Annotated in this window: 120 protein-coding genes and 1 tRNA gene (2 of these 121 only partly in view); 53 read left to right on the top strand and 68 right to left on the bottom strand. The window is 65.3% G+C overall.

What is annotated here, in order from left to right; genetic code table 11:
- A protein-coding gene (locus tag AC1DWU_RS08995) for a rod-binding protein (RefSeq protein ID WP_477149632.1) crosses the window boundary here: on the bottom strand, nt 1-263 show its 5' portion. The gene continues 94 nt to the left of window position 1, outside the view; 263 of the gene's 357 nt are visible here — the first part of the coding sequence; its start codon is at nt 261-263; the stop codon falls past the left edge of the window.
- On the bottom strand, nt 263-1,348 hold the full coding sequence (locus AC1DWU_RS08990) for a flagellar basal body P-ring protein FlgI (protein WP_477149745.1): 1,086 nt from the start codon (nt 1,346-1,348) through the stop codon (nt 263-265). Before AC1DWU_RS08990 ends, AC1DWU_RS08995 begins: the two co-directional genes overlap by 1 nt.
- Nucleotides 1,349-1,616: 268 nt before the next feature.
- On the opposite strand from AC1DWU_RS08990, the gene AC1DWU_RS08985 reads away from it, so the two are divergent.
- Both AC1DWU_RS08985 and dksA read left to right on the top strand, forming a co-directional pair.
- Entirely contained in the window at nt 1,617-2,033 is a 417-nt protein-coding gene (locus AC1DWU_RS08985) for a flagellar assembly protein FliX (protein ID WP_477149631.1), read from the top strand.
- Between the two features lie 115 nt (nt 2,034-2,148).
- Complete coding sequence (dksA, locus tag AC1DWU_RS08980) at nt 2,149-2,562, top strand: RNA polymerase-binding protein DksA (RefSeq protein WP_055882371.1); 414 nt, start codon at nt 2,149-2,151, stop codon at nt 2,560-2,562.
- 67 nt (nt 2,563-2,629) lie between these two features.
- Here dksA and AC1DWU_RS08975 read toward each other — a convergent pair whose 3' ends face one another.
- Nucleotides 2,630-3,139, bottom strand: a complete 510-nt coding sequence (locus AC1DWU_RS08975) for a GFA family protein (protein WP_477149630.1) — start codon at nt 3,137-3,139, stop codon at nt 2,630-2,632.
- Nucleotides 3,136-3,798 carry a TetR/AcrR family transcriptional regulator gene (locus tag AC1DWU_RS08970; RefSeq protein WP_477149629.1) on the bottom strand — a complete coding sequence of 221 codons (663 nt, stop codon included), beginning with the start codon at nt 3,796-3,798 and terminating at the stop codon, nt 3,136-3,138. Before AC1DWU_RS08970 ends, AC1DWU_RS08975 begins: the two co-directional genes overlap by 4 nt.
- A 147-nt stretch (nt 3,799-3,945) precedes the next feature.
- Between AC1DWU_RS08970 and AC1DWU_RS08965 the strand changes: the two genes are divergently transcribed.
- Nucleotides 3,946-4,917, top strand: a complete 972-nt coding sequence (locus AC1DWU_RS08965; protein ID WP_477149628.1) for an alpha/beta fold hydrolase — start codon at nt 3,946-3,948, stop codon at nt 4,915-4,917.
- Between the two features lie 47 nt (nt 4,918-4,964).
- Here the strand turns inward: AC1DWU_RS08965 and AC1DWU_RS08960 are convergent, their stop codons facing one another.
- Nucleotides 4,965-5,549, bottom strand: a complete 585-nt coding sequence (locus tag AC1DWU_RS08960) for an SH3 domain-containing protein (protein ID WP_477149627.1) — start codon at nt 5,547-5,549, stop codon at nt 4,965-4,967.
- 10 nt (nt 5,550-5,559) lie between these two features.
- Complete coding sequence (locus tag AC1DWU_RS08955; protein WP_477149626.1) at nt 5,560-6,012, bottom strand: hypothetical protein; 453 nt, start codon at nt 6,010-6,012, stop codon at nt 5,560-5,562.
- Between the two features lie 287 nt (nt 6,013-6,299).
- Between AC1DWU_RS08955 and AC1DWU_RS08950 the strand changes: the two genes are divergently transcribed.
- The gene (locus tag AC1DWU_RS08950) at nt 6,300-7,802 is read left to right on the top strand and encodes a Na+/H+ antiporter NhaC family protein (RefSeq protein WP_477149625.1); all 1,503 of its coding nucleotides are present in this window, start codon (nt 6,300-6,302) and stop codon (nt 7,800-7,802) included.
- On the opposite strand, the gene AC1DWU_RS08945 is transcribed toward AC1DWU_RS08950, so the two are convergent.
- The 10 genes from AC1DWU_RS08945 to flgF form a co-directional block, all read right to left on the bottom strand.
- Nucleotides 7,799-8,572, bottom strand: a complete 774-nt coding sequence (locus AC1DWU_RS08945; RefSeq protein ID WP_477149624.1) for an ATP-binding cassette domain-containing protein — start codon at nt 8,570-8,572, stop codon at nt 7,799-7,801. The two genes, AC1DWU_RS08950 and AC1DWU_RS08945, sit on opposite strands and share 4 nt — an antisense overlap.
- Complete coding sequence (locus AC1DWU_RS08940; protein ID WP_477149623.1) at nt 8,569-9,699, bottom strand: ABC transporter permease; 1,131 nt, start codon at nt 9,697-9,699, stop codon at nt 8,569-8,571. Before AC1DWU_RS08940 ends, AC1DWU_RS08945 begins: the two co-directional genes overlap by 4 nt.
- Nucleotides 9,700-9,779: 80 nt before the next feature.
- On the bottom strand, nt 9,780-10,757 hold the full coding sequence (locus tag AC1DWU_RS08935; RefSeq protein WP_477149622.1) for an ABC transporter substrate-binding protein: 978 nt from the start codon (nt 10,755-10,757) through the stop codon (nt 9,780-9,782).
- Between the two features lie 120 nt (nt 10,758-10,877).
- Nucleotides 10,878-12,458 carry an ABC-F family ATP-binding cassette domain-containing protein gene (locus AC1DWU_RS08930; RefSeq protein ID WP_477149621.1) on the bottom strand — a complete coding sequence of 527 codons (1,581 nt, stop codon included), beginning with the start codon at nt 12,456-12,458 and terminating at the stop codon, nt 10,878-10,880.
- A gap of 118 nt (nt 12,459-12,576) precedes the next feature.
- Entirely contained in the window at nt 12,577-14,205 is a 1,629-nt protein-coding gene (locus tag AC1DWU_RS08925) for an MFS transporter (protein ID WP_477149620.1), read from the bottom strand.
- Nucleotides 14,206-14,219: 14 nt separating this feature from the next.
- On the bottom strand, nt 14,220-15,728 hold the full coding sequence (locus AC1DWU_RS08920) for a carboxypeptidase M32 (RefSeq protein ID WP_477149619.1): 1,509 nt from the start codon (nt 15,726-15,728) through the stop codon (nt 14,220-14,222).
- A 198-nt stretch (nt 15,729-15,926) separates the two neighbouring features.
- On the bottom strand, nt 15,927-16,667 hold the full coding sequence (flgH, locus tag AC1DWU_RS08915) for a flagellar basal body L-ring protein FlgH (protein WP_477149618.1): 741 nt from the start codon (nt 16,665-16,667) through the stop codon (nt 15,927-15,929).
- A gap of 20 nt (nt 16,668-16,687) precedes the next feature.
- Nucleotides 16,688-17,635: a flagellar basal body P-ring formation chaperone FlgA gene (flgA, locus tag AC1DWU_RS08910; protein WP_477149617.1), complete on the bottom strand. Its 948-nt coding sequence runs from the start codon at nt 17,633-17,635 to the stop codon at nt 16,688-16,690.
- 14 nt (nt 17,636-17,649) lie between these two features.
- The gene (gene flgG / locus AC1DWU_RS08905) at nt 17,650-18,435 is read right to left on the bottom strand and encodes a flagellar basal-body rod protein FlgG (RefSeq protein ID WP_477149616.1); all 786 of its coding nucleotides are present in this window, start codon (nt 18,433-18,435) and stop codon (nt 17,650-17,652) included.
- 14 nt (nt 18,436-18,449) lie between these two features.
- Nucleotides 18,450-19,187 carry a flagellar basal-body rod protein FlgF gene (flgF, locus tag AC1DWU_RS08900; RefSeq protein WP_477149615.1) on the bottom strand — a complete coding sequence of 246 codons (738 nt, stop codon included), beginning with the start codon at nt 19,185-19,187 and terminating at the stop codon, nt 18,450-18,452.
- Between the two features lie 276 nt (nt 19,188-19,463).
- Here flgF and AC1DWU_RS08895 point away from each other — a divergent pair, with 276 nt between their 5' ends.
- From AC1DWU_RS08895 to AC1DWU_RS08875, 5 genes are all read left to right on the top strand, one after another.
- A complete protein-coding gene (locus tag AC1DWU_RS08895; protein ID WP_477149614.1) occupies nt 19,464-19,955 on the top strand; it encodes a flagellar basal body-associated FliL family protein in 492 nt (163 codons plus the stop codon).
- The gene (gene fliM / locus AC1DWU_RS08890) at nt 19,955-21,112 is read left to right on the top strand and encodes a flagellar motor switch protein FliM (RefSeq protein ID WP_477149613.1); all 1,158 of its coding nucleotides are present in this window, start codon (nt 19,955-19,957) and stop codon (nt 21,110-21,112) included. Before AC1DWU_RS08895 ends, fliM begins: the two co-directional genes overlap by 1 nt.
- Nucleotides 21,112-21,543 (top strand): DUF6468 domain-containing protein, encoded by a 432-nt coding sequence (locus AC1DWU_RS08885; RefSeq protein ID WP_477149612.1) that lies wholly within the window; start codon nt 21,112-21,114, stop codon nt 21,541-21,543. The genes fliM and AC1DWU_RS08885 overlap by 1 nt, the downstream gene beginning before the upstream one ends.
- On the top strand, nt 21,543-22,547 hold the full coding sequence (locus tag AC1DWU_RS08880) for a MotE family protein (protein WP_477149611.1): 1,005 nt from the start codon (nt 21,543-21,545) through the stop codon (nt 22,545-22,547). The genes AC1DWU_RS08885 and AC1DWU_RS08880 overlap by 1 nt, the downstream gene beginning before the upstream one ends.
- 114 nt (nt 22,548-22,661) lie before the next feature.
- Nucleotides 22,662-26,036: a hypothetical protein gene (locus AC1DWU_RS08875; RefSeq protein WP_477149610.1), complete on the top strand. Its 3,375-nt coding sequence runs from the start codon at nt 22,662-22,664 to the stop codon at nt 26,034-26,036.
- Here AC1DWU_RS08875 and fliP read toward each other — a convergent pair.
- Together fliP and AC1DWU_RS08865 are read right to left on the bottom strand one after the other, a co-directional pair.
- Complete coding sequence (gene fliP / locus AC1DWU_RS08870; protein ID WP_477149609.1) at nt 26,033-26,827, bottom strand: flagellar type III secretion system pore protein FliP; 795 nt, start codon at nt 26,825-26,827, stop codon at nt 26,033-26,035. The two genes, AC1DWU_RS08875 and fliP, sit on opposite strands and share 4 nt — an antisense overlap.
- Complete coding sequence (locus AC1DWU_RS08865) at nt 26,778-27,395, bottom strand: hypothetical protein (RefSeq protein WP_477149608.1); 618 nt, start codon at nt 27,393-27,395, stop codon at nt 26,778-26,780. Before AC1DWU_RS08865 ends, fliP begins: the two co-directional genes overlap by 50 nt.
- Nucleotides 27,396-27,585: 190 nt before the next feature.
- Between AC1DWU_RS08865 and flgB the strand changes: the two genes are divergently transcribed.
- The 8 genes from flgB to AC1DWU_RS08825 all read left to right on the top strand — a co-directional run bounded on the left by flgB (nt 27,586) and on the right by AC1DWU_RS08825 (nt 34,842).
- On the top strand, nt 27,586-27,984 hold the full coding sequence (gene flgB / locus AC1DWU_RS08860) for a flagellar basal body rod protein FlgB (RefSeq protein ID WP_477149607.1): 399 nt from the start codon (nt 27,586-27,588) through the stop codon (nt 27,982-27,984).
- Nucleotides 27,985-27,987: 3 nt separating this feature from the next.
- Entirely contained in the window at nt 27,988-28,401 is a 414-nt protein-coding gene (gene flgC / locus AC1DWU_RS08855) for a flagellar basal body rod protein FlgC (RefSeq protein ID WP_477149606.1), read from the top strand.
- Nucleotides 28,402-28,424: 23 nt separating this feature from the next.
- Nucleotides 28,425-28,751 carry a flagellar hook-basal body complex protein FliE gene (gene fliE, locus AC1DWU_RS08850; protein WP_477149605.1) on the top strand — a complete coding sequence of 109 codons (327 nt, stop codon included), beginning with the start codon at nt 28,425-28,427 and terminating at the stop codon, nt 28,749-28,751.
- A gap of 29 nt (nt 28,752-28,780) precedes the next feature.
- On the top strand, nt 28,781-29,047 hold the full coding sequence (gene fliQ / locus AC1DWU_RS08845; RefSeq protein ID WP_477149604.1) for a flagellar biosynthesis protein FliQ: 267 nt from the start codon (nt 28,781-28,783) through the stop codon (nt 29,045-29,047).
- 2 nt (nt 29,048-29,049) lie between these two features.
- Nucleotides 29,050-29,820, top strand: a complete 771-nt coding sequence (gene fliR / locus AC1DWU_RS08840; RefSeq protein WP_477149603.1) for a flagellar biosynthetic protein FliR — start codon at nt 29,050-29,052, stop codon at nt 29,818-29,820.
- The gene (gene flhB / locus AC1DWU_RS08835) at nt 29,821-30,909 is read left to right on the top strand and encodes a flagellar biosynthesis protein FlhB (protein WP_477149602.1); all 1,089 of its coding nucleotides are present in this window, start codon (nt 29,821-29,823) and stop codon (nt 30,907-30,909) included.
- Nucleotides 30,910-31,055: 146 nt separating this feature from the next.
- The gene (gene cckA / locus AC1DWU_RS08830; RefSeq protein WP_477149601.1) at nt 31,056-33,620 is read left to right on the top strand and encodes a cell cycle histidine kinase CckA; all 2,565 of its coding nucleotides are present in this window, start codon (nt 31,056-31,058) and stop codon (nt 33,618-33,620) included.
- Nucleotides 33,621-33,627: 7 nt separating this feature from the next.
- Nucleotides 33,628-34,842, top strand: a complete 1,215-nt coding sequence (locus AC1DWU_RS08825; RefSeq protein WP_477149600.1) for a class I SAM-dependent methyltransferase — start codon at nt 33,628-33,630, stop codon at nt 34,840-34,842.
- A 3-nt stretch (nt 34,843-34,845) separates the two neighbouring features.
- Here the strand turns inward: AC1DWU_RS08825 and AC1DWU_RS08820 are convergent, their stop codons facing one another.
- The 6 genes from AC1DWU_RS08820 to araD1 all read right to left on the bottom strand — a co-directional run bounded on the left by AC1DWU_RS08820 (nt 34,846) and on the right by araD1 (nt 43,240).
- Complete coding sequence (locus AC1DWU_RS08820) at nt 34,846-35,439, bottom strand: HAD-IA family hydrolase (protein ID WP_477149744.1); 594 nt, start codon at nt 35,437-35,439, stop codon at nt 34,846-34,848.
- A 23-nt stretch (nt 35,440-35,462) separates the two neighbouring features.
- A complete protein-coding gene (locus AC1DWU_RS08815) occupies nt 35,463-36,509 on the bottom strand; it encodes an aldo/keto reductase (protein ID WP_477149599.1) in 1,047 nt (348 codons plus the stop codon).
- A 127-nt stretch (nt 36,510-36,636) separates the two neighbouring features.
- Nucleotides 36,637-37,935 carry an HlyD family type I secretion periplasmic adaptor subunit gene (locus AC1DWU_RS08810; RefSeq protein ID WP_477149598.1) on the bottom strand — a complete coding sequence of 433 codons (1,299 nt, stop codon included), beginning with the start codon at nt 37,933-37,935 and terminating at the stop codon, nt 36,637-36,639.
- Nucleotides 37,928-39,646 carry a type I secretion system permease/ATPase gene (locus AC1DWU_RS08805; RefSeq protein WP_477149597.1) on the bottom strand — a complete coding sequence of 573 codons (1,719 nt, stop codon included), beginning with the start codon at nt 39,644-39,646 and terminating at the stop codon, nt 37,928-37,930. Before AC1DWU_RS08805 ends, AC1DWU_RS08810 begins: the two co-directional genes overlap by 8 nt.
- 235 nt (nt 39,647-39,881) lie before the next feature.
- Nucleotides 39,882-41,981, bottom strand: coding sequence for a calcium-binding protein (locus AC1DWU_RS08800; RefSeq protein WP_477149596.1), 2,100 nt, complete (start codon nt 41,979-41,981; stop codon nt 39,882-39,884).
- 266 nt (nt 41,982-42,247) lie between these two features.
- Nucleotides 42,248-43,240 carry an AraD1 family protein gene (gene araD1 / locus AC1DWU_RS08795; RefSeq protein ID WP_477149595.1) on the bottom strand — a complete coding sequence of 331 codons (993 nt, stop codon included), beginning with the start codon at nt 43,238-43,240 and terminating at the stop codon, nt 42,248-42,250.
- A 296-nt stretch (nt 43,241-43,536) separates the two neighbouring features.
- Between araD1 and recA the strand changes: the two genes are divergently transcribed.
- A complete protein-coding gene (recA, locus tag AC1DWU_RS08790) occupies nt 43,537-44,574 on the top strand; it encodes a recombinase RecA (protein ID WP_477149594.1) in 1,038 nt (345 codons plus the stop codon).
- Between the two features lie 436 nt (nt 44,575-45,010).
- Entirely contained in the window at nt 45,011-47,653 is a 2,643-nt protein-coding gene (gene alaS / locus AC1DWU_RS08785) for an alanine--tRNA ligase (protein WP_477149593.1), read from the top strand.
- Here the strand turns inward: alaS and AC1DWU_RS08780 are convergent.
- The 5 genes from AC1DWU_RS08780 to AC1DWU_RS08760 form a co-directional block, all read right to left on the bottom strand.
- Nucleotides 47,650-48,609 (bottom strand): DMT family transporter, encoded by a 960-nt coding sequence (locus AC1DWU_RS08780; RefSeq protein WP_477149592.1) that lies wholly within the window; start codon nt 48,607-48,609, stop codon nt 47,650-47,652. The two genes, alaS and AC1DWU_RS08780, sit on opposite strands and share 4 nt — an antisense overlap.
- Nucleotides 48,610-49,584 (bottom strand): DMT family transporter, encoded by a 975-nt coding sequence (locus tag AC1DWU_RS08775; protein ID WP_477149591.1) that lies wholly within the window; start codon nt 49,582-49,584, stop codon nt 48,610-48,612. It abuts the gene before it with no gap.
- Between the two features lie 128 nt (nt 49,585-49,712).
- Entirely contained in the window at nt 49,713-50,114 is a 402-nt protein-coding gene (locus tag AC1DWU_RS08770) for a DUF6855 family protein (protein WP_477149590.1), read from the bottom strand.
- 119 nt (nt 50,115-50,233) lie between these two features.
- Nucleotides 50,234-51,190, bottom strand: coding sequence for a glycosyltransferase family 8 protein (locus AC1DWU_RS08765; RefSeq protein WP_477149589.1), 957 nt, complete (start codon nt 51,188-51,190; stop codon nt 50,234-50,236).
- A gap of 20 nt (nt 51,191-51,210) precedes the next feature.
- Nucleotides 51,211-52,425 carry an NADP-dependent isocitrate dehydrogenase gene (locus AC1DWU_RS08760; RefSeq protein WP_477149588.1) on the bottom strand — a complete coding sequence of 405 codons (1,215 nt, stop codon included), beginning with the start codon at nt 52,423-52,425 and terminating at the stop codon, nt 51,211-51,213.
- Nucleotides 52,426-52,832: 407 nt separating this feature from the next.
- On the opposite strand from AC1DWU_RS08760, the gene AC1DWU_RS08755 reads away from it, so the two are divergent.
- Complete coding sequence (locus AC1DWU_RS08755; protein WP_477149587.1) at nt 52,833-53,273, top strand: MarR family winged helix-turn-helix transcriptional regulator; 441 nt, start codon at nt 52,833-52,835, stop codon at nt 53,271-53,273.
- Nucleotides 53,274-53,335: 62 nt separating this feature from the next.
- Nucleotides 53,336-54,607 (top strand): beta-ketoacyl-ACP synthase II, encoded by a 1,272-nt coding sequence (gene fabF, locus AC1DWU_RS08750; RefSeq protein WP_477149586.1) that lies wholly within the window; start codon nt 53,336-53,338, stop codon nt 54,605-54,607.
- A gap of 18 nt (nt 54,608-54,625) precedes the next feature.
- Here the strand turns inward: fabF and AC1DWU_RS08745 are convergent, their stop codons facing one another.
- The 3 genes from AC1DWU_RS08745 to AC1DWU_RS08735 are packed head-to-tail and all read right to left on the bottom strand — an operon-like array spanning nt 54,626 to nt 55,739.
- Complete coding sequence (locus AC1DWU_RS08745) at nt 54,626-54,970, bottom strand: TfoX/Sxy family protein (protein WP_477149585.1); 345 nt, start codon at nt 54,968-54,970, stop codon at nt 54,626-54,628.
- The gene (locus tag AC1DWU_RS08740; RefSeq protein ID WP_477149584.1) at nt 54,967-55,296 is read right to left on the bottom strand and encodes a TfoX/Sxy family protein; all 330 of its coding nucleotides are present in this window, start codon (nt 55,294-55,296) and stop codon (nt 54,967-54,969) included. Before AC1DWU_RS08740 ends, AC1DWU_RS08745 begins: the two co-directional genes overlap by 4 nt.
- Entirely contained in the window at nt 55,293-55,739 is a 447-nt protein-coding gene (locus AC1DWU_RS08735; protein ID WP_477149583.1) for a GFA family protein, read from the bottom strand. The genes AC1DWU_RS08740 and AC1DWU_RS08735 overlap by 4 nt, the downstream gene beginning before the upstream one ends.
- An 81-nt stretch (nt 55,740-55,820) precedes the next feature.
- On the opposite strand from AC1DWU_RS08735, the gene AC1DWU_RS08730 reads away from it, so the two are divergent.
- The 5 genes from AC1DWU_RS08730 (at nt 55,821) to rpsD (ending at nt 60,203) form a co-directional block, all read left to right on the top strand.
- A complete protein-coding gene (locus AC1DWU_RS08730; RefSeq protein ID WP_477149582.1) occupies nt 55,821-56,390 on the top strand; it encodes a GNAT family N-acetyltransferase in 570 nt (189 codons plus the stop codon).
- A gap of 136 nt (nt 56,391-56,526) precedes the next feature.
- The gene (locus AC1DWU_RS08725; protein WP_477149581.1) at nt 56,527-57,114 is read left to right on the top strand and encodes a GNAT family N-acetyltransferase; all 588 of its coding nucleotides are present in this window, start codon (nt 56,527-56,529) and stop codon (nt 57,112-57,114) included.
- A gap of 65 nt (nt 57,115-57,179) precedes the next feature.
- Nucleotides 57,180-57,977 (top strand): RNA methyltransferase, encoded by a 798-nt coding sequence (locus tag AC1DWU_RS08720; RefSeq protein WP_477149580.1) that lies wholly within the window; start codon nt 57,180-57,182, stop codon nt 57,975-57,977.
- 60 nt (nt 57,978-58,037) lie between these two features.
- Nucleotides 58,038-59,276: an MFS transporter gene (locus AC1DWU_RS08715; protein WP_477149579.1), complete on the top strand. Its 1,239-nt coding sequence runs from the start codon at nt 58,038-58,040 to the stop codon at nt 59,274-59,276.
- Nucleotides 59,277-59,585: 309 nt separating this feature from the next.
- Nucleotides 59,586-60,203: a 30S ribosomal protein S4 gene (gene rpsD / locus AC1DWU_RS08710; protein ID WP_477149578.1), complete on the top strand. Its 618-nt coding sequence runs from the start codon at nt 59,586-59,588 to the stop codon at nt 60,201-60,203.
- 87 nt (nt 60,204-60,290) lie between these two features.
- Here rpsD and AC1DWU_RS08705 read toward each other — a convergent pair whose 3' ends face one another.
- Nucleotides 60,291-61,649, bottom strand: coding sequence for an SbmA/BacA-like family transporter (locus tag AC1DWU_RS08705; protein WP_477149577.1), 1,359 nt, complete (start codon nt 61,647-61,649; stop codon nt 60,291-60,293).
- A gap of 142 nt (nt 61,650-61,791) precedes the next feature.
- On the opposite strand from AC1DWU_RS08705, the gene ttcA reads away from it, so the two are divergent.
- From ttcA to AC1DWU_RS08690, 3 genes are read left to right on the top strand one after another with little or no spacing between them, the layout of a single operon-like run.
- Entirely contained in the window at nt 61,792-62,682 is an 891-nt protein-coding gene (gene ttcA, locus AC1DWU_RS08700) for a tRNA 2-thiocytidine(32) synthetase TtcA (protein ID WP_477149576.1), read from the top strand.
- Between the two features lie 27 nt (nt 62,683-62,709).
- Nucleotides 62,710-63,531, top strand: a complete 822-nt coding sequence (locus tag AC1DWU_RS08695; RefSeq protein WP_477149575.1) for an inositol monophosphatase family protein — start codon at nt 62,710-62,712, stop codon at nt 63,529-63,531.
- A 32-nt stretch (nt 63,532-63,563) separates the two neighbouring features.
- The gene (locus AC1DWU_RS08690) at nt 63,564-64,283 is read left to right on the top strand and encodes an SAM-dependent methyltransferase (RefSeq protein WP_477149574.1); all 720 of its coding nucleotides are present in this window, start codon (nt 63,564-63,566) and stop codon (nt 64,281-64,283) included.
- Between the two features lie 8 nt (nt 64,284-64,291).
- Here AC1DWU_RS08690 and AC1DWU_RS08685 read toward each other — a convergent pair whose 3' ends face one another.
- Together AC1DWU_RS08685 and AC1DWU_RS08680 are read right to left on the bottom strand one after the other, a co-directional pair.
- On the bottom strand, nt 64,292-65,545 hold the full coding sequence (locus AC1DWU_RS08685) for a multidrug effflux MFS transporter (protein ID WP_477149573.1): 1,254 nt from the start codon (nt 65,543-65,545) through the stop codon (nt 64,292-64,294).
- A gap of 105 nt (nt 65,546-65,650) precedes the next feature.
- Nucleotides 65,651-66,877, bottom strand: a complete 1,227-nt coding sequence (locus AC1DWU_RS08680; RefSeq protein WP_477149572.1) for an MFS transporter — start codon at nt 66,875-66,877, stop codon at nt 65,651-65,653.
- Between the two features lie 170 nt (nt 66,878-67,047).
- Between AC1DWU_RS08680 and AC1DWU_RS08675 the strand changes: the two genes are divergently transcribed.
- On the top strand, nt 67,048-67,368 hold the full coding sequence (locus tag AC1DWU_RS08675; RefSeq protein ID WP_477149571.1) for a Dabb family protein: 321 nt from the start codon (nt 67,048-67,050) through the stop codon (nt 67,366-67,368).
- Between the two features lie 56 nt (nt 67,369-67,424).
- Here the strand turns inward: AC1DWU_RS08675 and grxD are convergent, their stop codons facing one another.
- The 15 genes from grxD to purC form a co-directional block, all read right to left on the bottom strand.
- The gene (gene grxD, locus AC1DWU_RS08670; protein ID WP_477149570.1) at nt 67,425-67,760 is read right to left on the bottom strand and encodes a Grx4 family monothiol glutaredoxin; all 336 of its coding nucleotides are present in this window, start codon (nt 67,758-67,760) and stop codon (nt 67,425-67,427) included.
- A gap of 121 nt (nt 67,761-67,881) precedes the next feature.
- Nucleotides 67,882-68,292: a GNAT family N-acetyltransferase gene (locus tag AC1DWU_RS08665; protein ID WP_477149569.1), complete on the bottom strand. Its 411-nt coding sequence runs from the start codon at nt 68,290-68,292 to the stop codon at nt 67,882-67,884.
- On the bottom strand, nt 68,289-68,915 hold the full coding sequence (locus AC1DWU_RS08660) for an HAD family hydrolase (RefSeq protein ID WP_477149568.1): 627 nt from the start codon (nt 68,913-68,915) through the stop codon (nt 68,289-68,291). Before AC1DWU_RS08660 ends, AC1DWU_RS08665 begins: the two co-directional genes overlap by 4 nt.
- Before the next feature lie 47 nt (nt 68,916-68,962).
- Complete coding sequence (locus tag AC1DWU_RS08655; protein WP_477149567.1) at nt 68,963-69,196, bottom strand: BolA/IbaG family iron-sulfur metabolism protein; 234 nt, start codon at nt 69,194-69,196, stop codon at nt 68,963-68,965.
- Nucleotides 69,197-69,298: 102 nt separating this feature from the next.
- Complete coding sequence (gene msrA, locus AC1DWU_RS08650) at nt 69,299-69,817, bottom strand: peptide-methionine (S)-S-oxide reductase MsrA (RefSeq protein ID WP_477149566.1); 519 nt, start codon at nt 69,815-69,817, stop codon at nt 69,299-69,301.
- A gap of 117 nt (nt 69,818-69,934) precedes the next feature.
- Nucleotides 69,935-72,166 (bottom strand): phosphoribosylformylglycinamidine synthase subunit PurL, encoded by a 2,232-nt coding sequence (purL, locus tag AC1DWU_RS08645; protein ID WP_477149565.1) that lies wholly within the window; start codon nt 72,164-72,166, stop codon nt 69,935-69,937.
- A gap of 69 nt (nt 72,167-72,235) precedes the next feature.
- On the bottom strand, nt 72,236-72,706 hold the full coding sequence (locus AC1DWU_RS08640; protein ID WP_477149564.1) for a CYTH domain-containing protein: 471 nt from the start codon (nt 72,704-72,706) through the stop codon (nt 72,236-72,238).
- Complete coding sequence (locus AC1DWU_RS08635) at nt 72,707-73,585, bottom strand: CHAD domain-containing protein (protein ID WP_477149563.1); 879 nt, start codon at nt 73,583-73,585, stop codon at nt 72,707-72,709.
- A 64-nt stretch (nt 73,586-73,649) separates the two neighbouring features.
- Nucleotides 73,650-74,288: a Pr6Pr family membrane protein gene (locus tag AC1DWU_RS08630; protein WP_477149562.1), complete on the bottom strand. Its 639-nt coding sequence runs from the start codon at nt 74,286-74,288 to the stop codon at nt 73,650-73,652.
- Nucleotides 74,285-74,944 carry a Pr6Pr family membrane protein gene (locus AC1DWU_RS08625; protein ID WP_477149561.1) on the bottom strand — a complete coding sequence of 220 codons (660 nt, stop codon included), beginning with the start codon at nt 74,942-74,944 and terminating at the stop codon, nt 74,285-74,287. Before AC1DWU_RS08625 ends, AC1DWU_RS08630 begins: the two co-directional genes overlap by 4 nt.
- 84 nt (nt 74,945-75,028) lie before the next feature.
- Nucleotides 75,029-76,408: an RICIN domain-containing protein gene (locus AC1DWU_RS08620; RefSeq protein WP_477149560.1), complete on the bottom strand. Its 1,380-nt coding sequence runs from the start codon at nt 76,406-76,408 to the stop codon at nt 75,029-75,031.
- Between the two features lie 97 nt (nt 76,409-76,505).
- Nucleotides 76,506-77,171: a phosphoribosylformylglycinamidine synthase subunit PurQ gene (gene purQ, locus AC1DWU_RS08615; protein ID WP_477149559.1), complete on the bottom strand. Its 666-nt coding sequence runs from the start codon at nt 77,169-77,171 to the stop codon at nt 76,506-76,508.
- Nucleotides 77,172-77,262: 91 nt separating this feature from the next.
- On the bottom strand, nt 77,263-78,348 hold the full coding sequence (locus tag AC1DWU_RS08610; protein WP_477149558.1) for an acyltransferase family protein: 1,086 nt from the start codon (nt 78,346-78,348) through the stop codon (nt 77,263-77,265).
- Nucleotides 78,349-79,088: 740 nt separating this feature from the next.
- Nucleotides 79,089-79,331: a phosphoribosylformylglycinamidine synthase subunit PurS gene (gene purS, locus AC1DWU_RS08605; RefSeq protein WP_477149557.1), complete on the bottom strand. Its 243-nt coding sequence runs from the start codon at nt 79,329-79,331 to the stop codon at nt 79,089-79,091.
- Between the two features lie 102 nt (nt 79,332-79,433).
- Nucleotides 79,434-80,198: a phosphoribosylaminoimidazolesuccinocarboxamide synthase gene (purC, locus tag AC1DWU_RS08600; protein ID WP_423067628.1), complete on the bottom strand. Its 765-nt coding sequence runs from the start codon at nt 80,196-80,198 to the stop codon at nt 79,434-79,436.
- A gap of 294 nt (nt 80,199-80,492) precedes the next feature.
- Between purC and AC1DWU_RS08595 the strand changes: the two genes are divergently transcribed.
- The 3 genes from AC1DWU_RS08595 (at nt 80,493) to AC1DWU_RS08585 (ending at nt 81,371) form a co-directional block, all read left to right on the top strand.
- Nucleotides 80,493-80,816 carry a DUF1476 domain-containing protein gene (locus AC1DWU_RS08595; protein ID WP_477149556.1) on the top strand — a complete coding sequence of 108 codons (324 nt, stop codon included), beginning with the start codon at nt 80,493-80,495 and terminating at the stop codon, nt 80,814-80,816.
- Between the two features lie 100 nt (nt 80,817-80,916).
- Complete coding sequence (locus tag AC1DWU_RS08590) at nt 80,917-81,072, top strand: hypothetical protein (RefSeq protein ID WP_477149555.1); 156 nt, start codon at nt 80,917-80,919, stop codon at nt 81,070-81,072.
- Nucleotides 81,042-81,371, top strand: a complete 330-nt coding sequence (locus AC1DWU_RS08585) for an META domain-containing protein (RefSeq protein WP_477149554.1) — start codon at nt 81,042-81,044, stop codon at nt 81,369-81,371. Before AC1DWU_RS08590 ends, AC1DWU_RS08585 begins: the two co-directional genes overlap by 31 nt.
- Before the next feature lie 3 nt (nt 81,372-81,374).
- Here the strand turns inward: AC1DWU_RS08585 and AC1DWU_RS08580 are convergent, their stop codons facing one another.
- Genes AC1DWU_RS08580 through rpe form a run of 4 tightly spaced genes read right to left on the bottom strand, consistent with a single transcriptional unit; the run spans nt 81,375 to nt 84,391 of the window.
- A complete protein-coding gene (locus tag AC1DWU_RS08580; RefSeq protein ID WP_477149553.1) occupies nt 81,375-81,923 on the bottom strand; it encodes an RBBP9/YdeN family alpha/beta hydrolase in 549 nt (182 codons plus the stop codon).
- Nucleotides 81,920-82,342 carry a GNAT family N-acetyltransferase gene (locus tag AC1DWU_RS08575; RefSeq protein ID WP_477149552.1) on the bottom strand — a complete coding sequence of 141 codons (423 nt, stop codon included), beginning with the start codon at nt 82,340-82,342 and terminating at the stop codon, nt 81,920-81,922. The genes AC1DWU_RS08580 and AC1DWU_RS08575 overlap by 4 nt, the downstream gene beginning before the upstream one ends.
- Nucleotides 82,342-83,664 carry an adenylosuccinate lyase gene (gene purB / locus AC1DWU_RS08570; protein ID WP_477149551.1) on the bottom strand — a complete coding sequence of 441 codons (1,323 nt, stop codon included), beginning with the start codon at nt 83,662-83,664 and terminating at the stop codon, nt 82,342-82,344. Before purB ends, AC1DWU_RS08575 begins: the two co-directional genes overlap by 1 nt.
- A gap of 34 nt (nt 83,665-83,698) precedes the next feature.
- Nucleotides 83,699-84,391, bottom strand: a complete 693-nt coding sequence (gene rpe, locus AC1DWU_RS08565) for a ribulose-phosphate 3-epimerase (RefSeq protein ID WP_477149550.1) — start codon at nt 84,389-84,391, stop codon at nt 83,699-83,701.
- Between the two features lie 164 nt (nt 84,392-84,555).
- Between rpe and AC1DWU_RS08560 the strand changes: the two genes are divergently transcribed.
- The gene (locus AC1DWU_RS08560) at nt 84,556-85,293 is read left to right on the top strand and encodes a cytochrome c biogenesis CcdA family protein (RefSeq protein ID WP_477149549.1); all 738 of its coding nucleotides are present in this window, start codon (nt 84,556-84,558) and stop codon (nt 85,291-85,293) included.
- 117 nt (nt 85,294-85,410) lie between these two features.
- Nucleotides 85,411-86,622, top strand: a complete 1,212-nt coding sequence (locus AC1DWU_RS08555; protein ID WP_477149548.1) for a GNAT family N-acetyltransferase — start codon at nt 85,411-85,413, stop codon at nt 86,620-86,622.
- Here AC1DWU_RS08555 and AC1DWU_RS08550 read toward each other — a convergent pair.
- Entirely contained in the window at nt 86,619-87,512 is an 894-nt protein-coding gene (locus AC1DWU_RS08550; RefSeq protein ID WP_477149547.1) for a LysR family transcriptional regulator, read from the bottom strand. The genes AC1DWU_RS08555 and AC1DWU_RS08550 overlap by 4 nt on opposite strands.
- Before the next feature lie 116 nt (nt 87,513-87,628).
- Between AC1DWU_RS08550 and AC1DWU_RS08545 the strand changes: the two genes are divergently transcribed.
- A complete protein-coding gene (locus AC1DWU_RS08545; protein ID WP_477149546.1) occupies nt 87,629-89,026 on the top strand; it encodes an MFS transporter in 1,398 nt (465 codons plus the stop codon).
- On the opposite strand, the gene radC is transcribed toward AC1DWU_RS08545, so the two are convergent.
- Together radC and map are read right to left on the bottom strand one after the other, a co-directional pair.
- Nucleotides 88,977-89,699, bottom strand: coding sequence for a RadC family protein (gene radC / locus AC1DWU_RS08540; protein WP_477149545.1), 723 nt, complete (start codon nt 89,697-89,699; stop codon nt 88,977-88,979). The genes AC1DWU_RS08545 and radC overlap by 50 nt on opposite strands.
- 3 nt (nt 89,700-89,702) lie before the next feature.
- Complete coding sequence (gene map, locus AC1DWU_RS08535) at nt 89,703-90,533, bottom strand: type I methionyl aminopeptidase (RefSeq protein ID WP_477149544.1); 831 nt, start codon at nt 90,531-90,533, stop codon at nt 89,703-89,705.
- 155 nt (nt 90,534-90,688) lie between these two features.
- On the opposite strand from map, the gene AC1DWU_RS08530 reads away from it, so the two are divergent.
- Both AC1DWU_RS08530 and gpt read left to right on the top strand, forming a co-directional pair.
- Nucleotides 90,689-91,462, top strand: coding sequence for a competence/damage-inducible protein A (locus tag AC1DWU_RS08530; RefSeq protein WP_477149543.1), 774 nt, complete (start codon nt 90,689-90,691; stop codon nt 91,460-91,462).
- 59 nt (nt 91,463-91,521) lie between these two features.
- Complete coding sequence (gene gpt / locus AC1DWU_RS08525) at nt 91,522-92,019, top strand: xanthine phosphoribosyltransferase (RefSeq protein ID WP_477149542.1); 498 nt, start codon at nt 91,522-91,524, stop codon at nt 92,017-92,019.
- A gap of 2 nt (nt 92,020-92,021) precedes the next feature.
- On the opposite strand, the gene AC1DWU_RS08520 is transcribed toward gpt, so the two are convergent.
- Together AC1DWU_RS08520 and AC1DWU_RS08515 are read right to left on the bottom strand one after the other, a co-directional pair.
- On the bottom strand, nt 92,022-92,390 hold the full coding sequence (locus AC1DWU_RS08520; protein WP_477149541.1) for a VOC family protein: 369 nt from the start codon (nt 92,388-92,390) through the stop codon (nt 92,022-92,024).
- Nucleotides 92,391-92,486: 96 nt separating this feature from the next.
- A complete protein-coding gene (locus AC1DWU_RS08515) occupies nt 92,487-93,308 on the bottom strand; it encodes an alpha-1,2-fucosyltransferase (RefSeq protein WP_477149540.1) in 822 nt (273 codons plus the stop codon).
- 148 nt (nt 93,309-93,456) lie between these two features.
- On the opposite strand from AC1DWU_RS08515, the gene AC1DWU_RS08510 reads away from it, so the two are divergent.
- From AC1DWU_RS08510 to AC1DWU_RS08500, 3 genes are all read left to right on the top strand, one after another.
- Nucleotides 93,457-93,542 (top strand) — tRNA-Leu (locus tag AC1DWU_RS08510).
- A 19-nt stretch (nt 93,543-93,561) separates the two neighbouring features.
- Complete coding sequence (locus AC1DWU_RS08505; RefSeq protein ID WP_477149539.1) at nt 93,562-93,849, top strand: ASCH domain-containing protein; 288 nt, start codon at nt 93,562-93,564, stop codon at nt 93,847-93,849.
- Nucleotides 93,846-94,316 (top strand): hypothetical protein, encoded by a 471-nt coding sequence (locus AC1DWU_RS08500; protein WP_477149538.1) that lies wholly within the window; start codon nt 93,846-93,848, stop codon nt 94,314-94,316. Before AC1DWU_RS08505 ends, AC1DWU_RS08500 begins: the two co-directional genes overlap by 4 nt.
- On the opposite strand, the gene AC1DWU_RS08495 is transcribed toward AC1DWU_RS08500, so the two are convergent.
- Nucleotides 94,313-94,675 carry a hypothetical protein gene (locus tag AC1DWU_RS08495; protein WP_477149537.1) on the bottom strand — a complete coding sequence of 121 codons (363 nt, stop codon included), beginning with the start codon at nt 94,673-94,675 and terminating at the stop codon, nt 94,313-94,315. The genes AC1DWU_RS08500 and AC1DWU_RS08495 overlap by 4 nt on opposite strands.
- A gap of 189 nt (nt 94,676-94,864) precedes the next feature.
- Between AC1DWU_RS08495 and AC1DWU_RS08490 the strand changes: the two genes are divergently transcribed.
- The 4 genes from AC1DWU_RS08490 to AC1DWU_RS08475 all read left to right on the top strand — a co-directional run bounded on the left by AC1DWU_RS08490 (nt 94,865) and on the right by AC1DWU_RS08475 (nt 96,894).
- The gene (locus AC1DWU_RS08490; protein WP_477149536.1) at nt 94,865-95,638 is read left to right on the top strand and encodes a MerR family transcriptional regulator; all 774 of its coding nucleotides are present in this window, start codon (nt 94,865-94,867) and stop codon (nt 95,636-95,638) included.
- A 96-nt stretch (nt 95,639-95,734) separates the two neighbouring features.
- A complete protein-coding gene (locus AC1DWU_RS08485) occupies nt 95,735-95,917 on the top strand; it encodes a CsbD family protein (protein ID WP_477149535.1) in 183 nt (60 codons plus the stop codon).
- A 90-nt stretch (nt 95,918-96,007) separates the two neighbouring features.
- Nucleotides 96,008-96,358, top strand: coding sequence for a DUF1304 domain-containing protein (locus AC1DWU_RS08480; RefSeq protein WP_477149534.1), 351 nt, complete (start codon nt 96,008-96,010; stop codon nt 96,356-96,358).
- A 230-nt stretch (nt 96,359-96,588) separates the two neighbouring features.
- A complete protein-coding gene (locus tag AC1DWU_RS08475; protein WP_477149533.1) occupies nt 96,589-96,894 on the top strand; it encodes a hypothetical protein in 306 nt (101 codons plus the stop codon).
- A gap of 39 nt (nt 96,895-96,933) precedes the next feature.
- Here the strand turns inward: AC1DWU_RS08475 and AC1DWU_RS08470 are convergent, their stop codons facing one another.
- A complete protein-coding gene (locus AC1DWU_RS08470) occupies nt 96,934-97,461 on the bottom strand; it encodes a dihydrofolate reductase family protein (protein ID WP_477149532.1) in 528 nt (175 codons plus the stop codon).
- A gap of 66 nt (nt 97,462-97,527) precedes the next feature.
- Here AC1DWU_RS08470 and AC1DWU_RS08465 point away from each other — a divergent pair, with 66 nt between their 5' ends.
- Both AC1DWU_RS08465 and AC1DWU_RS08460 read left to right on the top strand, forming a co-directional pair.
- On the top strand, nt 97,528-98,088 hold the full coding sequence (locus tag AC1DWU_RS08465; protein WP_477149531.1) for a TetR/AcrR family transcriptional regulator: 561 nt from the start codon (nt 97,528-97,530) through the stop codon (nt 98,086-98,088).
- Nucleotides 98,089-98,148: 60 nt separating this feature from the next.
- The gene (locus AC1DWU_RS08460; protein ID WP_477149530.1) at nt 98,149-98,661 is read left to right on the top strand and encodes a methylated-DNA--[protein]-cysteine S-methyltransferase; all 513 of its coding nucleotides are present in this window, start codon (nt 98,149-98,151) and stop codon (nt 98,659-98,661) included.
- Nucleotides 98,662-98,686: 25 nt separating this feature from the next.
- Here the strand turns inward: AC1DWU_RS08460 and AC1DWU_RS08455 are convergent, their stop codons facing one another.
- Both AC1DWU_RS08455 and AC1DWU_RS08450 read right to left on the bottom strand, forming a co-directional pair.
- Nucleotides 98,687-99,247 carry a gluconokinase gene (locus AC1DWU_RS08455; RefSeq protein WP_477149529.1) on the bottom strand — a complete coding sequence of 187 codons (561 nt, stop codon included), beginning with the start codon at nt 99,245-99,247 and terminating at the stop codon, nt 98,687-98,689.
- On the bottom strand, nt 99,216-99,995 hold the full coding sequence (locus AC1DWU_RS08450; RefSeq protein WP_477149743.1) for a glucose 1-dehydrogenase: 780 nt from the start codon (nt 99,993-99,995) through the stop codon (nt 99,216-99,218). The genes AC1DWU_RS08455 and AC1DWU_RS08450 overlap by 32 nt, the downstream gene beginning before the upstream one ends.
- A 187-nt stretch (nt 99,996-100,182) precedes the next feature.
- Here AC1DWU_RS08450 and gndA point away from each other — a divergent pair, with 187 nt between their 5' ends.
- Nucleotides 100,183-101,601, top strand: a complete 1,419-nt coding sequence (gene gndA, locus AC1DWU_RS08445) for an NADP-dependent phosphogluconate dehydrogenase (RefSeq protein WP_477149528.1) — start codon at nt 100,183-100,185, stop codon at nt 101,599-101,601.
- 54 nt (nt 101,602-101,655) lie between these two features.
- On the opposite strand, the gene AC1DWU_RS08440 is transcribed toward gndA, so the two are convergent.
- The 3 genes from AC1DWU_RS08440 to AC1DWU_RS08430 form a co-directional block, all read right to left on the bottom strand.
- Nucleotides 101,656-102,999 carry a TCR/Tet family MFS transporter gene (locus AC1DWU_RS08440; protein WP_477149527.1) on the bottom strand — a complete coding sequence of 448 codons (1,344 nt, stop codon included), beginning with the start codon at nt 102,997-102,999 and terminating at the stop codon, nt 101,656-101,658.
- A 70-nt stretch (nt 103,000-103,069) separates the two neighbouring features.
- A complete protein-coding gene (locus AC1DWU_RS08435; protein ID WP_477149526.1) occupies nt 103,070-104,311 on the bottom strand; it encodes an FAD-dependent monooxygenase in 1,242 nt (413 codons plus the stop codon).
- 7 nt (nt 104,312-104,318) lie between these two features.
- Nucleotides 104,319-104,564, bottom strand: coding sequence for a zinc-finger domain-containing protein (locus AC1DWU_RS08430; protein WP_477149525.1), 246 nt, complete (start codon nt 104,562-104,564; stop codon nt 104,319-104,321).
- Nucleotides 104,565-104,826: 262 nt separating this feature from the next.
- Here AC1DWU_RS08430 and AC1DWU_RS08425 point away from each other — a divergent pair, with 262 nt between their 5' ends.
- The 3 genes from AC1DWU_RS08425 to AC1DWU_RS08415 all read left to right on the top strand — a co-directional run bounded on the left by AC1DWU_RS08425 (nt 104,827) and on the right by AC1DWU_RS08415 (nt 106,874).
- A complete protein-coding gene (locus tag AC1DWU_RS08425; protein ID WP_477149524.1) occupies nt 104,827-105,585 on the top strand; it encodes an alpha/beta fold hydrolase in 759 nt (252 codons plus the stop codon).
- A gap of 101 nt (nt 105,586-105,686) precedes the next feature.
- Nucleotides 105,687-106,511 carry a serine O-acetyltransferase gene (gene cysE, locus AC1DWU_RS08420; RefSeq protein ID WP_477149523.1) on the top strand — a complete coding sequence of 275 codons (825 nt, stop codon included), beginning with the start codon at nt 105,687-105,689 and terminating at the stop codon, nt 106,509-106,511.
- Nucleotides 106,512-106,655: 144 nt separating this feature from the next.
- Nucleotides 106,656-106,874 carry a DUF3126 family protein gene (locus tag AC1DWU_RS08415; RefSeq protein WP_477149522.1) on the top strand — a complete coding sequence of 73 codons (219 nt, stop codon included), beginning with the start codon at nt 106,656-106,658 and terminating at the stop codon, nt 106,872-106,874.
- A gap of 28 nt (nt 106,875-106,902) precedes the next feature.
- Here the strand turns inward: AC1DWU_RS08415 and AC1DWU_RS08410 are convergent, their stop codons facing one another.
- Nucleotides 106,903-107,574 carry a hypothetical protein gene (locus AC1DWU_RS08410; protein ID WP_477149521.1) on the bottom strand — a complete coding sequence of 224 codons (672 nt, stop codon included), beginning with the start codon at nt 107,572-107,574 and terminating at the stop codon, nt 106,903-106,905.
- Nucleotides 107,575-107,673: 99 nt separating this feature from the next.
- On the opposite strand from AC1DWU_RS08410, the gene AC1DWU_RS08405 reads away from it, so the two are divergent.
- Together AC1DWU_RS08405 and AC1DWU_RS08400 are read left to right on the top strand one after the other, a co-directional pair.
- On the top strand, nt 107,674-107,994 hold the full coding sequence (locus AC1DWU_RS08405; RefSeq protein WP_477149520.1) for a DUF6949 family protein: 321 nt from the start codon (nt 107,674-107,676) through the stop codon (nt 107,992-107,994).
- A 69-nt stretch (nt 107,995-108,063) separates the two neighbouring features.
- A complete protein-coding gene (locus tag AC1DWU_RS08400) occupies nt 108,064-108,588 on the top strand; it encodes a GrpB family protein (RefSeq protein ID WP_477149519.1) in 525 nt (174 codons plus the stop codon).
- Between the two features lie 3 nt (nt 108,589-108,591).
- Here AC1DWU_RS08400 and AC1DWU_RS08395 read toward each other — a convergent pair whose 3' ends face one another.
- A protein-coding gene (locus AC1DWU_RS08395; protein ID WP_477149518.1) for a transglutaminase-like cysteine peptidase crosses the window boundary here: on the bottom strand, nt 108,592-109,001 show its 3' portion. Its footprint extends 214 nt past the window's final position; the window shows 410 of its 624 coding nt (coding positions 215-624); the start codon falls outside the window, past its right edge — the gene reads right to left on this strand; the stop codon is at nt 108,592-108,594.

Raw genomic sequence — 109,001 nt, 5'->3', positions numbered from 1 at the left:
TCGGCGAGGCCCACACCACCCGAGCGGGCCAGCACGTCGGCCATCTGTTCGGCCTGCATGCCGCGCCATGTCTCCTCGGCGAAGCCGCCGCCCATGGCGCTTTCGTCGGTCTTCAGCGAGGAGAACATTTCCTTCATCAAAGTGTTGAGGAAAACACCTTCAAGGTCCTTTGCCTGCTCGCGAAGATGTCCAACCTGGGCAGGCGAGAGGGTGGTCGTCTTGCTTTGGCCGGCGTAGCCGAGGCCAGAGGCGGAACTCAGCATCACAGCACCTCGATCTCGGCCTGCAGCGCGCCTGAGGCCTTCACTGCCTGCAAGATGGCGATGAGATCGCGCGGGCTGATGCCTAGAGCGTTGAGGCCGTCGACCAGTTGCTGGAGGCTGACCGATTCCGGCACCACTGCGAGTTTGGTCTCACTGGTGTTTACGGAGAGGTCGGTGCGCGGCTCGACCGCGGTCTGCCCCAGGCTCAGCGGATTGGGCTGCACCACCGTCGGGCTCTCGGCGATGGTCACCGTGAGGTTCGATTGCGCCACCGCGACGGTCGAGACCCGCACATCCTTACCCATGACGATGATGCCGGAGTTCTCGTCGATGACAATCTTCGCGGGCAGGTCGGTTTCGATCACCAACTGCTCGATATCGGTGAGCAGGTCGACAATGTTGCCGTTGAAGTTGCGGGGCAGGTTGAGCCGGATGGTCGCCGGATCCTCAGGCGTCGCGCAGGGCACGCCGATGAAGTCGTTGATGGCGAGGGCGATGCGCCGCGAGGTGGTGAGGTCGGGGTTGCGGAGCGCCAGCCGCAGCGTGCGTTGCGCGCCGAGTACGAAGCCGATTTCGCGCTCGATCAGGCCGCCCGAGGAAATGCGACCGGTCGTCGGGACGCCCGACACCACCGAAGCGGCGTCGCCTTCGGCCGAGAAGCCGTTGATGGTCACCGAGCCCTGGGCGATTGCGTAAACCTCGCCATCGGCCCCGAGCAGCGGAGTTACCAGCAGTGTGCCGCCCTGCAGGCTCTTGGCGTCGCCGAGAGCGGCGACGTTGACGTCGAGCCGCGAACCCTGGGTGGAGAAGGCCGAGAGGTTGGCCGTCACCATCACAGCGGCGACGTTGGCGGTTCGCATGTTCTCGCCGCGGGTGTTGACGCCCAGCCGTTCCAGCATCGCCTGCAAGCTCTGCTTGGTGAAAGGCGAGTTGTTGAGGCCGTCGCCGGTACCGTTGAGGCCTACGACCAGGCCATAACCGACCAGCTGGTTGTCGCGCACGCCCTCGATGTTGACGACGTCCTTGATGCGGGCCGCGGCGGCGTAGGTAACGCTCGGCTGCGGCACGAGCAGCACTGCGGTCATCAGGCCGAGCAATGCGCGCTTGAGATTGATTTTAGCCATCTGGCAGTCCCCGAAAGTGCGGCACATCCCCATGCGCCGTGATTGCCAGTGGTGTTGCGAGAACCGTGCCAAGTTTGATCGTTTGAACTAGTGTATTGAAATTGCACATAAAAACAGAAAACCAGAGTGCCGGTGGAGGCCGGGTCGGCAAGTCCTGCCGGGCGGGTTAACGTTTGCTTAACCGCTGACGGCAGATTTTGCCGGGCAGGCGACGAGACGGGTGAGTCCGGTGCGGATCGAAAACAATGCGCGGGTAGGCAATGTGGCGGGGCGCTCAGCGGCCGGTCGCAGCTCGTCCGGCGCGGCGTTCGAGATCGGGCAGGGGCCGCAGGCGCAGGAAGCTCGTCCCACCGCCACGATCGCCGCCGCCACGTCGCTTGACGCCCTGTTGGCGCTGCAGGCGGTCGAGGATCCGCTACTGAAGCGCAAGAAAGTGGTTCGCCGCGGCGCTCAGCTGATCGATACGCTCGAGGGGCTGCGCAGCGACCTACTGGTCGGCCGGATGGCCGAGGGGCGCCTCAACCAGCTCATGGCTGTGTTGACCCAGGCGCGGGAGCGGAGCGAGCCCGGATTGGACGCGCTGCTCGACGATATCGAGCTCAGGGCTCGCGTCGAGCTGGCCAAACGCGGACTGTACCTCGGCTGACACAGTCGGGAACTACCTGCTCACGTGTTAATCACCAAGCTTTTGAACACTTGCAGAACATACCCTTACGCCACTATAAGGCCCGCCATTAGGGGCGTTTTGGAATCGAGTCAGAATGTCGACTGAAGTTCTTGAATACCGACCTACTCAGGACGAACCATTTATGAACCCGCGGCAGCGGGAGTACTTCCGGCAGAAGCTGGAGCGGTGGAAGAGCGAGATCCTCGCAGAAAGCCGCGAAACGCTCGAGAACCTGCAGGAAGAAAGCCAGAACCATCCGGACATGGCCGACCGCGCCTCCTCGGAGAGCGATCGTGCCCTTGAGCTCCGCACCCGCGATCGGCAGCGCAAGCTGATTTCAAAGATCGACGCGGCGCTCAAGCGGATCGAGGACAACACCTACGGCTACTGCGAAGAAACCGGCGATCCGATTGGTATCGCCAGGCTCGACGCCCGGCCGATCGCCACGCTCTCCCTGGAAGCCCAGGAAATGCACGAGCGGCGCGAGAAGGTGTACCGCGACGAGTGATAAGCAAGGCCCGCAGCGATGCGGGCCTTCTTGTTTTGGCTTTCAGCCGGTTGCACAGACCGCTCAGTCAGCGGCCGAGCAGCATGCCGATCTTGGCGGCGACCAGCCGGGCCACGAACGTGAATGGCACGCCCCTGACGCTCGGCATGTCCGCGGGCAGCGCGACGTCATCGGGCGTGAACCTGGTGTTGATTCGCATCTCCAGCGGCGGAGCTTCAGCTGCGAACCGGTCGCGATAGATCGGCGTCCAGTGCAGGATCGGGGCCAGTTGCACCAGCATGGCGGAGTTGCAGCAACTGGCCACCATGCGGCTCGTGGTCGAGCTTGGCTTGAGCTTGTAGCTCTCCAGAAGCTCCGCGCCCTTTGTGCATCGGATGCGATCGTTGCGGTAGAGTGCGTAGGGCGTGCCAGAGCCGGCATCCAGAATCGCGGGCGCGCCGGGTAGGGCCTCGATCATGCGGGAGCCGGCCTGGCAGTCGTCGCAATGGCAGACGACGCTGATGACCGGCGCGCCGCTCATCTCGACCTCCACCTGGCCGCAAACGCAGCGTGCCACATACCGGGGCGTCCGATTCATCTCCCAGGGTTGCCGTAGGCGGCCAGAAATACGCGGACACCGGCCTCGGCATTGCGTCTGAGTTCCGCTAGCGAGGGTATTGCAGCGTCGCCGAGCAGCATGGCCTGGTTCAGCGGTGCCGACATGATCAGCCAGTTGAAGTGGGAAGCGGCGGTCGCGGGGTCGTCGATCTTCAGCAGGCCGCGTTGGGCAAGGCCCTGAAAGACCGAGGCAAGCATCGCTATGGCCCGCGCCGGTCCGCGCTCGTACAGCACCTTTGCCAGTTCGGGAAAACGCGTTACCTCGCCGATCACCAGGCGCCGCAACTGCATGATGCGGGGCGTCAGTACAACCGTGAGTTGCCGCAGGGCGTATTCGACCAGATAGGCCGCAAGGTCGTCGCCTTCGGGGAGCTGTTCGACATCGTTGTGCACGAGGTCGCCCGCGCCGGTCGTCATGCCGCTGACGATCTCGATGAACAGCGCCTCCTTGCTGGAGAAATGTTTGTAGACGGTCTGCTTGGATACCGCTGAGAGCGCCGCGATCTCATCCATGTTGGTACCGAGGTAGCCGCTCTTCAGGAACACCTCGGTGGCCGCATCAAGGATCGCCCGCCGTTTGCGAGCGGAGCGCCCGTCGCTTTCCGCGTCCGTCGTTTGGTCGGTCACCTCAGATCCCATCGCCCCACTTCCAAAACGTCCACAGCCCGGATTGACAGAACAGTACTGGACAGTCTAGTTTCTGACAACATGCAGAACTGGACGGTCTAGTTCTGACTGGCGACCCTGTCGGCAGGCGGGGGCGGCGATCAGAAGCGGGAGAGTTGGATGCCAAACAGAAGCTTCATGCTGGCCGTCGCAGTAGCAGGCTCGGTGGCCCTCGCAGCGCCGCCGGTCCTGGCGCAGACCACGATCAAACCTCATTCCGATGTGCAATCCACAGGAGACGTCACCATGACCCAGTCGACCAGGTCAGCCACGCTCAAGGTTCCCGGCGCCACCCTCTACTACGAGGTGCAGGGAACCGGCCCGATGCTGCTCATCATCGCCGGCGGTCCGCAGGATGCTGGGGTGTTCGCGGAGCTCTCGAAGCACCTCGCCGACCACTACACCGTCGTCGCATACGATCCGCGCGGCAACTCGCGCAGTACATTCGACGGCGAGGTGAAGGCCCTGTCGATGGACGAGCAGGCCGATGATGCGGCGCGGCTGATCGAGGTGGTTGGCGGTGGCTCGGCCTATGTGTTCGGCACCAGCGGCGGCGCGCAGATCGGGCTGAACCTCACGGCGCGCTATCCGAAGCTGGTGAAGGCGCTGGTCGCGCATGAGCCGCCGACGGTGATGCTGCTCGATGATCCGACCGAGGCGATGGCCGTCGATCAGGACCTCTACGATACCTACAAGCGTGATGGCGTCGACGCCGCGATGGGCAAGTTCTTCGCCGACAATGGCCTCGAGGTGTCCGCTGACATGGGCGATGCGCCTCCCGAGTCCGCGATACCGCCGGAAGAGGTCGAGACCTTTGCCCGGGTCAGCGGCAATTTCGAGTACTGGCTGGCGCACGGCCTGATGCCGCTGTCGCTGTATCGCCCGGAGGTCGACACGCTCCGCAGCGGCGATCCGTCGATCGTCGTTGCCATCGGCGAGATGTCAAAGGGACAGCCGATCGAGGAGATGGGGTTGGCCTTGGCCCGCAAGCTGAGCGTGGCGCCGGTGCCGTTCCCAGGCGACCACATGGGCTTCGGTCCGCAGGCACCGCAGTTCGCCGAAGCGCTGCATCAAACGCTCAGCGCCAACTGAACCACCTACAGATCCCGGCCCCGGCCGGGATCTTCGTCGGCGCTCGCCTAGTGGAAAGCGCGGAAGGACGAGATGTTGCTATCCAGCCACCAGGGCAGGTTAGCGACATCACGATTGAAGGCCTCGCAGCGGCGGAAGTTGCGATCCTCGCACACCTGCACGGTCATGAAGCCGCGGATGCTGATCGAGGAAATGCGGTTGTTCCAGACGCCGAGATTGCTGTTGCTGTCACCGGGCCGGACACAGAAGCTGCGGCCGCGGAAGCGGACGTTCTCGTAGAAGCACGCGCCGCGGCCGATGGCCGAGCCACCACCGCTATCACCGCCGCCACCGGTGCGCGAGAGGAAGTTCTGCGATACCCAGCCGCTGGGACCGCCGTGATTGACCCAGCACCAGCCGCCAGTGCAGTTGCTCACCCGCACGCTCTGGCCGCTGCGCAGCACGTCGACGACGGCGTAGCTGGTTCCTGGCCCGCGCCGGACATTCACATTGGCAGTCGCTACGGCGTTGCCGACGCCGCTGCCGCCACCCGGATTGTCCGGGACGATGACGAATGTCTCCTGGGCAGATGCTTGGGTGAACGCCCCCAGGCCGGCGACCATAACGGCCGCCAGGAACAGTGCTTTCAGCATTTCGATCTCCTCACATGCGGCTGGCGGTGAAGACCCGCGGTCCCTTGAAGCGGACGCTGGGGCGATAGGTGCAGCGCAGCGACTGGATCAAGAGCGAGCCGATCCGTCCGAAGATGCGGCCGGCCGGCCGGCAATCCATCGTCGCGCGCTCCCACGCAACGCCACCGCCGCACGATGCGCGCTGGATGTCGGCGTGGATGTCCCGACCATTGGCGCGCCAGGTCAGCCGGCCGTCGCAGCGGACGCCTCCACCACGCACAGTGTAGGAGCCCGGCCGGGTCAGGCAGAAGTTGAACTGGTAGGGGCCGAACAGTGTCTGGTTGGCCCGGTAGCAGCCGTTGACTGGCACGCCCTGTGGATGATCGGGGACGATGACGAAGGGCTCCTGCGCAACTGACGGTGCTGGCAGCACCGGCGTCAGCAAGAAGCATGCGGAAACAAGCAACGTGAGGAGATTGCGCAATGTACGCTCCCGTACAAAGATGATGGAGAGTTGTCGGCTAGCTCTATGTCGTTGTTGATATCAAGTGACGGCGATATGAAGTACGATAACTGACCTTATCGGTTCAGAATGACTGAAGCTAGTCGTCAAATTGTTGAGATTCATTTGATGACACATGGACGAGCGCGGCGAGCGGAAGCTTAGTCAATGCCTGAGATTACTGATGGCGCGTTTACGCGGAGAGCCGATATGGCCCGCAGCAGGCTGCCCAGAGAGCTTGGCCACCCGAGGCAGGTGAGGGGGCGACGTTGAGCAAGCAGCCCGCCGCGCCGCGACAGATCCGCGAACCCTCCTATTTCGACGCCTTGGCCCCACTCGTGGTGCTGGCGGTGCTGATTGCCGGCGCCGTCATGCTGTTCGGGCTCGATGCAACAGATGGGCCGCTGCAGGTCGCCATCATCCTCGCCGCGATGTTCACCTCGTTCATTGTCATGAAGAACGGCCATAGCTGGGAGGAGGTGGCCGAGGCCGGACGGAAGGGCGTCTCCTCGGTGGTCAGCGCGATCTTCATCCTGTTCGCCGTCGGGGCGCTGATCGGCACCTGGAACATGTCCGGCACCATCCCGACGCTGGTGTACTATGGCATCCAGGTGATCAACGCCGACTGGTTCTATCTCGCTTCGGTGCTGGTCTGCGCCGCCATTGCCATGGGCATCGGAAGTTCATGGACCACCGCCGGCACGATTGGGGTGGGGCTCGTCGGGTTGTCGGTCCTCGCGGGCGTGTCGCCCGCCATCACGGCCGGCGCCGTGATTTCCGGCGCATATGTCGGTGAGAAGCTCTCCCCGCTGTCGGAGACCGCCATTCTCGCCGCGCAGCTCACCGGCACGACGATCTACGACCACCTGCGGGCGCAAATCTGGACATCGGTACCTGCGCTGGTCATCGCGGTGCTTGGCTTCAGCATCCTCGGCTGGGCGGACAGTTCCAGTGGCGCAGGCGACAGCGTTATCGCCTCCGAGCTGTCGGCGCTTTCGCACCTGTTCAACATCACGCCGCTCAGCCTCCTGCCGCTAGTGCTGCTGGTGGTGCTGTCGATCCTACGCGTGCCGCCATCGCTCGCCATCACCGGGTCGGCGTTGTGCGCCGCGGCGCTGGCCCCATTCCTGCAGGTCGAGGCGGTGCTGCGCTTCGTCAACGAGCCCTCACTGCCGCTCCCCGCTGCATTCATGAAGGCGGCTTGGGAGGCGATGTCGTCCGGCTTCCGGGCCAATTCCGGCATCGAGGTGGTCGACGGCCTGCTGTCGCGCGGCGGCATGGCGAGCATGCTGTTCACCATCTGGCTGATCCTCGGCGCACTGGTCTACGGCACGCTACTCGACGAGTTCGGCCTGCTGCTGAAGCTGGTGACCCCGGTGCTGATGCGGGCCCGCAGCACCGGCTCACTGGTCTCCACTGTGGTCGGCACCGCCTTCGGGCTCAATGTCGTGGCGGGCGACCAGTATGTCGCAGTGGTGCTCCCGGCGCGTATCTTCCGGGCCGAGTTCAGGAAGCGCGGCCTCGCGCCGACCAACCTGTCGCGCGCGGTGGCCGATGGCGGCAGCGTCACCTCGCCACTGATCCCATGGAACTCGTGCGGCGCCTACATGGCCGCCGTACTGGGGGTGCCAACGCTGGTCTACCTGCCGTTCTGCCTGTTCAACATCGCGAGCCCGCTGACCACCATGTTCTACGGCTTCAGCGGCATTAAGATCGAGCGGATCGACCCGCAGCACGCGGACGAGCCCACCGAAGTGGTGCCAACGCCCTAGGCGACAGCGGCGCGCGGCGTGTCGTCCAGCGCCCCGACCATGTACTGCACCAGCTCGGACGCATTGGTCTCGCCGGTCCGTTTCTCGGTCACCTTGCGCCCGCGATGCATCACCACGATGCGGTCGGCGACTGCGAACACGTCCGGCATGGTGTGGGTGATGAGGATCACCGGGACACCCTGGTCGCGGAGGCGTCGGATCAGCTCCAGCACCTTGTGCTGCTCGGGCACGCCCAGGTTGTTGGTCGGCTCGTCCATGATCATCAGCCGCGCCTTCCAGTAAATGGCTCGGGCAATCGCCACCGCCTGCCGCTGGCCGCCGGAGAGGCTCTCGATCGGCTGGGTCAGGCTGGGGAAGTGGATGTCGAGCGCTGCGAGGCTGCCTTCGGCCTCGACCAGCATCTGCCTGTCGTTCAGCGTGTTGATAAGGCCGCCCAGATAGCGGTGCTTCATCTCGCGGCCGAGGAAGATGTTGGCCGGCACGTCGAGGTTATTGGCCAGCGCGAGGTCCTGGTAGATCGTCTCGATCCCCACGCGACGTGCATCGATCGGGCGGGGAAAGCTCACGGGCTTACCCTCGAAGCGGATCTCGCCTCCGTCGGCCAGATGCACGCCCGAAACGCACTTGATCAGCGTCGACTTGCCGGCGCCGTTGTCGCCCAGCAACGCCACCACCTCGCCGGGATTGATGTCGAGGCTGACGTCGTTGACGGCGGTGAGGCCGCCAAAGCGCTTCACCATGTTGCGGATCGAGAGGACGGGCTCGGTCATGAGCGGCCTCCCCGGCGGCCGAGGATCAGGTCGCGCGACTGGTCGATCAGCACCGCGATGATCACCACCGCGCCGACGACGATGAATTGCCAGAACGCCGGCACGTTGAGCATCACCAGACCGGTAGTCAGCACTGCGATGATCAGCGCGCCGATCACGGTGCCGATGATCGAGCCGGCGCCGCCGAATAGGCTGACGCCGCCTATGATCACCGCGGCAATGGAGCTCAGGAGCAGTGCGTCGCCGATCACCGCCGAGCCGGCGGTGAACCGCAGCGTCGAAAGGAACCCGGCGACGCCGGCGGTGGCCGAGCTCAGCATGTAGAGCTTGATGATATGGCGATCGACCGGGATGCCGGTGCGCAAAGCCGCCTGCATGTTGCCGCCAATGGCGTAGGTGTGACGCCCGAACTGGGTGCGGCGGAGCAGGAAAATGCAGAGCATCACCACGATCGCGGTGATCACCACCGGCCAGGGGAGGATGCGGTCCATCTGGCGCAACAGTTCGCCGGTGACCTCGGGCCTGTCGAGCACGTAGAAGCCGCCGCCCTCGCCACGCACCCAGTAGAACAGCGACTCGTTGCCGTAGTCGCGGATTTCGGCGGGCAGGCCGATGACCGTGGTGTTCTCGGAAAACAGCAGCGCCATGCCCCGGACGATGAACGAGGTGCCGAGCGTGACGATGAAGGCCGGCACCTTAAGCTTGGCGATGATCAGCCCGTTGCAGAGCCCGACCACCGCCGCACCGCCGACCGCCGCGATGAAGCCGAGCACCACCGACAGGAACAAAGGCACGCCGGCATTGTACGAGGCGCGGATCGCATGGGCCGACAGGACCGAGGCAAGGCTCATCACCCAGCCGACGCTGAGGTCGATGCCGGCGGAAATGATGACGAAGGTCTGGCCCAGCCCGAGCAGCAGCACCGGCACGATAGCGACGAGAATGTTCTGGCTATTGCGAACGGAAAGGAATGTTGCCCCGCCGAACAGCGGCACCGCGACGATGAAGAACAGGATCATCAGGGCGAGGAAGACCCACGCCCAGAGCCGGCTCGCCATCAGGATGAAGCGCTTGCCGGCCGAGAGGGTTGGCTCCTCGAAACCCGCCATTGCCTTGGTGTCCGCCACGTGGCCCCCGAAAACGCTCGAAACGACAGGTTATGCCGAGGGCGCCGCAGCGTCCTCGGCACGGCTAGGCTGGGGTACCGTCAGTTGCCGGTCTTGTAGATGAAGCGCGAGAAGTTCGGATCGGTGACGTTGTCCTTGTCGAGGATCGCGAAACCGGTCTCGACGCGCTTGGGCAAGCTGGTCACGCCCGCTGCATCGGCAACCGCGAACTGCACGGCCATGTAGCCCATGTCGAATGGCTTCTGTGCCAGCACCAGCGACACCACACCCTTGCCCATGAGCTCGATGGCCTCGGCCGTCGCGTCGTAGGCCACAACCTGCACATGCCCGCCGAGCCCGGCATTCACCACCGCATTGCCAGCGCCACCGGCGCTGAACACGTTCGTGCCGAAAACGCCGGCGAGGTCGGGGTTCTGCTCGATCACGGCAGCGGTCTGCTGCGCGGCCTTGTTCTGGTCGTCGAGGTTGTAGTCGGGCCCCAGCACCTTGATGTCGGGGAACTCGTTCTTCATCACCTCGGCAAAGCCTTGCTCGCGGCCTTCGACCGACGAGACGTTGGGGTTGGTGGAGTTGATGTAGACCGTGCCCTTGCCGCCGATCGCCTTGGCGAGGCCGCGGGCCGAGATGCGGCCGCCTTCGACGTTGTCCGAGCCGATATAGCTGATCGGGAACTTCACCGGGCCGTTGGCGTAGTCGCCATCACCGAGGAAGGTGTCCACGGTGATGATCTTGATGCCGGCATCGAGCGCTGCCTGCAGCGGCGCCACCATCTGGTCCTTATCAGTTGGCGCGGTGATGATGTAGTTGAGGTCGCCGCGGGCGACCAGCGCATCGAGGATCGGGGTCTGCGCCTCGACGCCCCAGGTCGGCGGCACCTGGGTGACGACTTCGACACCGAGGTCCTTGGCCGCGGCTTCGACGCCAAGTTGCATCACTTGGTAGAATGGGTCGACCACGCCCGGCAGGAAGCCGATCTTGATATCGGCGGCCGAAACGACGGCAGTTGAGAGCAGAAGCGTGCCCAACAGGGCAGCAGTCATAGTCGACGCACGACGCATCGCAGTCCTCCCCTCTATTGTTATGGCCCGGCGGCTCCTTAGAACTCCACCGCCGGATGGCTAACGATAGGCCCGCACAGTCATATTTGTAAACTGGTTGGATAAATTCTTGACCGTCACTTAGCCGAGCGCCACTTCGCGCTGGATTCCGATCGCCCCGAGGAAATCGCGATCATGGCTCACCACCAGCAGGGCGCCGTCGTACGCGCTCAGCCCGGCCTCCACCGCCTCGATGGCGTGGATGTCGAGATGATTGGTCGGCTCGTCGAGGATCAGCAGCTCGGGCGGACGTCCGCTGCCGAGGGTGCAGGCCAACCCCGCGCGCAGCATCTCGCCGCCGCTCAGCTGGCTCACCGGCTTCAGTGCCGCATCGGCCCGGAACATGAATCGGGCAAGGGCGGCGCGCGCAGCGTTCTCGGCATCGTCCGGGTTCAGCCGCAGATAGTTTTCGCGGATGGTTTGGCCCGGATCGAGCAGGCTCACCTCCTGGTCGAGCAGGGCGTGCCGCCGGGCGATCCGCACCGCGCCACTCACCGGCGCAAGCGCACCGGTGATCAGCCGCAGCAGGCTCGTTTTTCCCGACCCATTCGGCCCAGTGATCGCAACGCGCTCGGGCCCGGTGATCGCAAGGCTGAGATCGCGGATCAGCGGAGCCTCGAGCACCGGACCGCCGGTTAGCCGGTCGAGCTGCAGCACGGTCGTGCCGTTCGAGAGGCCGCTCGGCTCCAGCTTCACCGCCATCGGCTGCAGCACTTCGATCTCCAACTTGGCGGCGACCAGCGCGCTGCTGGCCGAGGCGCGACGGCGTTCGCTGAGCTTGGCCTGTTCGCCGCCGGTCTTTTCCGAGTTGTCTTTCATGCCGCCCAGCATGATCCGCGGGATATCGCCTTTGGCTGCCTTTCGGGCGCCGGCTCCGTCCTTCTTGGCTTTGCGCTCGCGCATCATCTGCGTCTTGCGGTCCAGTTCGCCAAGCGTGCGACCCGCTGTGGCGAGGCCATGCTCCGCTGCCGCTAGTTCGGCGTCCTTCCGCTCACGATAGAGGTCCCAGTTGCCGCCATAGGTGCGGGCGCCGAGCGTCGTCAGTTCGACAATCGCGTCCATCTCCCTCAACAAAGCCCGGTCGTGGCTGACGACGATCGCGCCGCCGCGCCAGCTCCGCAGCAGCTCTGCCACCGCAGCTCGCCCGTCACGATCGAGATTGTTGGTCGGCTCGTCGAGCAGCAGCATGTCCGGCTGGTCAAGCAGCAAGGCGGCCAGAGACAGCCGCGTGTGCTGCCCACCGCTGAGTGTCGCAATCGAGCGGTCGAGCGTCAGCGGCGGCAGGCCGACTTCGGCAAGCTCCGCCTCGATGCGCGAGGGCAGCAGCCAATCGGCCTCGGCGGCATCATCCACCGTACCGGCGCCGGCCTCCAGCCGGTCGAGCCGTGCCAGTTGTTCGGCACAACCAAGGGCCTCGGCGACGCTGGCGTCCGAGCGCTGTACCGCTTGCCGCAGCACGCCGAGCGTGCCCGACACGACAATCTCGCCGCGCGACGGCGCGAGTTCGCCAACCAGCAGCTTGAGCAGCGTGGTCTTGCCGGTGCCGTTGCGGCCGATCAGGCCGGTACGGACGGGGCCGAACGAGAGGTCGAGGTCTGAGAAGAGAGTGACGCCACTAGGCGTCTTGTAGCTCACTGCTTTGAGCGAAATAGAACCGGGCATAGTTGGACTCCGGGTGACGGATCAGGGTGTTTTGATCGGTCAGTCGGTCGTCCATCGGGCACCAGCCTGTTGAGTTGCGGATGGCCGGAAAATAGGTACGTCGGCCCGGATGTCAACCTCAGGGCGGATCGATGGTGCGGTTGGCGGCGATTGCCGCGAACCAGTTGGGCGGGCGCTCGATCATCCGCCGCACCACCGGGCGTTCCGGCCCCTGATGCAGGTTGCGCAACTGCTCGCCGATCACCTCATCGGCGTGCGTGAGGCGTTGGTTGTGCCGCGCATACTCGGTCCAGGTCGGGCTTTTGTAGCTCTCGATCCAGACGTCAGTCTGGCTGAGATCGCGGCGCAGCACCCATTCGCGAGCGCCATCGCGCATCCGCACCCGCTTCCGGTCCGCCATCACGCGCAGGAATTCACGCACGTCCTGCGGCCGGATCTTGTACTCGATGCTGATGACGATCGGACCGGAGCGCGGCTCGATCGGCAGGCTGATCTGCGGCTCCTGCCAGCGGTTCGCCGGATCGAGGTCGAGCATAACGCGCGGCGGAATTGCCAGCACCAGCCCGACAGCAGCGCCGACCACCAGGGCGATCGCCGAGGCCAGAAGGGCGGTGCTCACGCCGAACTCCTCGCCGGCGAGACCCCACAGCCAACTACCAGCCGCGAGGCCGGCAAAGGTCGCCGTCTGGTAGAGCGACAGCGAACGCCCCACCACCCAACGCGGCGTCGAGAGTTGCACCGTCACGTTGAACAGGGTCAGCGCCAGCACCCAGCAAGCGCCGCCGAGCAGCAGGGCAACGCCCGTCAACCAGGGAGAGGGGCTGAGCCCGGTGGTCGCAGCGCAGGCGGCAAAGCCGAGGAATGCCAGGCGGACAATCGCTTCGCTGGAGAACTGCTCTGCCAGCCGGGCGCTGACCAGCGCGCCGCCCACGGCGCCAAGGCCGAAGGCGCCAAGCAGCAGACCATAGACCAGCGGGCCGCCGTCCTGGATCTGGCTCGCCACCACCGGCAGCAGCGCCAGCACCGAGCTGGCGGTGAGGCCGAAGATGAAGCTGCGGACCAGCACCTTTCCCATCTGCGGCGACAGCGCCATGTAGCGAACGCCGGCAAACATCGCCGCGCCAACCGCCTCACGGGGCAGGCCGGCCGGGGTCGGTGCCGGCTTCCAGCGCAACAGCACAAACAGCAGCCCGAGATAGCTGAAGAGGTTCACCGCAAACGCCGCTGCCGCTCCTGCGACGGCCACGATGATGCCGCCGACCGCCGGGCCGAGGCTACGCGACAGGTTGAAGCCGATGGAGTTGAGCGCCACCGCCGAGCCGACGCTGGAGCGCGGCACCAGGTCGCCCACCGAGGCTTGCCAGGAGGGGTTGTTCATGGCCGTGCCGCAGCCGATGAGGAAGGTGAAGGTCAGCAGCAGCCACGGGGTGATCAGCCCCATCAGCGCGGTGATGGTCAGCAGCGCCGACACCGCCAGCATGAAGAACTGCGCCGCCAGCATCACCCGGCGGCGCGGGAAGTTGTCGGCAATGGCCCCGCCGAGCAGCGAGAACAGCATGATCGGCAGCGAGGTCGAAGCCTGCACCAGCGCCACCAGATCAACCGAGTTGGTCAGCGCCGTCATCATCCAGGCCGCGCCGACGCCCTGGATCAGGGCGCCGAAGCTCGAGACGAGGTTGGCGATCCAGATATTCCGGAATGTGCCGTGCTGCAGAGGCTGCAGGACCGATTGTCGATCCTTGGCCATAGCCGTCCTCCCGATCAGCCCAGATAGCGGCGCGTCAGGTGCTCCTGGAAGTGCTTGGAGTTCAGTTTCTCGCCGGTCGCGCGCTGCAGCAGGTCCGGGGTCGAGTACTTGCTCGCCTGGCTCCAGATCTTCTCCCGCCGCCAGTCGTTGATGCCGACGAAGCGGCCGTTGCGCATGTCCTCGCGGGCGCTGGGCTGGTCGCGCTCGATGGCGCTCCACAGCTGTGCCGCGATGATGGCGCCCAGCGTGTAGCTCGGGAAATAGCCGATGGCGCCCGACGGCCAGTGCACGTCCTGCATCGGGCCATCCTTCATATTGTCGATGGTCGAGAGACCCAGGTACTCACGCATCTTGGCGTCCCAGGCCTCCGGCACATCCTTGGGCGCGAGCTTGCCGCCGATCAGGTCCTGCTCCATCTCGAAGCGCAGGATGACGTGCAGCGGGTAGGTGGCCTCGTCGGCGTCGACGCGGATTAGGCCGCGCTCGATGAAGTGGACATGCGCCAGCACGTCCTCCAGATCCCAGCCGGCAATCGCTTCCTCACCGAGCTTCTCGCGCACGTGCGCCATGGCCCATTCCCAGAACTCGGGCGAGCGGGCGATCTGCTTTTCGACGAACAGGCTCTGGCTCTCGTGCATCGCCATGCCGCGCGCCCGGCCGACCGGCCAGTGCGTCCATTCCTTCGGCAATCCCTGCTCGTAGAGGCCGTGCCCGGTCTCGTGCAGGATGCCCATCAGCGAGGTAAGGAACTCGGCCTCGGTGTAGCGGGTGGTCATGCGGATGTCGGTCGGCACGCCGCCGCAGAACGGGTGGTGCGAGACGTCCAGCCGGCCATGCTCGAAGTCGAAGCCGACGGCCTCCATCATCACGAGGCCGAGGGCCTTCTGCTTATCTATGGCGAACGGCGCGTTCAGCGGCTTCAGCGGGCGCTTGGCCAGCTTTTCTTCCTGGTGGGCGAGCGCAGCCGGGATGAAATCCTTGAGGAACGTCTTGAGGTCGGCGAACACCGGCGCCACGTCCGCAACGCGGTTGCCGGGGTCGTACTGCTCCATCAGTGCATCGTAGGGCGAGAGGCCCAGTACATCGGCGCGCAGTTGCGCCTCTTCCCGCGCCGTCGCCACCAGCCCTTCGAACGCCGGCAGAAAGCCCGCCCAGTCGCCGGTCGGCCGCAGTTCGCGCCAGAGCTGCTCGGCGCGAATGCGGGCGTTCACTTGCTTGCGGACGAAATCGGCCGAGAGGCAGGTCATGTTGGTATGGACGCGGCGGAACTCACGGATCGCGAGCGTCTGCATCTCGTCCAGCGGCTCGGCCTCGGCATCGCCCAGCCAGTCGCCGACCTCCGGCGCCGTGGCCATCTCGTGGTACATGCCGGCCAGCGTCGACATGGTCTCGGCGCGCTTTTCGCCGCCGCCTACCGGCATCATCACCGCCTCGTCGACACCCAGCATCGACTGTGCGTGCTCGATGGCTTCGAGCTTGTGGCTCAGGGCATCGAGTTTGGAGAAGGCGGAATTGGCGGACATCAGAGTCTCCGAAATGCGAGTGGCGAGTAGTGAGTAGCGAATAGGACCGTAGAGGTCACGCCCAAACGATCGGTGCATTTGAATGGGGAAAGGGCGCAGCCGGGGAGACTGCGCCCTTGATGGCGGGCTCTATTCTGGAACCTGCCGGGGCCGACCGCACCAATGGGGGATTGCGCGCTCGGCGAGGGGGAAAGGGAATTAGAAGGGCAGGATGGCGTCGGCGATCTGCTGGCCGTAGCGCGGCTGCTGCACCTGGGTGATCTGGCCGCGGCCGCCGTAGGAGATGCGGGCTTCGGCGATCTTGGACGACGGGATAGTGTTGTCGGCGTGGATGTCTTCCGGCCGTACGATACCGGCGACGATCAGTTCGCGGACCTCGAAGTTCACCCGCACTTCCTGCCGGCCTTCGATCACCAGGTTGCCGTTGGGCAGCACCTGCACCACCACCGCCGCTACCTGGGTGGCGAGGCTTTCCTTGCGGTTCACCGAGCCCGAGCCGCCGTCGGCCATGTCGCCCGACGTCGTGAGCTTGCCCGAGGCCTGTACGTCCGCCAGCGGCACCTTGCCGCCGAAGATCGAGCCGAGCACACCCCCGACACTGCCTTCCGATGACGAGTTACGCTCGCGGTCAGTGGAGTTGGAGATCTTGGCGCTGTCGTCGATGGTGACCATAACCGTCAGGATATCGCCGATCTTTTGGGCGCGCTGGTCCTTGAAGAAGCCGCGGGCTTCGTTGGAAAACAGCGAGTTTGGCTGGTACGAGGCCACTACCGGCTCGGGCATCGGCATCTGCACCGGACGATAGCCGGCCTGCGCCGTGGGATCGGCAATGGCGGTCAACCGGGGCTGCTCGCCGACCGAGGCCAACTGGTCGAAGGTCGAGCATCCGGCGAGGAGCGCGGTGAGGGCGAGAGCGGCGAAGAGTTTCATCGGGTTCATTTCGTTTGTCCTTTCGCCCATCACAGCCCGGCGACCTGAAGCTTCGTGGCAGCGGTGGTTATCTCCACCGCGCCGTTGGCGGTCGCGACGCCGTTGAGGATTTTGCGCGTAACGGTGTTCATCACCTGCACCGGCTGGCCGACCACGGCATCGGCTAGCGACTGCCCGACCACCGTGAGAGTCATCGGACCGGTGCGCAGCAGCACGGTCACCTGGGTATTGCGGTGCACGGCCAATGGCTCGGTCACATCGGCGGCCTTCAGCATCACGCCAGCCCGCGAGTTGCGGCGCAGCTGTTTGCCGATCAGGTCGTCGAGGTTCTCGATGCCCGACTGGTCGGCGTAGTCCAGCGGCACGCGCTTCATCTCGATATCGTTCGGGCCGAGCACCGCGCCCGCCTTGAGCGAGGCGGCGAGGTGCGGAACCTCAACCAGCATGTCGAGGCTGCCTGATACATCGACCGGCAGTTCGACGCCGGCGATCTGGAAGCGGGCCACAAAGCTCGCTGCGCCCGGCTGATAGTGCAGCGCCAGCAGGGTCACCGGCGCTTCGACTGCCTCGGCATTGAAGCTGAGCGCCGGATCGGCGAAGCGGGCGTGAAGCTCGGCACCCGCAGGCAGCAACCCACGCTGTGCCAAGTCGGCGGAGATGAGACCCGAGAGCGTCGTAATATCCACCACCGTGACGCGGCGCTCGACGCGGACATTGAGCAGGCCATCCTGGCTGTAGTCGCCGACGCCCGCCTTGGCCGCCGCGGCACGCACGGCATCGAGGCTGACGATGCCGGTGGTGCCCGGTGCTGGCGCGCGGAACAGCGCGCGCTCGGCGAGGAGCCCCGCGTCCTCGAACATGTCGCCGACGGTGATGACCGGATGGTTGACCGAGACTTCCGCCTTGAGCACCGGCGCCGCAAAGGCGGTGGAGCTGGCGAGGAGGGAGAGCAGGGCAGGGAGGATGAGCTTGTGCATCTAGGTTCTCCCGGTCAGCGCAGCTGGCTTGCCGACTGCATCATCTCGTCGGCACCGGAGATGACACGAGCGTTCATCTCGTAGGCGCGCTGAGCGGCGATCAGGTCGGCGATTTCGGTGACGGAGTTGACGTTCGAGCTTTCGAGATATTCCTGCAGCAGGTCGCCCATGCCGTCCTGGTTGGGTGTGCCGACTTGCGCCGGGCCGCTCGAGGCGGTTTCCAGGAACAGGTTGTTGCCAGCAGAGGAAAGGCCCGCCTTGTTGACGAAGCGCGCCAGCTGCAGCTGGCCGACCGTGGTCGGGGTGGTGTCGTTGTCGAGGAACACTTCCACGGTGCCGTCCGGGCTGATCGAGACCGAGTTGGCGTTGCCCGGGATCGTGATGCCGGGCTGGATCTCGTAGCCGTCGACATTGACCAGCTGGCCTTCCGGGCTGCGCTCGAACGAGCCGTCGCGGGTGTAGCCGGTGCGGCCGTCGGGCATCTGCACCACGAAGAAGCCCTCGCCGCGGATGGCGACGTCGAGTTCCTTCTCGGTCGGCGCCACGGTGCCCTGGCTCATCACCCGCGGCGTGGCGGCGGTGCGGACGCCCGAGCCGATCTCGATACCGACCGGCGCCATCGTGCCCGTCTCGGAGGTCGAGCTGCCGGCGCGGCGCTGCGATTGGTAGAGCAGGTCCTGGAACTCCGCACGCGCCCGCTTGTAGCCGGTGGTGCGCATATTCGCGATGTTGTTGGAAATGACTTCGACGTTTCGTTCCTGGGCGGCCATGCCGGTCGAAGCGATGTAGAGGGCTTTCATCTTATGTGCTCCGATCAGCCGTTGAGGGTGCCGAGTTTCTGGATCGCCGTGCGGCGCTGGTCGTCTTGCTTGGAGATCAGCGAGGCGACGCTCTCGTAGGCGCGCTGCACGCGGATCATCTCGGTCATCTCGCCGACGCCGTTGACGTTGGATTTCTCGATCGAGCCCTGCAGGACGCGGGTGGCGGTCGCGTCGATCGGATCGGTGCCCGACCAGAGGTTGCTGCCTTCGCGCTCGGTGGCCTGCGGGTCGGCGAACTCGACGATGCGCAGGCGGCCCTTCTGGCCGGCGCTGGACGAGATCGAGCCGTCTTCGCCGATGGCGATGTCGGTCTCGCCGGCAGCGAACTGGATCGGCCCGCCATTGCCGAGCACCGGGTTGCCGTTGAGATCGACCAGCGTGCCGGTGGCATCGATCGCGAGGGAGCCGGACTTGGTGTAGCGCTCACCCTGGGGGGTCTCGACGGCGAGGAAGCCTTCGCCATCAAGCGCTACGTCCAGCGGATTGTCCGTCTGCACCAGGGCGCCACCGGTCATGTCGTGGATGGTGGTCCAGTCCTCGGTATAGCTCAGCGGCTGGTCGAGGGTCGGGAAGTCGCGGTCCTTGGCGACCGGCATCAGGTATTCCTCGAACAGCAGCTGTTCGGATTTGAAGCCGGTGGTGTTGATGTTGGCGATGTTGTTCGCCACCACGTCCATTTGCCGCTGCAAGGCAATCTGCCGCGACAGGCCGATAAGCTGCGCATTTTCCATGGCGCCAAGTCCCCGTTAAGTCCCCGAGCCGTCCGACCTCCCCAGGCCGTCAGGCTCGCTGTTAACAGTGCAGCAACCATGCCAAGTCGCGATCATTAGAAAAATCAACAAGTTAGCCTGAAAGCCAGCTCGGCAAAGCACTCCACCGGGCACGACGTGTGGCAAAAACTGCCCGGCAATTTGTGCCGCCTCGGGTCACTTCGTAACCAATCGTTAACCCTCGGGCGATTAGCTCGATCCTGACCGGAATCGTTCGGTGGGGCAGGGGTTTGGGGCATGGCGGCTGAAGCCGATATCGAGGGCGGCGAAGTCGCCGCTCCCGTAAAGAAGAAGCTTCCCATCATGCTGATCGCCATGATCGTGGCGGCCGCGGTGCTGCTGGGTGGCGGTGCGGCTACGTACTTCCTGCTGTTCTCGGCCCCCAAGGATGCCAGCGCCGAGGCGCACCTCGCGGCCGTGCCCGAGACCTTCATCTTCAACCTGCCCACCATGACGGTGAATCTGCGCGGCGACGGCGAGCGTGAGCAGTTCATGAAGCTCACCGTGGCGCTCGAAGTCGCCAATGAAGAGGTGATGACCGAGATCCAGCCGCGCATGGCCAAGGTGGTCGACGCTTTCCAGGTGTACCTGCGCGAACTGCGCAAGAGCGATCTCGAAGGCTCGGCCGGCATCTACCGGCTGAAGGAAGAGCTGCGCCGGCGCGTCAACATCGCAATCTTCCCGGCGCAGGTCGACTCGATCCTCTTCAAGGAAATCCTGGTGCAGTAATGGCCGGACCGGGCGAGCAGGACAAACTCACCGACGACTGGGGCCTCGACGGCGGCAGTTCGGCTGCGTCGCCTGCTGCAGGCGGCGAGGACGAGCTGGGCGCAGAGTGGGCGGCCATGCTCGAGAACGAGGGCGATGCCGGCGCGGCCGATCGCGTCCTGAACCAGGACGAGATCGACAGCCTGCTCGGTTTCGATCCCAATGCCGGCGGCGGCGCCGAACTCACCGGCGTGCAGGCGCTGATCAACTCGGCTCTGGTCAGCTACGAACGTCTGCCGATGCTCGAAATCGTCTTTGACCGGCTGGTCCGGCTGGCGACGACCTCGCTCCGCAACTTCACCTCAGACAATGTCGAAGTCGCGCTCGACTCGATCTCCTCGGTGCGTTTCGGCGACTATCTCAACTCCATCCCGCTGCCCGCGATCCTCTCGGTGATCAAGGCGGAGGAGTGGGAGAATTACGGCCTGCTCACAGTCGACTCGGCGCTTATCTACTCGATGATCGACGTGCTGCTCGGCGGTCGACGGGTCGGCGGCGCCATCCGCGTCGAGGGCCGGCCGTACACTACCATCGAGATGGCGCTGGCCCGCCGGATGATCGAGGTGATCCTCGAAGACACGCACCGCGCCTTCGAGCCGGTGACCGAGGTCAACTTCAAGGTCGAGCGGCTTGAGACCAACCCCCGCTTCGCCGCCATCTCGCGCCCGGCCAATGCGGCCATCCTAATCGAACTGCGCATCGAGATGGACGATCGCGGCGGCAAGATCGAAATCCTCTTGCCCTACGCGACGATCGAGCCGATCCGAGAGCAGTTGCTGCAGATGTATATGGGCGAGAAGTTCGGCCGCGACCCGATCTGGGAAGGCCACCTCGCCACCGAGATCTTTGCCGCCGATGTCGAGGTCGACGCGATCCTCCACGAAATGGACCTGCCTCTGAGCCGGGTGCTGACGATGCAGCCGGGCGACACCGTGATGTTCGATCGTACGCCCTCCGATCCGATCGGCCTGCGCTGCGGCGATGTCGAACTCACCGAAGCGATCATGGGGCACATCGGCAACCACGTGTCGGTGCGCGTGTCGCGCCCGCTTAACGGGCCGAAGGTAACGATGGCGGCCTTCGAGGCCATCGATGAAAACAAACGGGAGGGGCGCTGATGTTCGGTTTGCCGCTGGGTCTCGTGATCGAAACGCTGGTCACGATTTTGCTCGCTACGACAATCGGATATTGCGTGATCCTCAACCAACGCCTCAAGCGGTTGCACTCCGATCGCGGCGAGCTGAAGCAGATGGTCGCCGATCTGGTGCAGGCCACCGGTCTCGCGAACGCAGCGATCCAGGAGCTGAAGCACACAGCGCAGGAGGCCGAGACGGTGCTGGAAAGCCGGTTGGGCGAGGCGGAGCGGTTCGGGGTCGAACTCGCCAACCATGTCAGCGCCGGCCAACAGATCATGGACCGGCTGGCCCGCATCACCAGCGCCGCGCGTGGCACCCAGCCGTTCGACGATCGCCTCGATGAACCCAACAAGGTGCAGTCGGCGCTGCAGCAACTCTCGATGCGTCCCCGGATCAGGGGCAACGCAGCCTGATGAAGACGCCGCGCCTGCTCCCGGTCGTCATAGCTGCCGCCACCGCGCTCCTGCTCTTCAAGGGCATCGGGCTGGTGACCACTGGCGGCTATGTGCTGACCGGCACGGGCAGCGCGATTGCAGCTGGCGGTGCTGGCGGTGGGCACAGCGGTGGCGCGGCAACGGCAGAAGCCGGCACCGATCCGACGATGGCGCTGCCAGCCGACGCCACGATGGCCGATACCAGCCCGACGCTCGACGACGGCGCGCCGGTGCTGCCATTGGGTCCCGAGGATGCGGCTGAGGGCGGCGCTCACGGTACCGAAGTAGCCGCCACCGAACCCACTGAAGAGCCCGCTGCTGCGGACCATGCCGCGGCCCCCGTGGAAGTCGCCTGTCCGCCGGACGCTCCCGCCGAAGCTGCCGGCCAGGAGCCGCCCGCAGAAGCCGCCCCGGCAGCCGATGCCGGCGTCGTCGAATGCCCACCCGCGGCCGCGGTCAACGAGCACGGCGACGCCCTGCCGATGGAGGTGGACAGCGCCGGCGTGATGGCACCGATGGCGGTCGATGCCGGTAGCGAGGCCGACCTGCTGGGCCGGCTCGGCGAGCGCCGCGATGCCCTCGACTCGCGCGAAAAGGAACTCGATATGCGCATGGCGCTGGTCCAGGCCGCCGAGAAGCGGCTGGACGAGCGCACCGCCACGCTCAAGGCCATCGAGGCCAAGATCAATGCCCTGGTCGACGAGAAGAAGTCTGCTGAGAAGGAGCAGTTCACCAGCATCGTCGCCATGTACGAGACGATGAAGCCCAAGGAAGCGGCGACCATCTTCAACCAGCTCGATATGCCGGTGCTGCTGCGCGTTGCGCGCGCCATGAACCCGCGCAAGATGGCGCCGATCCTCGCCCGCATGGATCCGATGAAGGCGAAAAGCCTGACGTCCGGCCTGGCCCTCGAGGAGGCCGAGCCGACCCTCGACGTCGCGGCCGAAGACCTCAACAGCCTGCCGCAGATCGTCGGGCAGTAACTCCCGCTGAAGCCACGATTTCTCCTCGTTTCTGACGGTGCCGGTTAGGCCCCCGTTAAGCCCGCCTGCCTATGCTCGCCACACTAGAAGAGTGTAGGGCGGGCAGAAGCCGGCATGACATCACGGGTCGCATATCGGCGAGGGACGCTTGCGTTCCCGTGGCGCTGGGTTGCGCTGGCGCTCTTGATCGCCTGCAGCCTGTGGCCCAGCCTCGCATCGGCGCAGGAAAAGGCGCAGATCTTCGCCACGCCCGAAAAGGGTTTTGGCCGGCTGATCATCGCCTTCCCCGACCGGATGGATCTGCCCAAGTACAAGGTCAAGTACGAGAACGGCGTGCTCGCCATCGAGTTCGAGCAGCCGATCAGCATCCTCCTTCCCGACATCTCGCTCGCGATGCCCGAATACGCGACGATTGCGCGGGTCGATCCGGACCAACGCGGCATCCGCATCGGACTGCGTACGACCTTCAACATCAACCGCATGGATGCCGGCGAGAAGCTCTATATCGACCTGCTGCCCACCAATTGGGTCGGCCTTCCGCCGTCCCTGCCGCCCGAAGTGGTCGCGGCGCTGGCGGATCGTTCGCAGCGCGCCGCTCTGCTTGCCGAGCAGAAGCGCAAGGAAGAAGAGGCCAAGGCGTTGAAGCCGGTGGCCTCCGTGCGAGTCGGGCGCAACCCGACTTTCCTCCGCATCCAGTTCGACTGGAATGTCGATGCCAAGGCCAAGTTCGCGCTGAAGGGGACCAAGGGTTCCCTCGGCTTCGACTGGCCGGTGCCCATCGATCTCTACGCGTTGAAGGCCGATCTCCCGGCGGAATTCAAAGGCGCCACCAACGCCGTCAGCCCCGCCGGCTCCGTGATCGATTTTGCGGTCGCCGAGGGCGTGGTGCCGCGCTTTTACCAGCTGTCGCCACGCCAGTTCGTCATCGACGTGGATATCGCTCCGGCCGAGGGGCTTAAGGCAGCCCTCGCCGCCGAGGAGAAGGCCAAGCAGGCGCGCCTCGATCTCGAGGTGGCCGCCGCCGAGCAGGAGGAGCGGCGCGCCGCGCGCCTCGGCCTCGAGATCGGCAAGGACGATACGACCGATCTCTATCCCACCACGCGTGGCGTGGTGACGCCGTCGGTGACGACGGTTGGCAATACCGTCCGCGTCGCCTTCCCGTTCGATGCCGATACCCCGGCTGCGGTGTTCCGCCGCGGGGACACAGTGTGGATGGTCTTTGACACCCCGCAGTCCGTCGTTGCCCCGCCGCCTTCCGATGCGCTGTCGAGCATCGCCACGAGCGTCGAGACGGTCAGCGCTGGTGAAACCAAGGTGGTCCGCATGGACCTGGCGGTCGACCGGCTGGCGACGCTGGGATCAGAGGGCCGGGCCTGGGTGCTGTCGCTTGGCGACGCGCTGCTCAGCGCTACCGAGCCGATGACGCTGGACCGCGAGCGCGACGAGGAAGGCCGGTTCGAGATGACCGCCGACATCGAGCGCCCGGGCAAGGTGCACGTGCTGCGCGACCCCGTCGTCGGCGACACGCTCCGCGTTGTTACCGTCATGCCGCCGGCCCGTGGCCTGACCCGCAACCTGCAGTTCGTCGATTTCGATGCGCTGCGCTCGGCCCATGGGCTGGTGATCAAGCCGCGCAACGACGATCTCGACGTCGAGATCGAAGAGAAGGTGGCGGTGATCTCCGCCAAATCCGGCCTGACGCTTTCGGCGCTCGAAACCTCGCGCAAGCTCGATGCCGGCAATTCCCCGGAGTTCCGCCAGAGCTATCTCGATCTCAGCGTCTGGCGCGAGGACAACCCGGAAAAGTTCACCGCCCGCAAGGAAGAGGCCATGGCCCGGGCCGCCGGTGCCGAAGGCCGCCTCAGGGATGTGGCGCGGCTCGACCTCGCGCAGCTCTATGTCGGCAACGATCTCTCCTACGAGGCCATCGGCGTGCTCGGTGTCCTCGATGCGGAGTTGAAGAGCGAAGACCTGCGCAAGAAGACCAAGCTGGTGCGCGCCATTGCCGATACGCTGGCCGGACGCTGGCGCGACGCTTTGTCGGCGCTCAACAGCGGCACTTTCCCCGAGGAGAGCGATGCTCTGCTGTGGCGCGCCATCGCCCGCACCGACGCCGGCGATTTCCGCGGCGCGCGGCTAGATGCGCTGGCTGCCGAAGGCATCGCCGACACCTATCCCTCCTGGGTGCAGATCAAGTTCCTGTTCGCGGCGCTGCGGGCGGCGGTCGAAACGAACGATACCCCAATGGCGCTGCGGCTAGTCGCAGAGGTCGATTTCCCGATGCTCGACCCGGAGCAGGTCAGCTACTTCCAGCTGATGCAGGGTCGCGTTGCCGAGCTCGAAGGGCACGACCAGGACGCCGTCGACACTTATGGCCAGGTGATCGCCTACGACTTCCGCCCGACCCGCGCCGAGGCCGTCTACCGAACGCTGTTGCTGCTGCGCAAGGAAGGCAAGGTCGACCTCGCCAAGGCCACGGACACGCTCTCCGCCGAAGCGCTGATGTGGCGGGGGACGGCGCTCGAAGCCGACATGCAGAAGCTGTTGGCCGAACTCTACTTCGCCAACCGCGACTATCGCGACGGCTTCGATGCGGTGAAGCAGGCTGCCGCCAGTTTCCCCGAAAGCGCCTCGACCGACACCTTGCTCAGCGAGGCCCAATCGACCTTCGAGGATCTCTACCTCAACGGCGCCGCCGATACCCTGAGCGATCTCGACGCGCTGTCGCTCTACTACGATTTCCGCCAGCTCACGCCGCCCGGTGCGCGCGGCGACGAAATGATCCGCAATCTTGCCCGCCGGCTGGTGAAAGTCGACCTGCTGACGCAGGCGGCGGACCTGCTCGAATACCAGATCGACAGCCGCCTCACCGGGGTGGCGCAGGCGCAGGTCGCGGCCGACCTGGCGCTGATCCGCATCGCCGACCGCAACCCCGAGAGCGCGCTCCGGGTGCTCAACCGCACCCGTCTCGCCGACCTGCCGCCGCAGCTCGAGCGGCAGCGACGCATCCTCGAATCCCGCGCGCTGATCGATGCCGGCCGGCAGGAGCTGGCGCTCGACCTGATCTCCAAGCTCGACGGTAAGGACGCCGACATCCTGCGCGTCGACGGCTACTGGAAGTCGAAGAACTACGCCATGGCGTCCGAACTGCTGGAAGTGCTGAACGCGCCAGCTCCCGGGGTCACGCAACTGCCGCAGCCGGCCCGCATGAGCGTGGTCAAGGCGGCCGTCGGTTTCGTCCTCGCCGGCGACGAACTCGGCCTGTCGCGCATCCGCTCCAAGTTCGCCGAGCAGATGGCGAACTCGGCCGAGTGGCCGCTGTTCGAATACGTCACCCGCGACATCGCCCCGCAGTCGGTGGAGTTCCGCAAGGTGGCGCGTGAGGTGGCGAGCGCAGATTCACTCGATGCGTTCCTCGCCTCGTACCGCGAGCTCTATGGCAGCGCGGAGACCATGGTGCCCGAAAAGTCGGCGCCCGGAGCGGCCTAGGTACTCACGAAGCTGCGGATCAGCGAGCCGGCGACGAGGTGCCAGCCGTCTACCAGCACGAAGAAGATCAGCTTGAACGGCAGTGAGATCACCACCGGCGGCAGCATCATCATGCCCATCGACATCAGCACCGACGCCACCACCATGTCGATGATGACGAAGGGCAGGAACAACAGGAACCCGATCTCGAAGGCGCGCCGCAACTCGGAGATCATGAAGGCCGGGATCAGCACCTGCAGCGGGATCGCGGCGCTGTCGGCGGGCGGGGGCGTCGACGACATGTCGAAGAACAACTGCAGGTCGGCGGGCCGAACGTTCGCGGCCATGAAGTCGTGCACTGGCCCCGAAGCCCTGGTGAAGGCCTCTTCGATGGGGATGGTGCCTGCCACCAGGGGCGCGATGCCGTTGTCGTAGCTCTGCTGCAGCGTCGGCCCCATCACGAAGATGGTGAGAAACAGCGCCAGGCTGACCATCACCGAGTTGGGTGGCGCGCTCTGCAGCCCGATGGCGGTCCGCAGCAGCGACAGCACCACGACGATGCGGGTGAAGCTCGTCACCATTACCAGGATCGACGGGGCCAGCGACAGCAACGTGATCAGCCCGACGAGCTGAACCGCCCGTTCGGTGATCGTCGCATCGTTGCCGAAATCGATCGAGATGTCCTGCCCGAAGGCAAAACCCGGGAGGATCAGGGCTGCGAAAAATGCGACGAGTGTGAGGACGCGCCGAAGCGCCGGGCGGTTACCGGGTTTCCGCCTTGGGTTCGTCCCCGAGATTGCGTTGAGCGCCAAGCGCAGCCCGCCCGTTGTCCATGCCTGCGGGCGTTGTAGCTGAGTCGGCTTTGCCGCGGCCGGAGTTATCCCCAGTCATCGGCGGCATCGGAATCACCGCGGGTTCCATGGTGCTCACGGGGCGCAGCAGGCCGGTATGGCGCAGCGAGGTCGATTTGCGCGCCCCGCCGGGGCGGACGAACTCGCGCAGCTTCTCGATCTCGGACTTGGTGAGCGTGGGGGTGGGCGGTGGCGGCATTTCGAGATGCGCCGGCCGATGCGCCGGCATGGGCGGGCGCTCAACCGGGATGCCGGTTTCGACGACGACATCCTGCGGTCCGCCGGTCAGGATCAAGTGCTCGACATTGTCGCGGCGCACGATCAGCAACTGCCGCTTGGCGTCGACCTGCATGTGGTCGATGACGCTGAGCCGCCGGTTGCGGCCGCGGCCGACCACGGTACCCGTACGGGTGACGAGCTTCAGGGCCCACAGGCCGAGGACGATCAGCACCAGGACGATGCCCAGCGCCAGCACCGACGTAACGATCGTTCCCCCCGATTCCCCGAGCAAACTCGTCATGAACTGCATGGTGCCGACTCCCTGTCCGCTCGGGGTGGCCATCCGAACGCAAATCAGTGGAACTTCTTGCCGAGTAATGCGCCAAGATTATGCAAAATGCGAGACATCTGGCCGTGAAGAAGCTCGTGGTTAATGTCTCGTTAACGTCTGGTAGGCAGGATTTGCCCAGTTCTTAAGGGGATTCCGGACCCACCTCACCATGAAATTAGGACTGCTCGACGCCATCAGCGAAAAGATGCGGTGGCACCAGGCGCGCCAGAGCCTGCTCGCCGAAAATGTCGCCAATGCCGACACGCCCGGTTACCGCGGTCGCGACCTCAAGGCCTATGGCTTCGAGGAGCACATGAAGAACCTGTCGACGACCAAGATCGCGACCGTGGCGACCCAGCCCGGTCACATCTCGGTCGCCGGCACCGACTCGGACGGGTTCGGTGCCCGCTCGATGAACAGCTTCGAGATCACCCCCGAAGGCAACGGCGTCACGCTCGAGGACGAGATGATGAAGGTTGCCGGCAACCAGATGGACTACCAGGCGATCACCGCGCTCTATACGCGCTCGGTCAAGCTCATCAAAACCGCCCTCGGCAAGCAGGCCTAAGCGATGAACGACTTTCTCTCGTCCCTGAAGATCGCGGCGACGGGCCTCCACGCCCAGACGGCCCGCATGCGGGTCATCGCCGAAAACCTCGCCAACGCGGATTCTGCCGGCAAGACGCCGGGCGAGGACCCCTACCGGCGCAAGATCCCGACCTTCAAGGCGGTGATGGACAACGAGCTCGGCGCAACCAAGGTCGAGATCGGCCGCATCGCCTACGACCAGTCCGACTTCACCTCACGCTACGAGCCCGGCCACCCGGCCGCCGACGCCACCGGCTATGTCCGCTATCCCAACGTCAACACGCTGATCGAGACGATGGACATGCGCGAGGCGCAGCGCAGCTACGAGGCCAACCTCAACGTCGTCACCGTCACCCGGCAGATGCTGGGTTCCACCCTCGACATCCTGCGCGGCTGACGCGCCTTTCCGGAGCCTCCCAGATGGCCATTCCAATCAACGCCGCCACGGCTGCCTATTCGAACGCGGCCAAGCTCATGGGGCAGGGCGGCAAGCCACAGCTACTCAACCAGGTCGCCGACCTGGGGGGCGGGCAGGACTTCGCCAAGATGCTCGGCCAGGCCGTGCAAGGCGTGGTCGATAGCGGCAAGGTCGCGGACACCAAGGCGATGGAGATGGTCAACGGCAAGGGCGACATGGTCGACGTGGTCACCGCCATCAGCCAGACCGAACTCGCCATGGACACCATGGTCACGGTTCGCGACCGGGTGATCTCGGCTTATGAGGAAATCATGCGGATGCCGATCTGACGGTTCGCGACTCGCGGTAGGAGTAGCGAATGACCGGCGCCACAGTTCTCGATCTCGCCCGTGAGGGCATCTGGGTGATGATCCTCGTTGCCGCACCGATGATGATCGTCGGGCTGGTCGTGGGCGTGGTCATTGCGCTGTTCCAGGCCCTGACCCAGATCCAGGAAATGACGCTGGTGTTCGTGCCCAAGATTCTTGCGATCTTCGTCACCATGCTCCTGGCGCTGCCCTTCATGGGCGCGATCCTCAGCGGCTACATGACCAAGCTCGCCGACATGATCATCGCCGGCAGCTGACGATGATCTCGCTCAACTGGCTGCCCGAAACGGCCTATTTCTACTTGCTGATCTTCGCCCGCGTCGGCGCCATGTTGATGTTGATCCCTGCGCTCGGCGAAACCGCCATCCCGGCTCGCATGCGACTGGGGTTCGCGCTGGCCATGTCGGCGGTGCTCTATCCGCTGATCTCGGCCCAACTGCCGGGGTTGCCGACCAATCTGCCCGAAATCGTCGTGGTGGTGACGCACGAGATCGCCGTCGGACTGATCCTCGGCGCCATCGCGCGGCTCGCCGTGTCCGGTACGCAGACTGCCGGCGCCGTCATCGCTTCCTCGTCGGGCCTCTCGGTGGCACAGGCCGCCGATCCCACCAATGGCGGCATGCAGGGGGCGCTGATCGGCGCGTTCCTCAGCTTCCTCGGCATCACGCTGATCTTTGCTACCGACCTCCATCACGTGGCTCTGTCGGCCATCCATGACAGCTACATGATCTTCACCCCCAAGGAGCCGCTGATGTTCGGCGACGCGGCGCAAACGGTCGTCGATACCGTCGCGGGCGCTTTCGTCATCGGGGTACAGATGTCAGCGCCGTTCATCGTGTTCGGACTGGTATTCAACCTGGGCATGGGCATCCTCAGCCGGCTGATGCCGCAACTGCAGGTGTTCTTCATCGCCATGCCGGCGACGGTCGGCGTCGGGCTGATCCTCATGGCGCTGCTGCTGACCATGATGATGGGCCTCTACCTGATGCATTTCGAGGGCGTGCTCGCCATGCTGCGCGGCGTTCGCTAGATGAGCGACGAAGCCCCGGAACAGTCATCAAAAACCGAAGATCCTTCGGAAAAGAAGCTCCGCGACGCCCACGAGAAGGGCGACGTGGTGAAGAGCCAGGAGGTCAACAACTGGTTCATCCTGTCGGGTTCCGCCTTGGTCTTCGCCATGATGGCGGGGCCGACCAGCGCCAGCCTCGTCGAGACCCTCAAGGTGCTGCTCGGCAATGCCGAGAAGTTCGAGGTCGGCAGCCAGGCGCTGGCGACGTTCTGGGGGAACCTCTCGGGCTCGATCCTGATGGTGGCGATCCTGCCGTCGATCGTCATCGCGGCTTTCGGCATAACCGCCAACCTGATCCAGCACCGGCCGCTGCTCTCGCTCGATCCGCTGAAGCCGAAATTCTCCAAGATCAACCCGCTCGAGGGCGCCAAGCGCCTGTTCTCGACCGAAGCGCTGGTCAACTTCGTCAAGGGCCTGATCAAGCTGGCGGTGGTCTCGGCCGTCCTGTGGTTCGTGCTGGCGCCCAAGATCGATAGCCTCGAGATGATGATCCAGCTCGAGCCGGCGATGATCGCCGCCGAGTTCATGGACCTGAGCCTCAGCATCTTCGGCGCGGTGCTGGCGGTGGTCACCATCGTTGCCATCGCCGATTACGTCTACCAGCGCAGCCGCTGGTGGAACCGGCTGAAGATGACGGTTCAGGAGACGCGCGACGAATACAAGCAGCAGGAAGGCGATCCCAAGGTCAAAGGCCGTATCCGGCAGGTCCGCATGGAGCGCAGCCGGAAGCGCATGATGGCCGCCGTGCCGCAGGCGACGGTGGTGATCACCAACCCGACCCACTTCGCGGTGGCGCTGAAATACGACAGCGACATGGCCGCTCCGCAATGTGTGGCCAAGGGTGCCGACGCCATCGCCTTCCGCATCCGCGAACTGGCCAAGGAACACGACGTCCCGATCGTCGAGAACCCGCCGCTCGCCCGCGCCCTCTACGCTTCGATGGACATCGACGACACCATCCCCGCCGAGCACTTCAAGGCCGTCGCCGAAGTCATCGGGTTCGTGCTGCGGCTGAAGCGGAGCAAGGGCGGCTGGAAGCCGGCGGGCTAGCCGCAAGCGAGTTGCTTGAGCATCCTCCACAAATCTGCCCTGCGCATCGGGGATAACACCTTTGTCGCTACCCAACCGACTTGTGGCTTTGCTAGACCTTGAGAAGGCCGATTCGGCGCGTTTTTCCCCGGGGCACCACCAAGCGCATGGCACCTCTGCCGCTCGACGAGGATAACTATCCCAACCCGCTGATGAACCGCGGCCGCAGCAGCGCCGGGTTGTGGCGCGTCGTCGCGCTCGCGGCGTTCTTCATCGCCGGCGCCATCCTCTTGGCGACGATGGGCGATCGCATTCCTGCCGACCTGATCCTGGTGTTCCTCGGTCTGCTCGCTGTCGTCGGCGTCTTCTGCCTCTTCGCCATCGCGGCGGGCCTGTTCCGCTTCTCGGCCAGCGAGGACACCCAGACCCTCAGCCGCGCCGTGGTCGACAGCCTGCCGTTCGGCGCGCTGGTCACCGATCGCGAAGGCAAGATCAGCTACGTCAACGCCCACTACGGCGAGTTCGCCGGCGGCCTCACCGATGGCGTTCCCGTCTCGGTGCCGCGGCTGTTCGCCGGCGAGCCCGAGGCGTCGGAGGCGGTCTATCGCCTCGCCCGTGCCGCCCGTGATGGGCGCCCGGCCATCGAAGACATCCGCATCATAGGCGGCCTCGGCGGCTCGGTTGGCGGCTCGACCAAGCCGTTCTGGTACCGGGTCGGCGTGCGCGCGCTCCCCACCATCGACGAAGGCGGCAAACCGCTGGTGCTGTGGACCGTCGAGGATATCACCCGCGACCGCGAGCGGCAGGACAACGCCTTCCTCGAGCTACAGCGCGCTATCGACTATCTCGACCACGCCCCGGCCGGCTTCTTCTCCGCCGATGCCAAGGGCAGAGTGCAGTACCTCAACTCGACCCTCGCCGACTGGCTAGGCTACGACCTCGCTGAGTTCGAATCCACCGCCATCCGGCTCGACGACATCGTCCGCGGTGACGGTGCGAGCCTGCTGATGCGCGGCCGCTCGGACGGCGAAATTCGCACCGAGATCATCGATATCGACCTTGTCCGCCGCAACGGTACGAGCTTCCCGGTGCGCCTGATGCACCGCGCCGCCCGCCTCGCCGATGGCGAGCTGGGCGAGACCCGCACGCTGGTGCTCGATCGCCGTCAGGGCGCCGACAAGGAAGAGGCCCTTCGCGCCTCGGAAGTCCGCTTCTCGCGCTTCTTCAACGACACCCCGTTCGCGATCGCGACATTGGACAAGTCCGGCCGGATCATCCGCACTAATGCGCCGTTCAGCCGTATCTTTGACTGGTCGGGCAACGACAAATCCATCGACATGGAACCGATGGCCGACCTCATCGCCGAAGGCAGCCGCGATGCCTTCGCCAAGGCGGTGAACGCTGCGCTCGCTAGCCGTTCCGAGATCGAACCGGTCGACGCGACGCTCACGCGCGGCAGCGATCACGCCGTGCGCCTCTACGTCTCCAGCTCCGAGGAAGCCGAAGGCGCCGCCGAGCGGATCAACGTCTATGCCCTCGATATGAGCGAGCAGCGCAAGCTCGAAGCGCAGTTCGCGCAGGGCCAGAAGATGCAGGCCGTTGGCCAGCTCGCCGGCGGCGTGGCGCACGACTTCAACAACGTGCTCACCGCCATCATCGGCTTCACCGACCTGCTGCTCTTGAAGCATAAGCCAGGCGACCCGTCCTTCGCCGACCTGATGTCGATCAAGAACAGCGCCAACCGCGCCGCCGGCCTCACCCGGCAGTTGCTGGCGTTCTCGCGCCGCCAGACGTTGCGCCCGCAGGTGCTGGAGGTGCCGGGGCATCTCGACGACCTGACGGTGCTGCTGAAGCGCCTGATCGGCGAACAGATCACCCTCGATGTCGAGCACTCCGCCGCCGTGTGGCCGGTGAAAGCCGACCTGGTGCAGCTCGAGCAGGTGGTGGTCAACCTGGTGGTCAACGCCCGTGACGCCATGCCGAACGGCGGCGCCATCACGCTGCGCACCCGCAACGTCACCGAGCAGGAAGCGCAGGGCTTCACCTATACCGGCATGCCGCCGGCCGATTACGTGCTGATCGAGGTGGAAGACACCGGCACCGGTATGCCGCCGGAAATCCTCGAGAAGATCTTCGAGCCGTTCTTCTCCACCAAGGAACTCGGCAAGGGCACCGGCCTCGGCCTTTCGACGGTGTATGGCATCGTCAAGCAGTCGTCGGGCTTCATCTACACCGACTCCGTGGTCGGCAAGGGCACGACCTTCCGCATCTTCCTGCCGCGCTACATCCCCAACGAGGGCGAGACGCCGGTCAAGCAGGTGGTGGCACAGGTCAAGGACCTCACCGGCCACGAGCGCATCCTCATCGTCGAGGACGAGGATAGCGTGCGCGCCTTCTCCGCCCGCGCGCTTCGCACTACCGGCTATGAGGTGTTCGAGGCCGATTCCGGCGACGAGGCGCTCGATGTGCTGGAGGAGCTCGACTACAAGATCGACCTGATGATCTCGGACGTGGTGATGCCCGAGATGGACGGCCCGACGCTGCTCACCAAGGTGCGCGAGCGGATGCCTGAGCTGAAGGTGATCTTCGTTTCAGGCTATGCCGAGGAGAATGTCCGGCAGGACATTGCCGACAACCAGAGCGTCGAATTCCTGCCCAAGCCGTACTCGCTCGACCAGATCAACACCAAGGTCAAGGACGTGCTCGGCAAGGTGGAGCAGGGGCAGGAGTAGCTCCGCGGTGGCGTTTTCGCCCGGCTCGGCCTATATGCCGGTGATGGATACCAGCCTCCCCAAGATCGACCAGTTCCTCGCCGCCCTCGAAAGCGCCGTCGCCGATGGCAGCTTCGTGCGCCTGGCGTTGCGCCTGCCGTTCGGCGCCGACGAGACGCTGAAGAGCGTCGACATCAAGCCCGCGACCATTCGCGGCGACATCAAGCTCAGCTTCACCTTCCACCACCAGACCCGCGACCTGACGCAGAACCATCCACCAGCCGGCGCGATCGGGCAGCTCAAGCGGCTGATGGAAAAGGACTTTCACCAGGCCTTTCTGTTCACCACAGCGTTCGACCTGCAGTTCGACAGCCAGGGCAAATCGCCCCGCTTGAAGCAGACCGAGCCGACCAGCAAGGCCCCGGCCTCGCTCGAGCACGACCGCGCCAAGGCTCGTCCGATCCCTGCCGCGGGCAAGGCTTGGCTCACCGAACTGGGTGTCACCGGCGCCGATGGCACGGTGCTGAAGGCGGCCGGCGACAAGTTCCGGCAGATCAACCGCTATGTCGAAATCCTCGGGCCGCTGCTGAAGGCGATCCCGGAGGATAGGCTGAAGCGGGTGGTCGATATGGGGGCGGGCAAGGGCTACCTGACCTTCGCCGTGGCCGACTATTTAAGGCAGAACTTGCAGCGTTCGGCTGAGGTGGTTGGCGTCGAATTCCGCGACGATCTCGTGAAATTCTGCAACGAGACTGCTTCAGCTACCGGCGTGGGCAATCTCAGCTTCGAACAGGGCACCATCGAGAATTTCGACTCTGCCGGAGCCGATGTGCTGATCGCGCTGCACGCCTGCGACACCGCCACGGACGACGCCATCGCCAAGGGCATCTCCGCCGGCTCGGAGCTGATCGTCGTCGCCCCGTGCTGCCACAAGCAGATCCGGCGCGAGATGGAGACCTCGAACCACGGCAATGCGCTCGATTTCGTCACCCGCCACGGCATCTTCCTCGAGCGCCAGGCCGAGATGGTCACCGACGCGATGCGCGCCATGATCCTCGAGCACTTCGGCTACTCGACCAAGGTGTTCGAGTTCATCTCGGACGTGCATACGCCCAAGAACGTGCTGATCGTGGCGACGAGAACGAAGCGCGGCAAGGATGCGGCGCCGCTCAGGAAACTGGCGGACGCCAAGGATTTCTTTGGCATCCGCCGACACTACCTCGAGGATGCTGTGGGGCTCTAGGCCTCAGCCCAGATACGGCGCCAGAGCCTCGACCAGCGGCCGCTCGTTGGTCCAGTGCACAGCGGACCAGCCTCGCTGCCGAGCCCCCTCGACATTGGCGAGGGTGTCGTCGACGAGCACAATGTCGGTCGGGTCCGCGCCTGCGATATCCGCGGCCTGGTCGAAGAACTCTGCGGCCGGTTTCCGGCAACCCAAGGCCGCCGAGTAGATGATGCCGTCGACGTGGTCGCCGAGGCCCACCTTCTGCATCAGGTAGTCAGCGCGCATGTGCTCCTGGTTGATGGCGAGGAACACCGGTACGCCTCGCTGGCGGTATTGCCTCACCGCTGCGAGCACAGCCTGATCGACCCGCGAGTCGTTCTCGAACCAGTAGGCGATCAGTCTCGAGGCGGAGACCTTGGGGGCGATCTCCATCAGCACTGGCGCCAGCCGCTCGGTCAGTCCTTCGCGTCCGGTGACGATGGCTTCCCAGAACGGCGTGAAGAACACCTCCCTCAGCCTGTCGGGCGACAGGCCGAGATCCGTTTCCAGCTCGGCGAACAGATGCCTGCCATCCGTCGGGCGGCCGCTGACCAGCACGCCGTCGACGTCCATCATCAGCACCTTGGCCGTCGCGGCCACTAGGCGATGCGGCCGTTGGGCAGCGGGGTGCCCGGATCAACCAGTTTTTGGTCGGCCAGACCGTCCCAGAAGGCGGCGGGGATGGGGGTGTTCCACCACTTGAGGATGCCGTCGAGCTCGGCTGGGGATTTCGGGCCGGTCAGCACCGAGACGACCGTCGGGTGAGCGACGCCGAACTGGAGGGCGGCGGCCCCTAGCGGGATCTTGTGGGCGTCGCAGAGGACGGTGAGCGCCTTCACCTTCTCGACGATATGAGGCGGCGCTTCCTGGTAGCGGCCGGTGTCGGGTCCCCAAATGTTGAGGCCCGCAAGGATGCCGGCGGCGAAGGGGCCTGCCGCGATCACCGACGTCCCGCGCTCGGCGGAGGTGGGGAACAGGGTCTCGAGCGGCGATTGCTCGAGCAGGTTGTAGCGGTTGGCGAGCAGGAACACGTCCCAATCGCCGATGTCGAAGGACTGCAGCAGGATCGGCACTTCGTTGACCCCGAGGCCGATGGCCTTGATGTCGCCGTTGCGGCGCAGCTCGTCGAGCGCCCGGTAGCCGCCGCCAGCCAGGTCGGCCCAGTGCTTCTTGTAACCCTCTTCGCCGTGGGATTTCGTGCCGATGTCGTGGACGAGCAGGATCTCGACATGGCCAAGGCCCAGCCGCTGTAGGCTGTCCTCATAGGAGCGCATCACGGCATCATAGGTGTAGTCGTAGGCGATCTCGAACGGGAACGGATAGGTCCAGCCGCGCGGCACCGACCGCGTCGCTTCCGAGCGCACCGGCCGCAGCATGCGGCCGACCTTGGTGGAGATCGCGACGTCATCATGCCGGTAGCGCAGGGCATCGCCCATCAGATGCTCGGAGCGCCCGTCGCCGTAGTGAGGAGCAGTGTCGTAGTAGCCGATGCGGGCATCGAGCGCGGTTGAGACCAGGGCGCGCGCCTGCTCGTCGGGAACTTCGTTGCCCATCATGCCGGCGAGCGTCGCGCCGCCAAGGCCCAGTTCGGTGATTTCGAGGCTGGTGCGACCGACCTGGCGCTTCTTGAAACTCGTGGCACTCATATACTGCTCTACTCCCTGGGCCCAACGGCGGCGGACACTGACATGTTAGTGGCATCGGGTAAACCAGCCAAAGGGCTTAGGGCAAGGGGGAACCTTTCCATCAAGGGGAGATGAGGGGCGATGCTCCTCAGTCCTCCCGAAAGGCATGGCTCAGTTGCGCCGCCAGGGGCCCCAGCAGGTACGACAGCACCGTGCGGTCCGCGGTGCGCAAAAACGCCTCCGCCGGCATGCCGGGCACGAGGTGTTGCTGGTGCGGCAGGCGGGCCAGTTCGGATTCCGCGAGCTTCAGGCGGATCGAGAAATAGGCGACGCCCGTCGTCGGGTCGCGCGACAGATCGGGGGAAATGGATTCGACGCTGGCGGCGAGTTCCGGCGTCGTCCGCGCGTCCAGCCCGACCAGCCGCACCGATGCCGCCTGGCCCACCGTCAGCTTGTCGACATCGAGCGGCGAGACGCGCGCCTCCAGCGCGAGGCGGTCGGAGCGCGGCACCACCTGCATCAGCGTCTCGCCCGCCGACACCACGCCGCCCACCGTGCGGACGATCGACTCGTGCACGATGCCGGCCTGCGGCGCCCGGATCTCGAGCTTCGCCAGCCGGTCCTCGGCGGCGATCTTCTGTTGCAGCAGCTCGGCGATCTGCAGGCTGACGGCGCGCAGGTCTTCCAGCACGCCGGCGCGGAAGGTGGCAGTGTTTTCGGCGATCTTGGCGCGGCTGCCGGCAATGGCGGTTCGCGCCGAAGCGATCTCGGCGGTGAGGTTGCCGGCCTCGCCTTCGAGCCGCGCCAGCTCGCGCTTCGAGCTGTTCAGCCGGCTCGCCTCGACGAGCCCATCCTTGAACAGCGTCTCGGAGTCGCCGACTTCGTCGGAGAGGATGGCGACCTGCCGAGCAACCGCGGCCTGCTGCGCCTCCAGCCCGACGATCTGCTCGCCGAGCTGCCCGATCTGCTCCTCGAGTTGCGTGGCGAGCCCGGCCTGCGCATCGGCACGGCTCTGGCGCAGTCCCTCCTGCGCGGCGAGCAGTTGGTCGAGGGTCGCGCGATCCGGCCAGCTATCGAGGCTGGCGGGAAGCGTCAGGTGGTCGTTGCCAATACTCTCGGCGGTCAGCCGCGCTTCCAGGGCAAAGGCGGCGCTCAATTGCGAGACGATCACCGCGAGGTTGGCGGAGACCGTCGTGCTGTCGAGCTGCAGCAACAGCTGTCCCGCGGTCACCGGGTCGCCGTCCTTCACAAGGATCGCCGCCACCACGCCGCCTTCGGGATGCTGCACGCGCTTGGTACCTTCAAGCGGCACCACGGTGCCCTGCGCGATTACCGCGCCGGCGATCTCGGTGGTGCCGGCCCAACCGCCAAGCGCGCCGATGAACAGCGCGATGGCGCCGAGGCCGGCAAGGGCGTGGCGCCGGAGGCTGCGGATCGGGTCAGCCATGGACCCGCACCTCCTCGATGCGTGGGGCAGGGGCGGTGACCTGCCGCAGCACTTCGTCCTTGCTGCCGAAGGCGCTCTGCCGCCCATTCACCACGTAGATCAGCTTGTCGCAGACGGCGATGGCGCTCGGCCGGTGAGCGATGACGATCACCACCGCACCCCGATGCTTGGCCGCCGTGAGTGCATTGGTCAGGGCGGTGTCGCCGGCGAAATCGAGGTTGGCGTTCGGCTCGTCCAGCACCAGGAGGAACGGATCGCCGTAGAGCGCCCGGGCGAGGCCGATGCGCTGGCGCTGGCCAGCGGAAAGAGCCGCGCCGCGAGCCCCGATACGGGTGTCGTAGCCATCGGGCAGGCCGGTGATCAGTTCGTGCACACCGGCAAGCCGCGCCGCCTTCAGCACGCCGTCGCTGTCGGCATCCGGCCGGAACCGGGCGATGTTCTCGGCAACGCTGCCGTCGAACAGCCCCACGCTCTGCGGCAGGTAACCGATCCGCCGGCCAATCTGCATCGGGTCGTAGTGGGCCAGTTCCGAGCCATCGAGCCGCACCTCGCCCTGCAGCACCGGCCAGATGCCGACCAATCCACGCGCCAGCGAGGTCTTGCCCGAACCGGAAAGGCCGAGCACGCCCATCGCCTCACCTGCCGCGAGGGTGAAGTTGACGCCGGAGATGAGGGGAGGTCCCTGCAACACTGGTCCAGTGGCGAACTGGCGGACCTGCAGGGTGAATTGGGGGTCGGGCAGGCTCAGGCGGGGCGCTTCCGCCGGCTGCGCCGCCAGCAGCACTTCTGTCCGCTGCAAGGCCTGACGGGCGGCTGCGAGGCCACGCCATTGCGCGACCACCTGTTCAACCGGCGCCAGGGCTCGCGAGGTGACGATCGAGGCAGCGATCATCAGCCCCGCCGAAAGCTCGCCGCGGATCACGAGGTAGGCGCCCAGAGCTAGTACGGCCGATTGCAGTAGAAAGCGGAACGATTTCGTTACCGATGAGTAGAGCGCGCCGACATCGCCGGCCCGGTTCTGTACCGCCGACAGCGCCTCTGACCGGGTCCGCCAACGCTCCGTCAGGTCGTCGAGCATGCCCATGGCGAACACGGGTTCGGCGTTGGCGCGGGCATCTTCGCCCAGCGACTGGCGCCGGGTCAGCGCCGCCGCGGTCTCGGCCGTCGGCCGCCCGGAGAGCCGCTCGTTGATCAACAGCAGCGTGGTCGCCACCAACGCGCCGCCCGTCGCCAGCCAGCCCAACGCAGGGTGGAACAGGAAGACGATCAGCAGGTAGACCGGCAGCCACGGCAAATCGAACAACGCCAGCGGACCGGACCCGCCGACGTACTGCCGGATGCTATCGAGATCGCGCACGGCATCGGGGCGCGCTACGCCCAACGGCGTCAGTCCGGCTCGCAGCGAGGCGCGAAACACATCGGGGGCCACCGAGGCCTCCAGTGCGCCGGCAAAGCGCGAGGCCATGCGCGAGCGCAAGAGGTCCAGCAGGGCGAGGAAGGCGTAGACCCCGGCGACCAGCGCAAACAGCGCCACCAGCGTCGGCACGGAGCGGCTGGCCAGCACGCGGTCATAGACCTGCAGCATGAACAGCGGTCCGGTCAGCACCAGGAGGTTGGTGCAGAGGCTGACGATGCCGAGCGCCAGCAGCGGGAACCCGGTGCGCCTCAGGAGGGCGCGGACGACGCTTTCGCGCCGGGCGCCGTTCGACATTTCGATACCTCGTCGCTGCCCGGTTGGGCGAGTGCAGTGGAGTCTCTGTGCCCGGGAGCCATGCATGAACCGGCGCCCTCGGATAGCAGCCATGCTGAAACGGCATATCCGGGATTGGGTGGGAATGAAAAAACCCCGGAACACGGGGGTTCCGGGGCTTAGGTATTGCGGGGTTGGTGCCGCAATTTTCAGCAGCCGGGACTTGGGGCGTCCGGTGCTGAATTGAGAGGCAGCGTCAGACGATCCAGTCCGACGATGCCAGAAGGGAATCGAGCGTGGCGCCGTTGAGCCCCATGGCGAGCGCATCGCCGTGGGCATCGGCGACGCGGATCTCGACGTGATAACCACTGCCGTCGACGTCGATGCCGAGGCTGTCATAGGTGTCGCCGCCACTGGCCGCGGCCTCGCGGAATGCCGAGAGGAACGCAGCAGGCGACGAGAAGCCCGTCAGCCCGATATCCAGCCGGTCGCCAGACTTGAGCGAGAAGTCCTCGACCGTGTCGTGGCCGGCCGAGAACACGAATGTGTCAGCGCCCGAGCCCCCATTGAGCAGGTCGATGCCGTCGCCGCCGAACAGCCGGTCGTTGCCGGTCTGGCCGTAGAGGTCGTCATCGCCATCGCCGCCCGACAGGTAGTCGTTCCCGGCACGGCCGAAGAAGCGGTCATTGCCGCCGAAACCGAAGAGCTCGTTGGCCGCGTCGTTGCCGGTGAAGCTGTTGTTGAGCGCGTTGCCGAAGCCGTTGACGTCGCGGGTGCCGGTCAGCTCCAGCGCCTCGTTCTCTGCGCCAAGGACGTAGGTATTGGCGGAGATGATACGGTCATATCCGGCGCCGGACAGCACCACGTCGTGGACGGAACTGATGACGATCCGGTCGGCGTCGTCGGTGCCGAAATAGGTGGTCGGCAGGTCGGTGAGGGTCGACGTGGCGACGGTGCCGTCGGCGAAGCGAAAGGCCTCGATGCCGCCGATGATGTCGTAGCTGCCGCCGACCTTGTGGACCACGAAACGGCCCGAGAGGTCGCGGGTGAGCGTGTAATCGTCGCGATCGCCGGCGTAGGACAGGACGTCCGTGCCGAGGCCACCGTCGATGAGGTCGTTGCCCTTCGAAGCAACCACCAGGTCGTCGCCCTTGTCGGCGTACAGGCGGTCGCAGCCGGCGCCGCCGATCAGCGTGTCGGCTCCGGAATTGGCATGGAACTCGACGCCGGAATCGTCCGCGACGATGATCTCGGCCTTGGTCGTACCCGCGACGTTGGCGAAGGTCACGGTGTTGGCGTCGCGGTCGGTGGGGGCACCGTAGCTGGTGCCCTCGTCGTTCACGAACAGCGTCGGCGAAAGGTACGTGGCTTCGAGGGCCGTACGTACCGAGCTCAGCACCTCGACCACGTTGTCATGGTCGTCGCCGCCGTGGAAGTTGATGTCGCGGTTGGTCTCGCGCACCTGGATGGAATTGTTGGCCTCGCTGGTCCAACTGGCGAACAGCAGGGCATGGCGGGTGTCGAAGGCCTCGAGTCCGACCAGACCGCTGTCGTAGAGCGCCTTGAGCTGGAAGGCATAACCGTTGCCGCCATCCCCCTTGTTCACCGCGCCATCGACCGACAGATTCGAGGCATCGAGGAAGATCGATTGCGAGAAAGTGAAGCCGTTGGAGGGGGCGTTCTCGATGTCGATGTCGAACAGCTTTACGTGGCTGGTGGCTGACAGCGAGATGACGTTCGAGCGATCGAAGGCCGACGAGACGTTGTTGAAATTGCCCGGGTCTTGTTCGGCTAACCCGGATTGGACGGTGAAGCCGCCGAGCTTGACGTTCTCCGCCACCTCGATCTTCTGCACCGAGGCAATGGTGGAGAAATCGAAGGCAAGCCCGTTGGTGAGCCGCACGGTGTTGCCGTTGACCGAGGCGACCTCGACCATCGACGTACGCAGCGGCTTGTCTTCGCGCCACTGGGTGTCGCCGATCGAGTCGAGATAAGCGTCGGTGTTCTCGAGCTCGATCCACAGGTGATCGCCGGTCTGCAGCGCGGACGCATCGTCCATATGCAGGTACATCGAGCCTTTGCTCGCCGCCTCGCTCAGCGAGAACGCGCCCGAGTAGCTCGGCACGTCGATGACGCCGCCCACCTGGAAGGCGCCGCCGGCCCGGGCATTGCCGACGAGGTCGATGGTCGTCGCCCCCGATCCGGTGCCCATCACCGTGATGTCGTCGCGGTTGATGACGACGGTCTGGTCGAACTCGAAGGTGCCGGCGCCCAGCAGGATGGTTTCGCCGGCTGGTGCTGAGTTGACAATGGCCTGCAGCTCGGCCGCAGAGGTCGAGGCGGAAACGGTGATCATTGGGGAGTACCTTTCGCAACTAGTGGAGTGGACGCGAATGCCTCCCTTTTGCACCGCGACGGCAGTGTTCCCGCTTGGCGCTAACCCCGGCTGAGGCCGATCGATAAGATTTGCGTCAAAAGCCGCAGGGAACACGTGCCCAACCTCGCCCGCCAATCTGGGCGGTGAGGGGGCCGAAATGTGCACGCTGTGGAAAAGTTGCCGATATGCAAGAGCCGGGCACTGGGCCCGGCTCTGAAGCAGTCATCGATCGGCGGTCGGGCCGCCTAGAGCTGGCGGATTTCCACCGGCCGGTCCTTGTTCCAGGCCACCGCGTTGCGCAGCGGCAGACCGAACTGGGCTTCCTCGATCTCGAACACGTCGCCGGGTTCGGTCTTGATGCCGTCGGCAAAGCTCAGCGTCGCGGTGCCGAACATGTGGACATGGATATCGCCCGGCTGGCGGAACAGGTCGTACTTGAAGTGGTGGTACTCGAGGTTGGCGATGGTGTGGCTCATGTTGTCCTCACCCGAGAGGAACGGCTTTTCCCACACCACCTTGCCGTCGCGCAGGATGCGCGACATGCCTGAGACGTTCCGCGGCAGCTCGCCGACGCGCAGCTCCGGCCCGAACGAGCACCAGCGGAGCTTGGAATGCGCGAGGAACAGGTAGTTCACCCGCTCGGTGACATGGTCGGAGAACTCGTTGCCGAGGGCAAAGCCGAGCCGGAAGGGCGTGCCGTCCTTGCCGATATAGTAGATGCCGGCGATCTCCGGCTCTTCGCCGGCGTCCTTGGCGAAGGCAGGCGAGGGGATGGGCTTGCCGGGCGCCGCCACGACATAGCCGTTACCCTTGTAGAACCACTCCGGCTGCACGCCGGTCTCGCCCGGCTTGGGCTTGCCGCCCTCGAGGCCCATGCGGAACATCTTCATCGAATCCGTCAGTGGCGCCTCGGCCTGCTGCTGGTTCGACTTGTGCATGGCGTCGCGGGTCGAGGCCGAGCCGAGATGGGTGAGGCCCGTGCCGGTGACATAGAGGTGCGCCGGATCGGGATGGTCGACAGGGGCCAGCAGCCGGCCTTCCTTGGCGAGCGCTTCGCGATCGAGCTTGGCGCCAAGGCCTTTCTCGATCACCACGGCGCGCAGCGACAGGCCGCGTTCGGCGGCTTCGCTGGCCAGCGCATAGACGCTGGTAGCTCCGGTCACGACGCTGGTCACGCCGCCTTCGGTAGCGCCGACGGCCCGGGCGCCCTTGTCGTCCTCGAACTGGATGAGATGCATGAAGCCCATTCTCTCGGTTTTCGTTGCCGCCCTATAGCGCGAGCGCCGGACGATTGCATTTGGATTTTGGATGTAGATCGCACTTGCGGATGCCCAGGGGGCGTACGGCGCGAATCGGGCTGCATCGGTGCGTAAGGCACAACGAATTTACCCCCTTGACGTTTTGGAAACGAAATGAGAACAAACTGCGTACATTAGATGGACAGATATCGGTTTGCGCGGCGCGAACCGAAGTGGAATAAGGGGAGATGGTTATGGCTGCTGCTGTGACGCCACTGCGGGTTATTGAGGGATCGATGGATAAGGACAAGGCGCTGGCTGCAGCGCTGAGCCAGATCGAGCGGAATTTCGGCAAGGGCACGGTGATGCGTTTCGGCGAGGGCGCCATTGCCCAGGTCGAAGCGATTTCCACCGGTTCGCTCGGGCTCGATATTGCGCTCGGCATTGGCGGGCTGCCCAAGGGTCGTATCGTTGAAGTGTTCGGGCCGGAAAGCTCGGGCAAGACGACACTGGCGCTGCACGTGGTAGCCGAGGCCCAGAAGAAGGGCGGCATCGCCGCGTTCATCGACGCCGAGCATGCGCTCGACCCGATCTACGCCCGCAAGCTTGGGGTGAAGGTCGACGAACTGCTGATCTCGCAGCCCGATACCGGCGAGCAGGCGCTGGAAATCGCCGATACGCTGGTGCGCTCCGGCGCGGTGGACGTTCTGGTGGTCGACTCGGTTGCCGCGCTGACGCCGAAGGCCGAACTCGAAGGCGAGATGGGCGATTCGATGCCGGGCCTGCAGGCCCGCCTGATGAGCCAGGCGATGCGCAAGCTTACCGGCTCGATCTCGAAGTCGAAGGCCATGGTGATCTTCATCAACCAGATCCGCATGAAGATCGGCGTGATGTACGGCTCGCCCGAGACCACGACGGGCGGCAACGCGCTGAAGTTCTATTCCTCGGTCCGCCTCGACATCCGCCGCATCGGCGCGATCAAGGAGCGAGAGGAAGTCATCGGCAACCAGACCCGCGTCAAGGTGGTCAAGAACAAGCTTGCCCCGCCGTTCCGCCAGGTCGAATTCGACATCATGTATGGTGAAGGCATCTCGAAAACTGGCGAACTGCTCGATCTCGGCGTGAAGTCGGGCCTCGTCGAGAAGTCCGGCGCCTGGTTCTCCTACGACAGCCAGCGGCTGGGGCAGGGGCGCGAGAACTCCCGCCAGTTCCTCAAGGACAACCCGCAGATCGCCGACCAGATCGAAAAAGGCGTCCGCGAAAGCTCAGGCGTCCTGGCCGAAGCCCTCCTGGCCGGCCCCGAAGGCGATGAGGCTGACGACGGCGAGGCGTGATCGGTTCCCGTTGCACAACGAGTTCAAGGGCGCCCAGGTGGCGCCCTTCTTCATTTGGGACTGGCCTCATTGCCGCCTACCCACGGGCCGTCCGCTAGACCCTACTCGTGTCCCAATCTCACCCACCCACCAGCCGTCATCCCCGGCGAAAGCCGGGACCCACTGCTCGGACGGCTGGGTTGGCACGGGCCGCGTCGGTCCATCACAGCAAGGGGACAGATCAGCGCGAGTGGAACGGCCGGAGCATTGGGTCCCGGCTTTCGCCGGGGATGACGGCCGGTGGCGGAAGCGGGCATGGCTGAAGCGGCTTCGGCCGCCAATATGTGGCATCCTGCAACCCCTGCGCTGGACACAACCGCGACCCCCGCGATAGAAGGCCTTTCCTGTTGTTCTTGGCGGGGCCGCGGCCTCGCCATTTGTCTGTAAGAGACCCGTCATGACGAGCGTGAACGATATCCGGTCGAGCTTCTTGGGCTACTTTGCCAAGAACGGTCACGAGGAAGTTGCCTCGAGCCCGCTGGTGCCGCGGAATGACCCGACCCTGATGTTCACCAATGCCGGCATGGTGCAGTTCAAGAACGTCTTCACCGGCGTCGAGAAGCGCCCGTATTCGACGGCGACCACCTCGCAGAAATGCGTGCGTGCCGGCGGCAAGCACAATGACCTCGACAATGTCGGGTTCACCGCGCGGCACCACACCTTCTTCGAGATGCTCGGCAACTTCTCGTTCGGCGACTACTTCAAGGAGCACGCGATCGAGCTGGCCTGGAACCTCTTGACCAAGGAGTGGGGCCTGCCCAAGGAGAAGCTGACCGCGACGATCTACCAGGACGACGACGAGGCGATGGCGCTCTGGAAGAAGATCTCCGGGCTGCCCGAGGAGCGCATCGTGCGGCTCGGCGCCAAGTCGAACTTCTGGCAGATGGGCGATACCGGCCCGTGCGGCCCGTGCTCGGAGATCTTCTACGACCACGGCGACAAGTACTGGGGCGGCCCCCCGGGCTCGCCCGAGGAAGACGGCGACCGCTTCGTCGAGATCTGGAACCTCGTGTTCATGCAGTTCGAGCAGGCTGCTGACGGCTCCCGCACCGGGCTGCCGCGTCCCTCGATCGATACCGGCGCCGGGCTCGAGCGCGTCGCCGCGGTGATGCAGGGCACCAACAACAATTATGAGATCGACCTGTTCAAGGCGCTGATTTCGTCGGCGCAGCAGGCCATCGGCTTCAATGGCGAGAGCAGCAATGCGAGCCTCCGCGTCATTGCCGACCACCTGCGCTCGATGAGCTTCCTGATCGCCGAAGGCGTGCTGCCCTCGAACGAGGGCCGCGGTTATGTGCTGCGCCGCATCATGCGCCGTGCCATGCGTCATGCGACGCTGCTCGGCGCCAGCGAGCCGGTGATCCACAAGATCGTGCCGACGCTGGTGCGCGAGATGGGCCAGGCCTATCCCGAGCTGGTGCGCGGCGAGGCGATGATCACCGAGACCGTCGAGCTCGAGGAGAACCGGTTCCTCAAGACGCTCGGCCGCGGCCTGCAGATTCTCGCCGACGAGACCAAGGACCTCGGCGAAGGCGGCGTGCTGGCCGGCGGCACCGCGTTCAAGCTCTACGACACGTTCGGCTTCCCGCTCGACCTGACGCAGGACGCGCTGCGTACCCGTGGCATCAGCGTCGACACCGTCGGCTTCGATGCCGCGATGGCCGCGCAGAAGGCTGAGGCCCGGAAGAGCTGGGCCGGTTCAGGCGAAGCCGCGACCGACCTGGTGTGGTTCTCGATCGCCGACAAGGTCGGCCCGTCGGAGTTCCTCGGCTACGAAACCGAGGACGCGGAAGGCGAAATCGTCTCCCTGGTCAAGGACGGCAAGGAAGTCGACAGCCTCAAGGCCGGCGACGAAGGCTTCGTCGTGCTCAACCAGACGCCGTTCTACGGCGAGAGTGGCGGCCAGGTTGGCGACACCGGCCGGCTCGTTGCTGATGGCGTGGCGGTGACCGTCACCGAGACCACCAAGCATCACGGCGTGTTCGCGCACCATGTGAAGGTCGACGAGGGCACGCTGAAGCGCGGCCTCGGCCTGGCGCTGCATGTCGACCATGGGCGCCGCACAGCGATCCGCGCCAACCACTCGGCTACACACCTGCTGCACGAGGCGCTCCGCATCGTGCTCGGCGATCACGTGGCGCAGCGCGGCTCGCTGGTCGCGCCTGACCGCCTGCGTTTCGACTTCGTCCACACCAAGGCGATCTCGCCGCAGGAACTTGCCGAGATCGAGGACATCGCCAACGATATCGTGCTGCAGAACACTCCGGTCGAAACCCGGCTGATGAGCGTCGAAGACGCCAAGTCGTCGGGCGCCCGGGCGCTGTTCGGCGAGAAGTACGGCGACGAAGTGCGCGTCGTGTCGATGGGCCTCCCCACGGGCAACGGGCTCGGGTGGTCGGTGGAACTCTGCGGCGGCACCCATGCGCGCCGCACCGGTGATATCGGGCTGATTTCGGTAGTGGCCGAAGGCGGCGTCGCCGCCGGCGTCCGCCGCATCGAGGCGGTCACCGGCAAGGCAGCGCGGCATCGCGGCAACGACAATGTGCGGATCGTCGAGACCGCAGCGAACCTGCTGCGCTCCGGCCCACATGAAGTGCTCGAGCGCATCGAGACGCTGCAGGACAACTTCAAGAAGGCCGAGCGGGCGCTGAGCGATGCCAACAAGAAGCTGGCCTTAGGTGGCGGGCAGGGCGCCAGCGCCCCGGCAGCCGATGATAGCGTCAACGGCATCACCTTTGTCGGCCGTGCCGTCGAGGGTATTTCGCCCAAGGACGTGAAGGGCCTCGTCGATACCGAAAAGAAGCGGATCGGTTCGGGCGTGGTTACGGTTGTGCTGAAGGGCGAAGACGGCCGCGGCACCGTTGCCGTTGGCGTCACCGACGACCTGACCGGGAAGTATGCGGCGGGCGAACTGGTGAAGTTCGCCACCGTGGCACTCGGCGGGCAGGGCGGCGGCGGCCGCCCCGACATGGCGCAGGGCGGCGGCCCGGATGGCGGCAAGGCCGACGCGGCGATCGCTGCGGTGCGCGCGGCGCTCTAGACGGGGTCCGGTCCCGGGCCCTTGAAGGTATCGGGCGACGGGTTGTCCCGGCGCGCCCGATACTCGGCCCAGCGGCCGGCGATGCGGGCCCGTGCCCCATCGCTGAACACATTGGCGAGCCCGGCGGCAACCACGACGCCGAGCCCCGCCAGCCCGAGCGCATCGGGCACTTCGGCGAAGAACAGCGCGCCGAACAGCAGCGCCCACACCACCTGGCTATACTGCATCGGCGCGACGCGGCTAGCCGGCGCGAGCGACACGGCGGCGATCTGCAGCAGGTAGCCAATCCCGCCGAGAATGCCGCAGATCAGGAGCGCGCCGAGCAGCATCCAACCGGGCCAGACGAAGCCGAAGATCACCAGCCCGATGGCGTTGGCGGCGAGCGTGAAGAGGCCGGGCAGCGCGAACAGGCTGACCTTGCGCTCCTCGCCCGAGATGAGCCGCATGGCGGTGACGGAAATGGCCGCGCTCACGGCGCAGCCGAGCGCCGTGAGGTGGCCGAGTTCTAGCTCGCGGAAGCCCGGACGCACCACCAGCAGCACGCCGAGAAAGCTGATGATCACCAGTGCCCAGCGATCGAGCGCGACCCGTTCGCCCAGGATGAACACCGAGAGGATGGTGGTCGTCACCGGGATCAGGAAGACGAGGCAGTAAGCCTCGGCCAACGGGATGGTGACGAATGAATAGGTGATCAGCATGGAGCTCGCCGTGCGGCAGACGGCAATGAGCACCAGGAGCCAGGGGCGCTTGAACTTGAACGTGTCGCGCCAGCGTTCGGCCTTGGGCTTGGAAAACAGCGCCGGGATGATCGAAAACACGGTGGTGAAGAGGCCGATCTCGAACACGCTGAGGTCGGCGCCCAGGCCTTTGATCATGGCGTCGGCGGTGGAATAGACGCCATAGGCGATGAGGGCGCAAAGCACCCCGAGCGAGGCGGGCGTGAGGCTGCGCAACATCTACTTGCCCGTCGCCGGCGCCTCGTCGGCGTCGCTGCGGCGCGGCAGGTTGGCATCCTCACCCAGTGGCGCACTGACTTCGGAGATGGCGCTGGCCGGACCGAACACCGACAGGCGGGAGAAGATGCGGATACGGGTCTCGTCGGACATCACGTTGAGGATGCCGCCGAAGGCCACGACCACGAGGCCGCAATAGGCGACGGTGTCGGGGAACTCGTGGAAGAAGATGGCGCCGAAGACCACCGCCCAGGCGATCTGGCTGTACTGCGCCGGCGCGATCTGGCTGACCGGGGCGCGGCGGGTGGCGGCGATGAACAAGATGTTGCCGGTGCCGCCGAGCGCGCCGATGGCCAGCAGCAGGGCGAACTCTTCCCACGTCGGCCAGTGGAAGGTCGGCAGCATCAGGATGCCGTTGACCAGGACGATGTACCCGAGCGGCCAGCCGAGCAGGCTGACGCGCTTTTCGACCGGCGCGACCTTGCGCAGCGTCGTGGTGGTAATGCCGCCCATCAGCGCCGCGCCGAGGGCGAGCAGGTGACCCAGTTGCAGGTCGCGGAAGCCGGGCCGCACCACCAAGAGCACGCCGAGGAAGCTGGCGCCGAGGAACAGCCAGCGCTGCCAGGTGACGTCTTCCTTGAGGATGGTCCTCGACAGCGCCACCACGAAGATCGGCGCGAGGAAGGCGATCGAATAGGCCTCGGCCAGCGGGATGTGGGTGAAGGCGTAGATGATGCAGAGGTTGCCGATGACGCCGGTGACACTGCGCAGCTGCACCAGCCACGGATGGCGCATGTGGTGGAACTGCCGCCAGTGCTCGCCCTTGGGCTTGGTGAAGATGGCCGGAAGGAAGGAAAACAGCGCCGTCCAGAAGGCGATCTCGAAGACCGACAGGCTCGTACCGAACCCTTTGATGATCGCGTCGCAGCAGGAATAGAGCAGATAGGCAATGAGCGAAAAAGCGACGCCGGAGGGCATCTTCGGATATCCAAACGGGGGAGGGACGCGGCTGGTATGGCAGATCGTATACGACGCGCTTATCGGGGCGTCGATGGGCGCCAAGGTCGCATCGGCTAATTATTTCGTCTCTATTTGGAGCAGTCGTACTAGATTGCACGCACCCGGTTGTTGCGCGGTCCGTGTTCCAGTTCGACCAGTCCGAGGGCCTCGAGGACCGGGGTGACGTAGTTGGCGAAACGCCCGCGAAAGCCCTTCTTCAGCCCATACCAGCCGCCGACCGGATTGTCGGGTGAGCGGGCCCAAGCCTCCACGGTGCCGGGCCTGGCGTCCTTCTGTTCATCAGCGTTGCCGAGTTCCATCCAGTCCCCGTGCTGTTTCAGCATGGCGTGGAGGTCTTCGATGGCGCGAAGCTGGTAGCGGAGTTCGGTGCCCCCGGCGACGCAGACAAGCGCCGGCGGCACCGCGTCGGGCGCACGATAGAGCGTGATATCGCTCGAACCGGGTGGAGTCTTGAGCAACCACGGATCGTCTTTGGTACCTGCAGCCATCGCACCTGCCCTCGTTGACCGGAGCATATCTTTGCCGGACGACAGGGGAGTTAGTTTCTCTGCACAATTTGGTGAGGTGGAGCGGACCGTTCGGGACCACGGGCGCAACCAGGAATTATCTAGGTACCCAAGAGCTTGCGCTTGGAGAGGTCGACGAGTCGCTTCACGCGTTCCTGGACATAACCAAGGTAGAATTGTGTACCGCGACCTGACTCCCGGGCGCGCCGCCACCACAGCTCGGCGCCGGGTATCCGCCGCCTGAGCCACGGTTTCTTGCCGGCGAAATGGACAATGAAGGGCTGGCTCCATTGCAAGGCGACATAGTCTTCGAAACCGGGGAGGACAGAGACTGACTCGTCCGGCGTCATACTGTGCGCCAGCACATTCCAGCGAGGATCAAGCACTGCCATCTGGCCGGACAGCAGGTGGTTGATCGCGCACTGATCGGCATAGCGCAGACCGTGCGCCTTCTGCTCGAGCACCTGGCCCATCTGGGTAGCGAAGTTCATCGCGCGCATTGCGTCCAGGTCCATCAGCAGGACGCCGCCCTGACGATAGTCGCGTATCTGCTGCTCGGTTTCGAGTTCGAGGAAGTCTGTCAGATACGCAAAGAAATCGGCACGGTGCCGATCCTTGCCAGCAACCGGCTTCAGGGCCTCCTCGATCACGTGGCGGTCGATGACGGCGCCGACCGGCCTGCCATCGAGGGGAGCATCAAAGAGGTCCGCAAGGTCGGCTTCAACGACCACGTCGCTGTCGAGGTAGATGACCCGGGATTTGTCGGCCAGCACTTCCGGCAGCGAGAACCTGCCAAGCGTCGAAGGCGGAAGACCGCTCACCCGGCCGAAGCGGTCCCAGGGATTTGCGAAAGGGTGCAGGTGGATCGTTACGGCACCACGTTGCCAGCCCCGGAGACGCCGGCTCAGGCGGGTAGCCGGGCCCATGTAGAGCACGTGATACTCAACCGGACGGTCGGTCTTTACCGTGGCGGCGATCGAGGTCGCGACGACCTCGATCATGGGCAGGAAGTTCCGATCGACGGCACTGGCGACGACGATCGGAGCTGGGTTGGTCATCGTCGCTTCGCAGGCGCCGATCAGGCAGCCATGGCCTTCTGCAGGTTGGCGTCGATGGCGTCGAGGAAGCCGAGGGTCGAGAGCCATTTCTGGTCCGGGCCGACCAGCAGGGCGAGATCCTTAGTCATCTGGCCCGCTTCGACAGTGTCGACGCAGACCTTCTCGAGGGTCAGCGCAAACTTCGCCAGTTCGGCATTGTTGTCGAGCTTGGCGCGGTGCTGCAGGCCGCGCGTCCAGGCGAAGATCGAGGCGATGGAGTTGGTCGAGGTCTCCTTGCCCTGCTGGTGCTGGCGGTAGTGGCGGGTGACGGTGCCGTGGGCGGCCTCGGCCTCGACGATCTTGCCATCGGGGGTCATCAGCACCGAGGTCATCAGGCCGAGCGAGCCGAAGCCCTGGGCCACGATATCGGACTGCACGTCGCCGTCGTAGTTCTTGCAGGCCCAGACATAGCCGCCGGACCACTTCAGCGCCGAGGCGACCATGTCGTCGATCAGGCGGTGCTCGTACCAGATCTTCAGCTCGTCGAACTTGGCCTTGTAGTCGCTCTCGAAGATCTCCTGGAAGATGTCCTTGAAGCGCCCGTCATAGGCCTTGAGGATGGTGTTCTTGGTCGAGAGGTAGCAGGGGACCTTGCGGTTGATGGCGTAGTTGAACGAGGCGTGCGCGAAATCGCGGATCGACTCGTCGAGGTTGTACATCGCCATGGCGACGCCGGCGCCGGGGGACTGGAACACTTCGTGCTCGATGACCTTGCCGTCGTCGCCGGTGAACTTGATGGTCAGCGTGCCCTTGCCCGGGAAGGTGAAATCGGTGGCCCGGTACTGGTCGCCGAAGGCGTGACGGCCGACGATGATCGGCTGGGTCCAGCCGGGGACGAGGCGCGGCACGTTCGAGCAGATGATCGGCTCGCGGAAGATCACGCCGCCGAGGATGTTGCGGATCGTGCCGTTGGGCGACTTCCACATCTTCTTGAGCTTGAACTCTTCGACGCGCTGCTCGTCGGGGGTGATGGTGGCGCACTTGATGCCGACGCCGTGCTTCTTGATGGCGTTGGCGGCATCGACGGTCACCTGGTCGTTGGTGGCGTCGCGGTTCTGCACCGAGAGGTCGTAATACTCGATGTCGAGATCGAGGTAGGGGAGGATCAGCTTGTCCTTGATCGCCTGCCAGATGATGCGGGTCATCTCGTCGCCGTCGAGATCGACGACCGGGTTGGCAACTTTGATCTTGGCCATGCGTAAGCTCCTCAGCGGCGCGGAAAATATGATGCGGGGGCTAATAGCATGAAATCGGCCGAGCGGAAGCGCCCGGCGGCCTTTCGGTTCCAGGATTTGAGGTGGTCGGGCGGTTCCGGCGTGGCTTCGACCACGCGGGTAGTCCGCAATATGAAGGCCGTCGCCACGCCGGAACTGTTCGGAGTTTTTGCGGGGACCATGAGGAAGCGTTCGCACGCCGTGCGCCAAGCACGGAAACGGTGGACGGGTGCCCATAGCCGCGGCCGCCAGGAGACGGCTCCCCCGGCACCGAAGTCGCCCCACCAGCCGTCCGTACGCGACCGCGCCCGTGTGGGTGACGGGAAGAGGATCGCATGGGTGAGGAGCACGGGGATAAGTCGGTGCGGATTTCCGGATCAGTTGACACCGTGCATATACACACTATCTATCCGCCCATGGATGATTTCACCCAGTGCATGGTTTCGAACAGCCGGATGGCGGCGCGGGCAATAACCCGGCGCTATGATGCCTATGCTCGGCCATTCGGGATTACGTCGACGCAGTTCTCGTTGTTGGGGACGATCGTGGCGGCGGGCGAGCAGACGGTGAGCGAGCTTGCCGAGGCTCGTGGGTTCGAGCGCACAACGCTGACGCGCAACCTCGACCGGCTGGAGAAGATGGGGCTGATCAGTTCGCGGGCGGCGGAGCACGGCAACGGCCGGATCTGCGGGCTGACCGACAAAGGGCAGGCCCTGGTCAACGATTTGCTGCCGCTGTGGCGCAAGGCGCAGGCGGAGATCCGCGAGGAACTCGGCGCCGATGGCTTCGACGACACACTGAAGACGCTGAAGCGGCTTGCCGCCGTTTGATTTCCCTTTAGGCGGGCCGGTTCCGGCGCTGCCCGTGTATCTACACTTGAACGGAGAACCCGATGACCTCTCAAGCTGATCCGATCGTCGTCACCGGCATGGGCGCCGTCAGTCCTCTAGGGGTTGGCGTAGACGTCAATTGGACTCGATTGATCGAAGGGCGGAGTGGGATCGGGCCAAATACCCGGTTCGACGTAACCGACTACAGCGCCAAGATCGCCGGGCTGGTGCCTGAGAAGGCTGATGATCCGGAGGGTTTCGATCCGCTGGTGGCGATTGACGCCAAGGATATCAAGAAGATGGGGCTGTTCATCCAGTACGGACTGGTGGCGGCACAGGAAGCGCTGGACCAGGCTGGCTGGCACCCGACGACACCGGAAGAGCAGGCGGCGACGGCAACGATCATCGGCTCGGGCGTCGGCGGCTCGCCGGTGATGGCTCATGCGGTCGAGACGATAGTCGAGAAGGGGCCGCGGCGGTTGTCACCGTTCACCGTGCCGGCGTTCCTGCCGAACCTGGCGGCCGGCTGGATCTCGATCAATTACGGCTTCAAGGGGCCGATCGGGGCGCCGGTCACCGCCTGCGCGGCGTCGGCCCAGGCGATCGGCGACGGTATGCGGCTGATCCTGACGGGCGAGGCCGAAGTGGCGGTGGTCGGGGGCGCCGAGGGATCGGTGGACATGATCTCGGTGGGCGGGTTCGGCGCGGCACGGGCGCTGGCGACCGCGTTCAACGACGATCCACAGGCAGCGTCGCGGCCATTCGACCGCCGGCGCGACGGCTTCGTGCTGGCCGAGGGTGCGGCGGTGCTGGTGATCGAGCGGCTGAGCCACGCCGTGGCGCGCGGCGCGACGCCGCTCGCGATACTCTCCGGTTACGGGACGTCGGCGGATGCCTATCATCTCACCTCCGGCGAGCCGACTGGCGCGGGAGCGCAGGTGGCAATGGCCAATGCGCTGAGGATGGCCGGGCTCTCGACCGGCGAAATCGACTACATCAACGCGCATTCCACCTCGACCGGGGTGGGTGACGCGGCAGAACTGGCCGGCATTGGCGCGCTGTTCTCCAACCGCGGCAAGGATCTCGCGATCTCCTCGACCAAGTCCTCGACCGGCCACCTGATGGGCGCCGCAGGCGCGATCGAAGCGGTCTATTCGATCGAGGCGATCCGGCACGGCATCGTTCCGGCGACGCTCAACCTCGATGATCCGGATGTCGGCGAGCGCTTCGACCTGGTGCCGAAGGTGGCCAAGAAGAAGGCGCTGCGGCACGTGCTTTCGAACGGGTTCGGCTTTGGTGGAGTGAACGCCTCACTGGTGTTCTCGGCGATCTAGATCGGAGGCGGCGCCGGGCTATTTCACCGGCATGGCGGCGACCCAGCGCTCGGCTGTTTCCACCCAGTCGCGCAGGTCGTCGTCGTCCTCGATGGCGTCGGCATCGACCCAGATGAAGCCGCGCATCGCCTTGTCGCCGTGGATCATCTGCGTGGCGCCGGGGCGGGCGAGGGCGGCTTCGTTGTTGTCCTTGCCGACGCTGAGCAGGATACGGCCGTCCTTCTTGCAGCCGACCAGGATGTGGCCGTTGAGCAGGAACGTCAGGCCGCCGAACATGGTCTTCTCGGTGATGCGCGGATCGCCGTCGAGGATGTCGCGGATGCGCTCGGCGAGGTGGGTCATGGTAGTCGAGGTGGATTTCATTTCGGGGGCAGGGTCTCCGCGAATTGCATGGCGTAGGCGATCCAGCCACCGAGCGCGGCGTCGTCCGGAATGCCGGTTTCGTCGACGGCGATGAAGCCGGTCATTGGGCGGGTGCCCATGTGCATCTGGTAAGCGCCCGGGCGCTCGAGGGCCGCGGCCTGTTTCTCGGGATCGATGCGGACCAGGAGGTCGCCTTTGGCGGTGGTGCCGATCGCCATGTTGCCGTTGAGCATGAAGCCGATGCCGCCGAACATCTTCTTTTCGACAAGGCCGGGGGCGAGGAGCGGCCGCAGGCGGTCGCCCAGCGCGTCGGATGCTGCACTCATGCGATGGGGTCCTGTTTGCGGTAGGTGTCGTGCTGCGGCAGGCCATCGGGGAGAGCATCCCAGTCGCGATGGCTGCGAGCGAAGATCAGCTGGTTGGGAACGAACCAGTTCGTAGCGGCGCCGAACAGGCCGACCGGCAGCATGAGCAGGTCGGGAGCGCGGCTCGATTGTGCGTAGAGCGGGGTGCCGCAATGCGGGCAGAACCAGCGGGTGAGGGTGGCGCCGGAATGGGCGGGGCGGGCGAAGCTCCTGGTGTCGCCGGTCACAGTGACATCGGCAGGGCGGGCGAGCGCCACGGTGGAGTGGCCGGTGCCGGTGGCGCGCTGGCAGTCCTCGCAGGAGCACATGAACATCGAGCGGATGCGGCCATTCACCGACAGCGTGACGCGGCCGCAGGCGCAGCGGGCGGAGAGGTCGATCTCGGGTTTGTCGGCGGTGGGCATGGCGCATGCTGACATCAGGTGTTTGCCATCCGCAAGCCGTCTGCTTGATCGGGGCGGGCGCTGCCTCTAGACGATTTGCCCATGCTCTATTCGCCTCACTATCCGATCGAAACCGAGCGACTTCGGCTGCGCCCGTTCACCCGTGGCGATGTCGACGCGGTATTCGCCTATCGGCAACGCGAGGACGTGGCGAAATATCTGTTCGATGGGCCGATGAGCCACGAGAGCGTCACCGAGGTGGTGCAGCAACGGGTCGGGCAGCACGAACTGGCGGCCGAGGGCGACAAGATCTTCCTTGCCGCGGAGTTGCTGGCGCCGCAGCACGTCATCGGCGAACTCTCGCTGATCCTGCGCGACGCGCCGTCGCGGCAGGGCGAGATCGGCTACATCTTCCATCCGGAATTTCACGGCCACGGCTACGCCACGGAGGCGGCGCGGGTGTTGCTGCGGATGGGGTTCGAGGGGGCCGGGATGCACCGGATCTATGCGCGCTGCGCCGCCGCGAACGATGCGTCGTGGAAGGTGATGGAGCGGCTGGGCATGCGGCGGGAGGCGCATTTCCGCGAGCACAGCTTCGTCAAGGGCGCCTGGGACGAGGAGTTCGTCTATGCGCTGCTGGAAGGCGAGTGGCGCAGCGGGGCCGGCCGCTAAGTCCCATTGCCGCCAAGCGATTCTCCCCTAGACCAAGGGGATTTAGCAATAAATTTCAACGCCTAAGCAGGAACCGCCATCAGACAGTCGCGTTGTCGCCGTAAACCTGAATCGTGTGGGAGGAGCGGAGATGTCGATGCCTGATTTTCCTATCGAAACCGAAAGGCTGGTCCTTCGGAACTTCCAGAAATCCGATCTCGACGCCGTCATGGCCTATCATGCCCTGCCGGAAGTGCAGCGCTATCTCGACTGGAAGGCGCGCGATCGGGTGGAGGTGAAGGCGGCGCTGGACGCGATGTGCGCGCAGCAGCGACTGCACCGGCCGGGCGACATCATCACGCTCGCCGTGGTGCGCAAATCCGACGATCTGCTGGTTGGGCAGGTGTCGCTGCGCTGGACCGACGCCACGGCGGGGCAAGCGGAACTGCGCTTCATTCTCAGCCCGGCACAGCGCCGGCAAGGCTATGCGCGCGAAGCCGTGCGAGCGGCGCTGGACATCGGTTTCAACGATCTCGGGCTGCATCGGATTTTTGCGCGCACCTCAGGGGGAAACCAGCCTTCGGCGAAGCTGCTGAAGGACCTCGGCATGCGGCTCGAGGCGCATTATCGGGAGCACGCGTTGTTCCAGGGCGAATGGGACGAGGAACTGCATTTCGCCATCCTCGATCGCGAATGGCTGCGGGGCACCAAGGTGAAGGAACTCAACCGCCATATGGTGGCGTGACGCAGGGCGCTTGATCTTGGTGCCGCTTAGGCCCTATCTCCCGGCCGAACGGGAGCAGTTGCCGCATGGCCGGAACCGACAAGTCGCAGGAGTTCAGCTATCGGCCGAGCCCTGCCATCATCCTCTGCGAGCCGCAACTGGGCGAGAATATCGGGACGGCGGCGCGGGCGATGGCCAATTTCGGGCTGTGGGACCTGCGGATCGTCAACCCGCGCGACCCGTGGCCGAACGAACGCGCCATCGCGGCGGCGTCGCGAGCTGACCATGTGATCGAAAAGGTCCGGGTGTTCGCGACGGTGGAGGAAGCGATCGCCGACCTGTCGCTCGTGTTCGCGACGACTGCCCGCCGCCGCGACATGCAGAAGCCGGTCTATGGTCCCGAGGAAGGGGCACAGCGGATGATCTCGCACATTGCCGGCGGGGCCAAGGCCGGGTTGCTGTTCGGGCGGGAACGCTGGGGGCTCTATAACGAGGAAGTGGCGCTGGCCGATGCGATCGTTACTTTTCCGGTGGAGGCGGCGTTCGCATCGCTGAATATCGCGCAGGCGGTGCTGCTGATGGCGTACGAGTGGCGCCAGCAAGCGGACAAGGGCGAGGTGCTGCCCTTCACCGGCGGGCTCGATCCGATCGCGCCGCGCGAGGAATTGATCGGGCTGTTCCTGCACCTCGAGGAGACGCTCGATCGTACCGGCTTCTTCAAGACCGCGGACAAGCGGCCGACGATGGTCGATAACCTCCGCGCCGCGTTCAGCCGGGCGCAGCTGTCGACGCAGGAAATCCGCACGCTGCGCGGGGTGATTTCGTCGATCGATCGCTCGCACCTGCGACAGGGGCGCAAGAGGAAGAGCGCTGACGAAAGTTGAGCCCTCCGGTGCCAAGTATGCTTTGACGCGCCGTTGTGCGGCGTGGCATCAGCGGGCACCATGACCTCAGCCGCCACCGCCGAGCCATCCAAGCTCGCCTTCAGCTACCGCAACTTCCGCTTCTTCTGGCTCACGACGCTGCTGGTCAGCTTCGCGGTGCAGATCATGTCGGTGTCGATCGCCTGGCAGATCTACGACGTGACCGGCGAGGCGTTCCTGCTCGGGCTGGTTGGGCTCTCGTTGTTCCTGCCGGCGCTGGTGCTGATACTCGTCACCGGGCTCACCGCCGATCGCTTCAACCGTCGGCTGATCATGGCGATCTGCCTCGGGGTCGAACTGCTGTGCGCGTTGGGGTTCCTGGCTTTCGTCAATGCTCAGGCGCATGAGGTGTGGCCGATCTTCGCCATCCTGGTTGTGCTCGGTACGGCGCGGGCATTCTGGAGCCCGGCGGCGCAATCGCTGGCGCCGAACCTGGTGCCGCCCGAGGCGCTGGCCAATGCCATTACGACCAACATGTCGGCCTGGCAGTTCGCCTCGATCGCCGGACCTGCCGTGGGCGGGCTGCTTTATGGCATCGCGCCGTCGGTGGCGTTCGGCACCGGCGCGGTGCTGCTGGTCATCGCCATGGCCTCGGTGCTGATGATCTCGAAGCCGCAGGTGCGGGAGTCGCACCAGGCGACCAGCCTCGAGACCATGTTGGCCGGCTTCCGCTATATCTTTTCGAACAAGGTGGTGCTGGGCGCCATTTCGCTCGACATGTTCGCGGTGCTGATGGGCGGAGCGGTGGCGCTGCTGCCGATCTACGCCAAGGATATCCTCCACGCCGGACCGCAGGAGCTCGGGTTCCTCCGCGCTGCGCCGGGTGTCGGCGCGATCGTCATGGCGCTGGTGCTGACGCGGTTCCCGATCCGCGACCATGCGGGCAGGCTCCTGTTCCTGTTCGTAGGGCTGTTCGGCGCCTTCACGGTACTGTTCGGGCTTTCGACGACTGCCTGGATATCGATCCCCGCTCTGGCGCTGGTCGGCGCGTCGGACATGGTGAGCGTCACCATCCGCGAAACCATCATGCAGCTCTGGACCCCGGAAGAGGTGCGCGGTCGCGTCAACGCCGTGAACAGTGTCTTCATCGGCGCCTCGAACGAGTTGGGCGAGTTTCGTGCCGGCACGGTGGCGCACTTGATCGGCCCGGTCCCGGCCGTGGTGATCGGCGGCATTGGCTCGATCGCCATAGCGGTGATCTGGAGCCGGTTGTTCCCGGGGCTGCGCACGCAGCGGACGCTCGACAGGAAGATGGTCTAGGGGCAGGGCGGCGTCCCGAGGGAGGCAGCCCATGCCAAGAGGCTACTGGATCGCGTCGGTCGATATCGAAGACCCCGAGGCCTACAAGGGATACAGCGACATCGTGGTGATTGAGGGCTACACGGGCTGAATTGCCCGCCTGACGCTTGACTCCGGCGGGTTCCGCCTCTATCACGCGCCCACTTGTCGAGCCCTCGGGCTCCTCGAGCGCACCCGGGATTCCCTGAAATTCAGGAATCTGTCGGTCCGTTCCGCAAGGACGGGCAGAGGAGGGCGCAATCACTTTCGACGATCTATGAAAGGATTCCGATGTCGAAGCGCGATTCAGTTAAGCACAAGATCGACCGCCGTTTGGGCGAAAACCTGTGGGGCCGTCCGAAGTCCCCGCTCAACAACCGTGCCTATGGCCCCGGCCAGCACGGCCAGCGCCGCAAGGGCAAGACCTCCGACTACGGTCTGCAGCTGCGCGCCAAGCAGAAGCTCAAGGGCTACTACGGTTCGATCACCGAGAAGGCCTTCAAGAAGCTCTACACCGAAGCCGCCCGCGTGAAGGGTGATACCGGCGAGCGCCTGATCGGCCTGCTCGAGAGCCGTCTCGATGCCATCGTCTACCGCGCCAAGTTCGTGCCGACCGTGTTTGCGGCCCGCCAGTTCGTGTCGCACGGCCACATCCTGGTCAACGGCAAGCGCGTCAACATTCCCTCCTACCAGGTGAAGGTTGGCGACAAGGTCGAGATCAAGGAGCGTTCCAAGCAGCTCGGCATCGTGCTCGAAGCCAACCAGCTCGGCGAGCGCGACATTCCTGAGTACGTGGAAGTCGATCACGGCAAGCAGACCGCCGTCTACGTGCGCGTCCCGGCCCTTGCCGACGTGCCGTATCCGGTCCAGATGGAACCGAACCTCGTGGTGGAATTCTACTCGCGCTAATCGCGCGGGAGCATCACTGGAATTGGAAAGGGCCGCCCCGATGGGGCGGCCCTTTTGTTTGGGCTGGCGGCTTGTAGCTGCCTCGGCTCAGGCGCCGGCGGCTCCCGTGACCGACTCCTTGATCGGCGCCTGGTCGACCGGAATGAAGCTCTCGAAGTGGTGGAGCCGCTGGTAGACCGAGAGCAGGTTCACGATCGTCGTCCAGGCTCGCGCGAAGAACTGGAACGACGAGGACACCTGGCTGAACGCCGTCGATATCTGCTGGTAGAGACCAAGCGTCAGCGTGCCGGCCAGGATAGACGGCGACATGGCGAGCAGCGGCACATAGCCGACGAGGTTGAGGTACGCGTACCGCGCCAGGTTGAAGTACGTGTAGTGGAAATAGAGCCGGAAGTAGTTCTTCTGCACGTTGGCGAAGAGCTCCCGTGCCGTCAGCGGCTCGGCACGGCCAGCATCATCCTCGCCATAGACCAGCTCCTTACGGAGCGCCGCCTCAACTCGCTGGTTCTGGAAGTTGAGACCGGGTAGCCGGATGCCGACGACAGCCAGCATCGCAGTGCCCAAGGCCGCTGCGATCAACGCCACCCAGACGAGGCTGCCCGGCACAGCTCCGAGGATCGGCAATTCGGTGATGTGCTGCGAGAAGCCCCACAGCAGGGGCAGGAACACTACGAGGGTGATCAGCGACGAGAAGAAGCTGGTGCCCAGGTCTTCCACCGTGTCGGCGAAGCGCATGGTGTCTTCCTGGACGCGCTGCGCGGCGCCTTCGGTGGTGCGGATCGCGGGCCAGTAGGCCATGTAGTAGGAGTTCATCGCCTTCCGCCAACGGAAGATGTAGTGCGACGTGTAGAAATTCAGCAGCACCAGCACCAGGATGTTGGGCATCAGCACGGCGAAGAGCAGGAAGACCTGGCCGTAGAACTGGCCCGGATCGACGGATCTTGGTTGGCTCAATGCCTGCTGGACCATATCGAAAAAGGTGCCGGACCAGGCATTTATCCAGGCGTCGACCTGCACGTTGAAATAGAGGACGAGCAGGATGACGACCGAGGACGCCACCGACCACCAATACCACTCGTTTCGCTTGTAGAAGTACCAGAAGATACAGAAGATCAGGGCGATCATCAGGACATACTGGTACTCCCAGATCTTCTCGCCATTGAGGAAGTTGGTGTCCTGGGCGACGCAGTTGGCGGGCGCGGCCGCAGGTGTTGTGGCGTCTGTAGCTGCCGGGGCGTTCGGGGTTGCCGGTGTCGCTGAGTCTGCCGCGGGTTGATCGCCCGCAGTAGCCGCCGGTGCGCAGATGGCGGGGGCGAGGAAGCGGTCGATACTGATGGCGGAGCGGATCGGTGCGCCAAGCGTGAACCAGATCAGCGTCGCTGCCAGCAGCCAGATGACCGCCGATGAGAAGAACAGCTTGGGTTCGGGGAAGAATGAGCGGAACAAGGGAGACTCCTTGGGGTTCCGGAAGGTCGTGTCATCTAACTGACTAAATCCGCGACCGGCAAGAAATCAGGGCCAACCTTGCCGCGAGTTAAAATCCCCGAAAGCTTCCGGTAAGGCGCGGGGTTTGGTATCAGGTCGGCCCATGAACCAGATCGTCAGCCCAGCCGTGCTCGAAGCCCAAGCCGACTCCTTGGCCGAAGACCTGTCCGGCGCGCATCCGCTGTTCGCGGCGGCGCCGCGCAGCGTCGAGTTCAACAAGCTCAGGAAACGCCTCGTCCGCAATATGCGCGAGGCGATCGAGAAGTTCGGGATGGCACGGGCCGGAGAGAAGTGGCTGGTGGCCATTTCGGGTGGCAAGGACAGCTATGGGATGCTGGCGCTGCTGCTCGATTTGAAGTGGCGGGGGCTGCTGCCGGTGGAACTGATCGCCTGCAACCTCGACCAGGGGCAGCCGAACTTTCCCAAGCACATCCTGCCGGAGTGGCTGACCAAGCACGGCATCGCGCACCGGATCGAGTACCGGGACACCTACTCGGTGGTGACCAGCACGCTACCGGCCGGGGCGACCTATTGCTCGCTCTGCTCGCGGCTCAGGCGCGGCAACCTCTACCGCATCGCGCGGGAGGAGGGCTGTTCGGCGCTGGTGCTGGGGCATCATCGCGAGGATAGCCTCGAGACGTTCTTCATGAACCTGTTCCATGGCGGCAAGCTCGCGGCCATGCCGCCGCGGCTGATGAACGACGACGGCGACGTCGAGGTGCTGCGGCCGATGATCTATTGCGCCGAGCCTGACCTCGAGAAGTTTGCCGAGCACATGGCCTTCCCGATCATTCCCTGCGACCTCTGCGGCTCGCAGGAGGGGCTCGAGCGCAATGCCATGAAGGCGATGCTCAACGACATCGAAAAACGGATGCCGGGGCGCAAGGACATCATGATCCGGGCGCTGGGCAATGTGCGGCCGAGCCATCTGCTCGACCCAAAGCTGTTCGACTTCCTCGGGCTGCAGAACGCCTCGACCGCCACCGGCGACTGACCCGACCACACCGACCAAGAGTTGACCATGTCCTCCTTCGATATCGACCGCCTGGCCGTCATCCTCCGCGATGCCGCCAAGGCAGAAATCCTGCCGCGCTTCCGGCATCTCGACGCCGGGATGGTGCGGCAGAAGACGGATGCCATCGATCTCGTGACCGAGGCGGACGAGCAAGCGGAGCGGCGGATCAAGGCGGCGGTGGAAGAGGCCTGGCCGGAGGCGCTGTTCGTCGGCGAGGAGTCGGTGGCGGCCAATCCGGCGCTGCTCGATGAGCTGGACCGCGCCGAGTTCGCCATCGTGGTCGACCCGGTCGACGGGACGGCCAATTTCGCGGCCGGGCTGCCACTGTTCGCCACCATGGCGGCGGTGGTGCGGAACGGCGAGACCATTGCCGGCATCATCTATGACCCGATGGGCGACGATTGGGTGCTGGCCGAGAAGGGTGGCGGCGCGTGGCAGCGGCGGCCGGATGGCACGCAGTGGCGGCTGGAGGTGGCGACGGCGCCGGGGTTGGGCGACCTCGTGGGGCACGTCTCGATCACCTTCCTGCCGGCGGAGAGCAAGCCCACGGTGTTGGCCAACCTCGCCAAGATCCGGGTGGCCGCGAACTATCGGGTCGCCGGGCACGACTACCGCACGTTCGCGAGCGGGTTTTCGCATTTCGTGGCGTTCAACAAGCTGATGCCGTGGGACCACCTCGGTGGGTGCCTCATCTCGCAGGAGGCCGGGGGCCACGTGGCGCGCTTCGACGGATCAGCTTACCTCCCCAGCCACCGCGAGGGCGGGTTACTAATTGCCAGCAATCGCGATACCTGGAATTTACTGCGCGCAGAGGTGTTTACGCTATAGTGGCGGTCTAAATCGGCGAGGGGAGACGCGGTTTGGACAACCTGAACTACTGGGCGATCGCCGAGCGCGATATCGAGATCCAGAACCCGATCACCGACCGCAAGCTGCGGTTGCTGGACGATTATTGCGACGTGCGCGATGGGCTCAGCGTGCTCGATATCGGCTGCGGCAAGGCCTGGCTGATGCGGCAATGGGCGGAGAAGCACGCCATCGAGGGCGTCGGCATCGACATCAACCCGCGGTTTCTCGAGGTCGCCCGGCGCAAGCCACCGGCACGAGGGCGCCTGACCTTTCACAATGCATCGGCAAAGACCTTCAAGGTCGAGCCGGCTTCGTACGACATCGTGCTCTGCCTCGGCGCTTCGTTCGCCATCGGCGAGGTGCCGCAGGCGCTGGAATGGATGGCGGCGGCGACCAAGCCTGGCGGGTCGGTGGTGCTGGGCGACCTGGTGCTGAAGCACCCGCCAGCGGTGCCGAAGGGTGATATCCTGCCACCCAATACGGTGGACATGATGGGGGTAGTCGAGCGCCACGGCGCCGAGGTGTCGGCAACGATCAGTGCCTCGGAGGCGGATTTCGAGCGCTACACCAGCCACCATCGGCACGCGACGCTGACCTGGGCGCGCGAGAACCCAAAGCACGCGGACCATGCCGCGGTGCTGGAGAAGAGCCGCAGCGACTGGATGTATTACCAGAAGACGATCCGGCCGCTGCTCGGCTGGACCATCTTCGTAGGTCGCAAGAAGGACTAGGGCGGGGCCTAGTGGCCCGTGTCGGCACCGGGGTGCGCGTATTGCGGGCTCACGCCGAACAGCTTGCCCTTTTCGGCGATCAGCACGCTGCCGAGCGCCAACAGCCCCATGGTCACGTAGCCGGCGACGACCGGCGTCACCGTGCCATTGAACTGTTGGCCGATGACGGTGCCGAGCAGCGCGCCGCCCACCGTCTGGGTGAAGCCGAACACCGAAGCAGCGGTGCCGGCGACGGCACCGAGCGGCTCCATGGACAGCGAGTTCATGTTCGAGGCAGCCCAGCCGAACATCCACTGCACTACCAGCACCACGCCGAAGAACAGCCAGAGCGGCATGAACCCGCCAAGGCTGAAGGCGAGGAGGATCGAGGCTGCGCCGACATAGACGAGGATGGCGAAGTGGCTCAGCCGGCGCATGCCGAAGCGGCGCACGATCTTCGAGTTGGTGAAGGCACCGATCGACATGGTGCCGGCCATCAGCGCAAAGGCGACGGGGAAGAGCGCCCCGAGCCCGAAGATCTCGACGAAGATCTGCTGGCTGGTCGAGATGAAGCCGAACATGGCGCCGAACAGGAACATGCCCGCAAGGCCGTAGAACAGCGCCGAGCGGTTAGTGAACACCAGCCGGAAACCCTCGGCGATGACGCTCAGCCGCAGCGGCCGGCGATATTCCGGATGGAGCGTCTCCGGCAGGCGGAAGAACGCCCACAGGCTGATCACCGTCGCGAGGCCGCCCATGAACAGGAAGATGTACTGCCACGGGCCGGACAGCAGGATCACCTGGCCGATGCCGGGGGCGACGATTGGGATGACCATGAACACCATGAAGGTGAGCGACATCACCTCGGCCATGGCGCGGCCGGAGAACTTGTCGCGCACCACCGAGGTGGCGATGACCCGCGTCGCGGCGGCACCGAGCCCTTGGGTGAAGCGGATAGCGAGCAGGATGGCGAAGGTCGGGGCGAACACGGCGGCGAAGGCGCAGACCACATAGATCACCAGCCCGACGAGCAGCGGCCCGCGCCGGCCGAAGCGATCGGTGAGTGGGCCGAAGATCAGCTGCGCGAAGCCGAAGCCGAGCATGTAGACGCCGACCACGAACTGCCGCTCGTTCTCGTGGCTAATGCCGAGGGCCTCACCCATGTAGGGCAGCGCCGGCAGCATCACGTCGATGGCGAGAGCGTTGAGCGCCATCAGGGCGGCCATAAGGGCAATGAACTCGACGCGGGACAGGTCCCGCGTTGCAACAGTTGTACTGGACATGTTTGGGCTCAGAATGGCCGGGAGGGGGCCGGAAAGGCCGGGAAGATGCGCGCATCTCCGGCCTTTGGCAACCCGGCGTTGATCAATACTGACGAAAGGCTGAGGCTATTGAGCCGGCTTCAGCTGGAACGACTTGGCACTGAGTTCGCGGATCGGCAGGTGGAGGGCTGCTGAGCCGAGGCCGAGCAGGATGCCCAGGTACCAAACGAGGCTGTAGGAGCCGGTGTGATCGTAGACGAAGCCGCCCAGCCATACGCCGGTGAACGAGCCGAGCTGATGGCTGAAAAAGGCGACGCCGTAGAGCATGCCCATGTAGCGGGCGCCGAAGAACAGCGAGACGAGCCCGGCGGTCAGCGGCACGGTGGAGAGCCAGAGCAGGCCCATCGCCGCGGCGAACATGTAGGCGCTGACCTCGGTGACGGGGAACAGCACGAACAGCCCGATGGCGACGGCGCGGCTGAAGTAGATCGAGGCGAGCAGCAATTGCTTGGGCAGCCGGCCGCCGAGGTAGCCGGCGAGCAGCGAACCCACAATGTTGAACAGCCCGATGACGGCGATGGCCCAGCTGCCGACTTCGGGGGCAAGGCCGCACTGCACCAGATAGGCCGGCATGTGGACGTTGACGAAGGCGAGGTGGAAGCCGCAGACGAAGAAGCCGATGACCAATAGCCGATAGGACCCATGGCCCCAGGCACGGCTCAGCGCCTGCATGAACTTGAGGTCGGCCTGGCCGGCGGCCCGCTCGGTGCGGCCGCGCAGGGCGTAGGTGAGCGGGATCACCAGCGCAAGGATGGTGGCGGCGTAGAGCAGGGTGGTCTGCCAGCCGAAATTGGTAATGAAGGACTGGCCGATCGGCGCGAAGGCGAACTGGCCGAACGACGATGCTGCCGTAGCGACGCCGAACACGAGGCTGCGCTTTTCCTGCGGCACGCTGCGGCCGAACGCGATCATCACGATGGAGAAGGACGAGGTGGCGATGCCGACGCCGACGATAACACCGGCCGTGAGGTTCAGCACCGAGCCGCTGGGCGAGATCACCATGAGGGCGAGGCCGAGCGCATAGACCAAGAGGCCGCCGATGATCACCTTGGCGGTGCCGTAGCGGTCGGCGAGGCCACCAGCGAAGGGCTGTGCGATGCCCCAGGCGAGGTTCTGGATCGCCATGGCCATGCCCCACGCCTCGCGCGTCAGCCCGAGATCGGCGGTCATCGGGAGGGTCAGCAGGCCGAAGCTGGTGCGGATGCCGTTGGTCACCGCCGCGATGATGCAGCCACAGATGATCAGGGCGACGAGCGGCGTCGCCACGGAACGGGAGGCGGTGATCGAGGACATGAGCGGGGGACTCGGAGGATTGGAGGAGCCCCGTGTACTTACACCCCCCGAACGGATCACAGAAACGCATTTCTCTGATGCGTGCGATCACCCAAAGTGATGGCGGACGCCATGCCGCAGTTGATCGCGCGGCGCAGGGGATTATCTACAGGGCAGCAACGGAGTCGCCCGTGATACGCCATATCGTGTTCTTCACCGCCAAGGACCCAGACCAACTCGACGCCATCGTCGAGGGGCTCGAATTGCTCGGCACGATTCCGCATTCGACGCATTTTGAAGTGACCCGCAACAGCAAGGTCGACCAGATCGGCAACGATGTGGATGTGGTGGTCTACGCCGAGTTCGCCGATGCGGCGGCGCTGGCGGCCTACAAGGCGCATCCGACCTATGCCGAGGCAACGCGCCGGGTGCGGCCGCTGCGCGAACTGCGGTTCGCCGCCGACGTTCCCGCCAGCGAGGCGGCCGTGGCGCTGGTGCGCCGCTCTGCCTGACAAAACAGAAAGGCCGCGCCCGAGGGCACGGCCATGTTTGCAACGTGGCGAAGGCGTCAGGCGGTCTGCTTGACCGCGATGCCCTTGTCGGCGAGGTGCGATTGCAGTTCGCCGGCCTGGAACATCTCGGTGACGATGTCGGCGCCGCCGATGAACTCGCCCTTGATGTAGAGCTGCGGGATGGTCGGCCAGTTGGCATAGGCCTTGATGCCCTCGCGCAGCTCCTGGTTCTCGAGCACATTGGCGCTGTCGTAATCGACGCCGAGATAGCCGAGGATCTGGACGACGCGGCCCGAGAAGCCGCACATCGGGAAATCCGGCGTGCCCTTCATGAACAGGAACACGTCGTTGTTCTTCACCTTGTCGTCGATGAACGCGTTGATGTCGCTCATGTGAATGCCTTCTGTCGTCCGGGGAGGAGTCCGGCTCCGTTGACTGTTAGATAGTCCTGCAATGCGGCGCTGTCGAGGTATGGCATCGTCATTCGACGATGGAAACCGTTGGCGGTCACGCTCACTTGATCCGCAGAGCCATGCCGATGGACGCTGGCGCGGTGGGTTCGAAGCCGTACTGCGCGTAGAGATCCTTGGCCGGGCCATCGGCGATAAGGCTCACATAGGCGGATTTCGGGGCATTGGCGTGGAGCCAATCGACCAGGGCGGCGACGATGCGCTTGCCCAGGCCCAGCTTCTGGTGCGCAGGAAGGACGGCGATGTCGACGATCTGGTACGCCGTGCCGCCGTCGCCGATGACGCGCCCCATGCCGATGGCCTGCCCTTCGTGCTCGATCACGACGGCAAACAGCGTTCCCCTGAGGCCGCGAACCGACGCTTCCTCGGTCTTCTCGCTGAGGCCGGAGAGGCGGCGAAGGTCACGATGCTCGGAGACGGTGGGCGGGCGGGGGATCAGCTTGTAGTCGGTCATTTCAACTGCTCCGCGATCCATGGGTGCCGGGTGACGTCCTCGAGCTCGGCATACTGCACGGCTTCCCAGCCATGCGCGCGGGCGGCTTTCACGATGTCCTCGCGGTCGTCGAAGAACAGCGGCGGTTCGGATTGCGGGCCGAGGCGGTTCGACACCCAGTCGAAGTAGGGCTTGTTCGGCTTGGCGTGGCCGATCCTCGCCGAATGGAACATGTCCTCGAACAGCTCGCCGAACCTGAGCTGCTGCCACAGCCACTGGGCCCGCATATGCTCCTGGTTGGTGGCGAGATAGAGCGGCGTGCCGGCCGCCTTCAGCCGCGCCACGACGTCGAGCAGCGGCTGGTTGACGTTGCTGTCATGGCTCAGCCAGTAGCCGGCGAAGGCCATGCTGGGTCCGCGATAGCCCAGGCTCGGCAGCGTGCGATCCAGCGCCTCGAGCAGCGAGATTTGCCCGACGAGCACCCGCTTGACGAAGATGTCGTAGATGAACTCGCGGTTGAAGCGGTCGGGATCGACGCCGAGGTCGGCGAGCAGGTTCTCGTTCCAGCGCACGTGCTTTTCTGGCCGGCCGTGGTAGCCGTGCACGAGCACGCCATCGACGTCGAACAGGACGGTGCGGGTCATGGCTTGATCTCTGATCCTCCCCGCCGGGCGGGGGAGGTTAAGGAAGATTAGTCCGGCGCCTTCGTCTGCAGCGCCAGCGAGTGCAATACCGTCCCCATGTCCGCGCCAAATGCGGCATTCACCATCTGGTGCTGCTGCACCCGGGTTTTGCCGCGGAAAGCTTCGGAGGTGACGGTTGCGGCGTAGTGGTCGCCGTCGCCGGCGAGGTCGCGGATTTCGACCGTGGCGTCGGGGAGCGCCTTGAGGATGCGTTTTTCGATTTCGCTGGCGGCCATGCCCATTTCGGGTCTCCCGGTCGATAGAGTCACTGACAGAGATATGGCATGCGCGAAGGGGCGCTTCAACGGAAGCGGACGCCGGTTTTCCCGGCGCCCGTCAGATCGTCAGGCGGCTGCAGTCTGGCGCTTGGGCAGCTTCCAGTTGGGCCGCGGGAAGTGGCAGGTGTAGCCGTTCGGGATGCGCTGCAGGTAATCCTGATGCTCCCGCTCGGCCTCCCAGAACGGGCCCACTGGCTGGATCTCGGTCACCACCTTGCCGGGCCAGATGCCGGAGGCGTCGACGTCCTTGATGGTGTCCTCGGCGACGCGCTTCTGCTCGTCATTGGTGTAGTAGATCGCCGAGCGGTAGCTCGAGCCGATGTCGTTGCCCTGACGGTTCCTGGTCGAGGGATCGTGGATCTGGAAGAAGAACTCGAGCAGGTCGCGATAGCTGTAGCGCGAGGGGTCGAAGATGATCTCGACCGCCTCGGCGTGGGTGCCGTGGTTGCGATAGGTCGCGTTCTCGACGTCGCCGCCGGAATAGCCGACGCGGGTGGAGATAACCCCGTCCTTGTGGCGCAGCAGCTCCTGCACGCCCCAGAAGCACCCGCCAGCCAGTACCGCCCGCTCAGTGTTGGTCGTCATGCTTGGTCTCCGTTATTTGGGATGCGCCATATATACGTATTCGCGGGCTGGATTGTTACACCGGCTCACGGAAATGGCATCGCGTCTATCCCGGTGGGTGTGGGACTTCCGAGCGCGTCAGACCTCGGCGATCTCGCCCGCCATGAACTCCGGGAACCAACCCTCGTGCGCCGCCCGCATCTCGGCGATGGCAACCGGGCGGGCTTCGCCCAGCGTCAGCGACGTGCCGCCGGTGTTGCCGATCCAGGGGGCGAAGACGCCGGCGTAGGGGTAGACCTCAGCGTAGAACTTATCGAGGTTGGCGCGGCTCATGGTGACCAGGTAGCGGCCCTGGTCTTCGCCGAAGAACAGCGGCAGCGGGTCGCCGCCATCCAGCTGGTTGACCGTCGCGCCGATGCCCGAGGCCAGCGCCATTTCGGCGAGGCCGATGGCGAGGCCACCATCCGAGAGGTCGTGCACCGCGGTGGCGATGCCGTCGCGGATCAGGATGCGGACAAGGTCGCCGACCTTCTTTTCGTGGTCGAGATCGACCGGCGGCGGGGTGCCGTCCTTGCGGTTGAACAGCTCGCGCAGGTAGATCGACTGGCCGAGATGGGTGCCCCACCAGTCGGGGGCGCCGAACAGAAGGATCGCTTCGCCCTCGGCGGCGAAGGCGGCGCGGGCCATTTTCGACCAATCGGGGATCAGGCCGACGCCGCCGATGGTCGGGGTCGGCAGGATGCCGCGGCCGTTGGTCTCGTTGTAGAGCGACACGTTCCCCGAAACGATCGGGAAGCCCAGCGCGCGGCAGGCATCGCCGATGCCCTTCACCGCATGGACCAGTTGGCCCATGATTTCCGGGCGCTCGGGATTGCCGAAATTGAGGTTGTCGGTGGCGGCCAGCGGATCGGCACCGGTAGCCGTGAGGTTACGCCAGCACTCGGCGACGGCTTGCTTCCCGCCTTCATAGGCGTCGGCCTCGCAATAGCGCGGAGTGACGTCGGAGGTAAAGGCGAGCGCCTTGGTGGGGTGGCCATCGACGCGGATGACGCCGGCATCGCCGCCCGGGCGCTGCAACGAGTTGCCCTGGATCAGCGTGTCGTACTGCTCGTAGACCCAACGGCGTGAGGAGAGCGCGGGCGAACCCAGCAGCTTCAGCAGCGCATCGGCGATATCCATCTGCGGGATGTCGTCGGCCGCGAGCGCCTTGGGCACCACCGGGGCGGTCCATGGGCGATCGTATTCCGGAGCTTCGTCGCCGAGCTGCTTGATCGGCAGGTTGGCGACTTCCTCGCCCTTCCACATGACGCGGAAGCGCAGGTCGTCGGTGGTGTGGCCGACGGTGGCGAAATCCAGTTCCCACTTCTCGAAGACGGCGCGGGCCTCGGCTTCCTTCTCGGGATGCAGCACCATGAGCATGCGCTCCTGGCTTTCACTCAGCATCATCTCGTAGGGGGTCATCGCGTCTTCGCGGACCGGCACCATGTCGAGGTTGAGCTCGACGCCGAGGTCGCCTTTGGCGCCCATCTCGACGGCCGAGCAGGTGAGGCCGGCGGCACCCATGTCCTGGATGGCGATCACCGCGCCGGTGGCCATCAGCTCGAGGCAGGCCTCGAGCAGGCGCTTCTCGGTGAAGGGGTCGCCGACCTGCACGGTCGGGCGCTTCTCCTCGATGTCGTCGCCGAACTCGGCCGAGGCCATCGTGGCGCCGCCGACGCCGTCGCGGCCGGTCTTGGCTCCGAGATAGACCACGGGCAGACCGACGCCTTCGGCTTTCGAGTAGAAGATCTTGTCGGTGTCGGCGAGGCCGGCCGCGAAGGCGTTGACCAGGATGTTGCCGTTGTAGCGCTCGTCGAACTCGACTTCGCCGCCCACGGTGGGGACGCCGAAGGAGTTGCCGTAGCCGCCGACGCCGGCGACGACGCCGGAGACGAGGTGCTTGGTCTTTTCGTGCTTGGGGTCACCGAAGCGCAGCGCGTTCATCGCTGCCACCGGGCGGGCGCCCATGGTGAAAACGTCGCGGAGGATGCCACCCACGCCGGTCGCCGCGCCCTGGTAGGGCTCGATGTAGCTGGGGTGGTTGTGCGATTCCATCTTGAAGACGATGGCCTGGCCATCACCGATATCGACGACGCCGGCATTCTCGCCAGGGCCCTGGATCACCAGCTGGCCTGATGTCGGCAGGGTGCGCAGCCACTTCTTGGAGCTCTTGTACGAGCAGTGCTCGTTCCACATCGCCGAGAAGATGCCGAGCTCGGTGTAGGTCGGCGCGCGGCCGATCAGTTGCAGGATCTTCTGGTACTCGTCCAGCTTAAGCCCATGATCGGCAACAAGCTCTGGCGTAATGGCGATGTGGTTGTTGAAGGTCATCCGATTCCGGCCCTGATCCGCTAGCGCTCGCTATAGCGGATACGACTCGCGGGGGACACAGGAAATGGGTCAGATTTCCCCGCCCACCAGCATGGCGAGGCTGGAATTGTAGTATTGCGGGTCGCCGGTGACCTCGTCGCCGAGCCAGTCGGGCAGTTGGAGGGTGGCGGTGGGACTGTCGAGCTCGACTTCTGCCATCACCAGGCCCTCGTGGCGGCCGTGGAACTCGTCGACGACCCAGTCGCCGTCGGGGAGGTCGAGGTTGTGGCGGGTCTTTTCGATCTGCGCGCCGCGGCTGAGCGCCAGCAGCTGCCGCGCATCGGCGATCGGGATTTCGTACTCGAACTCGGCACGGGCTAGCGCCGAGCCGCCGCTCTTGATCGTGATGTAGCCGACCCGATCGTCGATCGAGCGCACCCGCACGGTGACGCCACCGCCACCTGTGGTCAGGTAGCCCTGCCGCAGTTCCTGCGTCACCTTGACGAGGTCCTTCCAGCCGTCGGCTGCGACGAGGAACTTGCGCTCGATCTCGATGCCCATCTACTCGGCCGCCTCGCGGGTCATCCAGCCGTAGAGATAGGCGGAAAAGCGGGCCTTCAGCGCCCTGGGCTTTTCGGCAAAGACCTGCATCCCGAGCTTTCGGATGTTCTCTTCGATTTCGGCCTGACGGCGATCGACGGCTGCTAGCGCGAATGCGGCATCGATGTCGGGCCCGAGGTCATCGGGCGTCGTCTTCAACAATTGGCTCAGCACGGCGAGGTCGTGGTGGGTGCCCAACTGCTCTGCCAGCTCGCCGGCGCATTTGTGGGCGGAGGGCAGGATGTCCTCGGCACAGCTCTCGAGCAGGCCCAGCTGGTTCCAGTGACATTTGGCGAACTTGCGCCACTCGTGGAAGGCCTCGTCGGTGCGCTGCCGCTCGGCGGTGCGACCGGTCTGCCGCCCGCTGCGGTAGGTGTGCTTGAGGCCGGTGGCCAGGGTATCGAGGTCGATCCGGTCGAGCCGCCAGGCGGCGCTGCGTTGCTCGAGTTCGCGCATCTGGCCGGCGAAGCTCTGCAACGCGCCGGTTTCGCCCTCGGTCGCTGCGTTCTGGCCGTCATCAGCCGCGTCGATCGGCCTGCCGGCCCAGGCCATCAACTCAGCGAAGGTGGCCCGCGTTACGCGCAGGTCGCGCGATGCGGCGAGGCCGCGCGATGCATCGCGGACGAAGGCGTTCTCGGTGTCGTAGGCGCTGAAATCGGGGCGCACCAGCCGGAACAGGGCGCGCAGTTTCTTGCAGCGCCGCCGCGCCTCGTGCACTCGGCGTTCCGGCGACTCGGACGAATTCTCCGCGCCGGCAATGGCTTTGCCGATCTGCTCGCGCGCTATCCGCAGGAAGCCGTCACCCATCGAGCGGTCGCCCCGGGACCACTGAAAACTCATCTGCGCTCCCGCTACACCCGTCGCCGCAAGGCAAGCCTACGTTCGCAAGAGTGTCACAAACAAGTCAAACCGGCCGGACAGAGCGCCGGCCGAGCAATTTGTCGATGCCGACCGCGACGGCGAACAGCGCGAGGAAGGCCACGAGCATGACGATGACGTTGATCGCCACCTGGCCATAACCAAGCGTGTTGGCCTCGAGGATGGGGTAGGGGTACTCGCCGACAACGGCGCCGCGGACCATTGCCCAGGCCAGATAGAGCAGCGGGAACACCGTCATCGCCGGGATATCGCGCCAGTCGAGGTCGCCATGTGGCTGGAACAGCAGCCACCAGGCGATGAAGAACAGCGGCGCAACATAGTGCAGGACGATATCGGCGAAGAGCTGCAAACCGGTTGGCTGCCAGAGGCCGGCCAGCATCACGTGGTAGAACACCGTCACCATCGCCATGATGCCGGCCATCATGGCTCGCGTCACCGGCGAGCGCCACCAGCCGAGCCAGCGGGCCGCGCTCACTTCAGAGAGATAGATCAGCACCAGCATGCCGTTGGTGAGGATGGTGAAGAAGGTGAAGAAGAACCACAGCGCGCCGAGGATGCTGTCGCCCTTGCCGAGGCGCAGCCCCATCGACAGGTAGAATTGCAGCAGCAGCGCCGCCGCCCCGACAACAAGGCCAAGCAGGGTGGCCATGCGCTTCTGGTTCAAGCCGTTCTCCCCACGGCGCTGCGGTGCGCCAGCCATCTATCTGCAGACACCAGTATCACGGAGAAGATCGTGACGGCGATCAGCAGGACGCCGACGCCGATGGCGACCGTCGGGTAGCCGAACTTGCCGGCATCGAGGATGTCGTAGGGATACTCGGCGACCACCGCCCCGCGCAGCAGCACCCAGGCTACGTAGCCGATGCCGGGCAGCAGCATCAGCCCGACATGCTTGAAGCGCAGCACTCCATGCGGCGCGAACAGCGCCCACCAGATGAGATAGAGGATAGGCGCAACGTAGTGCAGCAGCCAGGTCGCCACCGCCAGCGCGCCCTGCATGTTCAGCGTCGGCGCCAGCATGAAGTGATAGTAGAGCATCACCAGGATGATGAAGGCCGCGGCGGAGGCCATGATGATCGGCCGGCGGAACCACCCCAGCCAAGTCCAGCCGGTGAGCACCGAGACATAGGTCAGCACCAGCCACAGGTTGGTCAGGTGCGTGAAGTAGGTCCAGAAGTAGATGAAGGCGTCGGGCAGGCTGCGGGCGACCGGATTGGTCGCCGACTCCACCATCACCGACGGGAAGATCTCCCAGCCATCGATGCCGAGACCGAGGACGCCGACTGAAAGGCCGGCCAGGGCGAGCAAAGTTCGCAACATTATGACTCGGGGCAGTATTTCAAAACAGCTGAGACCATAGAGCGCGCCCGGTGCTGCCGCCAAGCGCGCTCGCTGTTTTTTGCGCTACTGCAGCAGCCACCAGTCGGCGCTCAGCCAATCCTGTCCGATCGGCGTGTTGGCCAGTTCGCCGGTTTCCACGTTCAGGTAGGTGTCGGCCTGCCACACGTTGCGGAAGCGCACGTAGTAGCCGCCGCCGCTCGGTTCCATCTGCCACATGGCCGACTGCCATTCAGGCTGGATCGGCCCGACTTCGAGGTAGCCATTCTCGACGTGCAGGTATTGGTCGGGCCTGTACACGCTGTGGATGCGGACATAGCCGCCCTCGACCGGATCGAGCGTCCAGCGGGCGCTCAGCCAATCGAGAAGGATAGTGGTGCTGGCCGGCTGGCCGGTTTCGTTGTTGAGGAACGTGCTGGCGATCCAGCGGCTGCCGATCAGGACTTGCTGCCCCAGGCCACCAAGCTGGCCACCCTTGCCGACGACGTTGAAGTTGAGCAGCAGGTTGACCGGTCGCAACCCCTTCTGCTGCACGGTGACGCGGATGGTGGCGGGGCCGGGCGTGGCCATGTTGTCGTAGCAGTTGGCGCCGATGTTCGGCCCGGTGCAGGCGAAGACGAAGAAGCCCCAGCTGTGGGTGGCTTCCCAGTTGAACACGTCCTCGGCGCCATCGAGATCGACCACCTGGATGCCGTTGGCGTGGTTGCCGAACTGGTCGAGCATGTCGGGCACCAGCACCTCAACCGGATCGGCGGTGTTGCGCCGATAGCCGCTGATCAGCAGGTGGCAGTTGAGGCTGGGCAACTGCCCGATGACGATCTCGGTCGGGCAATCGACTGTCACCATCAGCGGCCCTTCCTGCGGCTGCTGGTCGTCGATCACCGGCGTTGCCGAGACGCGGTATCGATAGGTGACGCCGTAGGCATAGAACGCGCCGACTCTAAGCTCGATGATCGAGCCGTCGCCGTACGAAGGGGACGGCGCGACGTGTACGGAGATGGAGTTCGAGCGGCTCTCGGAGCCGCCCGGCGCGGCATCGGGTACCGAGATGTCGGCGCTCGCCGGATCCTTGTCGAAGGTGAAGCCGCCGCTGGGGCTGCTGATGCCGATACCCGCGTAGATGCGCGACGGGTTGGCCTTGCCCTCGATGTTCATGTTCACGTCGAAACCGGCGCTGTCGCTGGTGCGTGGTGGCGGCGACCAGCTGTAGTCGGCGCTGTAGTTGCCGCTGGCCGACTTGAGCGTGATGTGTCCATCGGCAACGGTCCAGGTCGGGTCGTTGTTGGGGTCCGGAACGATCTCGACGAGCTCGTAATAGGGACCCTGGGCCCAAGCCGGCGTGACGGCGACAAGGAAAAGGGCGGCCAGGCCGCCCATCACGAGATTCATCGCTAGAAGAAAAGTCGCTGCCGTATCCCGCTGCGCTGTGTGTGCGTACGAAGCCATCGCCCCCTCCCGGGCTAGTGCTACGCCGCAATTCCTAGGATGGTCGCACCGCAGAGACCTGCAATCAAGGCAGGACAGGTGACCTGAGCGCTAGTGCTTATGCCGCCTCGAGCAGCGCGGAGAACAGGTTTCGCCCGTCGGTGCCGCCATGGGCGCTCTCGATCAGGTTCTCAGGATGCGGCATCAGGCCGAGCACGTTCTTGTTGGCGTTGAACACGCCGGCGATGTTGTTGATCGAGCCATTCGGGTTGGTGCCCTCGGCGTAGCGGAAAGCGACCTGGCCGTTGCCCTCGACTGCAGCAATCGTCTCGGCATCGGCGAAATAGTTGCCGTCATGGTGGGCGACCGGGCAGCGGATGACCTGGCCCTGAGTGTAGCCGCGGGTGAACGCCGTCGAGGCGTTCTCGACCGACAGCTTGACCTCGCGGCAGACGAACTTCAGCGAGGCGTTGCGCATCAGCACGCCTGGAACAAGGCCAGCTTCACTCAGGATCTGGAAGCCGTTGCAGACACCCATCACCTTGACGCCCTGTGACGCCCGCTCGCGGATGGTGTCCATGGCCGGGGAGCGCGCGGCGATTGCCCCGACGCGCAGGTAATCGCCGTAGGAGAAGCCGCCGGGGATGACGATCAGGTCCACCTTGGGGATCTCGGCATCCTTGTGCCAGACCACGGCCGGTGCCTCGCCGCCGATCTTGGTGAGGGCAGCGATCATGTCGCGGTCACGGTTGAGACCGGGAAACACGACGACAGCGGCTTTCATCGGCAGCTCCTGATGCGGGATGCCGATCCTTTGATGAGTCTTGGTGGCAAAAGCAAGGGCGGAACCGCGGTACAGCCCCAACGCTTGTGGCTTACTCGGCCGGCTGTATGGAAGCCGGCTTCGCATAGCTGCGGCTGCCGGGCGTGCCTGGGATATGTGCCCAGGCCGGACGCTCGAACAGGAACTTGCCCCAGCCGGTCTTCGCGATGATCCAGTAGAGCACCAGCGGCGAGAGCAGCGCGATGGTCATGACGATGACGCTGACGGTGCTGACATCGGTGATTAGGCCGGTCTTCAGCAGCAGGGTGCGGCTCGCGGCCATGGGGATCGAGAAGCTCAGATAGACGACGATCGAGTGCTCGCCGAGCCAGCGCAGCCAGCCCATCCGCGGCAGCTTGATCAGCAGCGCCGCGGTGAGGCAGATGGCGAGCGAGCCGATAAAGCCCAGCGCGAGATGGACGAGGGGCAGGGCGGCGTAGCCCATGGTGATGCCGCGCGGGTGGAGCTCGGAGCCACCGGCGAATACCAGGTAGCCCTCGATGAGGACATAGGCGACGAGCGTCAGCGCGGCCCAGAGCACGTTGGCCTGCGCCGAGGCGACGATGCTGAACATCAGCGGCGCGAAGGCATAGCCAGCGTAGAAATAGACGTAGTAGGCGGCGAAGTGGTCGACGAGGCCGATGCCGGTGCTGACCGGGAAGATCTGCAGCGCCGCGGCGGCGACAAGCGCCACCCAGTGCGGGACCTTGAAGGTGAAGAGCAGCTTGGTGACCAGCGAGTACACCGCCAGCATGTAGATGAACCACAGCACGCCGTAGGGCTCGACAATGGCCCAGAGAATCTGGCTGCCGACGCTGGCGAAATCACCGGTGCCGAGTCCAACCTTGAAGACGATCTGCAGCACGGCCCAGAGCGCGTAGAAGTAGAGATAGTGGACGATGCGGCGGTCGGCATAGGCGGCCCACGGCCGCGCGATCACGGCGCCGAGGAACAGGCCGGAGATCAGGAAAAACTCGGGCATGCGGAAGGGCGTCGCCCAGCCGATGATGTAGTGGAGGATGCCGGTGCCGTTGAGGTCCTCGCCGACGCCGTAGGCCGAATGCATCATCACCACGAGGATGATGGAGAGGCCCTTGGCAGCATCGACCCAATCGAGGCGGTTGGCGGCGGTAGACATCGTGAGGCTCCTAGGCACGTCAGCGCGTTCTAGCGCCTCGGATCGCATCTAGGGCGAAAAGGCTGCACTTAGGCTTAAGCCACGTGCTTAATGGATAAGGATTTATCGAATTGGAGTGGCCGAAGCCGAGGCGCGGCGGGTCGCCGCGCCAACTGCGCGTCTTAGAACGGCAGCGCGGTGTGGGTGGCGAGCAGGACGCCGACGGTCATGAAAAACAGGGCGGAAATGGAAAAGGTCTTGATCATCTTCAATATCGGTCGGCAGCGCGTCGCGCGCTCGGGTTGCAGCGGGTCTTAGGTCGGTTCGCGGGGCCGGAATAGTCTCGGTCCGTGCATGGCTCCAATGCGCCTCAACGGCTGAATGGAGTCTGAACCGGCACGGTTAATTCGGCTGTGTGATGCAGCCGTGCGACTATTCGGTGAGTGAGCGGCGGCGGAATAGTGGCGACGACCGCGCTGTGGCGTTCGCATCACACGACGAAAGTCGAGGTTCGGTCACCGTTGCCGGATGCTGCGACAATGCACGCCCGAACGGCGCGATGGCCGGTGGCTAAGCCCGCGAACGATGGCAGCGAGGTGCGGAGGCTAGCGCCTCAGACGGGGACCGACGCGTATGCTGCGAACAGCAGCCCGAGCGCGAGGAAGAAGGCGATCGACAGGGAAAATGTCTTGAGCATCGGGATGGTCTTTACTGGTACTGGCTCAGGGTTACGCGAGCGGCAGAACCATACGCGGTGAATCTTAAGGCGTGATTTCTATCGTGTAGTTTTCGATGACGGTGTTCGCCAAGAGCTTGTCGCACATCGCCCGGACATTAGCCTCGGCCTGTGACAAATCGGATTCACCCAGCTCGAGGTCGAACACTTTTCCCTGCCGAACGGCACCAACCCCGGCGAAGCCGAGGCTTTTCAGCGAACCCTGGATGGCCTGACCCTGGGGGTCGAGGACGCCGGATTTGAGCGTGACGGTGACGCGGGCTTTCATCGAAAATTCCCGAAAGAGGCGAGGCTCATGGCCTCGCCGTTTTAGTGGTCGCGCGCTCTAGCCGGAAAGCGTCACCGCTTCTTCTGAGCACGCTGTGCGGCGCTATTGCACGAGTCGCGGGCCGGTGGTCAACGCGTTGTCGGTTTCCACAAGAATACCGAGGCGCTGGGCCACTTCACGGTAGGCATCGACGAGCCCGCCGAGGTTCTCGCGGAAGCGGTCCTTGTCGAGCTTGTTGCGGGTCTTGATGTCCCACAGACGGCAATTGTCGGGGCTGATCTCGTCGGCGAGGACAATGCGCATCAGGTCGCCGTCATAGAGGCGGCCGCACTCGATCTTGAAGTCGACGAGCTGGATGCCGACGCCCATGAACAGGCCCGTGAGGAAGTCGTTGACGCGGATGGCGAGCGCCATGATGTCGTCGAGTTCCTGCGGCGTCGCCCAGCCGAACGCGGTGATGTGCTCTTCGCTGACCATCGGGTCGTTGAGCGCGTCGTCCTTGTAGTAGAACTCGATGATCGAGCGGGGGAGCTGCGTGCCGGGCTCGAGGCCGAGGCGCTTGGTCAGAGAGCCGGCGGCGACGTTCCGCACCACCACTTCGAGCGGGATGATCTCGACTTCCTTGATCAGCTGCTCGCGCATGTTGAGCCGGCGGATGAAGTGGGTCGGAATGCCGAGGCCGTTCAGCTTCGAAAAGATGTATTCGGAGATGCGGTTGTTGAGGACGCCCTTGCCGTCGATGATCTCGTGCTTGGCGCCGTTGCCGGCGGTGGCGTCGTCCTTGAAGTACTGGATCAGCGTCCCGGGCTCCGGGCCCTCGTAGAGCGTCTTGGCCTTGCCGTCATAAATTTTGCGGCGACGGTTCATATGAGCCCTGCCTCTCGGACAATGTGGGGAATTGCGGCGTTCATGCGCCGAAATGCCAGCCTAATGCAAGCTCTTTCACCGGCTGCGGGGGTGCCCGGCGCTGCCGATACGATGGCCCGCCGGAGCCACTATCGGCCGGGAGCCATGGCTCCGCGAGCATCTAAATGGCCGCACGATCGTTGATGAGATTGACCAAATGCCGCGACCGGCACCCGTTGATTTGGGCAGCCGTCCAGCTTATGTCCAAGCCAATCGAGGGCGCCCGACTGCCGGGCAGAAATGCGGAGAGCGTAGATGTCGGGATTCAGCGATCGCGAAAAGGGCCAGGAAGCGAAATTCGCGCACGACTCGGAGCTGCGCTTCAAGGCTGAGGCGCGCCGCAACAGGCTGCTCGGGCTGTGGGCCGCCGAGCACATGGGCCTCAGCGAAGAGCACGCCAAGCAGTACGCTGCCGAGGTGGTTGCCTCCGACTTCGAGGAAGCCGGCGACGAGGACGTGTTCCGCAAGATTTCGGGCGACCTGAAGGCCAAGGGCGCCTCGGTGTCGGACGACATGATTCGCCAGAAGATGGCCGAGCTGGTCACCGTGGCGCGCGAGCAGGTTCTCAACGAGGGCTGATGCCCTCGCGGTAAGCCAACCGAAACCATCATCCGGATTTGCCTTTGCGCCTGATGGGCGCGAGGCGTCACCGTCTGCGCCTCTCAGTGGACGGAGATCGATGATGGCACGCAAACTGCTCATCGGACGGCGCAGCGCCCTGGCGCTGATTGCCGGCGTAATGCTCGTTTCCGGGGCGGGCACGGCGCTCGCGGACGGCACCACCGCAACGGGCAACGCCCTCCATTGGCCGGGGCGTGGCTTGCCGAAAGCATAGACGGCGCCGGCGTTATCGACGACCTGCAGACGACGCTCGAGATTGCCGAGGACGGAGCCGTTTCCGGATCCGGCGGCTGCAACCGGTTCACCGGCAGTGCGGCGATCGAGGGCGACACCATCAAATTCGGCGACCTGGGTTCGACCATGATGGCCTGCGAAGAGGCGGCAATGGACCAGGAGATGAAGTTCCACGCCGCGCTGGGCGCCACGCGCACGTTCAGGATCGACGCCGAGCAGAAGAAGCTCTTCCTCAGCGACGAGACCGGCAAGGTCGTGGTGCAGTTCTCGGCGATGTAGCCGTCAGATCCGCTGCATCAGCCGGGTGAACATCAAGAGGCCCTCGGGCCACGGCCCGTGGCCGGAGGCGAGGTTGATGTGGCCGGCTTCGCCGGCAAAATGCAGTTCCGAACCCCAGGCGGTGGCCATGTCGGCGGCGCGATTGGGCGTCACGTAGGTGTCGTTGGTCGAGACGACCAGCAGCGACGGGAAGGGCAACGGGTCGGTCGGGACGTTGTCGAAGCTGCGGCCCTCGCGCGGGAACGCCGGGCCTTCGTGATCCGGCGGCGAGACGAGGAACGCGCCCTTCACCTTGCCGGCCGGAAAGCGCGGGGCGGCGTGCACCAGGGCCGAGACCGCGAGGGAATGGGCGATTAGGACGACCGGACGTTCTGCCGCCTCGACGGCCTCGACGATGGCCGCGGTCCAGTCGCGGATATCGGGGTCGTCCCATTCGTCCTGTTCGACGATCTGCCCGGTCGAGAAGCGCTCGGCCCAGCGGCGCTGCCAATGGCCGGCGCCGGAATTGCCGAGGCCGGGCAGGATCAGGATGTCTGCGTCTGCGATTCTCATGCGCCACGCGTCCGGTTCATGAAATAGGCGTAGCTGTAGCGGTGGAGGTCCACCGCCGGGCCGTTCTTGTCGTAAAAGCCGGTTGCATCCGGCACCGACAGCAAGGCCATGCCCACGCCGTCGCCGAGGATCTGCTTGCAGGCCCGGAGCAGGCCCTGGCCGATGCCGCGGCCCTGGCAATCCTTGTGCACCGCCAGGTCGCCACAATAGGCGACCCAGGCGAAATCGGTCAGGCAGCGCGCGATGCCGACGCAGCGGCCGTCGAGCCGGGCGCTGACCACCAAGTCGGCCCCGGCGATCATCGCGGCGATCCGCTCGCGATCCTTGATGGGCCGGCTGGGTCCGAGCGCGCTGTTGCCGACGACATCGATATAGTCGTCGATCGGCAGGGCGGCTTCGCGTGCGTAGACGACGGCCATCACACCTCCGGCCCGAAGACGCGCTCGAACAGCGCGTCGACATGCTTCAGATGGTAGAAATCGTCGAACATGGCGTCGATGTCCGAGGCGCTCAGTTTCGTGGAGACCTCCGGGTCGGCCTTCAGCAACTGGGCGAACAGCCCGGCACGATCGCCACGGGCTTGCCAGACCTGCATGGCGTTGCGCTGCACGGCGGCATAGGAGTCCTCGCGGCTCATGCCGGCCTGGGTCAGCGCCAGCAGCACGCGCTGCGAGTTGTGCAGCCCGCCCAGCAGGTCGAGGTTGCGCTTCATGTTGTCGGGGTAGACGAGGAGGTTCTCGATCAGCCCGGTCAGGCGGTTGAGGGCAAAATCCAGCGTCACCGTGGCGTCGGGGCCGATCATCCGCTCGACCGAGGAGTGCGAGATGTCGCGCTCGTGCCAGAGCGCCACGTTCTCGAGGGCAGGGGTGACCATGCCCCGCACCAGCCGGGCGAGGCCGGTGAGGTTTTCGCTCAGCACCGGGTTGCGCTTGTGCGGCATGGCCGACGAGCCCTTCTGGCCGGGAGAGAAGAACTCCTCGGCTTCCAGCACTTCGGTGCGCTGCAGGTGACGGATCTCGGTGGCGAGCCGCTCGATCGACGAGGCGATGACGCCCAGCGTCGCGAAGAACATCGCGTGGCGGTCGCGCGGGATCACCTGCGTGGAGATCGGCTCGACGGTGAGGCCCATCTGCTCGGCCACATAGGCTTCGACGTGCGGGTCGATATTGGCGAAGGTGCCGATGGCGCCGGAGATGGCGGCAGTGGCGATCTCCGCCTTGGCGTTCAGCAGTCGGGCACGGTTGCGGTCGAACTCGGCATAGGCCTGCGCCAGCTTGATGCCGAAGGTGGTCGGCTCGGCGTGGATGCCGTGGCTGCGGCCGATGGTGATCGAGTACTTGTGCTCCTTGGCGCGACGCTTGATGGCCGCCAGCAGCCGCTCGATGTCGTGCAGCAGGATGTCGGAAGCCCGTGACAACTGTATGGCAAGGCAAGTGTCGAGCACGTCGGACGAGGTCATGCCCTGGTGCAGGAAGCGCGCCTCGGGGCCAACGATCTCCGAGACGTGGGTAAGGAACGCGATGACGTCGTGCTTGGTGGTCCGCTCGATCTCGTCGATGCGGTCGACATCGAAGGTCGCCTCGCCGCCCTTGGCCCAGATCGTCTCGGCCGCTTCCTTGGGGACGACGCCGAGTTCGGCCAGTTTGGTGGTCGCGTGCGCTTCGATCTCGAACCAGATCTTGAAGCGGGTCTCGGGTGACCAGATGGCGACCATTTCGGGGCGGGAATAGCGCGGAATCATGGGCTTATGGCTCTTTGTTCGCGTAACGGATCGATTACGCGTTGATCTTGGTGGCGGCGTTGCGGATGGCCGCGATGCGGGAGGCGTAGGTGGCGGGATCGTTGCCGGAAAACACTGAGGTGCCAGCGACATAGAGGTCGGCGCCGGCGTCGGCGAGGGCCTTGGCGTTGTCCGCGGACACGCCGCCATCGACCTGCAGATCGATGGGCCGATTGCCGATCAAAGTCCGGGCCTGGCGCAGCTTGGTATAGCTTTCGGCTATGAACTTCTGCCCGCCGAAGCCTGGATTGACGCTCATTATCAGCACCAGATCGACATCGCCGATGACGTGCTCGATGGCCGAAACTGGGGTCGCCGGGTTGATGGCGACGCCGGCACGCTTGCCCTCGGCACGGATCGCCTGCAGCGAGCGGTGAAGGTGCGGGCCGGCTTCGACGTGGACGGTGATCGAGTCGGCGCCGGCCTTGGCGAAGGCGCTCAGATACGGATCGGCCGGGGCGATCATCAGGTGGACGTCGATGATCTTTTTGGTGAGCGGGCGGATGGCCGAGACGATCATCGGGCCGATGGTGATGTTGGGGACGAAGTGGCCATCCATCACGTCGACATGGATGTAGTCGGCGCCGCCCGCGTCGATGGCGCGAATCTCGTCGCCGAGCCGGGTGAAGTCGGCCGAGAGGATGGAAGGCGCGATGCGGATCGGGCGGGTCATGAACAGCCTGGCCATTAAATGGTTCAGTGGCTGCTTACCCCGCCCCAACCTCGATGTCATCCCTGCGAAAGCAGGGACCCAACCTGCGGCCCATGCTTCACAACGGAGCGAGCGGCGGCCCGCCGCATTGCCTTCGGCCCCGAACCGGCTATGACTTCGCGCGATTTGTCGGAGGCATGATGGACGGGTTTTCGTTCTGGCTGGTGTTCGGGGCAGGGGTGCTGAGTTTCCTCAGCCCGTGCGTGCTGCCGCTGGTGCCGCCCTACCTCACCTATATGAGCGGCGCGAGCTTCGACCAGTTGCGCGACGATGGCGCCACCGCAGGGGTGATCTGGCAGAAGAGCGTGTTCACCTCGCTGTTCTTCATCGCGGGCTTCTCGATCGTCTTCACCCTCTTCGGCGCCACGGCCACCGCATTCGGGCAGGCGTTCCGACAGGCGCTGCCGATCATCACGCCGATTGCCGGGCTGTTCATCATCGCGATGGGCCTGCATTTCCTCGGCGTGTTCCGCATCGGTTTCCTCGACCGGCAGCTGCGGCACAATGGGCCGGGCGTCGCCAGCGGACCTGTGGGTGGGTTCCTGCTCGGGCTGGCCTTTGCGGTCGGCTGGACGCCATGTATCGGGCCAGTGCTGGCGGCGATCCTCGCGGTGGCCTCGACCAAGGAGACGGCGCTCGATGGGGCCGCGCTGCTCGGGCTCTATTCGCTCGGGCTCGGCGTGCCGTTCCTGCTCGCCGGCATCGCCATCGGGCCGTTCCTGACGTTCTTCTCGGGCTTCAAGAAGCACCTGGGCACCGTCGAGAAGGTGATGGGCGGGTTCCTGGTGATCACGGGGCTGCTGTTCCTCACCGGCCAGTTCACCCGCATCTCCTACTGGTTCCTCGAAACCTTCCCGGTTCTGCAGCAGTTCGGGTAAGCGGGGCTTAACCGTCGCGGTCGAAATCCGACCGTCGCTTCATCGTTCACGCGCTCGTCAACAGCCGATTCACCGCCGGCCGCGATAGTCGCCGCAACCTTGGACGAGGATGCGTTGATGGCTCTCGAAGCCTTTGCCGAAGACACACCGCCGACACCGCCACGCAGCCGACTGACCGTCGTACCGGTCGTGACGGTGCGGCTTGCGCACCAAATCGACGATGTGAGCGCGGTTTGGGCTGTGCTCGAAGCGGGCACGATCGAGTCACCGGGACAGAGTTCAGCTTTCATCCGCAACTGGGTCACGGCGCGCGGTATTGCCGAGGCCGATCAGTTCTATCTGACCGCCGAGCTCGACGGCGAGGCCGTGGCGCTGTTGCCACTGTGGCGGCGGCGGGTGAAGGGCGTGCGCTTGCTGTCGTGGTTTCCCGGTGCGCATGTCGGTTGCAATGCGCCGCTGGCCGATGCGGCGCGGCTCGCGACGCTCGGCTCGGTGGAGCGGGCGGCGCTGTGGTCGTCGATGCTGGGGACGCTGGAGGGGGCTGACTTGGTCTATCTCAAGTCGGTGCCGCAGCTGTTTGTCGACGGCGTCGACATCTTCGCCGAACTCGGCGAGTCGATCGAGGCAGAGACGCTCTATCGCAGTCAGTTCGCCAGTTGGGACGAGGCTAACACCACCCAGCGCTCGAAGTCGCGGCGCAAGCACGATCGCCAACAGGGCGAGCGGCTCGAGGCGCTGGGGCAGGTGGGGTTCGAGGAAGTGCGTAACGGGGCGGATGCCCTGACGGTGCTCGAGGTGATGTTCCGCCAGCGTGCGGCGCGCTTCGTCACCATGGGCGTCGCCGATCCCTTCGTCGAGCCGGGGGTGCGCGCGTTCTACGATGCGACGGTTGCGGCCGACTCGGGCGTCGACGTGCGCCTGCACGTGCTGCGGCTCAACGGCGAGATCGTCGCGGTGCGCTACAACATCGCGCAGGGCGACAGGCTGTTCTGCCTGATCAGCTCGATGAGCGACGACGCGACGGTCCAGACCGGCTCGCCGGGCAAGCAATGCCTGCTGCGGGTGATGCAGACGGTGTTCGACGCCGGCTACCGCATCTTCGACATGGGTGCCGGCTTCACCGACGAGAAGCGCCACTGGTGCAACATCAAGCAGCCACTGCGCCAGCACTACGTGCCGCTGACGACGCTCGGCACGGCCGCCGCCAAGGGCCACGTCGGCTGGCAGCTGCTGCGGCAGAAGCTCAAGGCGAATAAGGCCGTGATGGGTGTGGTGAAGGCGGTTCGCGGGCGGATGATGCAGGCAAAGGCGGTCGCTTCGGACGACTAGGCGCTGCCGCATACCTCGCGCAGGCAAGCCCGCAGCCAGCGGTGCGCAGGGTCGGCGTCGAGCCGCGGGTGCCAGATCAGCGACACGGTGATCTCCGGCACCGGGACCGGCAGTGCGAAGCTGTGCAGGCCGTCGCGCAGATTGCCCGTGTGCCGCTCGGGCACGCTGGCGATCAGGTCGGTGGCCCGTGCGAGGGCGAGCGCCGCGGCAAAACCGCCAACGATGGTGACGATCTGGCGCTCCAGCCCTCTCGCCGCCAGCGCATCGTCGATCAGTCCACGCTCCAGGCCGCGCCGCGAGACGTGGACATGCCGGCCGGCTGCGTAGAGCTCCGGCGTTAACGCGTGCCCGGCCAGCGGGTGGCCGGGACGGACGGCCCCGATGAAGCGATCGCGGAACAGCGCTTGAGTGCGTAGTTCGGGACCAAGTGTTGCGCTCACCACTCCAGTTTCAAGATCGATTGAACCATCGCGCAGCGCGGTGTCCTCACGGTCCGGCTTCTGTGCGAAGTGCAAACGCACATCGGGCGCATCGGCAGAGATGCGGGCAATGAGCGCGGCGCCGAAGTTCTCGACGAAGCCGTCGCTGGATCGGAGCGTGAAGGTGCGCACCAGGTGCTGCAAATCCAGCGCCTCTGCCGGTCGCAGCACCGCCTCGGCTGCTTCGACCAGCCCGCCGACATGTTCACGCAATTCGAGAGCTCTCGGCGTCGGTACCAGCCCGCGGCCGGCGCGCACCAGCAGCGGATCGCCCGTTGCCGCGCGCAGCCGCGCCAGGGTGCGGCTCATGGCAGAGGGGCTGAGCCGCAGCCGACGGGCGGCGCGGGCGACGCTGCCTTCGGCGAGCAGGACGTCGAGTGTGACAAGCAGGTTCAGATCGGGCGTCGACATCCGACGATCTTAGCCTGATGTGGCGTCCTATGCACTGATTACGTGCAAGCGTTGCGTATTCCGCCATGTCACGGCCGGAGCTAGCCTGTGGGCGGTCCAAAAATGGAGGTGTCCACATGGCGACCCGGCTCGCGCTTTTCGGTCTTTCGCTGTCGATGCTGCTGGCGTCGCTCGGCACTAGCATCGGCAACGTCGCGCTGCCGACGCTGGCCGAGGCGTTCGGCGCCTCGTTCCAGGATGCGCAGTGGGTGGTCATCGCCTATCTGCTGGCCGTCACCACGCTGATCGTCAGCGTCGGCCGGCTCGGCGACCTGTTCGGCCGCCGACGGCTGCTGGTTGTCGGTATCGGGTCGTTCATGCTGGCGTCGGTGTCGTGCGCTGCAGCGCCTGGCCTGCCGGTGTTGATCGCGGCGCGGGCAGTGCAGGGCGCCGGTGCGGCAATCATGATGTCGCTCACGATGGCGCTGGTCGGCGACATGCTGCCCAAGCAGCGGATCGGCGGCGCCATGGGGCTCCTCGGGACGATGTCGGCGATTGGCACGGCGCTCGGCCCGTCGCTGGGCGGGCTGCTGATCGCGGTGGCCGGTTGGCCGGCAATCTTCCTCGTCAACCTGCCGCTGGGCGGGCTGGCCCTGCTGCTGTTGCGGCATCTGCCGTCCGACCCGCAAAAACGGCGGGAGCGCGTGCGCATCGATATGGCCGGGACATTGCTGCTGGCCGCAACACTCGCCGCCTATGCGATGGCCATGACCAGCGGTCGCGGGAGCTTCGGGCTGCTCAATCTCGGACTGCTTTTGATAGCGATGGCAGGCTTGGGCCTCTTCACCTTCGTCGAAGGGCGTGTGGCGGCCCCCTTGCTGCGGCCGGCTTTGCTGCGCGAGCGCCGGTTGGGCGGCAGCCTCGCGAGCAACCTGCTGGTGTCGACGGTGATGATGGCGACGCTGGTGGTGGGGCCGTTCTACCTGTCGCTTGGGCTCGGGCTGGATGCGGCATCGGTTGGCCTCGTCATGTCGGGCGGGCCGGCAGTCTCGGCGCTCAGCGGCGTTCCGGCCGGCCGTCTCGTCGATCGCTTCGGTGCCGCCTCTGCAGTCGTTGCTGGTCTCGGGGCCATGCTGGCCGGTGCCGCCGCGCTCGCAGTGTTGCCGGGATTGTTCGGCGTTGCGGGCTATGTCGCGGCCATGTTGCTGCTTACGCCCGGCTACCAGCTGTTCCAGGCGGCCAACAACACCGCGGTCATGGCGGATGTCGATCCGCAGCAGCGCGGCGTCATTTCCGGCGTGCTCAACCTGTCGCGCAACCTGGGGCTGATCACTGGCGCATCGCTGATGGGGGCGATCTTCGCACTCGGCTCGGGAACCACCGACATCGCGGACGCGGGAGGCGAGGCGGTAGCGGCCGGCATGCGCAGCACCTTCGGCGTGGCGGCGCTGTTGATCGTGGCCGCGCTTGTCGTCACGACGCTGGCTAGATCAGCTTCAGCCCCTTCATCGACGAGTGCCCCGATTTCCCGATGATGATGTGGTCGTGCACCGTGATCCCCAGCGGGCGCGCCACGTCGTTGATCTGCCGCGTCATCTGCACGTCGGCCGAGGAGGGGGCCGGGTCGCCCGAAGGGTGGTTGTGGACGAGGATCAGGGCGGTGGCACTCAGCTCCAGCGTCCGCTTGATCACTTCGCGCGGATAAACCGGGGTGTGGTCTACCGTTCCCGTCTGCTGCACCTCGTCGGCGATCAGGCGGTTCTTCTTGTCGAGGAAGAGGATGCGGAACTGCTCGACGTTGTTGAACGCCATCTGGGCGTGGCAGTAGTCGATCAGCGCCGTCCATGAGCCCAGTATCGGCATGTCCGGTGTCATCCGGTCCTTGGCGAAGCGCTGGGCGGCGGCCTGGATGATCTTGAGGCTGGTGCCCGAGATTTCGCCCAGCCCCTTCACCTCGGCGAGCCGGGCAGGGGCCGCGCCGAAGACGCCGGAGAACGAGCCGAACTTCTGGATCAGTTCCTTCGCCAGCGCCTTGGTGTCGCGCCGCGGCAGCACGATCTGCAGCACCAGCTCGAGCAGTTCGTAGTCGGCGAGCGCGTCGGCGCCGACGGCGAGGAACTTCTGCCGGGCGCGTTCGCGATGGCCGAGATAGTGCGGAGGGGCCGCCTCGCCGAGTCCGTCCGGCGATGGCTTGTCCCCCTCGCTCATGGTCTAGCGGCGGGCATCGAGCGGGTTGAACAGGCCGCGTGGCGACAGCGTGAAGATCTCCGCGCCGGTCTCGGTGATGCCGATCGAGTGCTCGGCCTGAGCCGAGAGGGTCCGGTCGCGGGTAACGGCGGTCCAGCCGTCGGCAAGGATCTTCACGTGCGGGCGGCCGAGATTGATCATCGGCTCGATAGTGAAGATCATCCCCGGCTTCAGCGGCACGCCGGTGCCCGGCACGCCGAAATGCATGATGTTGGGCTCGTCGTGGAACAGCTGGCCGACGCCATGGCCGACGAAGTCGCGCACCACGCTGGTACGCTCTGCCTCGGCAAGGGTCTGGATGGCGGCGCCGATATCACCGGTGGTGTTGCCGGGCTTGGCGGCAGCGATGCCGGCAGCGAGGCTCTGGTAGGTGACGTCGATCAGCCGCTCCGCCTTCCGCGTGATTTCGCCCACCGGGTACATGCGCGAGCTGTCGCCGTACCAACCGTCGACGATCAGCGTCAGGTCGATATTGACGATGTCGCCATCGCGCAGCGGGCGCTCCTCGGGGATGCCGTGGCAGACGACGTGGTTGATCGAGGTGCAGATGGAGTGGCGGTAGCCCTTGTAGAACAGGGTCGCCGGGATGGCGTCGTGGTCGCGGGCGAACTCGTAGGCCAGCCGGTCGAGCGCCGCGGTCGTGACGCCGGGCTTCACTGCATCGACCAGGAGGTCGAGCGCTTCCGCCGTCAGCCGGCCGGCCTTGCGCATGCCGTTGAACCCGGCTTCGCCGTGGATCGGGATCACGCCCGAGGTGCGGCGGCTCTTGGTTTCGGCTTCGACGTAGGTGATCATCGGCTACTCCGTTCAGCTGACGAAAATAGGCGTTCATCGGCATTTAGGAAAGGGCACTGCGAAGGTCAGCAATGCTGTGGCATGTGCACTGGATTGCTTGACCATTCGGGCCCTCGTGAGGCAATGCATTGTGCCTCTGAAATTCCGGGGCATCCATGCCGTCGCCTGAAGCCGTTACCGCCGCACTCGTCGTCATCGGCGACGAAATCCTGTCCGGCCGGACCAAGGATGTGAATATCGGCGCGACCGCCGATTTCTGCACGGAACTCGGCATCGAGCTCACCGAGGTGCGCGTCGTCTCTGACGTCGAGGACGACATCGTCGCTGCGGTGAACGCCGTAAGATCCCGTTACACCTACGTTTTCACCACCGGCGGCATCGGCCCGACGCATGACGACATCACCGCGGACGCCATCGCCAAGGCGTTCGGCGTAGCGCTGCCGGTCAATGCCGAGGCGCGGGCGATGCTGGAATCGCGCTGGAAGCAGACCGGTACCGAGGTGAACGAGGCGCGGCTGCGCATGGCGCGGATCCCCGAAGGCGCGTCTCTGATCGTCAACTCGGTCAGCGCCGCGCCGGGCTTCCGCATCGGCAACGTCCACGTGATGGCAGGCGTCCCCAAGATCATGCTGGCGATGCTCGAATCCATCGCCCCGACGCTGAAGGGCGGTAAGAAGATCAAGTCGATCACCATCCGCTGCGGCGTCGGCGAGGGGACGATCGGTGGGCCGCTCGGCCGGATCCAGGAAGAGTTCCCGGATGTGAAGATGGGCAGCTACCCGCAGATGGGGCAGACGTTCGTCATGACCGAACTGGTGCTGCGCTCGTCCGACGAGGCGCGGCTCGCCGAGGCGGCGGGCCGGGTGCGCGAGATGGTCGCCGAGGCACATCGTGCGGCCGGGCTGTCGGCGGAAGTCGAAGCCTACTGAGTTTCCGGGCCGATGGCCCCCGTGAAGATCGAGGCGGCCGGGCCGCCCAGGAGAACGAATTGAACCAGACCCAGCAGAAATCCTTCCCCGTCACCTGGGACCAGTTCCACCGCGACAGCCGGGCGTTGGCCTGGCGGCTGCAGGCGCTGGGTCCGTTCGATGCCTTGGTGGCGATCACCCGCGGCGGGCTGGTGCCGGCGGCGATCGTGGCGCGCGAGCTGAACATCCGCGTGGTCGAGAGCGTCGCGGTGAAGAGCTACGACCATCAGAGCCAGGCCGGCATCAAGGTGCTGAAGCCGATCGCGCCGGAGCTGCTGGACAAGGCCCGCAACGGCGGCAAGATCCTGATCGTCGACGACCTGGTGGACACCGGGGCCACGGCGCGCGTGGTGCGCGACATGCTCCCCGGCGCGCATTTTGCCACTGTCTATGCCAAGCCCAAGGGTCGCGAGATGGTCGACACCTTCATTACTGAAGTCAGCCAGGACACCTGGATCTTTTTCCCGTGGGACCTCGACGTCGCGTATGTGCCGCCGATCTCGGGCGCGACGGACTGAGGTCAGCCGAGCTGCTGCAGCACGTTGATCCACAGCCCCGATGGGTCCTTCAGGCTGAAGCGGCGCTGGCCGAAGGGTTCGTCGGTCAGCGGGTAGTCCGGCTCGATCCCAGTGGCGACCACTTCGGCGTGCGCCGCCGCCGCGTCCTTCACCTCGAGCTCCATGCTGATGCCGGCGGCGTAAGCCTCTGGGCCGGGCGGGTAAGACGGGTGGCTCGGCGACATGAACGCCATGCTGGCGCCGTCGGCCTGCAGGTAGACGAACCACTCGTTCTCAAACACGACCGCAAAGCCAAGATGCCGGGTCCAGAAATCGCGACAGGCGGCGAAGGCGTCGGTGACGACGATGGGGTAGCGGTCGATGTACTGCATGGCTGGCCTCGCTGGTCCGGTTGAGGCGGCAGCAATAGCGTACGTGCCTGACGGGCGATGTCAGGGTTTCAGGGACATCGTTCGCCGACGCGGCATTCAGACCCTGATCCAGCCGGGTGGGAGGCGGTCGTCGAGGTCAATGGTGTGGGGATAGGACGGCCCGAACCAGGCGTGAGGTCCGACCACCTGTTTGTCAGGTGCGCCACCCAGCCAGGCGGCCCACCAGCTGAACGTCGAGTTGGCGATGATGAAGTGTTTGCATCGCGACATCAGGTACATGTCTTCGGGACCGGAGAAGCCGATGACGGGTCGCAGCCCCGGCCAGTCGGCGAGCAATTCCTGAGCCGGCGCCAGATCGTCGGTGAACAGGAAGTACGTCGGGTCCTCGACCCGCTCTTCCAATGCGGACTTGGAGGCGAAGTAGTACTCGGCCGGCAGCAATCCGTAAAAGGCGATGGCCTCCGGCGTCGTCGTGTAATCGCCGCGACGGACATGGACCGCCACTGGGTTCTTGGCGGCGGCAATCTCAGCCGCGAGACTGGCGGTTCGGGCGGTCGCTAGCCTGCTGGTGTCGAATGCACGCCGCACCGATGCCTCGTGCCCCTCGAAATAGTGCCAGGACTGAAAATGCCCCGATAGCGCGACCGGGCCAGCGACCTCGCGCGATCGCGGATCGAATCCCTCGATACTCTTGAGGCGCGTCCCACCGCGAAAAGGGTCGGGCATCAAGCCCAAGGCGGTCCCGACTCGCCGGCCTAGCTTGAACGGGGGCACGCGCGCGGAGTGCAATTCGATACCAAAATCCCGAAGACCGAGGCGCCGGTCGCCGCGGTCCTTGCGCTCATAGTGGCGGATATCGCACAGCAACTCAGCACCGAGCCGTTCGGCAATGGTGAGGCCGGCAGCGTACTGAAACATCTGGTTTCCCAGCCCACCGAAAACGAAAACTCCCACCACATTGGGTCGCGGCCTCGGCAATTTGCTTTCTCCTGTAGTTGGCGACCGACTTATGTCGGTTAATTGTCTGGTTGTCAGCGTCGGAGCCGATGTGGCAGTGCTCAGCGGCGCGGGCGTGATGGAATGGTAGACATACGGGACTTAAAATCCCGAGGGTGTACACCCGTGTGGGTTCGAGTCCCACCGCCCGCACCATGAGCTGGAGGAGTGCCGGATGCTGTTGAAGCTGGACGTGCTGGAGGCGATCAAGCGCGGCGAGATTTCGCTGCAGTTCCGGCGCTGGACCCGACCGACGGTGAAGCCGGGCGGCACGTTGAAAACCAAGGTGGGGCTGCTGCAGATCGGGCGCATCGTCGACATGTCGCCCGATGCGGTGACCGAGGCGGACGCGAAGCGGGCAGGGTTCAGGGATGTGGCGGAGTTCCGCAAGTGGCTCGGCACGATGAAGGAAGGTCCGCTGTTCCAGCGCATCGAGGTGAGCTACCTCGGGGACGCACCATGATCCGGGTGGCGGCGTTGATGCTGATGTTGTCGGTGGCGCCGGCGATGGCGCAGGAGACCTGCACGAACTGGACGGCGGGAATGCAGGAGGACGAGGGCGGCCCGGTGTACACCGCGTCGGCCTGTGCCACCGATCGGCCGGACGCCTACCTGTCGCTCACCTGTTCGAGTGGGCAGGTGTACCTGCGCTACGACCTGGCGGCGGGTGCCGAGCGGTTGCCGGATCTCGGGGAACAGACCGATGTCGATTTCACCTTTGGCGTTTCCACGCAGCGCCTCGCCATGAGTTACGAGGAAATGGATGGCCGGCATGCCGGGGACGTGCCCGCGAATGGACCGCTGATGGCGCTGATGAAGTCGGGCGAGGGGCTGAGCATCGTCGATGCCGACGGGCGTTATCCCGTGCACACCTTCAGTCTGGTTGGATCGTCGGCGGCACTGGGGAAACTGGTTGCACAGTGCCGCTAGGCGCGCAGGCGTTCGCGAAGCCAGGGCTGATCGTCGAGATGCGGCCCGGTGACGGAATAGCGGCCGAGCGAGCCCTCGAGCGTGCGCTGCAGGACGACGAGAGCCCGGACCCATTCGGTGTAGAGGCGGCGCGAGCGGCGCACGCCATCGAGCGAAACGCAGCGGGTATGGGCCGCATGCCAATCGGGACGGCGGGCTTCGCGGGCGAAGCGGCGGATCACCGTGGCGTGCGGGACAGGCAGGGCGAGGACGGCCCAATAGACCGTCAGCGCATCCGGATCGGCCGCCTTGGCGCTCTCCACCGCCTGGACGCGAAAGGCCCAGATAAGCAGGTCCTGAATTTCGATACGTTGCGGCATTTCACCTCGCAGGCACTCTCTTAGTGCGTGAGGAACGGCCGACGAAATACCGAGTTTCCACATTTCGCCGCGATAGCCTGAGGGCTGGTTGACGCGGTGTGAAGCCAGCCGTCACAGCTTCTGCGCAAATCGATATTGACCCTCACGTAGCGTCAGGGACTATCCACCGTCCCGCGGAGAACGCGCGCGATGAAGGTTTTGACGGTCAGGCAGGTAGCTAAGGTATCCGGGGTATCGGTCCGGACGCTGCACCACTACGACCAGATCGGCCTCCTGAGGCCCGCTTTCACCGGGCAGAACCGCTATCGCTACTATGGGCAGGAGGAATTGCTGCGGCTGCAGCAGATTCTCCTGCACCGCGAACTCGGCATTCCGCTGGGAGAGATCGGCGCCATCCTCGATGCGCCGGGCTTCGACCGGCTGGAGGCGTTGCGCCAGCAGCGCCGACGGCTGAGCGAGGAGGCGAAGCGCTATGCCCAACTCGTCAGGACGATCGACCGCACGATCGCCAGTCTTGAAGGAGATCGCGCGATGAGAAACGCGGATTTGTACAAGGGCATCTCGCCCCACAAGCAGGCCGAATATGAGGCCTGGCTGGTGGGGCAGTTTGGCGGCGACATGCCGGAGCGCATCGCGCTCAGCAAGCGCAAGTATGAGAGCTTGTCGGAAGCCGAGAAGCAGCAGCTCAACCAAGAACTGCACGATATGGAGCAAGGGCTGGCCGAGGGCTTGCGTCGCGGCGTGCCGATGGGCTCCCCCAGTCTCGATCCGCTGCTCGGGCGGCATCGGGCGTGGGTGTCCCGGACGTGGGACAAGCAGTGCCCACCGGAGGCCTATGCCGGACTGGCGGACCTCTACCTGTCGCACCCCGACTTCATTGTCCGCTACGAGGCAATCGAGCCTGGGTTCGGCGAATACCTATCGGGCTCGATGAAGGTCTACGCGCGGCGCCTCGCCACGTGATCGTGGCGGGGAGTTAATTCGCCGTAGGGCCGGAACGTTTGTTTCCGGCAGCGCATTATCTGCCCCGAATGCCAACCTTCTGGGGAGACCGGAAAAATGCACAAAGACGAGATCAAAGGCGCCGCCAAGGAAGCCCGCGGCAACGTGAAAGACGCGGTCGGCAAGGCGACCGGCGACCGCAAGCTGCAGGCCGATGGCGCTGCGGACAAGGTCGAAGGCAAGGTCCAGAAGGCCGCCGGCAAGGTCAAGGAAGCGGCACGCGACGCGCTCAAGCACTGACCTGTTCGCCTGCCCATTGCTGACGAAAAGGCCGCCCTCGTGGCGGCCTTCTTGCATTAGGCTCGCCCGAGGCAACACGGAGTCGCACGCATGATCGGCAGCATTCTCACGGGGGTGGTCGCCCTCATTCACGTCTACATCCTGATTCTCGAGATGTTCCTGTGGGACAAGCCGCAGGGGATGAAGGCGTTCGGCACCGCGCCGGCTTTTGCCGCCGAGACCAAGACGCTGGCGGCCAACCAGGGGCTCTACAACGGCTTCCTTGCTGCAGGGTTGATCTGGGGCATCTGGCTGGGCGAGGCAGGCGACCCGGTCAAGGTGTTCTTCCTCTTGTGCGTTGCGGTGGCAGGTCTCTTCGGGGCGGTGACCGCGAGCCGCAAGATCCTGTTTGTACAGACGATTCCTGCCGTGGTGGCGCTGATAGCTGTGTGGCTCGCCTGAGCTTATGCACAGGAGGGCAACTACTTAAGGGCAGAAATTGCCCATCATCTGTAACTTGGGTAACGTTCCATCCGGCGGGCGTGATCTGAGGGGTAACCGGCAATGCAGCAGCCGTATTTCTGGCGCATCGCGCCGCTTCAATGAACTCGCGGAAAGAGTTGTCCGCGGCTTGGGCGGACGCGACGCGGGACGGTGCGTGGTCGCGCCATCAAACTGAGGCGCGACCCACGGTGAAGCAGGTGGTTTTCTTGGTCGACTTCGGCATGGTGAGCCATGGGCTCGCCCCGCTGTTCGTCGACGGCCACGCCACCGAGATCGGCTTCTGGGGCTTTTCCAGCGACATCATCCGGCGGCTGACACGGCTCAACGAGCTCTACGATCGCCAGGTCAACTGGGACGATCCGGGCGACCCCACCTGGCGCATGTCGGAGCGCGACCGCAACGAGTTCAACGCGCTGCTGCCCTTCCTCGTATCGGAACTGCAGATCGCGCTTGGCGACAAATGGGAAATCGTCGTGCAGAGCGAGCCGATCTAGGTTCGCCGGAATGACATCGCGTGTGAGGAACCATCGCGCTCACTCGAAGCTGTAATGTAGCCGCACACATCCCGTGCCGAGCGTACTCGACGAAAGCAGCTTGATGCTCTTGTTGAATCCGGTCGGCGGGAACAGGGGGTAGCCGCCGCCCAGCAACTGCGAGATCACGTAGATCTCGAGCTCGTCGAGCGCGCCGCGCTCCATGAACGCCATCTGCAGCTTGCCACCGCCGAGCATCCAGACGTCGCCGTCGTCGAGGGCGCGCAGTTCGGCGACCAGCGCATCGATATCGGCGCGGGTCTCGAGCGGGCCGATCGGGTCGGGCAGGGGGCGGGAAGTAACGACGATGGTGCGCTGCTCGCCATAGGGCCATGGGATGTTCTCCTTGACCAGCCAGTCATAGGTACCGCGCCCCATCACCACGGTGCGGATGCGCTTGATGAACAGGTTGTAGTCGAACTCGCCAAGCTGCATGTCGGTGCGCTGCGTCAGCCAGGCGAGCGACTCGTCCGGAGCGGCGATAAAGCCGTCGAGGCTGCTGGCGATGTAGCCGAGGATGCGGGCCATTTCGATTCTCCTTGTTCGTGAGTGCAGTAGCCGTTTATAAACGAATATTCGTTTACATTGGAAGCCATGGCAAGACCCAGGAAGATTTCGGACGAGGATGTCGTCGAAGCGGTGGCCGCGATGGTCTCGCGCGAAGGGCCGGCTGGGCTCACGTTCGCCTCGGCCTCAGCGGTAACCGGCTTGTCTCCTGCGACCTTGGTGCAGCGCTATGGCAATCGCGAGGCGCTGCTGCGCGCGGCGCTATTGTGGATGTGGGACCAGCTCGATCTCACCACCGCCGGTGCGGACGCAGCCCACTCGGTCGATCCGGAGGGCGCCATCGCCATGCTGGTTCGCATGTCAGCGGGCTACGGCGTCGGCGATGAGGCCGGGCAGGGGCTGTTGCTGCTGCGCGAGGATTTTCGCGATCCGGTGCTGCGGACGCGAGGCGTGGCCTGGAACAAGGTGCTCACCGAGGCACTGGGGCGCCGGCTGAGCGACGATCCGGCCCGGCAGCAGGTGCTCGGCCGGCTGATGGCGAGCCAATGGCAGGGCGCGGTGCTGTGGTGGGGCTTTTCGCGCGAGGGCACGCTGCGCAGCTTCCTGCGCCGGGAGTTGCGCGAATGGCTCACGGCAATGGGACTGTAGGGTCAAAACCGGCTTGGGCGACGCGCTGCGTCGCACTACATTGAGGTCATGCGCTACCGGATGCTCGATACCGCTCTCGGACCCATGGCGATCGGCTGGACCGATGCCGGGATTTCGCGCGTGCTGCTGCCGGGCGATACGCCGGAGGAGATGCGGGCGCGGCTGGAGAAGGCGGGCGGCGTAGAGGATGCAGGCGGGCAGCCGGAGGTTGCGGCACGTATCCTCGCCTATGCGGAGGGTGCAAATGACAACTTCGCCGATGTCGAGCTGGACTTTGCGGGCATTCCGGCGGTGAACCGGCGCATCTACGAGCATATCCGCGAGCTTGCCTGGGGCGAGACCACGACTTACGGGGCCATCGCCCGCTGGCTTGGCGATGTGGCGCTGTCGCGTGCTGTAGGCGGCGCTATGGGCGCCAACCCGATCCCGCTGATCGTCCCGTGCCACCGGGTGCTGGCCGCGGACGGCCGGACCGGGGGATTCTCGTCGCCGGGCGGCGTCAGGGCGAAGATGGAGATGCTGGCGCTCGAGAAGGCCGCATCGCCGACGGGACAGTTCTCGTTCGGGTTCTAGGGGCTTGGCCTGGTGAGGCAGTGAACTACTGCCCCCGCTTGAACACCTTCAGATGCCCCAGCTGCTTCACCACCTTCGTGGCGATCGCTTCCACCGGATCCTCGATCGATACTGCCAGCACATTCTCATCCGGGTCCGGGCGCTCCAGTGTTGCGAACTGGCTGTCGAGCAGTTTTGGGCTCATGAACTCGTGCTGGCGGGCCTCGATGCGCTTCCTGATCACGGCAATGTCGCCATCGAGGAAGACGAAGAGGATCGGCTCGCCGGCCTTCTCGGTGAGGAAATCGCGGTAGGCGCGCTTCAGCGAGGAGCACGCGCCGACGGCGACACCCTTCTGCTCGGCGGCCTCGTGCAGGGCGCCAGCCAGCGTCTCCAGCCAGGGCCAGCGGTCCTCGTCGGTCAGCGGGATGCCGTTGCGCATCTTCTCCTTGTTGGCGGGCGGGTGGTAGCCGTCGCCATCGAGGAACGGGGCATGCAGCCGCCGGGCTATCGCCGCGCCGGTGGCGGATTTGCCCGACGACGACACGCCCATCGCGATGATGATGCGGGCATTCTCAAACGGTGGCAGTGAAGGCGCCGTCGACATAAAGGATGTGTCCGTTGACGAAGGAAGAGGCTTCGGAGGCGAGGAAGACCGCGGCGCCGCCTAGTTCGGCGGGTGCGCCCCAGCGCCCCATCGGCGTGCGCTTTTCGATCCAGGCGTTGAATTCCTGGTTCTCGATCAGGGCGGTGTTCATCTCGGTGCTGATGTAGCCCGGCGCGATGCCGTTGACGTTGAGGCCATGCTTGGCCCAATCGACGGCCATGCCGCGGGTGAGGTTGGCGATTGCCGCCTTGCTCGCCGCATAGGGCGCCACCGTGGGGCGGGCAAAGTTGCTCAGCACCGAGCAGATATTGATGATCTTGCCGTACTTGCGCGCGATCATGCCGCGGGCCACCGCCCGGCCGACGATGAAGGCGGAGGTCAGGTTGGTGTCGATGACCTGTTTGAACTTTTCGAGCGGCCACTCCTCGAGCGGCGCACGGTGCTGGATGCCGGCATTGTTCACGAGGATATCGATCTGGCCGATCTCGTTCTCGGCGTGAGCGATGGCGTCGTCGACGCTGTCCTCGCTGGTGACGTCGAAGGCCAGCGCCTTGATGCCGAGGGCGCCATCATCTGCGAGCCGGGCCGCGGCGCTGCCGAGCGCTTCGGGATCGCGGCCGTTGAGGATCACTTCGGCGCCGGCGCCGGCGAGCGCTGCAGCAATGCCGAAGCCAATGCCACGGCTCGAGCCGGTCACCAGGGCGCGCTTGCCGCTCAGGTTGAAAAGAGAAATCGAGTCCAAAGTCAGTGGCCCTCCCAGGCTCAGGCGGCGCGAGACTAGTGGATGAAGCGCGGCTTGATAAGACCAAGCGACCACCTCGCTGAGGGACGTACACAGGGCAGGCGTGCGCCGGGCTTCGAGGGGTGGCGTTCGGGCGTTGCCCGTGCCAAAAAGCCGCGCAATGAAATCCTGATAACTCCCAATGGAGATAATGATGGCGTCTGCCGATATCGGCCTGATCGGGCTCGCAGTTATGGGGTCCAATCTGGCGCTCAACATCGCCGAGAAGGGCTACACCATCGCGGTCCACAACCGCACCGCTTCCAAAATCGATGATTTCGTTGCGACGGCCAAGGAGCAGGGGCTGGATCAGAAGGTCGTGCCCGAGGCCGACCTCGTGAAGTTCATCCAGTCGGTGAAGCGTCCCCGTTCGATCATCATCATGGTCAAGGCCGGCAAGCCGGTCGATGAGATGATCGAGCAGCTGCTGCCGCACCTCGAAGCCGGCGACGCCATCCTCGAATGCGGCAACTCGCTGTTCACCGACACGCAGCGCCGCTTCGACTATCTTACGCCCAAGGGCATCGGCTATCTCGGCATCGGCGTTTCGGGCGGCGAGGAGGGCGCGCGCCATGGTCCCTCGATCATGGTCGGAGGCGCCGAGCAGCAGTGGAAGAACGCCCAGCCAATCCTCGAGGCGATCTCGGCCAAGTTCAACGGCGAGCCGTGCTGCGCCTATCTGGGTGAAGGCGGCGCTGGCCACTTCGTCAAGATGATCCACAACGGCATCGAATATGGCGACATGCAGATGATCGCCGAGGTCTATGGCGTGATGCGCGACGGCCTGGGGATGGACCCGAAGGCCGCCTCGGATGTGTTCAAGGGCTGGAACAACGGGCCGCTCAACTCGTACCTCATCGAGATCACCGGCTATGTGCTGGAAGCGACGGAGCCGAAGACCGGCAAGCCGCTGGTCGAGCTGATCCTCGACAAGGCCGGGCAGAAGGGCACAGGTACCTGGACCGCCATCGCGGCGCAGGAACTGGCGGTGCCGGCGACGGCCATCGAAGGCGCCGTCGCGGCGCGCTCGATCTCATCGCGCAAGGAAGAGCGCATCGCTGCAGAGGGCGTCTACGGCAAGCGTTCGGCCGGCAAGGCCAACGTGTCGCTCGAAGAGCTGGAGAAGGCGCTGCTGGCCGGCAAGATCGTCTCCTACGCGCAGGGTTTTGCAGTGCTGGCCAAGGCGTCCGAGGTGCACGGCTGGAACCTGCCGCTCGCTACCATCGCCAAGATCTGGCGCGCCGGCTGCATCATCCGCTCGCGCTTCCTCGACCAGATGTCGGCGGCCTATGCCAAGGGCGAGGCCACCAACCTGCTGATGGTGCCGGACTTCGTGACCATCATGAAGGACGCGCACAAGTCGCTTCGCAAGATCGTTGCCGAGGCCGCCATCGGCGAGTTCCCGATGATCTGCCTGTCGGCCTCGCTGGCTTACTTCGACAGCTACCGCCAGGCGCTCGGCACTGCCAACCTGACCCAGGGCCAGCGTGACTTCTTCGGCGCCCACGGCTTCATCCTGATCGACCGCGAAGGCGAGCAGCACGGCAAGTGGCCGTCGACGCTGGGGAAGTAAACCCTGGGTACGGCGCCTAAGAAATCCCCGCGGAAGCGGGGGTTTTCGTTTTTGCTACTCGCCCGCCGGGCGCTCGATCGGATCGCCGTTCTCGTCGTGCGGTGGCGTCTGCTGCTGGCCGGGCTGGCCCATTTCGTGGATATGCGGCTTCTTCGAGACCGAAGGGCGATGCGTCAGGTCGAAGCGGCGCACCGTGTAGACGAATAGCGCCGCGGCGCAGACCACTAGAATGCCGGCGCCGAGGAACGGTGCGCCCGGAAAGTAGCCAGGCTGGCCTGGCTCGGCCTGCGTGAAATGGCTGAACAACTGCGTCGCGAGCAGCGGGCCGAGGATCGAGGCGAGCGAGTTCGTGGCGTTGATCGCGCCCTGCAGCTCACCCTGCGCGTCGTCGGACACTTGGCGCGACATCAGCGAGTTGATGGCGGGGCCGGCGAGGCCGGCAAGTGAACCGAACACCAGGAAGCCATAGAGCGGCAGCGCGGAGTGGATGAAGGCGGTGCCCGTGAAGGCGATGGCGGCGGCCAACATGCCGACCAGCACGGTCGACCATTCGCCGATCCGCTTGGTCACCGGACCAATCAGCAGCGCCTGGCTGATGGCGAAACCGATACCGAAGGCGCCGAGTGCGACACCGATTTGCGCGGACGAGAACTTCAGCACCTCGATGGTGAAGAAGTTCCACACCGACGGGAACGACTGGCTGGCGAGAACGAACAGGCCGAGCGACGCCATCAGCCACAGCACGACTGGGTTCTTGCTGAGGCTCCACAGCACGCCGAACGGGTTGGCGCGGCGAATATCGAAGGGGCGGCGCTTGTCCTTGGCGAGGCTCTCGGGCAGCACGAAGAAGCCGAACATCAGGTTGGCGCCGGCGAGGACGGCCGCGGCGTAGAAAGGCCAGCGCGGCCCTAGCTCGCCGAGCAGGCCGCCGATGACCGGGCCGAAGATGAAGCCCAACCCGAACGCCGCGCCGATCAGGCCGAAACGATGGGCCCGCTTTTCACGCGGAGTGATGTCGGCGATGTAGGCCGTGGCCGTCGCGACCGAGGCGCCGGAAATGCCTGCGATGGTGTGGCCGATGAAGATCAGCACCAGCGAGTTGGCGAGGCCCATGATCGTATAATCAATCGTCAGGCCCGCGAGCGCTATCAGGATGATCGGTCGGCGGCCGAACCGGTCGGAGAGGTTGCCGAGCGCCGGTCCGAACAGAAACTGCATCAAGGAGTAGGCGAAAACGAGATAGCCGCCAATGACAGCCGCCTGCGCGACGCTGCCGCCCGAGAGCTGTGTGATCAGCTGGGGCAGCACGGGCAGGATGATGCCGTAGCCCAGCATATCCAGGAAGATCGTGATGAGCACGCAGGCGAGCGTGAGATTGGATTGCGGAGAGACGGGCATGCGGGGCGCTATTCCCAATTTGGAGCGGCAGTTGACACATCACCTCCAGCGAAGGCAAGCGCCATGCGGCTCAGTGGACGTCCTGTCGCGGTAGCCGCGGTGCGGGTGGCAGGCCCTCGGGATCGGGCGCCGCGTCATAGCCGTAGAGCCATCCCAGGCGCTTCAGATGCCCGCGCGGACCCTGCAGTTTCACCACGGCGTTACGTGCAATCGTGAATGGCCACTCGAGGTGGAAGGCGGCGCCATTGGCGTTCGAAAGCTTCCGCACCCGCTCGACGCGCGGCTGGCGCAACGCGGCGTAGCGGCGGAGCGCCGAGGTGGCATCGGCCTCGGTCATAAGCAGCGGCGCGAGGATCGCCGCGTCCTCGATCGCCATGGCGGCCCCCTGTGCCTGGAACGGCAGCATGGCGTGTGCCGCGTCGCCGATCAGCCCGACGCCGCCCTCCGACCAGGTCGGGGTGGCGACCGTCGAAATCGGCCAGTAGCCCCAGTCCTCGCCGGCCGCCTCGCGGATGGCATCGAAAGCACGACTCTTCATGGCAGCCCATGGCAGGTCGGGCGCCTTCGGCGGCTCGCCGTGGAAGGCGCGCTCGGCCTTCACCTTGGCGAACAACGCGACATTGATCTGGCGGCGATGCGGTAACGGGTAGGTTACGGCATGATAGCCCGGTCCCCAGAGCAGGCTGGTGCGTCCGGGCAGCAGCACCTTGTCGAGGTCGTGCTGCGCCAGCGTGATCCGCCAGGCGACCATTCCCGAATAGGTGGCCTCCGGCCCCATCAGCACGCCCATCCGAGTGCGCGAGTTCACGCCGTCGGCGCCGATGAAAGCGAAGGCGCGGGCCGAGCGCGATTTGCCGTCGGCCTCGTCGACAGTGACGGAAACGCCGCGCGCATGGCTCACCACGTCATAGGCGCGGACGCCGAACAACATGTCGATATTGGCGAAGCGCTTGCAGGCCCGGTACAGCACGTCGGCGAGGTCGGCGCGGTGCATCACCGTGTAGGGCACGCCGAAGCGCTGCTCCATGATGCGGCCAAGCTCCAGCGTCACCAGTGGGTCGCGTGCGCCGTAGGGATAGACGTCGATACCATCGGGCTCGAACGCCTTGGCCGCGAGGGCCTTGTCGAGCCCGAGGCGGTTGAGGATCTTGCGGGCGTTGGGGCTGACCTGCAGGCCGGCGCCGACTTCCTGCACCTCGGCATTGCGCTCGAGCACGACAACGGTGGCGCCGAACTTGGCCAGCGCCAGCGCCAACGTCATGCCGGCAATGCCTGCCCCGGCGATGTAGACGGTGCGTCCGTTGCCGGACATCGGGAAATCAGGCGGCTTCGGAGTGATACACGGCCGAGAGCGGCTCGGAGGTGCCCGGCGCCAGCTCCGGGTTGAACGCGTAAAGGGTCGAGCAATAGGAGCAGACGACCTCGTTGTCCTTGCCCATGTCGATATATATGTGCGGGTGATCGAACGGGGGCAGGGCGCCGACGCACATGAACTCCTTGGAGCCGACCTCGATGCGCGGCAAACCCTGGGTATTGTGGAAGTGCGGGGTGCTCTCGTGCGCCATCGGATGGTCCTCGGTTCGAATTCGGGCGGAACATAGCGGCGAGAGCGGTGGAAGCCAAGAGATACGCTTGCCTTGTGCGAGTTGCCCCCCACCCCTGTCCCCTCCCTTTAAGAATGGGGAGGGAGACGCTGACCGCGATAGTAGTGAAGGGGTTCTCCCTCCCCAGTAGGGGGAGGGGACAGGGGTGGGGTCCACAGCCACAGGGCTTTGACTGGTCGCACCGACTTGCTAAACCCAGCCCCCAACCGAAAAGGCCGCTCCCGTGCTCCAGTTCAACTCCGCCGGCATCTCCATCGCCTATGAAGTCCATGGCGAGGGCAAGCCGATCCTCCTGATCCACGGCTTCGGCTCGTCGGGGAAGATCAACTGGATCGATACCGGCTGGGTGGAGACGCTGGTGGGCGCCGGCTACCGGCCGATCACCTTCGACAACCGCGGCCACGGCGCCTCGCGCAAGCTCTATGACGCGCAGCTCTATTTCGCCCACGAGATGGCCAAGGACGCCAAGCGCCTGCTCGACCACCTCGGCATCAGCAGGGCGCCGATCATGGGGTACTCGATGGGCGCCAGGATCGCCGCGTACCTGATGCTGCAGGAGCCGCAAGCGGTGAGCGCCGCAATCTGGGGTGGCATGGGGCTCAACCTCATCTCGGGGCTCGAGGATAGCGAGGAGATCATCGAGGCGCTGACTGCCGAGTCGCTCGCGGAGGTCACCGGCCGTACCGGGCGGCAGTTCCGCATCTTCGCCGACCACAACAAGGCCGACCGCGCGGCGCTGGCGGCCTGCATGGTCAATTCGCGCGAGCCGATGCGCGAGGCCGACGTCCGCCGGATCGAGCAGCCGGTGCTGGTCGCCGTGGGCAGCGACGACGACATGGCCGGCTCCGCTGCGGCACTCGCCGAACTCCTGCCGCACGGCGAGGCGTTCACCATCGAGCGGCGCGATCACATGCGCGCGACGGGCGACAAGCAGTTCAAGACGGCAGCGCTGGAATTCCTCGCGCGGCAGCCCGCGGAGTAACCATTCAACGCGAGTTCAGCGGCGGCGAACCAATCTGTGCGGTAATGGTTGGTATCGGAGCACGATTTGTCTTATATCGGCGTTCGCCGATGGAGATGCGGATGAGCACGAATTTGAAGACGGCCAACGTTACGGCCATGGATCCGGTCTGGGATGCGGTGGTTTCGGGCGCGCGGCACGTGGTTGCCAGCGAGCCCTCGCTCACCAACCTGCTGTACTCCAACGTGCTCAACCACGACAGTTTCGAGGGTGCGCTGGCGCACCGGCTGGCCGAGCGGCTGGACCATCCGGATGTCTCCGCCGACCTGATCCGCCAGGCTTTCAGCGAGGCGCTGGAGGCGCGGCCGGAGATCGGGCTCGAGTCGCGCGCTGACCTCGCGGCGACGCTGGAGCGCGATCCGGCGCTGCACAAGGCGGTCGATTGCTTCCTCTATTTCAAGGGCTTCCACGCCATCCAGACGCACCGCTTCGCCCATGCGCTGTGGCTGAACGGGCGCAAGGATTTTGCGCTTTACCTGCAGAGCCGGTCGAGCGCGGTGTTCCAGGTGGACATCAATCCGGCGGCGCGGATCGGCAAGGGCATCATGCTCGACCATGCCACGGGGTTCGTGGTCGGCGAGACCGCGACCATCGGCGACAATGTCTCGATCCTCCAGGGCGTGACCCTCGGCGGCACCGGCAAGTCCGAGGAGGACCGCCATCCCAAGATCGGCAATGGCGTGCTGATCGGCGCCCATTCGGTCGTCCTGGGCAACATCAAGGTCGGCGACTGCGCGCGCATCGGCGCGGGCTCGGTGGTGGTGAAGGAAGTGCCGCCGCGGGTGACCGTCGCCGGCGTGCCGGCACGCATCATCGGCGAGGCGGGCACCCCGCATCCGGCCTCGGTGATGGACCAACTGGCGGTGGTGCAGGACCTTACCGGCTGAGTCTGCCGCCGAACTGAGGCGCCGCTTCGCCGTATTTGCGCCATTCGCTGCAGGAAAAAGCACGCCGCGGGATTGCCCGCCGGGTCGCAATGCCTATTGTGGCGATCCCAAATCGACCCCAAGAATGCCCCTGAAGGAGCCGCCATGAACCATCCCGAAATCATCAAGCTCCAGAAATTTCTGCAGCAGAAGTTCGGCAACCGGCAGATCGACGTCCGTCCGCGCAACAAGCAGAACGACAGCGTCGAAGTGTATCTGGGCGAGGAATTCCTTGGCCTGATCTATGTCGACGACGAGGACGGCGACCGCTCGTACAACTTCCAGATGGCTATCCTGGACGTCGACCTGGACGAGATCCACTAGGGCAGCATCGGAGCCGCGAGGCGGCGCGCTACAGCGCCCCGATCTCGCCCAGGCGCGCGCTCAGCTGCGCATCGAAGTCGCGCCAGTGCGCCAGCGCGGTCTCGGGGAAGGCGTAAACCGCCGCAACGCCGGGACCCAGATACACCGTTCTCAGGCACTGTCCCGCAGTCGCGGGTGGAATCGGCTTCGAGCATTTGGCGACAAATGGGTCGGCCGATAGCGCATCGTACCAGACTGTCTCATCGGCATAGCCACCATCGGGCCGCAACGGCTTGCCCACCAGTCCGGGCGGGCCGGTGAGCTGCTCGGGCAGGAACTGGTGGAGGTACACGCCATCGAGCAGGGCCGCGCTGGGACGGGCCCGGCTGCGTGGCAGCAGCGTCACGTCCACCGGTTCGATATGGCCCTCGACGCCGAGCGGCAGCTCCAGGCGCAAGTCGATCTGCTTGGCGAAGCCTTCGACGCGCTGCTCCTCGTAGCGGAACCAGGACAGGGGAATCTCGAGATCGTGGCCGCCCAGGGTGCGGGTCAGCGTCGTCTCGGTGTCGAGGCGATGTGCCTGGATGCGGGCGCCGCGGCCCGCCGCATCGATCAGGTAGGCGACGCCAATCCCCAGCAGGCCGAGCACCACCGCGATGGCCGCCAGATTGAAGCCGATGGCGCTGTGTTGCGCCTTATGAGCCTGAGCCTCACCGGCCATTTGTGTGAATTAACCAGTCTTGTGTGCGTCAGGTGACAGTCCAATGGGCGCCGGATATGCTTAACAAAGAGTTAAGATATTGGTGCGGGGGTTGCGCGTATGCTCAGGGAATTGCTGCTGGCAGGACTGATCATGGCCGTTGGGCTGGCCATCGCCGGGGTAGGGACCTACCTCTATCAGTGGGTAAGCAAGTCGCAGGCGGTGCTGCGCTACGACGGCAAGACCCTTGCCCATAGCCTCGGCAACCTGGGCCTGAGCTTCGTGTGCGGCCCGATGATCATGCTGCAGATGGGCTGGCAGAACGACCGCAAGGGTACGCTGTCGGTCAGCATGGCGCTGGTTGCGGCATTCATCGCCTTCGGCTGGGCTTTCATTACAGGCCTGATGTTCGTCGGCAGCTATTTCGCCATCATCCCGTAAAGCGCGTTCGGCTTCGCGGCTCCGGCTTATCAGTCTGCAGCGCCCGCCGCATCGCTGAGGAGATGATGGATGCCGCCCGCCTTTCCCGTGGTCCTGAAATCGCACGACCCGCAATGGGCCGGCGCAGCCGAGCGTGAAGCCGAGCGGCTGCGCGGGGTCCTGGGCGACAGGCTGCTGCATGTCCATCATATTGGATCGACCTCGATCCCCGGCCTCGTGGCCAAGCCGATCCTCGATCTGATCCCGGTGGTACGCTCGCTCGCAGCGCTTGGTGCAGCGCAGGGCAAGCTGGAAGCTCTCGGCTATGCGTGGTGGGGCGAGTACGGATTGCCGGGTCGCCGTTATTTGACGCTCGACGACGCGGTGCAGGGCAGGCGGCTTGTACAACTGCACTGCTATGCCGAGGCCAGTCCGGAGATCACCCGGCACCTGGCGTTTCGCGACTATCTACGCGCGCGTCCGGATCTGGTTGCCGAGTATGAGGCGATCAAGCGGCGCTGCGCCGCGGCCCACCCGGATAGCTCGCACGCCTATGGCGATTGCAAGGGCGAGTGGGTGAAGCGGACCGAGACCGAAGCGCTTGCGGCGCGCTGACGTTTACTTCGAGGCGACGAAGGTGGCGCGGGGATCGACGATATCGACCCACTGGCTGGCGTCGGCCTGCGACTGGCGCTTGAGGAACTGGTAGGGCGTCTCGTTCCAGAGCAGCACGCGGCTGTCCTGGTTATCGAGCACGAGGTCGCCGCGGTCGGTGCGGACCATCAGCACGGCATGACCGGTGCCCTTGGTCTCGCGGACCACAGTCATCAGCAGGGTCGAGGGGTTCCAGCCGGCCTCGATCAGCGCCTTGCGCTTGGCGAGGGCGAAATCCTCGCAGTCGCCGTAGCCGTCGGGATAGGCCCAGTACTCGGCGACTTTGTAGTAGTCCTCGTCGGTTACGGCGACGATGGCGCTGTTGATTACGTTGTTGATCTGCACCAGCTCGTTCCAGCGCGCTTCGCTGAGGC

Source organism: Devosia sp. P2_G7 (assembly GCF_056403495.1).
This window is presented reverse-complemented; position numbering and strand designations above follow the sequence as displayed.

Coding starts and splice junctions, on each gene's coding strand:
- AC1DWU_RS08990 (WP_477149745.1), bottom strand. CDS start 1,348: ATGACCGCAGTGCTGCTCGTGCCGCAGCCGAGCGTTACCTACGCCGCC.
- dksA (WP_055882371.1), top strand. CDS start 2,149: ATGTCGACTGAAGTTCTTGAATACCGACCTACTCAGGACGAACCATTT.
- AC1DWU_RS08975 (WP_477149630.1), bottom strand. CDS start 3,139: ATGAATCGGACGCCCCGGTATGTGGCACGCTGCGTTTGCGGCCAGGTG.
- AC1DWU_RS08970 (WP_477149629.1), bottom strand. CDS start 3,798: ATGGGATCTGAGGTGACCGACCAAACGACGGACGCGGAAAGCGACGGG.
- AC1DWU_RS08965 (WP_477149628.1), top strand. CDS start 3,946: ATGCCAAACAGAAGCTTCATGCTGGCCGTCGCAGTAGCAGGCTCGGTG.
- AC1DWU_RS08960 (WP_477149627.1), bottom strand. CDS start 5,549: ATGCTGAAAGCACTGTTCCTGGCGGCCGTTATGGTCGCCGGCCTGGGG.
- AC1DWU_RS08945 (WP_477149624.1), bottom strand. CDS start 8,572: ATGACCGAGCCCGTCCTCTCGATCCGCAACATGGTGAAGCGCTTTGGC.
- AC1DWU_RS08935 (WP_477149622.1), bottom strand. CDS start 10,757: ATGCGTCGTGCGTCGACTATGACTGCTGCCCTGTTGGGCACGCTTCTG.
- AC1DWU_RS08930 (WP_477149621.1), bottom strand. CDS start 12,458: ATGCCCGGTTCTATTTCGCTCAAAGCAGTGAGCTACAAGACGCCTAGT.
- AC1DWU_RS08925 (WP_477149620.1), bottom strand. CDS start 14,205: ATGGCCAAGGATCGACAATCGGTCCTGCAGCCTCTGCAGCACGGCACA.
- AC1DWU_RS08920 (WP_477149619.1), bottom strand. CDS start 15,728: ATGTCCGCCAATTCCGCCTTCTCCAAACTCGATGCCCTGAGCCACAAG.
- flgH (WP_477149618.1), bottom strand. CDS start 16,667: ATGAACCCGATGAAACTCTTCGCCGCTCTCGCCCTCACCGCGCTCCTC.
- flgA (WP_477149617.1), bottom strand. CDS start 17,635: ATGCACAAGCTCATCCTCCCTGCCCTGCTCTCCCTCCTCGCCAGCTCC.
- flgG (WP_477149616.1), bottom strand. CDS start 18,435: ATGAAAGCCCTCTACATCGCTTCGACCGGCATGGCCGCCCAGGAACGA.
- flgF (WP_477149615.1), bottom strand. CDS start 19,187: ATGGAAAATGCGCAGCTTATCGGCCTGTCGCGGCAGATTGCCTTGCAG.
- AC1DWU_RS08895 (WP_477149614.1), top strand. CDS start 19,464: ATGGCGGCTGAAGCCGATATCGAGGGCGGCGAAGTCGCCGCTCCCGTA.
- fliM (WP_477149613.1), top strand. CDS start 19,955: ATGGCCGGACCGGGCGAGCAGGACAAACTCACCGACGACTGGGGCCTC.
- AC1DWU_RS08885 (WP_477149612.1), top strand. CDS start 21,112: ATGTTCGGTTTGCCGCTGGGTCTCGTGATCGAAACGCTGGTCACGATT.
- AC1DWU_RS08880 (WP_477149611.1), top strand. CDS start 21,543: ATGAAGACGCCGCGCCTGCTCCCGGTCGTCATAGCTGCCGCCACCGCG.
- AC1DWU_RS08875 (WP_477149610.1), top strand. CDS start 22,662: ATGACATCACGGGTCGCATATCGGCGAGGGACGCTTGCGTTCCCGTGG.
- AC1DWU_RS08865 (WP_477149608.1), bottom strand. CDS start 27,395: ATGCAGTTCATGACGAGTTTGCTCGGGGAATCGGGGGGAACGATCGTT.
- flgB (WP_477149607.1), top strand. CDS start 27,586: ATGAAATTAGGACTGCTCGACGCCATCAGCGAAAAGATGCGGTGGCAC.
- flgC (WP_477149606.1), top strand. CDS start 27,988: ATGAACGACTTTCTCTCGTCCCTGAAGATCGCGGCGACGGGCCTCCAC.
- fliE (WP_477149605.1), top strand. CDS start 28,425: ATGGCCATTCCAATCAACGCCGCCACGGCTGCCTATTCGAACGCGGCC.
- fliQ (WP_477149604.1), top strand. CDS start 28,781: ATGACCGGCGCCACAGTTCTCGATCTCGCCCGTGAGGGCATCTGGGTG.
- fliR (WP_477149603.1), top strand. CDS start 29,050: ATGATCTCGCTCAACTGGCTGCCCGAAACGGCCTATTTCTACTTGCTG.
- flhB (WP_477149602.1), top strand. CDS start 29,821: ATGAGCGACGAAGCCCCGGAACAGTCATCAAAAACCGAAGATCCTTCG.
- cckA (WP_477149601.1), top strand. CDS start 31,056: ATGGCACCTCTGCCGCTCGACGAGGATAACTATCCCAACCCGCTGATG.
- AC1DWU_RS08820 (WP_477149744.1), bottom strand. CDS start 35,439: ATGATGGACGTCGACGGCGTGCTGGTCAGCGGCCGCCCGACGGATGGC.
- AC1DWU_RS08815 (WP_477149599.1), bottom strand. CDS start 36,509: ATGAGTGCCACGAGTTTCAAGAAGCGCCAGGTCGGTCGCACCAGCCTC.
- AC1DWU_RS08810 (WP_477149598.1), bottom strand. CDS start 37,935: ATGGCTGACCCGATCCGCAGCCTCCGGCGCCACGCCCTTGCCGGCCTC.
- AC1DWU_RS08805 (WP_477149597.1), bottom strand. CDS start 39,646: ATGTCGAACGGCGCCCGGCGCGAAAGCGTCGTCCGCGCCCTCCTGAGG.
- AC1DWU_RS08800 (WP_477149596.1), bottom strand. CDS start 41,981: ATGATCACCGTTTCCGCCTCGACCTCTGCGGCCGAGCTGCAGGCCATT.
- araD1 (WP_477149595.1), bottom strand. CDS start 43,240: ATGCATCTCATCCAGTTCGAGGACGACAAGGGCGCCCGGGCCGTCGGC.
- recA (WP_477149594.1), top strand. CDS start 43,537: ATGGATAAGGACAAGGCGCTGGCTGCAGCGCTGAGCCAGATCGAGCGG.
- alaS (WP_477149593.1), top strand. CDS start 45,011: ATGACGAGCGTGAACGATATCCGGTCGAGCTTCTTGGGCTACTTTGCC.
- AC1DWU_RS08780 (WP_477149592.1), bottom strand. CDS start 48,609: ATGTTGCGCAGCCTCACGCCCGCCTCGCTCGGGGTGCTTTGCGCCCTC.
- AC1DWU_RS08775 (WP_477149591.1), bottom strand. CDS start 49,584: ATGCCCTCCGGCGTCGCTTTTTCGCTCATTGCCTATCTGCTCTATTCC.
- AC1DWU_RS08770 (WP_477149590.1), bottom strand. CDS start 50,114: ATGGCTGCAGGTACCAAAGACGATCCGTGGTTGCTCAAGACTCCACCC.
- AC1DWU_RS08765 (WP_477149589.1), bottom strand. CDS start 51,190: ATGACCAACCCAGCTCCGATCGTCGTCGCCAGTGCCGTCGATCGGAAC.
- AC1DWU_RS08760 (WP_477149588.1), bottom strand. CDS start 52,425: ATGGCCAAGATCAAAGTTGCCAACCCGGTCGTCGATCTCGACGGCGAC.
- fabF (WP_477149586.1), top strand. CDS start 53,336: ATGACCTCTCAAGCTGATCCGATCGTCGTCACCGGCATGGGCGCCGTC.
- AC1DWU_RS08745 (WP_477149585.1), bottom strand. CDS start 54,970: ATGAAATCCACCTCGACTACCATGACCCACCTCGCCGAGCGCATCCGC.
- AC1DWU_RS08740 (WP_477149584.1), bottom strand. CDS start 55,296: ATGAGTGCAGCATCCGACGCGCTGGGCGACCGCCTGCGGCCGCTCCTC.
- AC1DWU_RS08735 (WP_477149583.1), bottom strand. CDS start 55,739: ATGCCCACCGCCGACAAACCCGAGATCGACCTCTCCGCCCGCTGCGCC.
- AC1DWU_RS08730 (WP_477149582.1), top strand. CDS start 55,821: ATGCTCTATTCGCCTCACTATCCGATCGAAACCGAGCGACTTCGGCTG.
- AC1DWU_RS08725 (WP_477149581.1), top strand. CDS start 56,527: ATGCCTGATTTTCCTATCGAAACCGAAAGGCTGGTCCTTCGGAACTTC.
- AC1DWU_RS08720 (WP_477149580.1), top strand. CDS start 57,180: ATGGCCGGAACCGACAAGTCGCAGGAGTTCAGCTATCGGCCGAGCCCT.
- AC1DWU_RS08715 (WP_477149579.1), top strand. CDS start 58,038: ATGACCTCAGCCGCCACCGCCGAGCCATCCAAGCTCGCCTTCAGCTAC.
- rpsD (WP_477149578.1), top strand. CDS start 59,586: ATGTCGAAGCGCGATTCAGTTAAGCACAAGATCGACCGCCGTTTGGGC.
- ttcA (WP_477149576.1), top strand. CDS start 61,792: ATGAACCAGATCGTCAGCCCAGCCGTGCTCGAAGCCCAAGCCGACTCC.
- AC1DWU_RS08695 (WP_477149575.1), top strand. CDS start 62,710: ATGTCCTCCTTCGATATCGACCGCCTGGCCGTCATCCTCCGCGATGCC.
- AC1DWU_RS08685 (WP_477149573.1), bottom strand. CDS start 65,545: ATGTCCAGTACAACTGTTGCAACGCGGGACCTGTCCCGCGTCGAGTTC.
- AC1DWU_RS08680 (WP_477149572.1), bottom strand. CDS start 66,877: ATGTCCTCGATCACCGCCTCCCGTTCCGTGGCGACGCCGCTCGTCGCC.
- grxD (WP_477149570.1), bottom strand. CDS start 67,760: ATGAGCGACATCAACGCGTTCATCGACGACAAGGTGAAGAACAACGAC.
- AC1DWU_RS08665 (WP_477149569.1), bottom strand. CDS start 68,292: ATGACCGACTACAAGCTGATCCCCCGCCCGCCCACCGTCTCCGAGCAT.
- AC1DWU_RS08660 (WP_477149568.1), bottom strand. CDS start 68,915: ATGACCCGCACCGTCCTGTTCGACGTCGATGGCGTGCTCGTGCACGGC.
- AC1DWU_RS08655 (WP_477149567.1), bottom strand. CDS start 69,196: ATGGGCATGGCCGCCAGCGAAATCGAAAAACGCATCCTCAAGGCGCTC.
- msrA (WP_477149566.1), bottom strand. CDS start 69,817: ATGACGACCAACACTGAGCGGGCGGTACTGGCTGGCGGGTGCTTCTGG.
- purL (WP_477149565.1), bottom strand. CDS start 72,166: ATGACCTTCAACAACCACATCGCCATTACGCCAGAGCTTGTTGCCGAT.
- AC1DWU_RS08640 (WP_477149564.1), bottom strand. CDS start 72,706: ATGGGCATCGAGATCGAGCGCAAGTTCCTCGTCGCAGCCGACGGCTGG.
- AC1DWU_RS08635 (WP_477149563.1), bottom strand. CDS start 73,585: ATGAGTTTTCAGTGGTCCCGGGGCGACCGCTCGATGGGTGACGGCTTC.
- AC1DWU_RS08625 (WP_477149561.1), bottom strand. CDS start 74,944: ATGTTGCGAACTTTGCTCGCCCTGGCCGGCCTTTCAGTCGGCGTCCTC.
- AC1DWU_RS08620 (WP_477149560.1), bottom strand. CDS start 76,408: ATGGCTTCGTACGCACACACAGCGCAGCGGGATACGGCAGCGACTTTT.
- purQ (WP_477149559.1), bottom strand. CDS start 77,171: ATGAAAGCCGCTGTCGTCGTGTTTCCCGGTCTCAACCGTGACCGCGAC.
- AC1DWU_RS08610 (WP_477149558.1), bottom strand. CDS start 78,348: ATGTCTACCGCCGCCAACCGCCTCGATTGGGTCGATGCTGCCAAGGGC.
- purS (WP_477149557.1), bottom strand. CDS start 79,331: ATGAAAGCCCGCGTCACCGTCACGCTCAAATCCGGCGTCCTCGACCCC.
- purC (WP_423067628.1), bottom strand. CDS start 80,198: ATGAACCGTCGCCGCAAAATTTATGACGGCAAGGCCAAGACGCTCTAC.
- AC1DWU_RS08595 (WP_477149556.1), top strand. CDS start 80,493: ATGTCGGGATTCAGCGATCGCGAAAAGGGCCAGGAAGCGAAATTCGCG.
- AC1DWU_RS08590 (WP_477149555.1), top strand. CDS start 80,917: ATGATGGCACGCAAACTGCTCATCGGACGGCGCAGCGCCCTGGCGCTG.
- AC1DWU_RS08580 (WP_477149553.1), bottom strand. CDS start 81,923: ATGAGAATCGCAGACGCAGACATCCTGATCCTGCCCGGCCTCGGCAAT.
- AC1DWU_RS08575 (WP_477149552.1), bottom strand. CDS start 82,342: ATGGCCGTCGTCTACGCACGCGAAGCCGCCCTGCCGATCGACGACTAT.
- purB (WP_477149551.1), bottom strand. CDS start 83,664: ATGATTCCGCGCTATTCCCGCCCCGAAATGGTCGCCATCTGGTCACCC.
- rpe (WP_477149550.1), bottom strand. CDS start 84,391: ATGGCCAGGCTGTTCATGACCCGCCCGATCCGCATCGCGCCTTCCATC.
- AC1DWU_RS08560 (WP_477149549.1), top strand. CDS start 84,556: ATGGACGGGTTTTCGTTCTGGCTGGTGTTCGGGGCAGGGGTGCTGAGT.
- AC1DWU_RS08555 (WP_477149548.1), top strand. CDS start 85,411: ATGGCTCTCGAAGCCTTTGCCGAAGACACACCGCCGACACCGCCACGC.
- AC1DWU_RS08550 (WP_477149547.1), bottom strand. CDS start 87,512: ATGTCGACGCCCGATCTGAACCTGCTTGTCACACTCGACGTCCTGCTC.
- AC1DWU_RS08545 (WP_477149546.1), top strand. CDS start 87,629: ATGGCGACCCGGCTCGCGCTTTTCGGTCTTTCGCTGTCGATGCTGCTG.
- radC (WP_477149545.1), bottom strand. CDS start 89,699: ATGAGCGAGGGGGACAAGCCATCGCCGGACGGACTCGGCGAGGCGGCC.
- map (WP_477149544.1), bottom strand. CDS start 90,533: ATGATCACCTACGTCGAAGCCGAAACCAAGAGCCGCCGCACCTCGGGC.
- AC1DWU_RS08530 (WP_477149543.1), top strand. CDS start 90,689: ATGCCGTCGCCTGAAGCCGTTACCGCCGCACTCGTCGTCATCGGCGAC.
- AC1DWU_RS08520 (WP_477149541.1), bottom strand. CDS start 92,390: ATGCAGTACATCGACCGCTACCCCATCGTCGTCACCGACGCCTTCGCC.
- AC1DWU_RS08515 (WP_477149540.1), bottom strand. CDS start 93,308: ATGTTTCAGTACGCTGCCGGCCTCACCATTGCCGAACGGCTCGGTGCT.
- AC1DWU_RS08505 (WP_477149539.1), top strand. CDS start 93,562: ATGCTGTTGAAGCTGGACGTGCTGGAGGCGATCAAGCGCGGCGAGATT.
- AC1DWU_RS08500 (WP_477149538.1), top strand. CDS start 93,846: ATGATCCGGGTGGCGGCGTTGATGCTGATGTTGTCGGTGGCGCCGGCG.
- AC1DWU_RS08495 (WP_477149537.1), bottom strand. CDS start 94,675: ATGCCGCAACGTATCGAAATTCAGGACCTGCTTATCTGGGCCTTTCGC.
- AC1DWU_RS08490 (WP_477149536.1), top strand. CDS start 94,865: ATGAAGGTTTTGACGGTCAGGCAGGTAGCTAAGGTATCCGGGGTATCG.
- AC1DWU_RS08485 (WP_477149535.1), top strand. CDS start 95,735: ATGCACAAAGACGAGATCAAAGGCGCCGCCAAGGAAGCCCGCGGCAAC.
- AC1DWU_RS08480 (WP_477149534.1), top strand. CDS start 96,008: ATGATCGGCAGCATTCTCACGGGGGTGGTCGCCCTCATTCACGTCTAC.
- AC1DWU_RS08470 (WP_477149532.1), bottom strand. CDS start 97,461: ATGGCCCGCATCCTCGGCTACATCGCCAGCAGCCTCGACGGCTTTATC.
- AC1DWU_RS08465 (WP_477149531.1), top strand. CDS start 97,528: ATGGCAAGACCCAGGAAGATTTCGGACGAGGATGTCGTCGAAGCGGTG.
- AC1DWU_RS08460 (WP_477149530.1), top strand. CDS start 98,149: ATGCTCGATACCGCTCTCGGACCCATGGCGATCGGCTGGACCGATGCC.
- AC1DWU_RS08455 (WP_477149529.1), bottom strand. CDS start 99,247: ATGTCGACGGCGCCTTCACTGCCACCGTTTGAGAATGCCCGCATCATC.
- gndA (WP_477149528.1), top strand. CDS start 100,183: ATGGCGTCTGCCGATATCGGCCTGATCGGGCTCGCAGTTATGGGGTCC.
- AC1DWU_RS08440 (WP_477149527.1), bottom strand. CDS start 102,999: ATGCCCGTCTCTCCGCAATCCAATCTCACGCTCGCCTGCGTGCTCATC.
- AC1DWU_RS08435 (WP_477149526.1), bottom strand. CDS start 104,311: ATGTCCGGCAACGGACGCACCGTCTACATCGCCGGGGCAGGCATTGCC.
- AC1DWU_RS08430 (WP_477149525.1), bottom strand. CDS start 104,564: ATGGCGCACGAGAGCACCCCGCACTTCCACAATACCCAGGGTTTGCCG.
- cysE (WP_477149523.1), top strand. CDS start 105,687: ATGAGCACGAATTTGAAGACGGCCAACGTTACGGCCATGGATCCGGTC.
- AC1DWU_RS08415 (WP_477149522.1), top strand. CDS start 106,656: ATGAACCATCCCGAAATCATCAAGCTCCAGAAATTTCTGCAGCAGAAG.
- AC1DWU_RS08410 (WP_477149521.1), bottom strand. CDS start 107,574: ATGGCCGGTGAGGCTCAGGCTCATAAGGCGCAACACAGCGCCATCGGC.
- AC1DWU_RS08405 (WP_477149520.1), top strand. CDS start 107,674: ATGCTCAGGGAATTGCTGCTGGCAGGACTGATCATGGCCGTTGGGCTG.
- AC1DWU_RS08400 (WP_477149519.1), top strand. CDS start 108,064: ATGCCGCCCGCCTTTCCCGTGGTCCTGAAATCGCACGACCCGCAATGG.